Annotated in this window: 110 protein-coding genes and 1 tRNA gene (1 of these 111 only partly in view); 77 read left to right on the top strand and 34 right to left on the bottom strand. The window is 59.3% G+C overall.

Annotation, left to right across the window (positions count from 1 at the left end):
* From AB8B20_RS19775 to ccoS, 10 genes are all read left to right on the top strand, one after another.
* Window positions 1-453 carry the final stretch of a tripartite tricarboxylate transporter substrate-binding protein gene (locus AB8B20_RS19775; RefSeq protein ID WP_439074223.1) on the top strand. The gene continues 507 nt to the left of window position 1, outside the view, so only the last 453 of its 960 coding nucleotides appear in the window; the start codon falls outside the window, past its left edge; it ends in the stop codon at window positions 451-453.
* Window positions 454-546: 93 nt separating this feature from the next.
* Window positions 547-921: a nuclear transport factor 2 family protein gene (locus tag AB8B20_RS19770; protein WP_068729987.1), complete on the top strand. Its 375-nt coding sequence runs from the start codon at window positions 547-549 to the stop codon at window positions 919-921.
* Window positions 922-1,163: 242 nt separating this feature from the next.
* Window positions 1,164-2,822 carry a cytochrome-c oxidase, cbb3-type subunit I gene (gene ccoN, locus AB8B20_RS19765; RefSeq protein WP_439074224.1) on the top strand — a complete coding sequence of 553 codons (1,659 nt, stop codon included), beginning with the start codon at window positions 1,164-1,166 and terminating at the stop codon, window positions 2,820-2,822.
* A 2-nt stretch (window positions 2,823-2,824) separates the two neighbouring features.
* Window positions 2,825-3,565 carry a cytochrome-c oxidase, cbb3-type subunit II gene (gene ccoO, locus AB8B20_RS19760; protein WP_439074225.1) on the top strand — a complete coding sequence of 247 codons (741 nt, stop codon included), beginning with the start codon at window positions 2,825-2,827 and terminating at the stop codon, window positions 3,563-3,565.
* Window positions 3,566-3,567: 2 nt separating this feature from the next.
* Window positions 3,568-3,753 carry a cbb3-type cytochrome oxidase subunit 3 gene (locus AB8B20_RS19755; RefSeq protein WP_439074226.1) on the top strand — a complete coding sequence of 62 codons (186 nt, stop codon included), beginning with the start codon at window positions 3,568-3,570 and terminating at the stop codon, window positions 3,751-3,753.
* Window positions 3,744-4,625 (top strand): cytochrome-c oxidase, cbb3-type subunit III, encoded by an 882-nt coding sequence (gene ccoP, locus AB8B20_RS19750; RefSeq protein ID WP_439074227.1) that lies wholly within the window; start codon window positions 3,744-3,746, stop codon window positions 4,623-4,625. Before AB8B20_RS19755 ends, ccoP begins: the two co-directional genes overlap by 10 nt.
* On the top strand, window positions 4,622-4,837 hold the full coding sequence (locus AB8B20_RS19745) for a hypothetical protein (protein WP_439074228.1): 216 nt from the start codon (window positions 4,622-4,624) through the stop codon (window positions 4,835-4,837). The genes ccoP and AB8B20_RS19745 overlap by 4 nt, the downstream gene beginning before the upstream one ends.
* A gap of 16 nt (window positions 4,838-4,853) precedes the next feature.
* Window positions 4,854-5,654, top strand: a complete 801-nt coding sequence (locus tag AB8B20_RS19740; RefSeq protein WP_439074229.1) for a DUF2189 domain-containing protein — start codon at window positions 4,854-4,856, stop codon at window positions 5,652-5,654.
* Window positions 5,655-5,724: 70 nt separating this feature from the next.
* Window positions 5,725-7,989 (top strand): cation-translocating P-type ATPase, encoded by a 2,265-nt coding sequence (locus AB8B20_RS19735; RefSeq protein ID WP_439074230.1) that lies wholly within the window; start codon window positions 5,725-5,727, stop codon window positions 7,987-7,989.
* Entirely contained in the window at window positions 7,986-8,141 is a 156-nt protein-coding gene (ccoS, locus tag AB8B20_RS19730) for a cbb3-type cytochrome oxidase assembly protein CcoS (RefSeq protein ID WP_089263381.1), read from the top strand. The genes AB8B20_RS19735 and ccoS overlap by 4 nt, the downstream gene beginning before the upstream one ends.
* Window positions 8,142-8,242: 101 nt before the next feature.
* Here ccoS and AB8B20_RS19725 read toward each other — a convergent pair whose 3' ends face one another.
* The gene (locus tag AB8B20_RS19725) at window positions 8,243-9,577 is read right to left on the bottom strand and encodes an MFS transporter (protein WP_089263383.1); all 1,335 of its coding nucleotides are present in this window, start codon (window positions 9,575-9,577) and stop codon (window positions 8,243-8,245) included.
* A 177-nt stretch (window positions 9,578-9,754) separates the two neighbouring features.
* On the opposite strand from AB8B20_RS19725, the gene cyoA reads away from it, so the two are divergent.
* The 7 genes from cyoA (at window position 9,755) to AB8B20_RS19690 (ending at window position 16,777) form a co-directional block, all read left to right on the top strand.
* A complete protein-coding gene (cyoA, locus tag AB8B20_RS19720) occupies window positions 9,755-10,921 on the top strand; it encodes a ubiquinol oxidase subunit II (protein WP_439074993.1) in 1,167 nt (388 codons plus the stop codon).
* A gap of 14 nt (window positions 10,922-10,935) precedes the next feature.
* Entirely contained in the window at window positions 10,936-12,960 is a 2,025-nt protein-coding gene (gene cyoB, locus AB8B20_RS19715; protein WP_439074231.1) for a cytochrome o ubiquinol oxidase subunit I, read from the top strand.
* Window positions 12,957-13,589, top strand: coding sequence for a cytochrome o ubiquinol oxidase subunit III (gene cyoC / locus AB8B20_RS19710; protein ID WP_089263389.1), 633 nt, complete (start codon window positions 12,957-12,959; stop codon window positions 13,587-13,589). Before cyoB ends, cyoC begins: the two co-directional genes overlap by 4 nt.
* Window positions 13,586-13,975 (top strand): cytochrome o ubiquinol oxidase subunit IV, encoded by a 390-nt coding sequence (cyoD, locus tag AB8B20_RS19705; RefSeq protein ID WP_093757703.1) that lies wholly within the window; start codon window positions 13,586-13,588, stop codon window positions 13,973-13,975. Before cyoC ends, cyoD begins: the two co-directional genes overlap by 4 nt.
* A complete protein-coding gene (locus AB8B20_RS19700) occupies window positions 13,975-14,796 on the top strand; it encodes an SURF1 family protein (protein ID WP_439074232.1) in 822 nt (273 codons plus the stop codon). Before cyoD ends, AB8B20_RS19700 begins: the two co-directional genes overlap by 1 nt.
* Window positions 14,797-14,970: 174 nt before the next feature.
* Complete coding sequence (locus AB8B20_RS19695; protein ID WP_439074995.1) at window positions 14,971-16,254, top strand: ATP-binding protein; 1,284 nt, start codon at window positions 14,971-14,973, stop codon at window positions 16,252-16,254.
* Window positions 16,244-16,777, top strand: a complete 534-nt coding sequence (locus AB8B20_RS19690; RefSeq protein WP_439074233.1) for a response regulator transcription factor — start codon at window positions 16,244-16,246, stop codon at window positions 16,775-16,777. Before AB8B20_RS19695 ends, AB8B20_RS19690 begins: the two co-directional genes overlap by 11 nt.
* A gap of 39 nt (window positions 16,778-16,816) precedes the next feature.
* On the opposite strand, the gene AB8B20_RS19685 is transcribed toward AB8B20_RS19690, so the two are convergent.
* The 4 genes from AB8B20_RS19685 to AB8B20_RS19670 form a co-directional block, all read right to left on the bottom strand.
* Window positions 16,817-18,202: an amidohydrolase family protein gene (locus tag AB8B20_RS19685; RefSeq protein ID WP_439074234.1), complete on the bottom strand. Its 1,386-nt coding sequence runs from the start codon at window positions 18,200-18,202 to the stop codon at window positions 16,817-16,819.
* Between the two features lie 67 nt (window positions 18,203-18,269).
* A complete protein-coding gene (locus AB8B20_RS19680) occupies window positions 18,270-19,295 on the bottom strand; it encodes an ABC transporter substrate-binding protein (RefSeq protein WP_439074235.1) in 1,026 nt (341 codons plus the stop codon).
* 27 nt (window positions 19,296-19,322) lie between these two features.
* On the bottom strand, window positions 19,323-20,096 hold the full coding sequence (locus tag AB8B20_RS19675) for an ABC transporter permease (protein WP_068729960.1): 774 nt from the start codon (window positions 20,094-20,096) through the stop codon (window positions 19,323-19,325).
* 3 nt (window positions 20,097-20,099) lie between these two features.
* Entirely contained in the window at window positions 20,100-20,954 is an 855-nt protein-coding gene (locus AB8B20_RS19670) for an ABC transporter ATP-binding protein (RefSeq protein ID WP_439074236.1), read from the bottom strand.
* A 165-nt stretch (window positions 20,955-21,119) separates the two neighbouring features.
* Here AB8B20_RS19670 and AB8B20_RS19665 point away from each other — a divergent pair, with 165 nt between their 5' ends.
* Complete coding sequence (locus tag AB8B20_RS19665) at window positions 21,120-21,821, top strand: GntR family transcriptional regulator (protein ID WP_439074237.1); 702 nt, start codon at window positions 21,120-21,122, stop codon at window positions 21,819-21,821.
* 14 nt (window positions 21,822-21,835) lie between these two features.
* Here AB8B20_RS19665 and AB8B20_RS19660 read toward each other — a convergent pair whose 3' ends face one another.
* Window positions 21,836-23,230 (bottom strand): PLP-dependent aminotransferase family protein, encoded by a 1,395-nt coding sequence (locus AB8B20_RS19660; RefSeq protein WP_439074238.1) that lies wholly within the window; start codon window positions 23,228-23,230, stop codon window positions 21,836-21,838.
* Between the two features lie 275 nt (window positions 23,231-23,505).
* On the opposite strand from AB8B20_RS19660, the gene AB8B20_RS19655 reads away from it, so the two are divergent.
* The 4 genes from AB8B20_RS19655 (at window position 23,506) to AB8B20_RS19640 (ending at window position 28,283) form a co-directional block, all read left to right on the top strand.
* Window positions 23,506-24,816, top strand: coding sequence for a hydroxymethylglutaryl-CoA reductase, degradative (locus AB8B20_RS19655; RefSeq protein WP_439074239.1), 1,311 nt, complete (start codon window positions 23,506-23,508; stop codon window positions 24,814-24,816).
* Window positions 24,817-24,980: 164 nt separating this feature from the next.
* Window positions 24,981-26,219, top strand: coding sequence for a CaiB/BaiF CoA transferase family protein (locus AB8B20_RS19650; protein WP_439074240.1), 1,239 nt, complete (start codon window positions 24,981-24,983; stop codon window positions 26,217-26,219).
* Window positions 26,219-26,977: an enoyl-CoA hydratase/isomerase family protein gene (locus AB8B20_RS19645; RefSeq protein WP_175369229.1), complete on the top strand. Its 759-nt coding sequence runs from the start codon at window positions 26,219-26,221 to the stop codon at window positions 26,975-26,977. Before AB8B20_RS19650 ends, AB8B20_RS19645 begins: the two co-directional genes overlap by 1 nt.
* Before the next feature lie 76 nt (window positions 26,978-27,053).
* Complete coding sequence (locus AB8B20_RS19640) at window positions 27,054-28,283, top strand: ABC transporter substrate-binding protein (RefSeq protein WP_175369228.1); 1,230 nt, start codon at window positions 27,054-27,056, stop codon at window positions 28,281-28,283.
* 66 nt (window positions 28,284-28,349) lie between these two features.
* Here the strand turns inward: AB8B20_RS19640 and gyrB are convergent, their stop codons facing one another.
* From gyrB to rpsT, 7 genes are all read right to left on the bottom strand, one after another.
* Entirely contained in the window at window positions 28,350-30,791 is a 2,442-nt protein-coding gene (gyrB, locus tag AB8B20_RS19635; protein WP_089263407.1) for a DNA topoisomerase (ATP-hydrolyzing) subunit B, read from the bottom strand.
* A 226-nt stretch (window positions 30,792-31,017) separates the two neighbouring features.
* The gene (locus AB8B20_RS19630; protein WP_439074241.1) at window positions 31,018-32,112 is read right to left on the bottom strand and encodes an FUSC family protein; all 1,095 of its coding nucleotides are present in this window, start codon (window positions 32,110-32,112) and stop codon (window positions 31,018-31,020) included.
* A gap of 158 nt (window positions 32,113-32,270) precedes the next feature.
* On the bottom strand, window positions 32,271-34,439 hold the full coding sequence (locus AB8B20_RS19625) for a hypothetical protein (RefSeq protein WP_439074242.1): 2,169 nt from the start codon (window positions 34,437-34,439) through the stop codon (window positions 32,271-32,273).
* A 109-nt stretch (window positions 34,440-34,548) separates the two neighbouring features.
* Window positions 34,549-35,697, bottom strand: coding sequence for a DNA replication/repair protein RecF (recF, locus tag AB8B20_RS19620; RefSeq protein ID WP_439074243.1), 1,149 nt, complete (start codon window positions 35,695-35,697; stop codon window positions 34,549-34,551).
* Window positions 35,698-35,907: 210 nt separating this feature from the next.
* Window positions 35,908-37,026, bottom strand: a complete 1,119-nt coding sequence (dnaN, locus tag AB8B20_RS19615; protein WP_439074244.1) for a DNA polymerase III subunit beta — start codon at window positions 37,024-37,026, stop codon at window positions 35,908-35,910.
* Window positions 37,027-37,270: 244 nt separating this feature from the next.
* On the bottom strand, window positions 37,271-38,704 hold the full coding sequence (gene dnaA / locus AB8B20_RS19610) for a chromosomal replication initiator protein DnaA (RefSeq protein ID WP_439074245.1): 1,434 nt from the start codon (window positions 38,702-38,704) through the stop codon (window positions 37,271-37,273).
* Between the two features lie 1,225 nt (window positions 38,705-39,929).
* A complete protein-coding gene (gene rpsT / locus AB8B20_RS19605; protein WP_068729934.1) occupies window positions 39,930-40,196 on the bottom strand; it encodes a 30S ribosomal protein S20 in 267 nt (88 codons plus the stop codon).
* Between the two features lie 355 nt (window positions 40,197-40,551).
* Here rpsT and AB8B20_RS19600 point away from each other — a divergent pair, with 355 nt between their 5' ends.
* From AB8B20_RS19600 to AB8B20_RS19585, 4 genes are all read left to right on the top strand, one after another.
* Window positions 40,552-40,866: a hypothetical protein gene (locus AB8B20_RS19600; RefSeq protein ID WP_068729932.1), complete on the top strand. Its 315-nt coding sequence runs from the start codon at window positions 40,552-40,554 to the stop codon at window positions 40,864-40,866.
* Window positions 40,867-41,052: 186 nt separating this feature from the next.
* Window positions 41,053-41,709, top strand: a complete 657-nt coding sequence (msrA, locus tag AB8B20_RS19595; RefSeq protein ID WP_439074246.1) for a peptide-methionine (S)-S-oxide reductase MsrA — start codon at window positions 41,053-41,055, stop codon at window positions 41,707-41,709.
* 183 nt (window positions 41,710-41,892) lie between these two features.
* Entirely contained in the window at window positions 41,893-42,519 is a 627-nt protein-coding gene (locus AB8B20_RS19590; RefSeq protein ID WP_089263414.1) for a polysaccharide biosynthesis/export family protein, read from the top strand.
* Window positions 42,520-42,746: 227 nt separating this feature from the next.
* Complete coding sequence (locus AB8B20_RS19585) at window positions 42,747-43,745, top strand: Bug family tripartite tricarboxylate transporter substrate binding protein (RefSeq protein WP_089263415.1); 999 nt, start codon at window positions 42,747-42,749, stop codon at window positions 43,743-43,745.
* A gap of 162 nt (window positions 43,746-43,907) precedes the next feature.
* On the opposite strand, the gene AB8B20_RS19580 is transcribed toward AB8B20_RS19585, so the two are convergent.
* Together AB8B20_RS19580 and AB8B20_RS19575 are read right to left on the bottom strand one after the other, a co-directional pair.
* Window positions 43,908-44,579, bottom strand: coding sequence for a dienelactone hydrolase family protein (locus AB8B20_RS19580; RefSeq protein WP_439074247.1), 672 nt, complete (start codon window positions 44,577-44,579; stop codon window positions 43,908-43,910).
* A 75-nt stretch (window positions 44,580-44,654) separates the two neighbouring features.
* Entirely contained in the window at window positions 44,655-44,996 is a 342-nt protein-coding gene (locus tag AB8B20_RS19575; protein WP_093757685.1) for a hypothetical protein, read from the bottom strand.
* Window positions 44,997-45,210: 214 nt separating this feature from the next.
* Here AB8B20_RS19575 and AB8B20_RS19570 point away from each other — a divergent pair, with 214 nt between their 5' ends.
* Window positions 45,211-46,305 carry an HD-GYP domain-containing protein gene (locus AB8B20_RS19570; protein ID WP_089263417.1) on the top strand — a complete coding sequence of 365 codons (1,095 nt, stop codon included), beginning with the start codon at window positions 45,211-45,213 and terminating at the stop codon, window positions 46,303-46,305.
* 12 nt (window positions 46,306-46,317) lie between these two features.
* On the opposite strand, the gene AB8B20_RS19565 is transcribed toward AB8B20_RS19570, so the two are convergent.
* Together AB8B20_RS19565 and AB8B20_RS19560 are read right to left on the bottom strand one after the other, a co-directional pair.
* A complete protein-coding gene (locus AB8B20_RS19565) occupies window positions 46,318-47,910 on the bottom strand; it encodes an AMP-binding protein (protein ID WP_439074248.1) in 1,593 nt (530 codons plus the stop codon).
* A 122-nt stretch (window positions 47,911-48,032) separates the two neighbouring features.
* Entirely contained in the window at window positions 48,033-48,446 is a 414-nt protein-coding gene (locus tag AB8B20_RS19560; protein ID WP_439074249.1) for a VOC family protein, read from the bottom strand.
* 154 nt (window positions 48,447-48,600) lie between these two features.
* Between AB8B20_RS19560 and AB8B20_RS19555 the strand changes: the two genes are divergently transcribed.
* Both AB8B20_RS19555 and AB8B20_RS19550 read left to right on the top strand, forming a co-directional pair.
* Window positions 48,601-49,590, top strand: coding sequence for a Bug family tripartite tricarboxylate transporter substrate binding protein (locus AB8B20_RS19555; RefSeq protein WP_184512391.1), 990 nt, complete (start codon window positions 48,601-48,603; stop codon window positions 49,588-49,590).
* A 158-nt stretch (window positions 49,591-49,748) separates the two neighbouring features.
* Window positions 49,749-50,006 carry a DUF3551 domain-containing protein gene (locus tag AB8B20_RS19550; protein WP_309941896.1) on the top strand — a complete coding sequence of 86 codons (258 nt, stop codon included), beginning with the start codon at window positions 49,749-49,751 and terminating at the stop codon, window positions 50,004-50,006.
* A gap of 24 nt (window positions 50,007-50,030) precedes the next feature.
* Here AB8B20_RS19550 and AB8B20_RS19545 read toward each other — a convergent pair whose 3' ends face one another.
* Window positions 50,031-50,711 (bottom strand): spermidine synthase, encoded by a 681-nt coding sequence (locus AB8B20_RS19545; RefSeq protein WP_439074250.1) that lies wholly within the window; start codon window positions 50,709-50,711, stop codon window positions 50,031-50,033.
* A gap of 425 nt (window positions 50,712-51,136) precedes the next feature.
* Here AB8B20_RS19545 and AB8B20_RS19540 point away from each other — a divergent pair, with 425 nt between their 5' ends.
* Together AB8B20_RS19540 and hutH are read left to right on the top strand one after the other, a co-directional pair.
* Window positions 51,137-51,466 (top strand): GCG_CRPN prefix-to-repeats domain-containing protein, encoded by a 330-nt coding sequence (locus AB8B20_RS19540; RefSeq protein ID WP_439074251.1) that lies wholly within the window; start codon window positions 51,137-51,139, stop codon window positions 51,464-51,466.
* 160 nt (window positions 51,467-51,626) lie between these two features.
* Window positions 51,627-53,153 carry a histidine ammonia-lyase gene (gene hutH / locus AB8B20_RS19535; RefSeq protein ID WP_439074252.1) on the top strand — a complete coding sequence of 509 codons (1,527 nt, stop codon included), beginning with the start codon at window positions 51,627-51,629 and terminating at the stop codon, window positions 53,151-53,153.
* Between the two features lie 15 nt (window positions 53,154-53,168).
* On the opposite strand, the gene fliI is transcribed toward hutH, so the two are convergent.
* From fliI to AB8B20_RS19520, 3 genes are read right to left on the bottom strand one after another with little or no spacing between them, the layout of a single operon-like run.
* Window positions 53,169-54,500: a flagellar protein export ATPase FliI gene (gene fliI / locus AB8B20_RS19530; RefSeq protein WP_089263423.1), complete on the bottom strand. Its 1,332-nt coding sequence runs from the start codon at window positions 54,498-54,500 to the stop codon at window positions 53,169-53,171.
* 28 nt (window positions 54,501-54,528) lie between these two features.
* Window positions 54,529-55,299, bottom strand: coding sequence for a flagellar basal-body rod protein FlgF (gene flgF / locus AB8B20_RS19525; protein WP_093757679.1), 771 nt, complete (start codon window positions 55,297-55,299; stop codon window positions 54,529-54,531).
* A 1-nt stretch (window position 55,300) separates the two neighbouring features.
* Window positions 55,301-56,083, bottom strand: coding sequence for a DUF1217 domain-containing protein (locus AB8B20_RS19520; protein WP_439074253.1), 783 nt, complete (start codon window positions 56,081-56,083; stop codon window positions 55,301-55,303).
* A 154-nt stretch (window positions 56,084-56,237) separates the two neighbouring features.
* On the opposite strand from AB8B20_RS19520, the gene motA reads away from it, so the two are divergent.
* The 36 genes from motA to AB8B20_RS19340 all read left to right on the top strand — a co-directional run bounded on the left by motA (window position 56,238) and on the right by AB8B20_RS19340 (window position 85,578).
* A complete protein-coding gene (gene motA, locus AB8B20_RS19515) occupies window positions 56,238-57,143 on the top strand; it encodes a flagellar motor stator protein MotA (protein WP_256461226.1) in 906 nt (301 codons plus the stop codon).
* Entirely contained in the window at window positions 57,143-58,078 is a 936-nt protein-coding gene (locus AB8B20_RS19510) for a FliM/FliN family flagellar motor switch protein (protein ID WP_089263426.1), read from the top strand. The genes motA and AB8B20_RS19510 overlap by 1 nt, the downstream gene beginning before the upstream one ends.
* Window positions 58,059-58,343, top strand: coding sequence for a hypothetical protein (locus AB8B20_RS19505; RefSeq protein ID WP_093757678.1), 285 nt, complete (start codon window positions 58,059-58,061; stop codon window positions 58,341-58,343). The genes AB8B20_RS19510 and AB8B20_RS19505 overlap by 20 nt, the downstream gene beginning before the upstream one ends.
* Before the next feature lie 33 nt (window positions 58,344-58,376).
* On the top strand, window positions 58,377-58,775 hold the full coding sequence (gene fliN, locus AB8B20_RS19500; protein WP_175369216.1) for a flagellar motor switch protein FliN: 399 nt from the start codon (window positions 58,377-58,379) through the stop codon (window positions 58,773-58,775).
* A gap of 27 nt (window positions 58,776-58,802) precedes the next feature.
* Window positions 58,803-59,840, top strand: coding sequence for a flagellar motor switch protein FliG (locus AB8B20_RS19495; RefSeq protein WP_093757676.1), 1,038 nt, complete (start codon window positions 58,803-58,805; stop codon window positions 59,838-59,840).
* A gap of 12 nt (window positions 59,841-59,852) precedes the next feature.
* Complete coding sequence (flhB, locus tag AB8B20_RS19490) at window positions 59,853-60,929, top strand: flagellar biosynthesis protein FlhB (RefSeq protein WP_093757675.1); 1,077 nt, start codon at window positions 59,853-59,855, stop codon at window positions 60,927-60,929.
* 93 nt (window positions 60,930-61,022) lie between these two features.
* Complete coding sequence (flgB, locus tag AB8B20_RS19485) at window positions 61,023-61,400, top strand: flagellar basal body rod protein FlgB (protein WP_089263431.1); 378 nt, start codon at window positions 61,023-61,025, stop codon at window positions 61,398-61,400.
* A gap of 11 nt (window positions 61,401-61,411) precedes the next feature.
* Window positions 61,412-61,828, top strand: a complete 417-nt coding sequence (gene flgC, locus AB8B20_RS19480; protein ID WP_089263697.1) for a flagellar basal body rod protein FlgC — start codon at window positions 61,412-61,414, stop codon at window positions 61,826-61,828.
* Between the two features lie 2 nt (window positions 61,829-61,830).
* Window positions 61,831-62,148 carry a flagellar hook-basal body complex protein FliE gene (locus AB8B20_RS19475; RefSeq protein WP_439062022.1) on the top strand — a complete coding sequence of 106 codons (318 nt, stop codon included), beginning with the start codon at window positions 61,831-61,833 and terminating at the stop codon, window positions 62,146-62,148.
* Between the two features lie 9 nt (window positions 62,149-62,157).
* Window positions 62,158-62,946, top strand: coding sequence for a flagellar basal-body rod protein FlgG (gene flgG / locus AB8B20_RS19470; protein ID WP_149529791.1), 789 nt, complete (start codon window positions 62,158-62,160; stop codon window positions 62,944-62,946).
* Between the two features lie 25 nt (window positions 62,947-62,971).
* Complete coding sequence (gene flgA, locus AB8B20_RS19465) at window positions 62,972-63,448, top strand: flagellar basal body P-ring formation chaperone FlgA (protein WP_231078757.1); 477 nt, start codon at window positions 62,972-62,974, stop codon at window positions 63,446-63,448.
* The gene (flgI, locus tag AB8B20_RS19460; protein ID WP_439074997.1) at window positions 63,448-64,548 is read left to right on the top strand and encodes a flagellar basal body P-ring protein FlgI; all 1,101 of its coding nucleotides are present in this window, start codon (window positions 63,448-63,450) and stop codon (window positions 64,546-64,548) included. The genes flgA and flgI overlap by 1 nt, the downstream gene beginning before the upstream one ends.
* 65 nt (window positions 64,549-64,613) lie before the next feature.
* Complete coding sequence (locus tag AB8B20_RS19455) at window positions 64,614-65,270, top strand: MotE family protein (RefSeq protein ID WP_244528074.1); 657 nt, start codon at window positions 64,614-64,616, stop codon at window positions 65,268-65,270.
* A 5-nt stretch (window positions 65,271-65,275) separates the two neighbouring features.
* A complete protein-coding gene (flgH, locus tag AB8B20_RS19450; protein ID WP_089263698.1) occupies window positions 65,276-65,971 on the top strand; it encodes a flagellar basal body L-ring protein FlgH in 696 nt (231 codons plus the stop codon).
* 12 nt (window positions 65,972-65,983) lie between these two features.
* Entirely contained in the window at window positions 65,984-66,469 is a 486-nt protein-coding gene (locus tag AB8B20_RS19445; RefSeq protein ID WP_439074254.1) for a flagellar basal body-associated FliL family protein, read from the top strand.
* The gene (gene fliP / locus AB8B20_RS19440) at window positions 66,466-67,200 is read left to right on the top strand and encodes a flagellar type III secretion system pore protein FliP (RefSeq protein WP_439074255.1); all 735 of its coding nucleotides are present in this window, start codon (window positions 66,466-66,468) and stop codon (window positions 67,198-67,200) included. The genes AB8B20_RS19445 and fliP overlap by 4 nt, the downstream gene beginning before the upstream one ends.
* Window positions 67,201-67,422: 222 nt before the next feature.
* Window positions 67,423-68,676, top strand: coding sequence for a flagellin N-terminal helical domain-containing protein (locus AB8B20_RS19435; RefSeq protein ID WP_093757670.1), 1,254 nt, complete (start codon window positions 67,423-67,425; stop codon window positions 68,674-68,676).
* A 129-nt stretch (window positions 68,677-68,805) separates the two neighbouring features.
* On the top strand, window positions 68,806-70,455 hold the full coding sequence (fliF, locus tag AB8B20_RS19430; protein WP_439074256.1) for a flagellar basal-body MS-ring/collar protein FliF: 1,650 nt from the start codon (window positions 68,806-68,808) through the stop codon (window positions 70,453-70,455).
* Window positions 70,452-71,147 (top strand): hypothetical protein, encoded by a 696-nt coding sequence (locus AB8B20_RS19425; RefSeq protein ID WP_439074257.1) that lies wholly within the window; start codon window positions 70,452-70,454, stop codon window positions 71,145-71,147. Before fliF ends, AB8B20_RS19425 begins: the two co-directional genes overlap by 4 nt.
* 1 nt (window position 71,148) lies before the next feature.
* Window positions 71,149-72,486 carry a MotB family protein gene (locus tag AB8B20_RS19420; protein WP_439074258.1) on the top strand — a complete coding sequence of 446 codons (1,338 nt, stop codon included), beginning with the start codon at window positions 71,149-71,151 and terminating at the stop codon, window positions 72,484-72,486.
* Window positions 72,487-72,560: 74 nt separating this feature from the next.
* Window positions 72,561-73,670, top strand: a complete 1,110-nt coding sequence (locus tag AB8B20_RS19415) for a chemotaxis protein (protein WP_439074259.1) — start codon at window positions 72,561-72,563, stop codon at window positions 73,668-73,670.
* Window positions 73,667-74,890, top strand: a complete 1,224-nt coding sequence (gene fliK, locus AB8B20_RS19410) for a flagellar hook-length control protein FliK (protein WP_439074260.1) — start codon at window positions 73,667-73,669, stop codon at window positions 74,888-74,890. The genes AB8B20_RS19415 and fliK overlap by 4 nt, the downstream gene beginning before the upstream one ends.
* The gene (locus AB8B20_RS19405; protein WP_439074261.1) at window positions 74,853-75,419 is read left to right on the top strand and encodes a transglycosylase SLT domain-containing protein; all 567 of its coding nucleotides are present in this window, start codon (window positions 74,853-74,855) and stop codon (window positions 75,417-75,419) included. Before fliK ends, AB8B20_RS19405 begins: the two co-directional genes overlap by 38 nt.
* Before the next feature lie 74 nt (window positions 75,420-75,493).
* Window positions 75,494-76,744, top strand: coding sequence for a flagellar hook protein FlgE (locus tag AB8B20_RS19400; protein WP_439074262.1), 1,251 nt, complete (start codon window positions 75,494-75,496; stop codon window positions 76,742-76,744).
* Between the two features lie 32 nt (window positions 76,745-76,776).
* Window positions 76,777-78,246: a flagellar hook-associated protein FlgK gene (flgK, locus tag AB8B20_RS19395; RefSeq protein ID WP_093757662.1), complete on the top strand. Its 1,470-nt coding sequence runs from the start codon at window positions 76,777-76,779 to the stop codon at window positions 78,244-78,246.
* 5 nt (window positions 78,247-78,251) lie between these two features.
* Complete coding sequence (locus AB8B20_RS19390) at window positions 78,252-79,295, top strand: flagellar hook-associated family protein (RefSeq protein WP_439074263.1); 1,044 nt, start codon at window positions 78,252-78,254, stop codon at window positions 79,293-79,295.
* Window positions 79,296-79,323: 28 nt separating this feature from the next.
* Entirely contained in the window at window positions 79,324-79,683 is a 360-nt protein-coding gene (gene flaF / locus AB8B20_RS19385) for a flagellar biosynthesis regulator FlaF (RefSeq protein ID WP_439074264.1), read from the top strand.
* An 8-nt stretch (window positions 79,684-79,691) separates the two neighbouring features.
* Window positions 79,692-80,099, top strand: coding sequence for a flagellar biosynthesis repressor FlbT (gene flbT, locus AB8B20_RS19380; protein ID WP_093758186.1), 408 nt, complete (start codon window positions 79,692-79,694; stop codon window positions 80,097-80,099).
* 15 nt (window positions 80,100-80,114) lie between these two features.
* Entirely contained in the window at window positions 80,115-80,525 is a 411-nt protein-coding gene (gene flgD, locus AB8B20_RS19375; protein ID WP_093757659.1) for a flagellar hook assembly protein FlgD, read from the top strand.
* 3 nt (window positions 80,526-80,528) lie between these two features.
* Window positions 80,529-80,795 carry a flagellar biosynthesis protein FliQ gene (fliQ, locus tag AB8B20_RS19370; protein ID WP_068729862.1) on the top strand — a complete coding sequence of 89 codons (267 nt, stop codon included), beginning with the start codon at window positions 80,529-80,531 and terminating at the stop codon, window positions 80,793-80,795.
* A 75-nt stretch (window positions 80,796-80,870) separates the two neighbouring features.
* Window positions 80,871-82,958 (top strand): flagellar biosynthesis protein FlhA, encoded by a 2,088-nt coding sequence (flhA, locus tag AB8B20_RS19365; protein ID WP_439074265.1) that lies wholly within the window; start codon window positions 80,871-80,873, stop codon window positions 82,956-82,958.
* The gene (gene fliR, locus AB8B20_RS19360) at window positions 82,955-83,701 is read left to right on the top strand and encodes a flagellar biosynthesis protein FliR (RefSeq protein ID WP_089263450.1); all 747 of its coding nucleotides are present in this window, start codon (window positions 82,955-82,957) and stop codon (window positions 83,699-83,701) included. The genes flhA and fliR overlap by 4 nt, the downstream gene beginning before the upstream one ends.
* 6 nt (window positions 83,702-83,707) lie before the next feature.
* A complete protein-coding gene (locus tag AB8B20_RS19355) occupies window positions 83,708-84,103 on the top strand; it encodes a hypothetical protein (RefSeq protein ID WP_089263451.1) in 396 nt (131 codons plus the stop codon).
* A gap of 36 nt (window positions 84,104-84,139) precedes the next feature.
* Window positions 84,140-84,604 carry a rod-binding protein gene (locus tag AB8B20_RS19350; protein WP_309941951.1) on the top strand — a complete coding sequence of 155 codons (465 nt, stop codon included), beginning with the start codon at window positions 84,140-84,142 and terminating at the stop codon, window positions 84,602-84,604.
* Window positions 84,605-84,637: 33 nt separating this feature from the next.
* Window positions 84,638-85,129, top strand: coding sequence for a hypothetical protein (locus tag AB8B20_RS19345; RefSeq protein WP_309941954.1), 492 nt, complete (start codon window positions 84,638-84,640; stop codon window positions 85,127-85,129).
* Entirely contained in the window at window positions 85,126-85,578 is a 453-nt protein-coding gene (locus tag AB8B20_RS19340; RefSeq protein WP_439074266.1) for a hypothetical protein, read from the top strand. The genes AB8B20_RS19345 and AB8B20_RS19340 overlap by 4 nt, the downstream gene beginning before the upstream one ends.
* A 169-nt stretch (window positions 85,579-85,747) precedes the next feature.
* Here the strand turns inward: AB8B20_RS19340 and AB8B20_RS19335 are convergent, their stop codons facing one another.
* From AB8B20_RS19335 to AB8B20_RS19325, 3 genes are all read right to left on the bottom strand, one after another.
* Window positions 85,748-86,461 (bottom strand): response regulator transcription factor, encoded by a 714-nt coding sequence (locus tag AB8B20_RS19335; protein ID WP_184512373.1) that lies wholly within the window; start codon window positions 86,459-86,461, stop codon window positions 85,748-85,750.
* A 902-nt stretch (window positions 86,462-87,363) separates the two neighbouring features.
* The gene (locus AB8B20_RS19330; protein WP_175369204.1) at window positions 87,364-88,248 is read right to left on the bottom strand and encodes a hypothetical protein; all 885 of its coding nucleotides are present in this window, start codon (window positions 88,246-88,248) and stop codon (window positions 87,364-87,366) included.
* A 471-nt stretch (window positions 88,249-88,719) separates the two neighbouring features.
* On the bottom strand, window positions 88,720-89,376 hold the full coding sequence (locus tag AB8B20_RS19325) for a hypothetical protein (RefSeq protein WP_439074267.1): 657 nt from the start codon (window positions 89,374-89,376) through the stop codon (window positions 88,720-88,722).
* A 673-nt stretch (window positions 89,377-90,049) separates the two neighbouring features.
* On the opposite strand from AB8B20_RS19325, the gene AB8B20_RS19320 reads away from it, so the two are divergent.
* Window positions 90,050-90,955: a glycosyltransferase family 1 protein gene (locus tag AB8B20_RS19320; RefSeq protein ID WP_439074268.1), complete on the top strand. Its 906-nt coding sequence runs from the start codon at window positions 90,050-90,052 to the stop codon at window positions 90,953-90,955.
* A gap of 74 nt (window positions 90,956-91,029) precedes the next feature.
* Here the strand turns inward: AB8B20_RS19320 and AB8B20_RS19315 are convergent.
* A tRNA-Ser gene (locus AB8B20_RS19315) sits at window positions 91,030-91,100 on the bottom strand.
* Window positions 91,101-91,233: 133 nt separating this feature from the next.
* On the opposite strand from AB8B20_RS19315, the gene AB8B20_RS19310 reads away from it, so the two are divergent.
* From AB8B20_RS19310 to AB8B20_RS19285, 6 genes are all read left to right on the top strand, one after another.
* A complete protein-coding gene (locus AB8B20_RS19310) occupies window positions 91,234-92,484 on the top strand; it encodes a tyrosine-type recombinase/integrase (protein ID WP_439074269.1) in 1,251 nt (416 codons plus the stop codon).
* Window positions 92,485-93,105: 621 nt separating this feature from the next.
* Entirely contained in the window at window positions 93,106-93,363 is a 258-nt protein-coding gene (locus AB8B20_RS19305) for a hypothetical protein (RefSeq protein ID WP_439074270.1), read from the top strand.
* Window positions 93,364-93,659: 296 nt separating this feature from the next.
* A complete protein-coding gene (locus AB8B20_RS19300; protein WP_439074271.1) occupies window positions 93,660-94,268 on the top strand; it encodes a hypothetical protein in 609 nt (202 codons plus the stop codon).
* Between the two features lie 458 nt (window positions 94,269-94,726).
* Entirely contained in the window at window positions 94,727-95,338 is a 612-nt protein-coding gene (locus AB8B20_RS19295; protein WP_439074272.1) for a hypothetical protein, read from the top strand.
* Between the two features lie 120 nt (window positions 95,339-95,458).
* Complete coding sequence (locus tag AB8B20_RS19290) at window positions 95,459-96,811, top strand: hypothetical protein (protein ID WP_439074273.1); 1,353 nt, start codon at window positions 95,459-95,461, stop codon at window positions 96,809-96,811.
* A gap of 30 nt (window positions 96,812-96,841) precedes the next feature.
* Entirely contained in the window at window positions 96,842-99,760 is a 2,919-nt protein-coding gene (locus AB8B20_RS19285) for a hypothetical protein (protein WP_439074274.1), read from the top strand.
* A gap of 190 nt (window positions 99,761-99,950) precedes the next feature.
* On the opposite strand, the gene AB8B20_RS19280 is transcribed toward AB8B20_RS19285, so the two are convergent.
* The gene (locus AB8B20_RS19280; protein WP_439074275.1) at window positions 99,951-100,604 is read right to left on the bottom strand and encodes a PepSY domain-containing protein; all 654 of its coding nucleotides are present in this window, start codon (window positions 100,602-100,604) and stop codon (window positions 99,951-99,953) included.
* 1,217 nt (window positions 100,605-101,821) lie between these two features.
* Between AB8B20_RS19280 and AB8B20_RS19275 the strand changes: the two genes are divergently transcribed.
* The gene (locus tag AB8B20_RS19275) at window positions 101,822-102,259 is read left to right on the top strand and encodes a cupin domain-containing protein (RefSeq protein ID WP_439074276.1); all 438 of its coding nucleotides are present in this window, start codon (window positions 101,822-101,824) and stop codon (window positions 102,257-102,259) included.
* 40 nt (window positions 102,260-102,299) lie between these two features.
* On the opposite strand, the gene AB8B20_RS19270 is transcribed toward AB8B20_RS19275, so the two are convergent.
* A complete protein-coding gene (locus AB8B20_RS19270) occupies window positions 102,300-103,523 on the bottom strand; it encodes an ABC transporter substrate-binding protein (RefSeq protein ID WP_439074277.1) in 1,224 nt (407 codons plus the stop codon).
* Window positions 103,524-103,713: 190 nt separating this feature from the next.
* On the opposite strand from AB8B20_RS19270, the gene AB8B20_RS19265 reads away from it, so the two are divergent.
* Both AB8B20_RS19265 and AB8B20_RS19260 read left to right on the top strand, forming a co-directional pair.
* A complete protein-coding gene (locus tag AB8B20_RS19265; protein WP_439074278.1) occupies window positions 103,714-106,689 on the top strand; it encodes a winged helix-turn-helix domain-containing protein in 2,976 nt (991 codons plus the stop codon).
* 75 nt (window positions 106,690-106,764) lie between these two features.
* The gene (locus AB8B20_RS19260) at window positions 106,765-107,604 is read left to right on the top strand and encodes a formate/nitrite transporter family protein (protein ID WP_439074279.1); all 840 of its coding nucleotides are present in this window, start codon (window positions 106,765-106,767) and stop codon (window positions 107,602-107,604) included.
* A 30-nt stretch (window positions 107,605-107,634) separates the two neighbouring features.
* Here the strand turns inward: AB8B20_RS19260 and AB8B20_RS19255 are convergent, their stop codons facing one another.
* The 7 genes from AB8B20_RS19255 to AB8B20_RS19225 form a co-directional block, all read right to left on the bottom strand.
* Window positions 107,635-108,132 (bottom strand): hypothetical protein, encoded by a 498-nt coding sequence (locus AB8B20_RS19255; protein WP_439074280.1) that lies wholly within the window; start codon window positions 108,130-108,132, stop codon window positions 107,635-107,637.
* A gap of 17 nt (window positions 108,133-108,149) precedes the next feature.
* Window positions 108,150-109,673, bottom strand: coding sequence for a mechanosensitive ion channel domain-containing protein (locus AB8B20_RS19250; RefSeq protein ID WP_439074281.1), 1,524 nt, complete (start codon window positions 109,671-109,673; stop codon window positions 108,150-108,152).
* A gap of 128 nt (window positions 109,674-109,801) precedes the next feature.
* Window positions 109,802-111,046 carry an oxalate decarboxylase family bicupin gene (locus AB8B20_RS19245; RefSeq protein ID WP_439074282.1) on the bottom strand — a complete coding sequence of 415 codons (1,245 nt, stop codon included), beginning with the start codon at window positions 111,044-111,046 and terminating at the stop codon, window positions 109,802-109,804.
* Between the two features lie 221 nt (window positions 111,047-111,267).
* On the bottom strand, window positions 111,268-111,666 hold the full coding sequence (locus AB8B20_RS19240) for a thioesterase family protein (RefSeq protein ID WP_439074283.1): 399 nt from the start codon (window positions 111,664-111,666) through the stop codon (window positions 111,268-111,270).
* A gap of 28 nt (window positions 111,667-111,694) precedes the next feature.
* Window positions 111,695-112,846: an efflux RND transporter periplasmic adaptor subunit gene (locus AB8B20_RS19235; protein ID WP_439074284.1), complete on the bottom strand. Its 1,152-nt coding sequence runs from the start codon at window positions 112,844-112,846 to the stop codon at window positions 111,695-111,697.
* Between the two features lie 103 nt (window positions 112,847-112,949).
* Window positions 112,950-113,153, bottom strand: coding sequence for a DUF1656 domain-containing protein (locus AB8B20_RS19230; RefSeq protein ID WP_439074285.1), 204 nt, complete (start codon window positions 113,151-113,153; stop codon window positions 112,950-112,952).
* Window positions 113,150-115,129 (bottom strand): FUSC family protein, encoded by a 1,980-nt coding sequence (locus tag AB8B20_RS19225; RefSeq protein ID WP_439074286.1) that lies wholly within the window; start codon window positions 115,127-115,129, stop codon window positions 113,150-113,152. Before AB8B20_RS19225 ends, AB8B20_RS19230 begins: the two co-directional genes overlap by 4 nt.
* Window positions 115,130-115,343 lie beyond the last annotated feature (214 nt).

Below are 115,343 nucleotides of genomic sequence, written 5' to 3'. Positions count from 1 at the left end.
CAGGCTGCGGGCATCGATGTCACGCTGGTCGGCTATCGCGGCGGCGGTCCGGCCCTGAATGATCTGATAGGTGGGCAGATCGATGGCATCTGCGATTCCTCGGCCTCTGTGACGCCGGCCATCCAGAGCGGCCTCATTCGCGCGATTGCGCTGGCATCCAGAACGCGCTTGCCGCATCTGCCTGACGTTCCGACCGCCAGCGAGGCCGGGTTGCCGCAATTTGAAATATCTGGCTGGTATGCGCTGTTCGCGCCGAAGGGCACGCCTGCGCCGATCATCGCGAAGCTCAATGCCGCGATGCGCGATGCCGTTGCCAATCCCGATTATCAGAAGCGCCTCGATGATCTCGGCTCGATGCCCGCCGCAGATGCCGAAATGGCGCCGGCCTATCTTGCGCATTTCGTGCCGCAGGAGATCGAACGTTTTCGAAAGATGCTGGGCGACAGCAAGTGATCTAAGGTCGGATGACCTATGCAACGGTATAGTATGGCCGTCATCGCTTTGATGTTATAAGGGTTCCAGTCTGATTGTGGGTGGGGGACTAAGTTGGCTTATGATCGTTCGACCGTTGAAGCGGTGATCCAGCATTATTTCGACGGCCTCTACGAGGCTGATGCCGACAAGCTTGGCGCAATCTTTCATCCGACCGCGGACCTGCGCTGGGTCGAGAATGGCGAGCTGAAAGTGCTGACCATGCCGGACTGGATGGCTATGGTTCGTACGCGGACCTCGGGCAAGGTCGATGGCAAGACCCGCGATGACCTCATTGTCACCATTGATCGATCCGACGACAAGACGGCCTTCATCAAGGTGCGTTGCCAGCTGCCGCCGCGTTACTTCACCGACTACCTGATCGCGATGAAGCTGGCCGATGGCTGGCAGATCGTCTCGAAATCCTATCGCTACGACGTGAAGGACTAACAGGCAAAAGGCATCCTGTCTGCGCCTGTAAAAGAGACGCGCCAGGTTCAGTTGCGCGACATTGGTTGTAAGTATCAAAAATTGCGATTGATCCCGGTCGGAATCCGTTCGCGGGCTTGACCTAAGTCAATCGCTGTGGCGGCGGAGTGAGCTAGTCGTGATGGTGTGAGGATGCTCTGTGCCGATCGGGCGCTGCGCGTCCTGCCTGACGAGCCGCCGCGAGACGAGCAGGGGATGACCGGATGATCGCGCAATTGACCAAATCGGAGCGGCAGCTCGCGCTCATCATCCTGCTGGCTCTCACGATTTGCGGCCTCGCGATGGCGATCGCCGGCCGCCAGGACCCGCTCGGCGTCCATGGTGCGATTGTCATGCTGGCGGGGATCGCCGGCATCTTCGGTGTTATCTATGTCTATTACGAGCCGGAGCCGGACGAGGCCCGGCTGGCGCTGTATTACGACGACCCCACCAAACTTGCGATCATCCTGGCGATGATCTGGGCCGTGATCGGCATGTTCATCGGCGACTGGGTTGCCTGGCAGCTGGTGTTTCCCAATCTGACGTTCGATGCCGGCTGGTCGAGCTTCGGCCGCATCCGCCCCGCGCATACCAGCGCGGTGATCTTCGGCTTCGGCGGCAATGCGCTGATTGGCACCTCGCTCTATGTGCTCCAGCGCACCTCGCGCGCGCGGTTGCCGGATCAGATCAGTCCGTGGTTCGTGCTGCTCGGTTACAATTTGTTCTGCCTGCTCGCCGCCACCGGCTATCTGATGGGTGTCACCCAGTCGAAGGAGTATGCCGAGCCGGAATGGTATGCCGACCTCCTGCTGGAAATCGTCTGGATCGTCTATTTCGTCATCTATATGCGGACGCTGGCGCGGCGGAAGGAGCCGCATATCTACGTCGCCAACTGGTACTACATGGCCTTCATCCTGGTGGTGGCGATCCTGCATACCGTCAATAATCTGGCGATGCCGGTCTCGTTCGGTCACGCCAAGAGCTATTCGGCCTTTTCCGGCGTGCAGGATGCGATGACCCAATGGTGGTACGGCCACAACGCCGTCGCCTTCTTTCTCACCTCCGGCTTCCTCGGCATGATGTATTACTATCTGCCGGTGCGGGCGGGGCGGCCGATCTATTCCTACCGGATGTCGATCATCTCGTTCTGGGGCATCACCTTCATGTATATGTGGGTGGGCTCCCATCACCTGCATTACACGGCGCTGCCGCAATGGGTGCAGACGCTCGGCATGACTTTCTCGCTGATGCTGCTGATTCCGTCCTGGGGCTCCGCCGGCAATGCCCTGCTGACGCTGAACGGCGCCTGGTACAAGGTGCGCGACGATGCGACGCTGCGTTTCATGATGGTGGCTGCGGTGTTCTACGGTCTCACCACGTTCGAGGGATCGTTCATGGCGATCCGCTCGGTGAACTCGCTGTCGCATTACACCGACTGGACCGTGGGTCATGTCCATGCCGGCGCGCTCGGCTGGGTGGCCATGATCACCTTCGGCTCGATCTATGCGTCGGTGCCGTGGCTGTGGAAGCGCGAGCGGATGTATTCGCCGGCGCTCGTCGAATGGCACTTCTGGCTCGCTGTCGCCGGCCTCTTCACATACGTCTTCGCGATGTGGAATTCAGGTATCATTCAGGGCTTGATGTGGCGCACCTATAACAGTAGTGGCACGCTCTCCTATTCCTTCATCGAGACTGTGATAGCGATGAAGCCTTATTACGTTGCGCGCGCGATCGGCGGGTTCTTCTTCCTCGCTGGTGCGGTGATCGGTCTCTACAACATCGTCATGACCATCCGCACTGCTGATCAGCCGGCCGATGAACGCGCCGCAGATCGTCCGGTGGCACAGCCCGCGGGCGTGCCCGCGCTGCAGCCGGGAGAATGACGATGGGTTTGTTCGGCCTGCATTACAAGCTCGAGCGCAAGACGATGAGTCTTGCCATCGGCATCATCATTGCCGCCAGCATCGGCGGGCTCATCGAGATCGTGCCGCTGTTCACGATCCATCAGACGGTGGAGGACGCGCCGGATATGCGCGTCTATACGCCGCTCGAAATCGCCGGCCGTAACATCTACATCCGCGAGGGCTGCTACGCTTGTCATTCGCAGATGATCCGCACATTGCGCGATGACGTCGAGCGTTACGGGCCATATTCGCTCGCAGTCGAATCCAAATACGATCACCCGATGCTGTGGGGCTCGAAGCGTACCGGACCGGATATCGCGCGCCTCGGCGGCAAGTATTCCGACGAATGGCATGTCAAGCATCTGATCAATCCGCGCGACGTGGTGCCGGAATCCGTGATGCCGCCTTATGCCTATCTCACGCGCGCCAAGGCGCGGATCGACGATCTCGGCCTGCATCTGACCGCACTGCGCAAGGTCGGCGTGCCCTATACGGATGAGATGATCGCCAACGCATCCAACGACGCCTATGGCCAGACCTCGCCGGATACGCCCTTCGCCGAAGGCGTCACCAAGCGCTATGGCGAGGCAACCAATGTGCGCGCCTTTGACGGTCAGCCCGGCGAGCCGACGGAGATGGATGCGCTGGTCGCTTACTTGCAGATATTGGGTAAGCTGACCGATGCGGCTCATAAGGCCAAAACGGCTGCGGCGGGAGAGTGACGATGGAGCATGAGGCCACCGTCTGGTTCGCGAAATCCTTCGGACTGTTCTACCTGATCGCCATGTCCATCGGCGTGGTGGTCTATGCTTATTGGCCGAAGAACAAGACGTCGTTCGACTCTGCGGCACAGTCGATCCTTGATCCCTCGGTTGAGGACAAGCCATACGAGGCGAAGCGATGGCAGTAGAGGAACGCGACCCCGTCTCCGGCTATCTCACCACCGGCCACGAGTGGAACGGCATCAAGGAACTGAACACGCCGGTTCCGCGTGCGGTCGTTTTCTTTCTCTGGGCGACCTTTCTCTATTCGGTCGTGTACTGGATCCTGATGCCGGCCTGGCCGCTCGGTGTGACCTATACAAAGGGCCTGCTCAGGATCGACCAGCGCAATATCGTGGCCGAGCAGATCAATGACGCGGCCTCGGACCGCGCCAAGTGGAGCAAGCTGATCGAGACCGAAAGCTTCGAAGCTATCCAGGCCGATCCGAAGTTGATGAAGATCGTGCGGCAGACCGGCGCGACGTTGTTCGGCGATAATTGCGCGGCCTGTCATGGCCGCACCGCCGAAGGTGGCAACGGCTTTCCAACGCTGGTGTCGCAGGCCTTTCTCTGGGGCGGTACGCCCGATGCGATCGCCGAGACGATCCGCGTTGGCATCAATTCGCCGCACAAGGATTCGCGGACGTCGCAGATGCCGGCCTTCGGCCGCGACGGGATGCTGAAGCGCGAGCAGATCGACGATGTTGTCGACTATGTTCGAAGCCTGTCGAATCCCGCGGTGGCCAAGGCGATCGCGCCCGGGAAGCTCGCCAGCGGCAAGGTGGTGTTCACAGACAATTGCGTCGCCTGCCATGGCGAGAACGCGACCGGCAATATCGAACTCGGTGCGCCGAACCTGCGTGACAATTTCTGGATCTATAGCGGTGACGCCCAGTCGGTCTTCACGACTGTCTGGGGTGGCCGGCAAGGTCACATGCCGAGCTGGGATTCGCGACTGTCGGCGCTCGATCGCAAGATTCTCGCGCTCTATCTCGTCAACCTCAGGGCTGCAGGACCATGAGCACAGCAGCGATGAAGCAGGTTAACGCGAAGTTCTGGATCTGGATGGCGGTTGCTGCCGCTCTGCTGTTGGTGCTGATGGCCAATGCGCACATGGTCTATGTGGCGTTCTCGTCGCAGCCCGACTGTATCGATCACGTCAAGCGCGGCACCAGTGCCGCGGAAGCCGGCAAATTCAGTGCGGCGTCCTCGTCATGCACGCCGCGTCATTGAGATTGCGAGGTCGAAGATGACTCTTCCAGCCGTTGCCCCTCCGCTGCCGCCCTCGGTGTCGTGGAATCGCCATGTCGCGCCATCCGTCGCCTTTGACTGGCTCAAAGCCGGCTGGCGCGATCTGACAATTATCCCGTCGGTGAGCCTCAGCTATGGCGTGCTGGTTTTCGCGGTCTCGGTCGTCCTGGTCGGCGGGTTGTTCGCCTTCGGCTGGGACTACATCCTGTTTCCGGCCTTTGCCGGCTTCATGGTGGTCGGGCCGGTACTCGCCATCGGACTCTATGAGAAGAGTCGCCGAATCGCCGCCCATGAGCGTGTCTCGCTGTTGCAGATGATCCTTGTCCGGCCGAAGTCGGGCGGGCAGCTGCTGTTCGCGGGCCTTTTGTTGTGCTCGCTGATGCTGGTCTGGATCCGCGCCGCGGTGATCATCTACGCGCTGTTTTTTGGCATGAACCCGTTTCCCGGCCTCGATGGCGTCGCGGCCATGCTGTTCACCACACCCGTCGGCTGGGCGATGCTGATCGCCGGCACCGCGGTCGGCGGCATCTTTGCGGCATTCTCCTTTGCGATCAGCGTGTTCGCCATTCCCATGCTGCTCAACGAACGCGTCGATGCGCTTACCGCCATGGGCACCAGCATGGGGATGGTCTGGGCCAATCTGCCGGTCATGCTGACCTGGGCGGGAATCGCGCTGGCTTTGTTCTTGATCAATGTCATGACCGGCCTGCTCGGTATGATCGTCGTGTTTCCCGTGCTCGGTCACGGGACATGGCACGCCTATGTGGCGATGAAGCCGGGTGTCGAGGTGACTGGCTAAAGCATGATCCGGAAAAGTGGGAACCGGTTTTCCGAAAGGATCATGTGCAAAGTGAGAAACGAGGTCTCCGATGAGTTGCTGTGGCTCAGGAGCAGAATTGGCCATACTGGCGGCGCCGGATCCGCGCGAAGTCCTGCTGGTCAGCCGTACCATTGCCGGCGGTTTGAGGCAGACCGATCTCTCGGTGCCGGACGTTCATTGCGGCGCCTGTATTCGCACGGTCGAACAAGCGCTTGGTGCGCTCGATGGCGTGACATGGGCACGGGTTAATCTCTCCACGAAGCGCGTCACCATCAAATGGCGCGCCGATGCCGCACCGCCGCCTTTCATTGAAACGCTACGCAATGTTGGCTATGAAGCGCATCTGTTCGAGGTCGATGGCGATGCTACGGATACGACGCTGTCGGAACTGATCCGTGCGCTGGCGGTGTCGGGCTTTGCAGCCAGCAATATCATGCTGCTGTCGGTCTCGGTGTGGTCTGGTGCCGAGCCCGCGACGCGCGATCTGTTCCACGGTATCTCTGCGCTGATCGCGCTGCCGACGCTGATTTATTCCGGCCGGGTATTCTTTCGCTCGGCCTGGCAGGCACTGCGTCACGGTCGCACCAATATGGATGTGCCAATCTCGCTCGGCGTGTTGCTGGCCTTCGGCATGAGCCTGCACGAAACCGCGATCCATGGGCCGCATGCTTATTTCGATGCCTCCGTGACACTGCTGTTCTTTCTACTGATCGGCCGCACCCTCGATCACATGATGCGTGAGCGCGCGCGTGTCGCGGTGAAGGGGCTCGCACGCCTGGCGGCGCGGGGCGCGTTGGTTCTGCAGAGTGACGGTGCGCAGACCTATCTGCCGGTCGGCGAAATCACGCCGGGTATGACCATCATGCTCGCTGCCGGCGAGCGCGTGCCGGTCGATTCGCAGGTGACCAAGGGTCTGTCGGAACTCGACGTCTCGCTGGTCACCGGTGAGAGCGTGCCGCAGCCGGCTCTGCCGAGTTCAGTGCTGCGCGCGGGTACGCTGAATCTCACAGGCCCTCTGATCATCACGGCGACAGCCTCGGCCAACGAGTCGTTCCTCGCGGAAATGCTGCGGATGATGGAAGCCGCAGAGCAGGGCCGTTCGGTCTATCGCCGCATCGCCGATCGTGCGGCCGGGCTCTATGCGCCGGTGGTGCATCTTACCGCGGCCATCACGCTGGTTGGCTGGCTCATCGTGTCCGGCGACGTTCATCGCGCGATCACTATTGCCGTCGCGGTGCTGATCATCACCTGTCCCTGTGCGCTTGGCTTAGCTGTGCCGATGGTGCAGGTGGTTGCTGCGCGGCGGCTGTTTGAGAGCGGCATCATGATCAAGGATGGCGGGGCGCTTGAGCGTCTCGCCGAGATCGATACGGTGGTGTTCGACAAGACTGGCACACTGACGCTTGGCAATGCCCGCGTCGTCAATTCGGACAACGTCGATCCTGCGACCCTGGCGTTGGCCGGCGCGATCGCCGCGCATTCACGTCATCCCTATTCGCGTGCACTCGCTGCTGCCGTTTCAACAACGACGACTCCGATTGCGCTCGATGATGTCTCCGAACATCCGGGCTGCGGCATGGAAGCGCGTCTCGGCGGCAGCGTGCTGCGCCTCGGGCGGCCGGAATGGGCCCTCACCGATACCAGCGGTATGGATCTCGATGGCTCTTCCGCCGTGTTGTCGCGCGATGGACAATGCGTGGCGGATTTCCGCTTCGAGGATCGGTTGCGTGCGGGCGCGGCTGAAACGGTCGGCGACCTGAAGCGCGACGGACTGGCTGTCGAGGTTGTCTCGGGCGATCGCGAGACGCCGGTGCGGACACTCGCTGCAGGCATAGGCGTGCCATATTTCGCCGGCGTGCTGCCGGGCGGCAAGGCGGCGCATGTGGCAGAGCTGGCGTCCGCCGGCAAGAAGGTCCTGATGGTCGGCGACGGTCTCAATGACACGCCGGCGCTGATGGCCGCGCATGCGTCGATGGCTCCGGCATCGGCCGCCGATGTCGGGCGCAACGCCGCAGATCTCGTCTTCCTGCGCGAGGATCTGTCGGCCGTGTCTCAGGCAATCGCGGTCTCGCGCGAGGCAGGGCATCTCGTGCGGCAGAATCTCGCGCTGGCAGTCGGCTACAATCTCATTGCGGTGCCGATCGCGATCATGGGCCATGTCACGCCGCTGGTTGCGGCGATCGCGATGTCCGGTTCGTCCATCGTGGTTGTCGCCAATGCGCTGCGGCTGCGTGGCCGCGGCAAGTCCGACAAGTCTCAGGACGCGAGCGCATCAACGCCGCGAATGGCGGTCAGAATGGAGCCGGCGGAATGACAGACTATTTCTATCTGATTCCGATCGCCATCGGGCTTGGCCTGTGCGGCCTCGCGGCGTTCCTGTGGTCGCTGAAATCAGGCCAGTATGACGATCTGCAGGGCGCCGCCGAACGCATCCTGCATCAGGATGATGTGCCGCTCTCGCATTAGCGAAGTAGGTGCCGGTTCGCGTCAGGGAAACGAGCCAGAACAAAAAGAAAGAGCCCGGGTTCTGCTCAGAACCGAGGCTCCTTCTTTAGGGGCAGTGTTGCTTACGGCTGGATCGCCGAGGCGTCGCGGCTGGCGAACTGCCGGTTGATCGAGATCGCAAGCAGGGTCACGACCGCGCCCGACAGCAGATACACGCCCGAGGAGGACAGGCCGAAGCGGCTCGACATCACCAGCGCCACGAATGGCGCGAAGCCGGCGCCGAACAGCCAGGCAAGGTCGGTGGTGAGCGCCGAACCCGTATAGCGGAAGCGCTTCGAGAAGCTCGATGCGACCGAGCCCGACGACTGACCGAGCGACAGGCCGAGCAGGATGAAGCCGGTCACCATGAAGGCGAGTTCGCCGACAATGCCGCCGTCCAGCATCTGCGGTGCGAAGCCGCTGAATACCGCGATGGCAATCGCCGAACCGGTCAGCAGCGTGCGGCGACCGACCTTGTCGGCGACATAGCCCGACACGATCATGGCGATGATGCCGAACACGGCGCCGATACATTCGACGATCAGGAAGCGGCCGGGTGCTTCGCGGGTGAACAGGAACACCCAAGAGAGCGGGAACACTGTGACCATGTGGAACAGTGCGAAGCTCGCCAGCGGTGCGAAGGCGCCGATCACCACGGTGCGGCCCTGCTGGGCAATCGTCTCGGTGATCGAGGACGGTTCGAGTTCACGGGCTTCGAACAGCTCGGTATAGCCGGGCGTCACCACCATGCGCAGGCGGGCGAACAGAGCGACGACGTTGATGGCGAAAGCAACGAAGAACGGATAGCGCCAGCCCCAGTCGAGGAAGTCGTCAGCGGACAGAGTGTCGACGAAGAAGGCGAACAGCGCGCTCGCCACCAGCAAACCGATCGGGGCGCCGAGCTGCGGGATCATGGCGTACCAGCCCTTCTTGCCCTCCGGCGCATTCAGCGCCAGCAGCGAAGCAAGACCGTCCCAGGTGCCGCCCCAGGAAATACCCTGGCCAATACGTGCAGCAGCCAGCAGCCAGGCCGATGCGACGCCGATGGATTCGTGACCGGGCAGGAAGGCGATGGCGACGGTGGCCACGCCGAGCAGGAACAGCGCGATGGTCAGCTTGGCGCCTTTGCCCTGGCTGCGATCGATGGCCGTGAAGATCATCGTGCCGATCGGGCGGGCGATGAATGCCAGCGAAAAGATCGCAAAGGAATAGAGAGTGCCGGTCAGAGGATCGAGATAGGGGAAGACGAGCTTCGGAAACACCAGCACCGAAGCGATCGCATAGACGAAGAAGTCAAAGAACTCGGAGGTCCGGCCGATGATGACGCCAATGGCGATCTCGCCCGGGTTAACCGCTCCGTGGCCATCCGCGTGCAGAAGGCGTGCGTCCCGTTCGATCGTCGATGACGTCTGCGCCATTTTTTTTATCCGTCGGTGGTGTGTTGAAGGTCATGCAATCGACGCCAAAGGGCGACGCGAGGTTGACGATTTGTCGCGAACCGTGTCTTCGGACCATTGGACAAATTGTCCAATGTTGCCCTGCAGCAAATGCGCCTAACCGTGCGCGCGAACGAACATTATCGAATGGGTAACACCTTGAGCCGCCTACGGATACTCCTTTTGCTGCCCTTGGTTGCCTTGCTGGGCGGATGCAATTTCGTCGTGATGAATCCTGCGGGTGACATCGCAGTGCAGCAACGCGATCTCGTGGTCATTTCCACGGTGTTGATGCTGCTGATCATCGTGCCGGTGATGGCCCTGATCGTGTTCTTCGCCTGGAAGTACCGGCAGTCGAATGCCGACGCGAAATACGAGCCGGACTGGGATCACTCGACGCATCTCGAGCTGGTCATCTGGTCGATGCCCCTCCTCATCATCATCTGTCTCGGCGCCGTGACCTGGTCCAGTACGCATCTGCTCGACCCGTATCGTCGGCTCGACCGGATCGCGCCCGGGAATGCTGCGAGCCTTCTTGAGCCGCTGCAGGTCGAAGTCGTCGCGCTCGACTGGAAGTGGCTGTTCTTCTACCCGGAATACGGCATTGCTACGGTCAATGAACTGGCCGCGCCGGTCGATCGTCCGGTGCGCTTCAAGATCACTGCTTCGTCGGTGATGAACTCTTTCTATATCCCCGCGCTCGCCGGCCAGATCTATGCGATGCCCGGCATGGAAACCAAGCTGCACGCGGTCATCAACAAGGCTGGCGTTTATGACGGCTTTTCGGCGAACTATAGCGGCGCCGGCTTCTCCGGCATGCGCTTCAAGTTCCATGGCGTCGATCAGGCCGGCTTTGATGCCTGGATCGCCAAGGCCAAGGTGAGCAACGAGACGCTGAGCCGCGAGGCCTATCTGGATCTCGAAAAGCCCAGCGAGAATGTGCCGGTGCGTCTCTACAAGGAAGTCGCGCCTGACCTCTACAAGGCGATCCTCAACATGTGCGCCCAGCCCGGCAAGATGTGCATGAGTGAAATGATGGCGATGGATGCGAAGGGTGGCCTCGGCCTCGCCAGCGCTCGCAACATCCTACCGCTGAAATACAATATCTCGATGCTCGACGGCACAAGCTCGACGAAGAACTACGTCGCCAGCGTCTGTACCCTTGCCGAGGCCGCACGCGAAGCAGCCGATCACCGCTCGACGACGACTCCACTCGACCCGACACCGGTCACCGGTGCCGGTCTCGCGCGCCCGGGTGCCGCCCCCGCGCCGTTCAATTTCACGCCTGCGCCGCCGCCTGCTGAGCGGCGCGCTTCCAACACCTGATCGGGTCGATCTAAATGTCTGATACAGCCGCACTGGCAAATACCGGGCTTGCGAAGTTCATCTTCGGCCGCTTGACGCTTGAGTCGTTTCCATATCATGAGCCGATTCTGGTCGCGACTTTCGCGATGGTCGCGCTCGGCGGCATCGTGCTGCTCGGCGCGCTGACCTATTTCAAGCTGTGGGGCTATCTCTGGAAGGAGTGGTTTACCAGCGTGGACCACAAGAAGATCGGCATCATGTATATGGTGCTGGGCATCGTCATGCTGCTGCGCGGTTTCGCCGACGCGATCATGATGCGCGCCCAGCAAGCCATGGCCTTCAACGGCTCCGAAGGTTTCTTGCCCGCCCATCACTACGATCAGGTGTTCACGGCGCATGGCGTGATCATGATCTTCTTCGTGGCGATGCCGCTGGTCACCGGCCTGATGAACTATATCGTGCCACTGCAGATCGGTGCGCGCGACGTGTCGTTTCCATTCCTGAACAATTTCAGCTTCTGGATGACTACCGGCGGCGCCATCCTCGTCATGATGTCGCTGTTTGTCGGTGAATTCGCCAAGACCGGCTGGCTGGCTTATCCGCCGCTATCGAATATCGGCTACAGTCCGGATGTCGGCGTCGACTATTACATCTGGGCACTGCAGGTCGCCGGTGTCGGCACGACGCTATCGGGCATCAATCTGATCGCGACCATCGTGAAGATGCGCGCGCCCGGCATGACCATGATGAAGATGCCGATCTTCACCTGGACCTCGCTCTGCACCAACGTCCTGATCGTCGCGTCCTTCCCGATCCTGACCGCTGTACTCGCGCTGCTGTCGCTGGATCGTTACGTCGGCACCAACTTCTTCACGAACGATCTCGGTGGCAACCCGATGATGTATGTGAACCTGATCTGGATCTGGGGCCATCCGGAGGTTTACATCCTGATCCTGCCGCTGTTCGGCGTGTTCTCGGAAGTGACCTCGACCTTCTCGGGCAAGAAGCTGTTCGGCTACACCTCGATGGTCTACGCCACGCTGGTCATCACGATCCTGTCCTATCTCGTCTGGCTGCATCACTTCTTCACCATGGGCTCGGGCGCCAGCGTAAATTCCTTCTTCGGCATCACGACGATGATTATCTCGATCCCGACGGGTGCGAAGATATTCAACTGGCTGTTCACAATGTATCGCGGCCGCATCCGTTTCGAACTGCCGATGATGTGGACGATTGCCTTCATGCTGACCTTCGTGATCGGCGGCATGACCGGCGTTCTGCTCGCTGTACCGCCGGCCGACTTCGTCCTGCATAACAGCCTGTTCCTGATCGCTCACTTCCACAACGTGATCATCGGCGGCGTGGTGTTCGGCATCTTCGCTGCCATCAACTTCTGGTTCCCGAAGGCCTTCGGCTTCAAGCTCGATCAGTTCTGGGGCAAGGTCTCGTTCTGGGGCTGGGTCCTCGGCTTTTACTTCGCCTTCATGCCGCTCTATGTGCTTGGTCTGATGGGCGTCACCCGCCGCCTGCGCACCTTCGACGATCCGTCGCTGCAGATCTGGTTCGTCATCGCCGCCTTCGGTGCGGTTCTGATCGCCATTGGCATCGGTGCTTTCCTCGTCCAGATCGCCGTCAGCATCTGGAATCGCGAGAAGTTGCGCGATACCACGGGCGATCCCTGGAACGGGCGCACGCTGGAATGGGCAACGTCGTCGCCGCCGCCAGATTACAACTTCGCTTTCACCCCGGTCATTCACGACAATGACTCGTGGTGGGACATGAAGCGCCGCGGTTATACGCGTCCGCTGGAGGGCTTCAGGCCGATCCATATGCCGAAGAACACCGGCACCGGCGTGATCCTCTCGATCCTGGCCACGGCGATGGGCTTCGCCCTGATCTGGTACATGTGGTGGCTCGCGACCCTGAGCTTCGTTGCCATCGTCGGCGTCGCGATCTTCCATACCTTCAACTACAACCGTGACTTCCACATTCCGTTGGAGGACGTCATCCGTACCGAAGGCGAGCGTACGAAACTTCTCGCAGTGCAGGCCGCGTCATGAACGTACCGACCCAAACGATAAACGGCACTGAAGTGCCGGTCTTCTACGTCGTCGATGAACACGATCATCCGGCCGGTTCCAGCACCATGCTGGGCTTCTGGCTCTACCTGATGAGCGATTGCCTCATCTTCGCGATGCTGTTCGCCACCTTCGGCGTACTCGGCGGCAGCTATGCTGCGGGCCCCGGGCCGAAGGATTTGTTCGACCTCAAGCTCGTCGCGCTTAACACCGCGATGCTGCTGTTCTCGTCGATCACCTACGGCTTCGCGATGCTGGAAATGATGAAGGGCAGAGTGAAGTCGACCCAGATGTGGCTCGGCATCACCGGCCTGTTCGGCCTCGCGTTCCTCTGCATCGAACTCTATGAGTTCCATCACATGATCCACGAAGGTGCCGGCCCCTGGCGGAGCGCCTTCCTGTCGTCCTTCTTCACGCTGGTAGGCACCCACGGCCTGCACGTCACCTTCGGCATCATATGGCTGGTGACGCTGATGGTGCAGGTCGCCCGTTTCGGCCTGATCGAGGCGAACCAGCGGCGGCTGATGTGCCTGAGCATGTTCTGGCATTTCCTCGACGTCGTCTGGATCGGCGTCTTCACCTTTGTTTATCTGCTGGGAGTGCTGCGATGAGCGCCGATGCACATGCCGCGCACGGACATGGTCACGATGACCATGGCCACGATGACGGCCGCGACCATGGTTCGTTCAAGTCGTATATGACTGGCTTCGTCCTCTCGGTCATCCTTACCGCCATTCCATTCTGGCTGGTGATGACGGGTGCGATCGAGAACAAGAACTGGACCATCGCGATCGTCGTTGCGTTCGCTGTGGTGCAGATCGTGGTTCACATGGTCTACTTCCTGCACATGAACACGACGTCGGATGCCGGCTGGACCATGATGGCGCTGATCTTCACGATCATCATCGTCGTGATTGCGCTGAGCGGTTCGCTCTGGGTGATGTACCACCTCAACGTCAACATGATGCCGGTTCACGACATGAGGAATATGCCCTGATGGCCACGGCGCGCGCCAACGACGGGATCGTCGTAGGCCGCCCGGCCAGACGGGAGTCGTCTGAATCGAAAATGGAATCCGGGCGGTCGCCACGTAGCGCGACAACCCTCACGGTGCTGGGCCTGCTGGCACTGCTCGGTATCGCGGGATTGACCGCGCTGGGCATCTGGCAGGTCGAACGCCGCGCCTGGAAACTGGATCTGATCGCACGTGTCGATCAGCGCAGCCACGCCGCGCCCGAAGCTGCACCCGGGCCTGCGGCGTGGCCTGCGATCAATCGCAATGACGAGGAATATCGTCGCGTCAGCGTCACCGGGCGGTTTGTGCCGGGCGCCGATACTCTGGTGCAGGCTGTCTCGGATCTCGGCGCCGGCTTCTGGGTGCTGACGCCGCTGCGTGCCGAGGCCGGCTACACCGTGCTGGTGAACCGGGGTTTCGTCAGCCCGGATGAGCGCAAAGCCGGCGCATTCGCGGTGCCCGCGACGCCGGTGTCGGTAACCGGGCTGCTGCGCGTCACCGAACCGAAGGGTGGGTTCCTGCGCTCGAATGATCCCGCTGCCCAGCGCTGGTATTCCCGCGATGTCGAGGCGATTGCCGCCGGCCAGACGCTCGGCGCTGTCGCGCCCTATTTCATCGATGCCAATGCCGCGCTGGACGCGCCGGGGCAGCCCCATGGCGGCCTGACCGTGATCGCCTTCCCGAACAACCACGTGGTCTATGCCATCACCTGGTTCGGCCTCGCTTTGATGCTGGCCGGCGCTGCGCTGTTCGTCGCCCGCGACGAGTGGCGGATTCGGAAAAAATCACTACCTCGCGTATGACGTCATGGATGGCGCGCCGGTCCGATTGAGGCTGGCCGATCAAGCTGACGGGGCGAGATGCCGGGTTTGGGAGCAGAGAGCAAGGTGGGCACACCAGACGTCACAGGCGTCAGTGCGGTTGCCGGATCACCAGTCGACGCGACGAGGGTCACCACACCCGTTGCAGTCACGGCTCTGCCGCTCGACGAGACCACCAATATCAAGAACATCAATCTGCTGATCCAGTTGCGCTGGATCGCAGTGGTCGGGCAGGTCCTGACCATCGCCTTCGTGCATTTGGTGATGGGCATTTCGCTACCACTGATGGCGATGGTCATGGTCCTGTGCGGCTCAGTATTCCTGAACGTCATCAGCCAGGAGTGGCTGCGCCAGCAGACCGACGCGCGTGACCGCGAACTGCTTCTGCTTTTGCTGCTCGACGTCGCGGCGCTGACCGCCCAGCTTTATCTGAGCGGCGGCGCCACAAATCCATTCATATCGCTCTATCTCCTGCAGGTTACGCTCGGGGCGATGTTGCTGAACGGCCGCTCGACCTGGGTCGTTGTTGTTGTTGCCTGTCTGTGCTTCGCCGGGCTGATTGTATTTCATCGCCCGCTGGCGCTACCGGAAGCGCTGCGCGACGATCTGTTCGAGTTGCACATCATCGGCATGTTGATCTGCTTCGTGCTCGACGCGGCGCTGATCGTTGTTTTCATGACGCGCATTGCAGAAAACCTGCGCGAGCGCGATGAGGGTCTGGCAGCGCTGCGTCAGCAGGCTGCGGAGGAGGATCATATCGTGCGCATGGGCCTGCTTGCCTCCGGCGCTGCGCATGAACTCGGTACGCCGCTTGCGTCGCTTTCGGTGATCCTCAGCGACTGGCGACGGATGCCGGAACTTGCAGGCAATCCGGAGCTGATGGAAGAGATCGCGGAAATGCAGGCCGATGTGCAGCAATGTAAATCGATCGTCACCGGAATTCTCATGTCGGCGGGCGACATGCGCGGCGAGGCGCCGGTTGTGACGACCGTCAACGGCTTCTTCGGCGAACTGGTCGAGGACTGGCGCGGCGCGCGCTCGATCAACACGCTGGTCTATGAGAATCGGTTCGGCGAGGACATGCCGATCGTGTCGGACTCGGCGTTGAAGCAGATGATCTTCAACGTGCTCGATAACGCCAACGAGGTATCGCCGCTCTGGGTTCGCCTCGCTATCGAGCGCGATGGCGATTCGCTGGTGCTGAAGGTCAGCGACATGGGGCCGGGTTTCGCCAAGGAGATGCTGGCGAATTTCGGCAAGCCCTATAATTCAAGCAAGGGCCAGTCCGGGCGCGGGCTCGGTCTGTTTCTGGTGGTCAATGCTGTCCGCAAACTGGGCGGCGCAGTGGTGGCGGAGAATCGTCCTGTGGGCGGTGCCCTCGTGATGTTGTCGCTACCACTATCCGCCCTCGCGATTGGAGCGCGCAAACATGTCGGATGAACGTCTGCTGATCATTGTCGAGGATGACGAGGGTTTCGCGCGCACGCTGAAACGATCCTTCGACCGTCGCGGTTACACCGTGCGGCATTCCGAGGGCTTCGAGACCTTGACCGAGGTGCTCGGCGACAAGGTGCCGGGCTATGCGGTGGTCGATCTCAAGCTCGGCGGAGCCTCGGGCCTGGCCTGCGTCGAGGCGCTGCATGCGCTGAGCCCAGAGATGCTGATCGTCGTGCTCACAGGCTATGCCAGCATCGCGACGGCGGTGGAGGCGATCAAACTCGGTGCGTGCCACTACCTGGCCAAGCCGTCGAACACCGACGATATCGAGGAAGCGTTCCAGAAGGCGACCGGCGATGTGCAGGTCGCGCTCACGGAGCGCCCAACCTCGATCAAGACGCTGGAATGGGAGCGCATTCACCAGACGCTGGTGGAAAGCGACTTCAACATTTCGGAGACCGCGCGCCGCCTTGGCATGCATCGCCGCACGCTGGCGCGAAAGCTTGAAAAGCGTCAAGTGAACTGAAACAGCTTAGTGTTTAGTGAGCTGGTAGCATCCCTGCTGCTAGCAACACCCCTGTTGCCGGAACCAGTGCGACACGGCGCTTTCGAACGGCGCCCAGGCGCGTTCGAACGCCTTGAATTGCGGCACGCTCTTGCGATAGAGCCCGCGCAACTCGGTCTCCATGGCCTCCAGGTCGACGCCGGTCGGCTTGCCGTCGCGGCTGATGGTGCGGCCGTTGACGACGACATCGCGGATGCAGCTCGTATTGCCGCGCGCAAACAGCATGTCGATCGGATCGACCGGCATGATGGCATCGCGGTCGAGCTGGCCGATATCGAGAACAATGAAATCAGCGGCTTCTCCGGCGGCGAGCATGCCCGAGCCCGGCGCGCCGATCGACTTCCGGCCATTGCGGATGGCAAGCGCGAGAAACTCCGACCGACCCCATGTGCGGTCGAAACCGAGACCGTCATGCGCCAACTGCACGAGGCGCATTTCGCGGATCGCATCATCGTCCTCGTCGAGCGCAACGCCATCGATGCCCACGGCAATGGGGCAGCCGCGGCGATGTGCATCGGCAATGGGTGCAAGACCGGAATGCAGATGCAGATTGGAGCTGAAATTCGTCACGATGGTCGCGCCGGACTCGGCGATCATGTCGAGTTCGTCCGGCCGGGCATGGATGCAATGCGCCAGTGTCAGGCGGTTGGACAGCAGGCCAATATCTTTCAGGTAGCGCACAATGCCGCTCGGAAAAGCGCGGTCGGCCCATTGCCGCTGATAAATCGTCTCGAGCAGATGCATGTGGACGCGCCGGCCGGTCGCCGCGGAGCGCTCGGCGATGGCTTCGAGCAGCGCAGGCGAGCACCACTGGACGCCGGCCGGACCGTATTGCACATCGATCATCGACCCGGCAATGGCTGCATGAATGGCTTCGACACGGTCGAGATATTCGGATGGTGTCGGGCTCGGACGAATGAACATGTCCTGGATCGTGCTGCGGTCGTCTTCGGGCAATGCGGCAAGCACGTCGGCGCTATGGCCATAGACGATCGGGTTCTGGTCGCGTACGGCCAGCGCGAAGGCCAGCCGGATGCCGACATCGCTCGCGGCCTTTGCGATTGCGATCGACTCATCGACGATCGGCATCTTGCCGCTCGGCCGGGTATAATGAATCATCGCGCCGCCGCAGCCTGCACGCGCCGCACGGGCGAGCGAGACAGCGGCGACGAGATAGGGATCTGGCGGCGTGCCGAATGCCGAGCGGACGATCCACGATTCCAGCGGCATGTTCGATGCGCCGAAGGATGTCATGGACGGCCGGGCGTGGTCGTGGGCGTTGACCAGTGCGGGGATGATCAGGTGATTTGTCTGCGGCGAAATATGCGCGCCTGCCGAGACGCTCGTGATCAGGCCATCCGCATGGTGGATGCTGGCCTGAGGCACGAGGCCTCGATCTGCGCCGGTGAAAATATTCGTCGCAGACAGGATCCCGTTCATCCGCGTGCAAGCCTTAGTTTGCCGTATAGACCAGTTCGCGATCCCCGCGCGCCGGCAGGAATTCGCGCGAGAATACTTCCTTCGGGGTCGGGGTGCGCTTCAAGTCGTAACCTTCGACGACCATGCCGATGGCACGGGTCATGCGGTCATCCTTGATGTCGCCGACGCCGATTTCTTTCATCTCGGGCGAGACCATCAGTTTGTCGAAGGAATATTGCAGGCGGCGCTTCTCGACGGGAACATCGACCAGATTGTCGAAGGCGACGACCCAAGCCATGCCGGCGTTCTGATCCTTGGCGACGGCGATGTTAGCCTTGTTGATCGCGCGGACCAGACCGGCAACGGCCTTCGGATTCGACGCCAGCAGCTTCTGCGATACCATCACGCCGTTCGAATACAGATCGAGGCCGAATTCACCGAACGAGAACCACTTGTAGTCCTTTTCCGGATCCTGACGGTTCAGGACGAGGTTGAAGTAGCTGGTGATGTTGAACACCAGCGCGGCGTCGATATCGCCCTTGATCAGCATCGGCTCCTGCAGATTGGGAGCCATATTGGTGACCTTGATCTTGTCGGCCGCGAGGCCGTTCTTCTGGATGAAGACAGGCAACAGACGCGTCGTCGGCGTGCCCTGCGCGCCGCCGAGCGTGTGGCCTTCGAAATCCTTGATCGTTTTGATGCCGCTGGTGTTCTTGGTGACGATCGAGAAGGGAGGCTGGTTCCACATCATATAGACCATCACCGGCGCGTCCTGTGGGCGCGTCGAGGAGTTCTGGATGATGGCATTGACGTCGCCGAAGCCGGCATCCCAGGCGCCGGACATGATACGGGTCACGGTCGCGCCCGAGCCTTCACCCTGATCGATGACAACGTTCAGGCCCTCTTCCTTGAAGTAGCCCTTGTCCTTGGCATAGAAGAACGCCGCGTCACTGCCCTGGGTTTTCCAGCCCAGCGTGAACTTGATGGTCGTCTCTTGAGCGAAGGCGGAGCCTGTGAGCAGGACGCTGCCGACTGCGAGGGCGGTCAATCTCTTCAACATGACATTCTCCTGGTTGATGTGGGTGGATTAGGTCGCAACGAGATCGTTCTTGCGCGTGGCCCAGCCGGTCACACGCGCTTCGATCAGAGAGAAAATGACGTAGAGCGCCACGCCGAGGATCGCGAGAATGAACAGGCAGGCGAACACCAGCGGGACGTTGAAGTTCGACGATGCGCTCATCATCACATTGCCGATGCCGCGATTCGACGCGACGGTCTCGGCCAGCACGGCGCCGACAAAGGCGTAGCTGACCGCGACTTTCAGCGAGGCAAAGAAGAACGGCATGGTGCGCGGCAGGCCGACATTCCAGAGAATGTCCATCTTGCTGGCGCCGAGTGCCTTCAACACGTCTTCCAGCTCCGGTTCGGTGGTCGCGAGGCCGGTCGCGATATTGACGACGATGGGGAAGAAGCAGATCGACAGCGCGGTAAGAATCGCAGGCACGGAGCCCGAGCCGAACCACAACACGAAGATTGGCACGACGGCGACTTTTGGAATCGACGAGAAGCCGACCAGCAGCGGATAGGCGGTGTCATAGGCGACTTTCGAGACGCCGATGACCGCGCCCAGCACGACGCCGAGGCCGACGCCAAGGACGAAGCCCGCCATAGTCGTGCCGAGGGTCTGTAGAATATGCGGCCACAGGATCGGGAAGCGCGCGATCAGCGTCGCAATGATTTCCGTCGGACGCGGAAGAACCAGATCCGACACGCCCGACATGGCGCAAAATAATTGCCATCCGACGAAGAAGATGACGATCAGTCCGAACGACCAGAGTTTTTGACGCAGGCCTACACTCATGACCTATGCCTCCTGCGCTTCGGGAGCGTTGCTCCGGGCGTTGACGATGAGTTCACGCAGGCGCTGATTGAGTGCGACGAAATCAGGCTCGAAAGTCATGGGGACGGTGCGTGGGCGCGGGAAGTCCACCGGGCTGTCGTCGAGGATGCGGCCCGGTCGTGCGCTCATCACGCAGATGCGGCTGGCCAGGAAGCCGGCTTCGCGGAGGTCATGCGTGACCAGCAGCACCGTCGGTTTGTGTTGCAGCCAGAGGCTCTGCAGAATCGACCAGAGTTCTTCCTTGGTGAACTGGTCGAGCGCGCCGAACGGCTCGTCGAGCAGCAGCATGCGCGGCTCGTGGATCAGTGCTCGACACAGATTGGCCCGCTGCAGCATGCCGCCGGACAACTGCCAGGGATATTTGTTGCCGAAATCCTTGAGGCCGACCTGGGCCAGCAATGCATGGGCCTTGTCGCGAAATTCGCCTTTGCGCTTCTGCCGATACTCGGACCGGAACGGCTCGACGATCTTGAGCGGCAACATGATGTTCCGCTCGATGGTCAGCCAGGGCAGCATGGTCGGGTTCTGGAACGCCATCCCAATCCGCAACGCCTTGGCGGCGACCTCACGCCCGCCGACGATGACGACGCCGGTGGTGGGGCGGAGCAGATTGCTGACGAGCTTGAGGATCGTCGACTTGCCGCAGCCGGAGGGGCCGACAAGGGCAAGAAATTCGCCATCGGGGATGATAAGGTTCGTCTCCGCAAGCGCCGGCGTGGCGGTCGGGCCGCGGCCGAACGTTACCGAGGTTGCGGACAGCTCAACGGCGGTCGGTCTGCGTTGGCCCTCGGTGGGCCCATTTTCTTGCATACTTGTCATGGCGATAAGTGCATGCAATTGGGGTGCCACTTGAGTCCAAGGCGAAACGTTGTCATTTTACGTTCGCTCGCCATTCCCTGAGGAATTATTGGGCAGTCACTCTCCTCGATTGCATGCACTTCGGGCACGGCCCGGAATGCCCAAATCGCGACAGGTTAGATCTGAATGCCAGAAGCGCCGAATTCAAAAGACAAGGTTGGGATGATCTGCCGAGCGCTGCGGCGGGCGATCATCGAGCAGGCTCTGGAACCCGGCGCCAAGCTTCCCGAGGACTCCTTGGGTGAGCGCTTCGGCGTTAGCCGCACCATTGCGCGCTATGCACTCGGGCAACTGGCGTCCGAGGGGCTTGTGGAGCTTCGCCGGAATCGCATCGCGGTGGTGGTGACGCCGAGCTGGCAGGATGCGCGCGACATCTTTGACATCCGGATGGATCTCGAACGGCTGATCGTCCGAAAGATCGCCGGCAAGCTCAGCAGCAGCCAGATCGCGCGCCTCAAGGCGCATGTCGAGGCGGAGCGCGAGGCGCATGACGGGCCGAACGCCGTGTCCATTCGCCTGGCGACTGAATTTCACATCATGCTGGCGTCGATGACCAACAGCCCGGTGCTGGTCCGCTATGTCAGCGAGATCGCCTATCGCTGCTGTCTGACACTGTCGCTGTTCAGCAGGCCGCATTCGTCGGAATGCGGCATCAGCGAGCACATCGCGATCATCGAAGCGCTGCAGGATGGCGATGCCAACAAGGCGATGTCGCTGATGCATTCGCATCTGGACTCGGTCGCCAACCGCGCGCTGGTGGAGCCGACCCCGGCGCGGGGCCGGGATCTGCTCGACGTGCTGGCTCCCTATACCGAGGAAGCGACCTGAAGGCGTCGCGGCGTCTATTGCAGCCGACGCAGCAGAAATTCGTAGAATTTCGGATTGTCCGCCCGCGACACATTGATCCTGATCGCGCGCGCTAGCGGGCTGTTCTTGTCGAGGCAGAACAGGCTTCCCGGCGCGATGAAGATGCTGTCCTTCGCGCCTTCGCGCGCCAGCGCCATGTCGTCGATTCCGTCCGGCAGCAGCAGATACAGGTAATAGCCCGTGCGGGCGTCGGCATAGAGCCGATGTCCGCCGCGGATGAGATTGGCGCGCACCTGCATCATCGCGGCTTCACCCCGCTGTCCCAGCCGCTTCAGGTGCCGATCATAGTGGCCGTCCGCGAGCAGTCGGTGTAGCAGCCGCTCCACATGTCCTGAACTGTTGACGGTGGTAAGCATCTTCAATTCGGCCAGTGTCGCGATGCGGTCGCTGCGGGCCGCAATGAAGCCCGATCGCAGGCTCGCCGACAGCGTCTTCGAGAAGGTTCCGATCGAGATCACATTGTTCAGCTGATCGAGCGTCGCCAGCCGGCTGTTCGCCGCCATCGGCAGATCGGCAAACGGGTCGTCCTCGACGATCACGAGGTTCGATCGCATCGCCGTCTGAAGCACCGCATGCGCCACGGGCAGCGTGATCGATCCTCCGGTCGGATTGTGGCCAAGCGACTGCGTGAAAAACAGCTTCGGCCGCTCCGACTGGATCTTTGCGGCGAGGTCGTCGACATCCGGCCCATCCGCCAGGCGGCGAACGCCGACGATGCGAACCTGCGCCAGCGTGAGCTTTGCGAACAGAGGATAATAGCCGGGCTCGTCCACCAGCACTGTATCGCCAGGCGACAGCATCGCGCGGATGATCAGGTCGAGCGCGTGATTGGCTCCGAATGTGAGCAGAAGCCCGTCTTCCTTCACCGCGATTTGCTGGGCCTGCAGCCGCAATGCGATCTGTTGTCGGAGCGGCAGGAATCCGAGCGCGGAGCCATAGGCGTCAGCGGCGGCCGGCAGGATCCGTCCGGTCCCGCTCAGATGGCGCTTGATCTCCGATTGCTCCGTCCACGACGCCGGCGGCCGTCCGTCGCCGACGCGGATCTCGAAATTCTGCGAGAGCTGGGCACTTAGCAGCGATGCGATGTCGACGGCTTCGCTCACGTGTTTCGGTCGCCCGCCATCATCGCCGCGATAGATGACCACGAAACCGGAGCCTGCCTTTGCTGCGACGAGATTGCCAAGCACCAGTCGGTCATAGGCTTCGACCACGGTGTTCTTCGACACGCCAAATTCCCCGGCGGCTTTTCTGATCGAGGGCAGGCGGTTGCCTTCCGGCAATGCGCCGGAGAGGATTTGCACACGCAACCGGCCGGCCAAAGTCTCGGCCAGCGTTGTACTGCGGTCGGACGGCTCACGAGAAGCGGTCAAGCAATGCCTCCAGGTGCAGTGCTGGACGGTCCATCGGAACCGTACCTTTCTCCAAGAGCGACAAGATTGAATTCAATCGTCCAGTCTCATGTCTTCGCGCAGATGGACCTGGTCTGCGTTCCATTTGCACGGAAGAATGCTGCATCCGCGAATACAGAGGTCATATCGCCATGGGTACAGTCTAGGACAATATTTCAGAACTGTCTCTTTCGGACGTCATCCGCGGATGCCTAACGTGCCGCCAACAGAAGACCCTGTGTGTGGGAGGCGCCGCTATGGCCGGTTCGAAGTCGGGCGAACAGCCCGGAAAGATCAATTCGCGTTTGGAAAATCTGCGCAATCTCGCGCCTGCCGAAAGGCTGGGCCGTGTGATCGACGCGACCTCGCTCGGTGATACCGAGCGCGCGGCCTTCGGCCCCGGTGCGCTGCCGCTCGAACTCGCCAATGGCATGATCGAGAATGTTATCGGCACGTTTGAACTGCCGGTCGGTATCGCCACCAATTTCACCGTGAACGGCCGTGACTACCTGATTCCGATGGCGGTCGAGGAGCCGTCGGTGGTGGCCGCGGCGTCCTATATGGCGCGCATCGTTCGCAAATGCGGCGGTTTCCAGACCTCAAGCTCCGCGCCGATCATGCGTGCGCAGGTGCAGGTGCTAGGCGTGACCGACGTGCACGGCGCCCGTGCGCGCGTGCTACGCGAGCGCGATGCCATCCTTGAGGCGGCCAATACCAAAGACAAGGTGCTGATCTCGCTCGGCGGCGGCTGCCGCGACGTCGAGGTGCATGTGTTCGAAAACACGTCGGTAGGGCCGATGATGGCCGTGCATCTCATCGTCGACGTGCGCGATGCCATGGGCGCGAACACCGTCAACACGATGGCGGAGACGGTCGCGCCGCTGATCGAGAAGATCACCGGCGGCATCGTGCGTCTGCGCATCCTGTCGAACTATGCCGATCTGCGCATTTCCCGCGCCATGGTGTCCGTGACGCCGGAGGCGTTGAAGACCGAGGAATATGATGGTGAGCGCATCGCCCGCGGCATCGTCGAGGCCTGCGCGTTTGCGATCGTCGATCCCTACCGCGCCGCGACCCACAACAAGGGCATCATGAATGGTATCGATCCCATCGTGGTCGCCACCGGCAATGACTGGCGCGCCATCGAGGCCGGCGCCCATGTTTGGGCCTCGCGCTCCGGCCGCTACACCTCGCTCACCAATTGGGAAATCGATGGCAGGGGCAATCTCGTCGGCACCATTGAGATGCCGATGGCGCTCGGCCTCGTCGGCGGTGCCACCAAGACCCATCCCGCCGCGCGAGCGGCCCTGAAGATACTTGGCGTGCAGAGTGCGCAGGAACTGGCGGAAGTCGCCGTTGCCGTCGGTCTGGCGCAGAACATGGGTGCGCTTCGTGCGCTGGCCACCGAAGGCATCCAGAAGGGGCACATGGCACTGCATGCGCGCAACATCGCTATCGTCGCCGGCGCCACCGGTGACGAGATCGAGATGGTCGCCGTCGCGCTCGCCGCCAATCACGACGTGCGTGTTGATCGCGCCAAGGAAGTTCTCGAGAAGCTGCGTTCGTAAAAGTGGAGGCCTTCTAAGGCCACTTTGTGCAACGCAACTTCGTGCAGGCATCACGCCTGCACGGCCGGCGGGTATGAAAATGTATCTTCGATACTCATGCTCTTGTACGAAAACCATGCGTGCCGATGTTGTCGGCGGACATTCGTATGGACTGGGAGGATGATGTGAACACAGCAGAAAAGATAGGTGGGCTCAAGGAGCGCAACGGTCCTCTCAAGGGCGTGACGGTGCTTGACATCACGCGTGTTGTCGCAGGTCCATTCTGCTCGATGTTGTTCGCAGACCTGGGTGCCACCGTGATCAAGGTGGAGCATCCCGGAGAGCCGGATTATGCGCGGACCTTTCCACCCTTCGTCGGCAACGACGATGAGCAGCTCAGCGCCTTCTTCACTCAGTTCAACCGCAACAAGAGGGGCATCACGCTCAATCTCAAATCCGAGGATGGCAAGGCCCTGCTGAAGAAGTTGGTGCAGAAGGCCGACATCCTCGTTGAGAACTTCCGTCCCGGCACGATGGACAAGCTTGGCCTCAGCTACGAGGTGCTGCGCGAACTCAATCCCAGGCTCGTCTACACCGCTATCAGTGGCTTCGGTCGCACAGGTCCAAATTCATCCAAGCCGGCCTATGACAATACGGGGCAGGCGGCCGGCGGCCTGTGGTCGATGAACGGCTATGCCGATCTGCCGCCGGTGCGCGTCGGCACGATCATCGGCGACCTCGCCGCTTCCCTCTATGCGGCTATCGGAACGCTCGCAGCATTGCGAGAGGCGGAGAAGACCGGCGTCGGTCAGGTGGTCGATGTATCTCAGCAAGACTCCGTGCTGACACTGACCGAGAACGCCGTGGTCCGTTACACCGCGCAGAAAGAGGTCGCCTCGCCACTGGGCAACGATCATCCGTTCGTTCGGCCCTATGGCCAGTTTCCCTGCAAGGACGGCTACGTTTTCTTCGGCGGCTACACCGACAAGTTCTGGGCGATTACCTGCGCGCTGTTCGGCGAGCCGGAACAGGCCAAAGATCCTGCTATCGATACGATGGAGAAGCGGTTCGATCACGCGGTGGCAGAGACCAGGGTCAAGCCGCTGCTGGAACGCTGGTTCGCGAACTACACCAAGGCCGAACTCGAGGAGATGGCGGGCGACAAGATCCCGCTCAGCGCCATCAAGACCATCGCCGAAGTGGTGGAAGACCCGCACATCGCTGCGCGTAACATGATCGTCGACGTTCCGATCGCCGGAAAGCTGATCGGCATGTTCGGTCTGCCGATCAAGCTATCCGGTGCGGGACAGATGTCGTTCGAAAAAGCGCCGCTACCTGGCGAGGACAATGCAGAGGTTCTCTCCCGGCTGGCGGATGTCACGGCGGCCGAGCTGGCGCGTCTCAAGGCGTCGGGAGCGATCTGATGGCGATTGATTTCACCAAGGACGGTCACGTCGCAACGGTTCGGATCAACCGGCCGGACAAGATGAATGCGCTGACGCTCGCCATGTATGACGACCTCGGCCGCGCATTCCACGCCATCAAGGATGACGATGAGATCCGGGCCGTGGTGCTGACCGGTGCGGGCGATCGCGCCTTCTGCGTCGGTGCTGACCTCCGGGAGTCTATTCCTGCACTTGCGGCGGACACGATCGACATCTCTGCCTGGGATCCGGCCCACATCAAGTTTCCCGGATTCTATAAGCCGGTCATCAGCGCCATTCGCGGCATGTGCATGGGCGGCGGGTTCGAGATCATGCTGGCGACGGACATCCGGATCGCGGCGCGCGACGCTGTCTTTCAACTGCCCGAACCGAAGCACGGTTTCGTGCCGGCGGGAGGCACGCTCGTGCGCCTGGTCCGGCAGATCGGCTACGCGCATGCCATGGAGATCATGCTGACGGCGGAGCGCTTTTCCGCGGATGACATGCTTGCCAAAGGCGTCGTCAACCGGGTTGCCGATTCCGATCAAGTCGAACTGCTGGCCTATGAGATGGCAGCCAGGATTGCGGCACTGAGTCCGATCGCCATCCAGACCATCAAGGAAGCGGCGCTGACGCTTCAAGATCTGCCGCTAGCAGAAGCATTTCGCGTGGAGGCCGCACTCGGTCAGCGCACCTTCACGAGTGCGGATGCCAAGCGTGGCCTGGCTGTGTTTGCGAACAGAGGAAACGGGAAGTGACGATGCGATAGGTCCCTGGAGAGATCGCGCGTTGCAGGCATATTGAAAAATCAAGAACGTAAAAGGGGTGGAGGATATGAGACGATCTGAACTGGGTGCATGCTTTACGACGGCGATTGCCAGCGTTTTTCTTTGCACCGCTTCTGCTGCGGCGCAGAACGCACAGGTCTCGGATGGCGTCGTCCGTGTCGGCGTCATCGAGGATATGTCGGGCGTCTATGCCGACATTACCGGCAAGGGTGCCGTGACTGCGGCGCAGATGGCGGTGGAGGATTTCGGCGGCAAGGTCCTCGGCATGCCGATCGAAGTCGTATTCGCAGATCACCAGAACAAGCCCGATATTGCCGCCAACGCTGCACGCAAATGGTTTGATACCGACAAGGTCGATGCCATTCTCGACGTTGCGTCGTCGTCGCCTGCTTTGGCCGTCCTTGAAATCGCCAAGGAGAAGAAGAAGATCATCACGCTGAGCTCGCCGGGATCGACCCGGATCACGAACGAGGTGTGTGGACCCTATGTGGTTCATTGGGCCTATGACACATTCGCGATCGCGAACAGCACAGGTAAGGCGCTAGTCAGCCAGGGTTTCGATACCTGGTATTTCGTGACGGCGGACTATGCGTTCGGTCAAGGCCTCGAGAAGGACACTGGCGATGTCGTCAAGGCATCGGGCGGCAAGGTCGCCGGTGCAACGAAACACCCGGTCGGGACCGCGGACTTCGCCTCCGTCCTACTGCAGGCACAGTCGTCCAAGGCCAAGGTTGTGGCTCTCGCCAATGCCGGCGGCGACACCATTAACTCGATCAAGCAGGCGGCAGAGTTCGGCTTGACAGCAGGCGGCCAGAAGCTCTCGGCGCTGGCGGGATTTATCAACGACGTTCACGGTCTCGGATTGAAAGAGGCTCAGGGGCTGACGATCACCGAGGCGTCGTATTGGGACATGAACGACGAGACGCGGAAGTGGTCGAAGCGCTTCTACGGGAAGGTGAACGCCATGCCGAACATGCTTCAGACCGGCACATATTCATCGGTACTGCATTATCTGAAAGCCGTGCAGGCCGCCGGCACCGACAGCACCGAAGAGGTGATGAAGAAGATGCGTGAACTGCCCGTCGATGACGTGTTCTACAAGAACGGCAAGATCCGCGAAGATGGTCGTATGGTCCACGACATGTATCTGTTCGAGGTGAAGAAGCCGAATGAGTCCAAGGCACCATGGGACTATTACAAACTGCTCGCCACGGTACCCGCCGATCAGGCGTTTCAGCCGTTGGCGCAGTCGCGCTGCCCGCTGGTGAAGAAGTAGGATAAACGCAAAAAGGCCCGCCAGAATGGCGGGCCTTTTCAGTTTTATCTCTGGGGTGCGATACGCTTACACGTCCACATTCGCGCTGAGCGAATTGTCTTGAATGAATTCGCGGCGCGGTTCGACCACATCGCCCATCAGCTTGGTGAAGATGTCGTCGGCCTCGTCGACTTCCTTGACCCGGACTTGCAGCAGCGAACGCTCATTGGTGTCGAGCGTGGTTTCCCAGAGCTGGCCGGGGTTCATCTCGCCCAGACCTTTGTAGCGCTGCAGAGCCACACCTTTGCGGCCGGCGTCGGTCACAGCCTCGAACAGCGAGACGGGGCCGTGGATCGGGAATTCGATGTCCTTGCGGCGCAGGACGCCGGATTTCGGATAGGCTTCCTGGAGGCTGCCGGCATATTCGTCGAGCTTGCGCGCATCGGCCGAGCCGAGCAGGGCGTCGTCGATGAAGGAGACGTCCTTCACACCGCGAATCGTGCGCTCGAAGAAGAAGCCCTGGCCTTCGCGGAATTCACCGATCCAGCCACGCTCGACTTCGTCGGCCAGCGCGTCCAGCCGCTTGGCGATGTAGTCGGCAGCGGCATTGGCGGTGGCGAGATCAGCGGTGACCCGCGGATTGAGCACGCCAGCGATTGCAGCCTGCTCGACGACTTTGCGATTATAGCGCGAGTGCAGATTGTTGAGCGTGCCGCGGATGATGCGAGCATCTTCCACCAGCGCCAGCAGATCACGGCCTGTGCGATCCTCGCCCGAAGCGAGCTTGAAGATGCAGTCGTCGAGACCGGTATCGATCAGGTAATCTTCCAGCGCCCGCTCGTCCTTGAGGTATTGCTCGGACTTGCCGCGCGTCACTTTGTAAAGCGGCGGCTGCGCGATGTAGAGATAGCCGCCTTCGATCAGCGTCGGCATCTGGCGGAAGAAGAACGTCAGCAGCAGCGTGCGGATATGCGCGCCATCGACGTCGGCGTCCGTCATCAGGATGATCTTGTGATAACGCAGTTTCGACAGGTCGAAGTCGTCGCGGCCGATGCCGGTGCCGAGCGCCGTGATCAGCGTGCCGATCTGTTCGGAGCCGAGCATCTTGTCGAAGCGCGCGCGCTCGACATTGAGGATCTTGCCGCGCAGCGGCAGCACGGCTTGGAATTCGCGGTTGCGGCCCTGTTTCGCAGAGCCGCCTGCCGAGTCACCCTCGACGATGAATAGTTCGGACTTGGCGGGATCGCGCTCCTGGCAGTCGGCCAGCTTGCCGGGCAGGGAGGCGATATCCAGCGCGCCCTTGCGCCGGGTCAGTTCGCGGGCCTTGCGGGCGGCTTCGCGGGCAGCGCCGGCCTCGATCACCTTGCTGACGATGATCTTGGCTTCAGTCGGATGTTCCTCGAACCACGAGGCGAGGGCTTCGTTGAGAACGTTCTCGACCACTGGACGCACTTCCGAGGACACCAGCTTGTCCTTGGTCTGCGATGAAAATTTCGGATCGGGCACTTTCACCGACAGCACGGCAGTGAGACCTTCGCGGCAATCGTCGCCGGTCAGGGCGATCTTTTCTTTCTTGGCGACAACTTCGGCATAGCCGTTGACCTGACGCGTCAGCGCGCCACGGAAACCGGCCAGATGGGTACCACCGTCGCGCTGCGGGATGTTGTTGGTAAAACACAGCACGTTCTCGTGGTAGCTGTCGTTCCACCACATCGCGACTTCGACACTGATGCCGCTCTGTTCGGCGCGCATTACGATCGGCGTCGGCACCATCGCCTTCTTGTTGCGGTCGAGATATTTGACGAATTCCTCGACGCCGCCCTCATACATCATGTTCTCGGTCTTCTCGACCGGATGACGCAGATCCGACAATCTGATGTTGACGCCGGAATTCAGGAAGGCGAGCTCGCGCAGACGATGTTCGAGTGTCGCGAAATCATATTCGAGTGTCGTGAATGTTTCCGCCGAGGCATAGAATGTCACTTCGGTGCCGCGCCTGCCATTGGCATCGCCGACCACCGAGAGCGGCGCCACCGCGTCGCCATGGGCGAATTCGATGCGGTGCTCTTTGTCGTTGCGCCAGACGCGAAGGATCAGCTTGCTCGACAGCGCGTTGACGACGGACACGCCGACGCCATGCAGACCGCCGGATACCTTGTAGGAGTTCTGGTCGAATTTTCCGCCGGCGTGGAGCTGGGTCATGATGACCTCGGCTGCCGAAATGCCTTCGCCCTTGTGAATGTCCACGGGAATGCCGCGACCGTCGTCGCGCACCGTCACCGAGCCATCGGCATTCAGAATAACTTCGACGGCGCTGGCGTGACCCGCAAGCGCTTCGTCGATCGCGTTGTCGACGACTTCGTAGACCATGTGATGCAGGCCCGAACCATCGTCCGTATCGCCGATATACATGCCCGGGCGCTTGCGGACGGCGTCGAGTCCCTTCAGGACCCGGATCGATTCCGCACCGTATTCGATGGGAATGGCATGCTCAGTGTCGGCGATGGGTTGCCGGGCTGGTTCAGTCATGTAGGGGCCTTCGAAGGTGTGCCGAATCAGCGCGGAAAACGGCGTCTGAATCGCTCTATTTGTGCCACGAAAGGCGCATTGCGCCTAGCGCAAAGTAACGCGCAGCAAGCTATTGAATAAATAGGTTTTTTTGGCGTCATTTCAAGCCGATTTGAGGTCGTTTTCGTAGCCTGATTTCGCGCTTGTTCCGGGCGTCGAAATGCGCGGCTTGCGTGCATCCGAGAGGCTATTTTTCGGCCAATCCCGCAGCCGGTTTGGCGGGGGTCTCCTTCAGGCCGCGCCGGGCGATCAAATGCGCGGCCAGCACAACCGGCTCCAGCAACACCATCCCGAACAGAATGCCAAACAGGCGGTCATAGCCGGGCTCCAGGGCGGCATTGGCGTAGTTGTCAGGCACCAGCACCACGAGGAAGGCCAAAGTGAATTGCAGGCCCGCATAACTCATGGAGGGCGGGCCATTTTCGATGTGACGGCCGATCATGACGCCGAGCGCGAGTCCGATGGTCATCAGGACGGGCGAATGTTGGCTGACCAGCAGGATTGCGCTGGCCAGCAGACCGCCCGCGAGACAGCCGACCAGCCGGTTCATCATGCGCGAGGAAACCGGGCTGAGCACGCCCTCCGCCAGCGAGGCGGCGGGCACCAGCATGACCGCGAAGATCGTGATGCTGGATTGGCTGAGCGACGGGATGCCGAGCCACTGCCAGGCCCACGGGATCAGCGCCAATGCAATGCCGCCGACCAGAGCGTGACGCGCCACCGTGGTGTGCCATTGCCGCGTCGGCTGGTCGACCGGCTTGGCGCGCAGATTGTTGTCCGGATTCGGTAGCGCGCGCCGCACTGTCCAGGTCGAGATCGCACTGACGATGACGCAAGCGGTGGTACCGGCCAGCACTTCGAGCACGCGCGTCGAGGCAAAGCGCAGGATCGGCTCGCGCGCATGCTCCATGCCTTCGATCAGCACCATCAGGAAAGTGAGGCCGGTGAATAGCCAGGCATAGGCGCGGCGGCCGACGATGGCGAAATAGAGGGTGATGCTGCCACCGATCAGAAGACCGAGACTCAGCAACACCTGCTGGCGCAGCAGCAAAGGCGCAGCGGCAAGTGCGAGTCCTGCGCCAGCAAGCGTCCCAATCACGCGGAGGATGCCGCGCGTAAAACTTTCGGCGACATGCGAGCGCATTACCATGTATCCGGAGAACGCGGCCCAGCCGACATTCTCCGCGCCGATGGCGTGCGACAAGACGATCGCCAGCAGCACCGAACAGATGCATTCGGCCTCGTCGATCATGCGCGGTCCGGGAATCGGAAGCGAACGCATTTCGGTTCCGAACGCGCGTGCGATCCGCGACAGATGAATGGCCAAAAATACCAGCATGGCCAGATATTTATGCTGTCGAACGTGGTCTACAACGGACGATTTCTCATGGCCCAATGCAGTGGCGGACGCGCGCGCTGGCGCGCTTGCACGTTTTGTCCTTAGTAGAGCTGCAGCGGGAGGATATCCCGACCGTCAGGGCCAACCATCAGGCCCCAGCTGTCGTTGGCCGCCACCTTGATCGTGCTGTCATGCGCGGGCTTGCCCGCGGCCTTGATCGTGACCTTGTAGGCGCCGGGCGGCAGTTCCATCGTCGGCCCGTTCGGGTTTTGCGGTCCGCCCGCGCCGGGCGCGACCTTGATCGTCTTGTTATTGACGCTGACCGACACTTCCGCGTCACCCATATTGCCGAACAGCAGCCGAACCTTGCCCAGTGCAGGCAGGATGCCCGCCTTCGTCGCTTCTGCGGGATGGCGCACTACCAGACTGACCGCGGTCTCGTCGTTGCGGCGTTCCAGCTTCAGCATGGCCGGCCCATCGGGGGCCTTGAAGGCGAGCGTGGCGCTGTCCGGCTTGATGACAGCGCTCTTCGTGTCTTCCTGCCACTGTCGCTGCGTGAGTTCGCGTCGGTAGAACGCCAGAACGGAGTCCAGTCCCGCAGGCACAGATGCACTCAACTCATGTCTGAACGGCGCGCCGCCTGGCAGCCCTGAAGTACCCAGCGATCGCAACGTCCGCTGCTTCGGCGTGGGATAATCGGTGTCGCCATCGGACTCGAGAACCTGTTCGGCGCTCTTGGCGTTGCCCGTGGTGGTGGTGTTGGCAACGACCGCGACAGGCACGCCCTTCAGGCCCGAGCCTGTCGCCGTGACATTGACCTTCGGGCCCATCTGCATCGCCGTCATTGAGATGCTCTGCTTGGCCTTGCTGAAATTCAACACCACCATATTGGGATTGTTGATGACTGACGGCGTGCTCTTCCAGCCGAGCGTTTTCAATCCGCTGCGGTAAAAATCTGCCAGCGCGCTGACACTTGATGAGCTGGTGAATGCGAGTCTGCCATCGGCGCCGTCGAAGTCGATCTCGCTGGCGGTGTCGGGCACGGGAATCGGTGTGCTCGAACCGTCCATCGCGCGCAACGCAGTTTCCGGCCCACGAGCGGCTTGTGCCGCTGCGCGCTTCGCATCCGCTTCGGCAATAGCTGCTTGCCCGAACGCGAGTGCATCCTTGATAAAGCGGTCGTCTGCTTCCTTTTTGGCCTTCGCGCGCGCTGCGATCACAGATGGCAGAACTTGTATGTCGATCTGCACGGTGGTCAGGTCGTATTTGCGACCGATCTGCATCGTTGCCGTCTCTTCCGGCGATGTGAATGCGAGCGAGGCGCGATCGGCAGTGACGACGGTGTCCTTGCTCTGTTCGACCCAGCCCTTCTTGCCGAGTTCGCGGCGATAGAAGGCCAGCACCGGGCCAAGTTCAGCCGGGATCAGCGCATGCGCTTCACGCTTGATGGAATCCGCGCTGCCCGTGGTTCCTGCGGATTTAATGCGTTCCGGTCGCGGCAGGCCTGCGGATTCAGGGCCCGCTGCGAGATCTTGCGGAAGCGCGAAGGGCGCAACGCGAATTTCGACGCTGGTCTTGTTATCGGTGCTCCGCTGCAAGGTCAGCATCACCGGCAATTGCCGCGTGTTGCCGTCACGAGAAAAATAGACGCGCACGCCATTCGCGATCGTCTCGTCGATCTTCGCATCCGGCCAACGCGCCTCGGCTGCGCCCGCGGACAGCGGCGACCAGCCCAATGTAGCGAGTTCTTTCTGAAAGAAGGCGAGCGTCGCATCAACGGTTTCAGCCGTCGTGCATCCAAGATACGGCCGCCGTTCGTCATAGACGATATCGGTCGCGCGATCGGGGAAAGGCAGGTTCACTTCCAGGCGCTGCGAGCTGTAGCTGACGCCCGACCGATCGGTTCTACTGCCGTCGCTCATAAAAGAGGCCGACACACCCTGCGCACCCTTCTTGTACCAGCGACTGCGATCTGATCCCTCGAGTGGCGGCGTGTAGGCGATCCAGCCATCGGCTGCGAGTAATTTTCCGGTGTTGGCAATGGTGTCCGCGACGTTGCCTGCGCCGAAATAGCTGACGCTGAGATTGGGGTATTTGGTGGCTTCAGGCCGGGCCATCGCGCCTTCGATATGCGGCAGCGTTCTCACATCCACCAGGCCGTCTTCCGCACGGCAGGCCAGCGAGCCGCCGGCGATGGCGGTGCTGACGAGCAGGGCCAACAGGCAGTGTCTGGCCGGGAGCTGTATCCCGCGCTTGCTTGAAAACATCACTGAAAGCCTCCGGCGTTTGCTTGCGTGCATGCAAAAGCGCTGCCCACAAGGGCAGCGACATCATTTGCGCGGGGCACTTAGAGTGAGTTGTAGGAGGTATTGCTTTGGTTCAACCGGCCGGCTGGCGCCGCGCGATATGCCCATTGGCGACGTCGAAAATGTCGCCGGATGGGCCGATATCTGCGAAAGCAACAGGATCGGCGCCGGTCATCCAAACCTGGGCGCCCAATTTCGAGAGTTCGCCGAACAGCGACTTGCGCCGATCAGGGTCGAGATGGGCGACGACTTCGTCAAGTAACAGGAGCGGCGTGATACCGGTCATCTCCGCGACCAGGGTGGCGTGGGCGAGGATGAGCCCGATCAACAGGGCCTTCTGTTCGCCAGTGGAGGCATCGTGCGCCGGCATGTTTTTCGGCGCATAGATCACCTGCAGATCGGTGAGATGCGGGCCGTCGAGCGTGCGGCCGGCGGCGGCATCACGCGGGCGACCATCGCGCAAGATCTGGCGATAGCGATCTTCGACCGCTGTGGCCGGTTCATTGACCAGCGCATTCTCCATCCAGCCGTCGAGCATGATGAGTGCGGATGGAAAGGCCGATGCTTCGCCGCGCACGCGGAGCATCTCTGCGAGCCGCATTGCAGTCTGGCCGCGTGTCGCGGCAACGGCGACCGCGAGTTCAGCGGTCTCGCGCTCGATGGCATCGAGCCAGTGGGCATCGCCGTTCCGGTCTTCGAGCAAGCGGTTGCGCGAACGCAGGCTACGCTCGAGTGCAGAGACGCGACCGGAGTGATCCTTGTCGATGGCCAGTACGAGGCGGTCGAAGAAGCGCCGGCGTTCGGAGGCGGCGCCCATGAACAGCTGGTCCATGGCTGGCGTCAGCCACACCATGCGCAGGTGATCGCCGAATGCGGTGGCAGAGCCTACCGGCTCACGGTCGATACGACAGCGACGACTGGTGGACGCACCTTCTGCCGCGGGGGCATCGATGCCGGTGCCGAGTGTGGCGAGACCAACCTCACCCTCGACAGTCGCCGACACGGCCCAGGAGCCGTCGCCTTCGTTATTCGCAACGTCTTCGAGCGTCGCGCGGCGCAGGCCGCGGCCGGGCGACAGAAACGAGATCGCTTCGATGCAATTTGTTTTGCCGGCGCCGTTCGGGCCGACGAGGGCGACCATGTCCGCCGACGTCTCCAGCGACGCCGCGCGATAGCTGCGGAAATTGGTGAGCAACAGGCGATGGATGCGGGAGGCGGTCATTCGTGAATATGGGACTCAGCTAAAGTCGTCGCAACGCGCCGCGCCAATCTCCGTCGTCATCCCCGCCTAGTGCGCCGAAGGCGCATGCGGGGCGGGGATCCATAACCACGGCCGGCACAATTAAAACGGCAGAGTCGTCGCTACCTGGCTGCAACTAGTTCTTCGGAGGCTATGGGTCCCCGCTTTCGCGGGGACGACACCTGAAGAAACTCACACCCGCATCGGCATCAGCACATAGAGCGCACCCTTGGCGTCCTTGTCCTGCACCAGCGTCGGCGAACCGGGATCGGCAAGGCGCAGCACGGCGACTTCGCCTTCGATCTGGGCGGCGATGTCGAGCAGATAGCGCGAGTTGAAGCCGATATCGAGCGCGTCGGAGGCGTATTCGACCTCAAGCTCTTCGGTCGCACTGCCCGAGTCCGGATTGGTCACGGACAGCACCAGCTTGCCCGCGGACAGCGCAAGTTTCACGGCGCGGCCGCGCTCGCTGGAGATTGTCGAGACGCGGTCGACCGCATTCTCGAAATCCTTCTTGTCGATCACCAGTTCCTTGTCGTTGTTCTGCGGGATCACGCGGCCATAGTCGGGGAAGGTGCCGTCGATCAGTTTCGAGGTCAGAACCACATTGCCGAGCGTGAAGCGGATCTTGCCCTGCGACAGCTCGATGGTGATCTCGGCTTCCAGATCCTCGATCAGGCGCTGCACTTCACCGACCGTCTTGCGCGGCACGATGACGCCCGGCATGCCCTCGGCGCCCTTGGGCAGCTTGAGGTCGATCTGTGCCAGACGATGACCGTCGGTGGCGACGGCACGCAGGGTCGCCGCGGTCGCGGTGCCGGCGGCGTGGAGATAGATGCCGTTGAGATAATAGCGGGTCTCTTCGGTGGAGATCGCAAACTGCGTGCGGTCGATCAGGCGCTTGACGTCGGAGGCGGGCAGCGCAAACGAGTGCGTCATTTCGCCGGCGGCGAGATCCGGGAAATCATTCTCCGGAAGCGTCTGCAGCGTGAAGCGCGAACGTCCAGCGCGGATCGCCATCACCGAGCGATCGCCATCGGCTTCGAGCACGATCTGCGAGCCATCCGGCAGTTTGCGGACGATGTCGTAAAACATATGCGCGGGCACGGTGGTGGAACCGGCGGTGCCGACTTCGGCGGCCAGGGTTTCCGTGACTTCAAGGTCGAGGTCGGTGGCCTTTAGCGACAGCCGGGCATTTTCGGCGCGGATCAGCACGTTTCCCAGGATCGGAATCGTGTTGCGGCGCTCGACCACGCGATGCACGTGGCTCAGCGACTTCAGGAGTTGCGCGCGTTCGACGGTGACCTTCATAACAAAACCCGCCCGATTCAATCCGGTGTCGTGTGGAAATGCCTGGCGGCCCGAATGGGCGCCGCGGCGATGACACCCGCAAGCTCGATCAAGTGGATTTTGCTCAATCCCGCGGGGGACCGCAAGGTGGCGTGGATGGCCGGGAAGCGCAAGAGAGATGCGCTTCCGGCCCCCAATGTTTTGACGGTTAACACCCTCGTCCTGCCCCGGCGCACGCTTTGGCGCGTCGGGGGCGGGGACGCTTTTACTCCTGCAGTTGGCGCTTCAGCGTCTCGACCTCATCCTGCAGGGCCACGTCCTTGCCGACCAGCGCCTCGATCTTGCGTACGGCATGCAGAACCGTGGTGTGATCGCGGCCACCGAAGCGGCGGCCGATTTCCGGCAGCGAGCGCAGCGTCAGGGTCTTGGCCAGATACATCGCAACCTGACGGGGGCGCACGACATTGGCGGTGCGGCGCGACGACAGGAGGTCGGACCGGCTGACATTGTACTGACGCGCGACGACACGCTGGATGTCCTCGATCTTGATCCGCTTCGGCTCCTGCGGGCGGATCAGGTCGCGCACTTCGCGTTCGGCCATTTCCAGCGTCACCGGCGTGGCGTTCAGCTTCGAATGCGCCAGCAGGCGGTTGATTGCGCCTTCGAGATCGCGGCCATTATGGGTAATGGTGCGGGCCAGATAGTCGAGCACCGGATCCGGCACGTCGAACGAGGCGTGATGCGCGCGAGCGGCGGCAACGCGCGATCTCAGGATGCCCAAGCGCAGCTCTTCGCCGAGCGAGCTCATTTCGACGACGAGACCGCCGGCGAGGCGCGAACGCACGCGTTCGTCGAGGCTTTCCAGATCCGACGGCGGACGATCAGCGGCGATCACCACCTGGCGGCCGGCATCGATCAGCGCATTCAGTGTGTGACAGAATTCGGCCTGCGTGGTCTTGCCCTGCAGGAACTGCATGTCGTCGATCACCAGCACGTCGATGCCGCGTAGCGCTTCCTTGAAGGCGAGCGCCGTTTGCGTCTTCAGCGCAGCGACGAAGCCGTACATGAACTTCTCGGCGGTGAGATACAGCACCTTGCGGTCGGGGCCGGAATTGCCAGCCCAGGTCACGGCCTGCAACAGATGGGTCTTGCCGAGGCCGACGCCGGCATGGATGTAAAGCGGGTTGAACATCACCGGATCGCCGCGGCGACCTTCGGCGACCTGACGCGCGGCAGCATGGGCCAACGTGTTGGCGCGGCCGAGCACGAAGCTCGCAAAAGTCAGGCGCGGATCGAGCGGCGAGCCGCCGAGTGCTTCATGGCTTGCTGACACCGGCGCGGTGGCTGTGGCACGGAGTTCGGGCGCGGGACGGTTGTTGAACGTCTCCGTGCGGCGCGCTTCGGTCGGCGCTGCGGCTTCCTTGTTGGCGGGCGCAACGTTGCGCATCGCCGAACGCACGGTGAGATCGACGCGATGAACTTGCGGCATCTCGGCCTGCCAGGCGTTCAGCACGCGCTCGGCGTAGTGGGCCTGGATCCAGCTCTTCAGGAATCGGGTGGGTACCGAAAGATGGACGCTGTCGTCCTGCACGCTTTCGAGATCCATCCGCGCGAACCAGCTGGAGTAAACGTCTTCGCCAACCGTCGACCGCAGCCGACCTTTCACGCGAGACCAGTGATCCTGTTCCATATTAGCCATTGTCAGAGAACTTTTCAGATAGAGTGAGTGTCCGGCACAACGCTGCCGATGAATGTCCGCGTATGGAGACGCGGTGCGACCTCGTGTGACGCGTCGTCTTCGGGCACAGCTCCGCCAACGGCCATCCGGCCGAGGTCAGATCAGTGATGTCGAAGAGGACCTCGTCGCGAGGTCAGCGCGTACTGGAGGGTCTGTCGGGAACGTGGGCGGAGGTGTGGATCGCCGTATCTGAACGAGACGCAGATCGCGGTCGCTGGAATGCTGTCGTGGTCGATTTGCGCATAAAGCCTCCCCCGCTCACCGCGGTCGCTCGCGGCAAGATGTCAGTTCACATGTGGTTCAAAGTCAGTCCGCAACGCTGAACATCGAAACTCGTTCAGTCGCATTCCCGTATCGTCGTCTTGCCCGCTCGCCTGCCCGCTTACTTCCGCACCGTCAGCTTTGCTGGTTGCGATTGGCCGGTGCGCATTTCTTTTCAAAGCATCCGGATGGATACCCGAGAAATTTCGACACAGAACAACCCTTCCCATATTGCTATGGGCTGCGATCCGATCAAAGCTTGGAAGGTGTCGCTAACCTGAAGACCGTCGCTGATCCTAAGGTCCGTCCTGGTTCTTAAATCGCTCTGATCTGAAGAACCGCGGGCGCCGCGAGTGATTAAAGAAATACAGCACGCCCGGTTTCTCGCAACGGAATCATTTTTCAGGTGCCCCGCAAAAGCCTCACTTGCGCAGCCCGGAACACGTCGTGATTTTTTTGACGATGCGTCAAGGTTTTGAATCAACGCGCTGAATCGTAATGTGACAGTGCCGTTGCAGATTCGATCCAGCGAAAAAAGAAATTCATAATTCATTTACGAATGAAGGGGCGGAGTCCGCGTTTTCAAACTGGTCCGCTTCGCTATGCCGATAAGTGATTAGAGCCGCGCGTTTTTTTCTGTGCGTTGAGTCAGGGTAACCCTAGACATCGGACTCGCGCTGGCGGCGTGGCGCTGTTGCTTTTTCAGAATCACGCTGACGCAAGCGATAACGCGGATTGGCACTCGGTGTGATGCGTTGTGCGTTCCGGCTGTGCCGTTGAAGAGACATGACGAGACGCGCATCGCGCAGGCGCGCGGCGGTCTTTGCGCTTCATCAGAATTTGTGACGCGATAGCGCGAACGCATTGCGGCATAAAAAAAGCCCGGCGTGAAGCCGGGCTTTTTGGAAAGAATGTTGTCGTCAGATTACTGCGCGAGCTTCGCGATCTGATGGACGAGACGCGAGACCTTGCGGCTTGCGAGATTCTTGTGAACGAGGTTGCGCTGAGCAGCCTTCATCAGTTCGGGCTCGGCGAGCTTCATCGCCTTCAGCGCCGCTTCGCGGTCGCCGCTCTTGATCGCCGCCTCGACGGTGCGGACTGCACCGCGCATCTGGGTGCGGCGGGACTTGTTGACGATGGTGCGGCGGGCAATCTTGCGCGTCGCCTTCTTGGCGGAGGTCGTATTGGCCATATCTCACTATCCTTCAGCAGCGTCCCGTCTCGGGCGCCGGGCTGATTGACGTCTGCCGCTCGACTGCGGCCAACGCTGATCTGTTTCCGGGGTGTTCCTGAAAATGCTATCCCCGGAGCGGCAAAGCTCACGCGTTTCGAAACTCACGGGGCGCGCCGCTCAAAGAACAGCGGCGGCGGGATTGCGCCCACCGCCATTGGCGCTCCTTATAGAGTGCCCGATTTCCACCGTCAACGCCTTCCGGCTGCGCCTTTAGACGAAAAACAGCCGCAGAGTGGCGGTTAAGTTGCTGATGAGGTTGAATTTCTCGGATTTGCCCGGTATTGCCGGGGGTGAGAGCGATGAGGGGATTCGGATGATCCGCGGGTTTTTCCGCCTGATAGGGCTGTTATTGCTGGCCGGTGGGTTCGTGTTCCTGGTCTATGATGGGGCGCGCTCGATTGCCGATCAGGCGCTGCGGCTGACCCGGCTCGGGGAGTTCTGGAACGACATCAACCAGGCCAGCCAGCGTTCCTTCCAGGCGATGGTCGATGCCAATGCGCCGTTCCTCAGCGGGCTTCTCAAATTGCTGCTCAACCAGCCGGCCTGGGCCGTCATGGGCGTGCTCGGCATCGTGCTGATGCTGTTGTTTCGGCCAAGCAAGCCGTTGATCGGCTATTCGCGGAATTGAACGGCGCTCGACGACGTAACACACCTGCCGTTTCCCTCGTAGATACCTATATTGCCACCTGAGATACGCCGCGCGGCAGGAGTGAATCCGGTTCTGCCTCGCAGGTGCTGTTGGCCCCCCAAGATCTGCGCGTTCGTCCAGCGAGCCGGAGTCCACTTCGTTCGCGAGCGCGCCGGGAGATGACTCATGTTGTTCATGCGCAAGACCACTGCATTGCCGACCGCGGCCGAAGCGCTGCCCGGTCGCGATACGCCGATCCCCACCGCCAAGCATCACTTCGTCAATGGCAGCAACATCCAGCCGCCCTATCCGGAAGCAGTTGAGCAGGCGGTGTTCGGGCTCGGTTGCTTCTGGGGCGCTGAGCGCAAGTTCTGGGAGCTCGGCGACGGCATTTACACGACCGCGGTCGGTTACGCCGGCGGCTTCACGCCGAACCCGACCTATGAAGAGACCTGCTCGGGCCGTACCGGTCACACCGAAGCAGTGCTGGTGGTGTTCGATCCGAAGAAGATTTCTTACGAGCAGTTGCTGAAGACGTTCTGGGAGAGCCACGATCCGACCCAGGGCATGCGTCAGGGCAACGACATCGGCTCGCAATATCGTTCCGCGATCTACACCTTCAGCGATGCACAGCGCGATGCCGTCGCAGCGTCGAAGGCGGCGTATCAGAAGGCACTGTCCGCGAAGGGCCTCGGCGCCATCACCACCGAGATTGCGCCGGCCGGGAAGTTCTACTTCGCCGAGGACTATCACCAGCAGTATCTGGCAAAGAATCCTGGCGGCTATTGCGGTCTCGGCGGCACCGGTGTGTCGTGCCCGATCGGGGTCGGCGTCACGGCCTGAGCTGACCACGGCTAAGTGTAGATAAACAACGTCAAAAGCCCGCTTTCGGAGCTCCCGAAGGCGGGTTTTTTGCTGCCTGATGGAAGGCCATGACAACGGAATTTTAACCATAAGAGGCCAAAACCGAGGCTGCCTCTATGAGGGATATGTCCAGTGTCGTCTGCCCGCGCGTTTCGTCTGCCCATGATTGTCGCGGTTGCCGCGCTGGCTTTGTCCGGCTGCATGCGGAGACCGGGTCCTGTTGCAGTGGTTGCGCCGGCTGCCGATCTCGACACGCTCGCTTACGGTCGCCCGGGTTACGGGCCGGCAGCAGTGCCGGTTGCTTATGCTCCCCCGGTCTCGACCTATGATGCGCAGTACAAGCTCGATGCCGGCGACAAGCTGCGCGTCGTGGTTTACGGCCAGGAAGGTCTCACCAATTCCTACGCCATCGATGCCGGTGGCGCGATCACCATGCCGCTGATCGGCCGCGTGCCGGCGCGCGGCATGACGCCCGCTGGGCTGGCTGCGAGCATCACCGGCCGCCTGCGTAATGGCTTCATTCGCGAGCCGTCGGTGGCTGTCGAAATCGAAGCCTACCGTCCGTTCTTCATCCTCGGTGAAGTTGCCGCTCCCGGACAGTATCCCTACGTGCCCAATATGAGCGTCGAGAGCGCAATCGCCATCGCCGGTGGTTTTTCGCCACGCGCCAAGCGTGATGAAGTCACGCTGACCCATACCACCGTTGAGGGCTCGTACCGCGCCGTGGTGCCATTGGGCACGCCGATCAATCCCGGTGATACGGTGCTGGTCAGCGAGCGCTGGTTCTGATCGCACGCATCGATCGCGGTCATCACCTCACACGCGATTTTCTCCGCTTCACGGAATAGACGCGCTTTCCCGCGATGAAATTGGCTGCGATGTATCGGCGCATTGGCGTCAGGATACGCGTTGCTCTGTATCAGAATCGTCTCCCGCCCTGTAGCAATGATCAAGCGAGGCCAACTCGCTGAAATGCGCCGCCATGTCGGCACATATGGATATCAGGGGGAGAAGAGATGAAGACCAGTCCGTCGGTCAACGTGATCCGCGGCGTCACTCTGGCAGCCATCGTGGCGCTGGGAGCGGTGTCGTCGGAGGCATCTGCGCAGACCGCGCAATCCTATCCTGATCGGCGCATTACCTTCGTCGTGCCCTATGCGCCCGGCGGTGCCACTGACGTCGCTGCGCGGCTGCTAGCACAGAAGCTGCAAGAATCCTGGAAGCAGACCGTCACCGTGGAGAACAAGCCGGGCGCCGGTGGCGTGATCGGCAACGATTTCGCTGCCAAGGCTCCGGGCGATGGCTACACGGTGCTGATCGCAATCACGCAGATCATCCAGGCGCCGAGCCTGATGTCGAAATTGCCCTACGATGCGTTCAAGGATCTCGCGCCCGTCACGCAGGTCGCGATCTCGCCGATCGTGCTCGTCGTGCCCGAAGCGCAGCCGATGAAGTCGGTGAAGGAACTGGTCGATCTTGCCAAATCCAGTCCCGGAAAATATCCGTACGGCACTTTTGGCAACGCCACCACGTCGCATCTTTACGGCGAGCTTCTGAAGAAGAACACCGGCATTGATATGACCCATGTGCCGTATCGTGGCGCCGCGCCGCTCTTGAACGACTTGCTCGGCAATCAGGTCACGGCGGCCTTCCTCGACTTCACCACGGCCGGTCCGCAGCTCGAAGCCGGCAAGATCCGTCCGCTCGCGGTGGGCGGCGAGAAACGCAAGCCCAAGCTGCCGAACGTGCAGACCATGGCCGAACTCGGCTATCCCGGTTTCGAGGCTGAAGGCTGGGTCGGCGTCTTCGTGCCAGCAGCGACGCCGAAGGACATTGTGAGCAAGCTGTCGGCCGAGCTCGGTCGCATCATCAATTCGCCGGAGGGGACCGCCGGCCTGCAGGCGGTCAATCTCGTTCCGGTCGGAGACAGCCCCGAGTCCTTCGAGAAGAGCCTGCGCCGCGATTTCGATCGCTGGGCGACGGTGGCAAAGACAGCGGGCGTGAAGGGCGAGTGATGTTCCAATTTCTCCCGACTGGCAGGGAAAGATCGAGGCTGCTCCCTCTCAGTCGTCATACCCGGGCTTGACCCGGGTATCCAGCTTTGCCCAAGCGCTTGTTGGTGCCGCAAAGGTGGATTGCCGGGTCAAGCCCGGCAATGACGTGGAGAGGGCGGCGGCTTACTTCAGATGCTTCGCGAGGAACGCGAGGCTGCGCTCCCTTGCGATGTCCGCGCTGGCCTTGTTGTAGCTGGCGCGCTGATCGCAATTAAAGCCGTGTTCGGCCCCGTCATAGACGAAGATCTCCACATCCGGCCGCTTGGCGCGGATGGTCTCGACGTCCGACAGCGGAATGCCGTGATCCTTTTCACCGAAATGCAGCTGCGTCGGTACGGTCGGCTTGTCGTCGGCAAAGCGCACCACGGCGCCGCCGTAATAGCCAATGGCGGCGCTGAGGCCGGTCAGCTTCGTGGCGGCGGCGAAGGCAACGCTGCCGCCAAGGCAAAAGCCGATGATACCGACATTGCCGACATCCCCAACGGAATCGATCGCGGCCTGGGTATCGCGCAGCATCGCGGGCCAATCCGGATTAGCAACGAACTTGCGCGCGATGGCGATTTCCTCGGGTGAATAGCCGGACTGGAAGTTGGGTTCGATGCGATCGAAAATCGACGGCGCCACTGCCACATAGCCCTGCACGGCGAAGCGGTCGCAGACCGTGCGGATGTGGTCGTTTACTCCGAAGATCTCCTGGATCACCACCACGGCGCCCTTGGGCTTGCCCTCAGGCTGGGTGCGGTAGGCGCCGAGTTTGAAGCCGTCAGATGCAGTCAGCGTGATGTCTTGTCCCACGAGGTATTCCATATCGTTGTTAAGGGGTGAGGTCTGTTTGGCGCGGACGACAGCACGGGTCTACTCACAAAGCGGCTACTGCCACATCCAATGCCGGCCCCAGTCGCCCTTCCAGCCGGTCAGGCGTCCCTTGCGAAACTGGAGATAGAGGCGGTCGCGGCGGTCGAAGAAGCCGCTGCCGCCGAAGGTGCGGATAGCCAGATAGATCTCATCGCCCGGTCGGCCGCTGACATAGGTTAGCGGGGTGCCCAAGATACGGGCGGCGTCATCCGCCGCCATCCCAAAAGCCAGCGGGGTGGCGTTCGAAAGGGTTGCCGTGAATGGCAGATCGGGCCTCGTCCCGGCGGGCTGCCCGTGGGCTGGAACCGTGACGGCGAGGGCGGTCGCGACGCCGAGGATGAACCTGATGGTCTTCATGGCGCGATTGTTTTCCGGATCGGATTCCGGCGCAAGGCGGCATTGCTTAAAGTTTTCGCGAAAGCCCTAACCGACTGATAGTGCTATCCGCCGGAATGAAACCTTCCGGGGGGCGATCAGGAAGCATTAACAATACCCATTAAGCTTCAAGAACCCTGTTCCAAGGTATGTATGTCCTGCTTGCGGCCCGTTCGCCGCAATAGATCGAGGGCATATGACCGCTTCAGTCAACCAATCGCCGGCGCGCCGCCGACTGCTTCTGGCATCGGACCGCAGCGATCACAGCAGCGAACTCGTCGATATCCTGCAGAAGGTCGGCGAAGTCGATGTTGTCCCAACGTCAGCCATTCCGGAGACACCGCCCAGCGAGCTGTCGGGTATCGTGGTCGATATCAATCTGCGTTCGGCAGAGGCCGTGCAGCGCGTGCGCAACAAGCTGCGCCACAAATCCTATGAAGCGATACCGCGCCTGTTCGTACTGGCCGACTCGCTGCATCACGGATCCATGCAGGCCTGGGCGCTCGGCGCCACCGATACGATCGCGCGGCCGTTCGATGCACGTGGCATCATGCAGCGTATCCGCGCCGCGTTTCCGAACCCGCATGACGAGGACTTCTCCGCCCGCGGGAAGGCGCTGAATCGCGGCGTCGAGGCGGCGCATGCGGTCATGGTCAAGATCTTCGAGAAGCTGCCCGCCGGCGTTCCGCTCACCTTCAACGACGTGATGCAGGCCGAGAACCAGATTCTGAAGGCCATCAAGCGCACATCGCTGCGCGAATGGTTGGCCGCCGTCGGCCGTCATCATAATCACAGCTATCGTCACTGCCTATTCGTGACGGGGTTCGCGGTGGCCTTTGCGCAGCATCTCGGCATGCGCGACGAAGATCAGCGCCGCCTCACGCGCGCGGCCCTCGTCCATGATGTGGGCAAGGCCTTCATCCCGGTCTCGATCCTGGACAAGCCGGGCAAGCTCACCGAGGACGAGACGCTCGAGATGCGCAAACATCCGCGTCTCGGCTTCGAAGCGCTGGTGGCGCAGGGCAGTTTTCCGCGCGAGATGCTCGACGTGGTGCTGCATCACCACGAATTCCTGGATGGCAGCGGCTACCCCGATGCGCTGGCCGGCGACCAGATCAGCGACATCGTTCGCCTTATGACCATCGTCGACATCCACGCGGCTCTGGTGGAGCGGCGTGCGTATCGCATGGCCTTCACGCATGCCAAGGCGTTCGAGATCATGGAGCAGATGGGCGACAAGATCGACCAGCAACTGCTACAGGTGTTCCGCCCGGTGGCGCTCGGCGCGTAAGCGCCGTTCGCCTCAGGCCAGCAGCTTGCGCAATTCTGCCTTGGCCACTTTTTCAAGCGTCGAACGCGGCATCTCGTCCACGAAGTGGATTTCGCGCGGCACCTTGAAATCCGCCAGCCCGCGCTTGCAAGCCGCCATGACACTCTCATGCAGCGCTGGGGGTGCCTGCGCGACGCCCGCATGCGGGATGATGAAAACCACCGGCACTTCATCCAGCATCAGATGTTTTTTGCCGACGACGGCGGCTTCGCGCACGCCGGGCACGGTGATGACGACCTGTTCGATCTCCGATGCGGCAACGTTCTCGCCGCCAACTTTCAGCATGTCCTTCGCACGGTCACCAAACTTGATATAGCCGCGCTCGAGTAGCGTGACGCGGTCGCCAGTGATGAAGAAGCCGTTGGTGTCGAAACTGTCTGAGGTCGCAGCTTCGTTGTGCAGATACTCCTTGAACAGCGACAGGCCGGGAATGCCCTTGATCGTGAGATTGCCGGTCTCGCCCACGGCGGTCGGCGTGCCGTCGTCATTGGTGACGCGGATGCCATATTCGGTTGCGGCGCGGCCGATGGCCATCGGCGTATTGGGCTGGTCGACCTCGCCAATAATGCCGTGGGTGATGGTCTCGGTCATGCCCCACCAGCCGATGATCTTGACGTTAAATTTCGCGAAGGCGGGCGGATCGCAGAACGAGGCTCCCCACAGACGGAAGTGATGCTTCGGCACGTCGTGCTCGAGCAGCGCCTTCATGCAGAACGGGATCGTTGACAGCCAGGTAGAGCGATGTTCGAGCGCCACGTTCCAGAACCGGCGCGCGGAAAAACGCGGCTGAAGCACGAGGGAGGCACCGACCCACAACGTCGCCAGCATCGAATAGGCCAGTGCGTTGGTGTGGAACAGCGGCAGATAGGTCATATGCGTATCGAACGCATGCAGGTCCTGATGCGCAGCATTCACCTTGCCGCCCCACAGCGCATTGGCATGGGTCCACAGCACCGCTTTGGGCCGCGATGTGGTGCCTGACGTATACTGGACGCTACAATGCGCCCATGGGTCGACCGCGCGGCGCGGACGATCGGCGCTGTCAGCGAACAGGGATTCGAACCGCTCAGCCTTGCCCACTGCATGGCCGTCAGCCGACGCGCCGGCGTTGTGCGACGTCACCGCGATCCAGCGCAGCTTGCGGCAATTGGCGGCGACGAGTTCGGCATAGGATGGCTGGGTGATTGCCGCGATCGCGCCGCAGTGATCCGCAAAATATTCAATCTCCGCAGCCGACGAACGGGTATTCGTGGTGACCGCGATGGCGCCGAGTTCGACACAGGCGAACCAGGCCAGCAACATCTCGACGCAATTGTCGAGATGGATCAGCACATAGTCGCCCTGGACGATGCCGCGTTGGGCAAGGCCTGCGGCAAGTGCGCCGACGCGATCGTAGAATTCGCCATAGGTCCATGGCCGCGCCGGTGCATCGAATGGCGACCAGATGATGAAAGGGTGATCGCGACGCGTCTCGGCGTGCATGCGCAGCAGCCACGGCACGTCCATGCCGTCGAACGGGCCGATCGAACCGGGAATCATGGCGGGATTCGTCGCGGGGTGGGGCATGCATCCTCCGTCGAAAGCCGCCGGAGCGACCGCTTACGCGGGTGCGGCTTTCTTATTCTTGTTCTTACGGAAGATGTTGTGCCATCAGCGGCGGCAGTGCGCAAACCGCAACGCGTGCAGGATCAACCTATTTCGTAAGACGAAATTTCAATCAGGCTGCCATCGGGATCCCGGCAATAGACCGAGCGCAAGGTGCCCCGCGCGCCCTGTTTGGCCACCGGGCCTTCCTCGATAGCAACATCGCAAGCGCCGAGATGCGCAACCACGGCGTCGGGCGGTGATGCAGTGAGAAAACAGAGGTCGTCGCTGCCGGCCATCTCATGATCCGCCGTGAACCACTCGACCTTATCGGCGCCGATCGGCCGCAGATTGATCTTTTGCACGCCAAAACTCACCGATGTGCGCGGCAACTTGCCCGGACCGGGATCGAACACCTTCACCTCCATGCCCAGGACGCGTTGATACCAGGTGGCTGAGCGCTGGACGTCAGTGACATTCAGGACGAGATGATTGAGGGCCGTGACGGTGAGGGACATGAAATGGTCCTTGGCGTTGCCTTGACGTTTCTTTGGGCTGGTGCCGCAGTAGTGTCGCACTGGCCGATAGTTGAATTGTTTGGTAGATACGGCCGTTGTCAATTCAACACACGCTGACCGCGCGCAAAGTTGCGGCAGCCGGAGGGAATAAAATATGACGTCACGTCGTGCCGCGATCGGTCTGATTGCGCTTGGCTTTTCTGCTTTTACTGCAACCGCTCTCGTTCCCGTCAGCTCGGCGCTGGCCGTGGATTATCCGACGCGGCCGGTTCGCTTTGTCGTCGGCTATCCTGCTGGCGGTGCAACCGATATTCTGGCTCGCCTGATCGGGCAGAAGCTATCCGAGCGAACCGGCCAGCAATTCGTCGTCGAGAACAAGCCGGGCGCCGGCAACAATATCGGCACCGAATCTGTCGTGAATGCAGAACCCGACGGCTACACCATCCTGCTGGTCAATCCGGCGAACTACATCAACGCGACGCTTTATGGGAAGCTGAGCTTCAATTTCGTGCGTGATATCGCGCCTGTCGCCGCCTTCCATCGCACCGCCAATGTGATGACCGTCAACAAGGACATCACGGCGAAGACCGTCGGGGAATTCATCGCCTACGTGAAGGCCAATCCGGGCAAGGTGAACATGGCGTCGTCGGGCAACGGCACCTCGGTGCATCTATCCGGCGAGATGTTCATGATGCTGTCAGGCGCCAAGATGCAGCATGTGCCCTATCGCGGTGCTGCGCCAGCGATCACTGACATGCTCGGTGGTCAGGTCCAGGTGATCTTCGACAATATGCCGTCAATCATCCAGCATATCCGCTCGGGCAGCCTTCGTGCGCTGGCGGTGACGACCACCGACAAATCGTCGCTGCTACCCGATGTGCCGACCGTCGCGGAAACCGTGCCGGGTTATGAGGCCAGCGCCTTGTTCGGCATGGGTGCGCCGAAGAAGACGCCGCCGGAGATTATCGCCAAGCTCAACGCGGACGTTAATGCGGTGCTGGCGGATCCGGCCGTCAAGGCCAAGCTGATCGATCTCGGCGGCGAACCGCTGATCGGACCGCCAGAAGCGTTCGGTAAGATGATCGTCGCGGAGACCGAGAAGTGGGAGAAAGTGGTCAAGGCCGCGGGCCTTAAGGTCGAATGAACCCATGCGGCACTATGGTGTCTAACCCTTGTGATGACGCCAGCGTAAGCGCGTGATCACAAGACCGGGATGTACCGGAGCTTGCGGGAACGTTCATCCGCAGGCTCTGTTGCTTTCTGGGGATGTCACAGGACCGCTGCCGCGGAGGAGAAGACGTGATGCGCAATCTGATGCTGGCCGTGTTGGCTGTTGGTGGTGTTTCGGCCATGGCTTCCAGCCCTGCGGCTGCCGCCCCGGCCTATCCCTATTGCATCCAATCGCAGGCTTTTGGGACCGATTGCTCCTATCCGAGCTATGAAGCGTGTCAGGCCACTGCATCGGGTCGCGGCGTCGACTGCATCGTCAATCCGCGTCTGGCGTTCAGCCCGCAGCCCTATAGTGAACCGCGCCGCAGTCGGCGTTCGGTTGCCTATTAAAACCCATCTTCGTGGCGGCGACGGCTATGTTTTTGGCTTCGTCGCCAGCCAGATGACATGACGGGCGCCACCGCGTGTGCCGGTGGCGCGGATCTTGATCTCCTCGGCGTTGAAGCCTGCCTTGCCGAGGAGCGCCGTGAATTTGTCATATGGAAATGACGACCAGACGGCCAGTACGCCGCCCGGACTGAGCGCGGCCTGGGCCGCGCGCAACCCTTTCAGGTCATAGAGCGCATCGTTCGATTTTCGTGTCAGGCCTTCGGGCCCGTTATCGACGTCGAGCAGGATCGCATCATATTTGCCACGTGCACCAGCGATGGCTTTAACGACATCGCCTTCGACAATTTCCACACGCGGATCACTCAGGCTGTCGCCAGACAGCTCGGCCATTGGGCCACGCGCCCAGGCGACGATCGCGGGCACGAGTTCGACCACGGTGATCTTCGCCTTCGGGCCGAGCACCTTTAGCGCAGCGCGCAATGTAAAGCCCATGCCATAGCCGCCGATCAAAAGCCGCGGCGCCTTCATATCCTTGAGGCGAAAGCAGGTGAGTGTCGCCAGCGCTTCCTCGGAGCCGAACAGCCGACTGCTCATCAACTCGTTCTGGCCGAGCTTGATGGTGAACTCTTGCCCGCGCTGCATCAGGCGCAGCGGCACGCCGCCGCCGGGTACTTCGGTCGTATCGATCAGTTTCCAGGGTAGCACGGGTGTCTTTCATCAAGCGATTGCGCGGCGGCCCGTGGTAGCGCGAGAACCGAGCTCCACGCAACTCAGCTATCATGCAAAGGCCTTGCGGCAATTGAAGTCGCTCGTGTCGCAGCACTTCGATCGCAGCGGGATCGGATGCAGGGCTCCGGTCTCTGGAATAGCTCCAACACGTCGCTGCATCTTCGTTTAAAGGGAACTACACTGATGGAGCACTTCGCGCGGCAGCTCCGTTCGCCGTTCTTAACGGGCGGATAACTAACCGAACGGGTTGTGCCGGTGCATTGATAGAACGGAATTGCCAACGGTATCTGGTGCCTCTAAGCAGAATGAAGACCAATGCATCTTCTGGTTGCGCATCGCGCGGCAAGGCGAAGATGCTTTCGTCGGGGCCGAGTGATCTTCAACTCATCGAGAGGAATAGAATGACCAAAATTCTGCACATGATGGCGGCATGTCTCGTCGCCATGTTCATCGTCTCGACGCAGGCAAGTGCTGCGCCGATGATGGGCCAGAGCATCGTTGTCGAAGCGCACGTGATCCCGGCTGCGGGTGGTTGCGGTCCGAACGGCTGGCGCGGTCCCTATGGTGGCTGCCGCTATACACCTTATTACGGCCCACTCCCGGGCGGCTACTATCAGGAAGCTCCCGTAATGGGGAACGGCTGCCCTCCCGGTTACTGGCGCGGTCCGTGGGGCCACTGCCGCAACACGCCCTATCACGGCAATCTGCCGGGCGGCGGCTGGAAGCCATAAGGCAAACGTGACGCTGCGTCGCACGTCGCAGCGCACGATCTGACTGTCGATCAGCTGAAAGGCCAGCCGCAAGGCTGGCCTTTTTGTTGCGCACAAACATTGAAGCGCAGCGTTGAATGTGTTGCCTTGGGCCATCTACGGATGGCCTGGAGACACTTTAATGACGATGCGATTCACACCGGGTACGGTGGTGCTGGCGGACTGGCGGTCGATCTATCGGGGGGCAGTACCAGTTCTCGATGAGAGCTGTATTTCACGCATCAATGCCAGTGTTGCGGCAGTTGCCCGGATCGTCGCCAAGGGCGAACCCGTCTATGGCATCAATACCGGATTTGGAAAGCTTGCTCATGTCGGCATAGAAGCTGAAAGCATCACGGCCCTGCAGAAAAACATCGTGCTGTCGCATTGCGTGGGCGTCGGTGATCCAGCGCCAGCGCCGGTGGTGCGGCTGATGATGTGCCTCAAGCTTGCGAGCCTGGCACAGGGGTTCTCCGGCGTCCGCATGGAGACGGTCCAGTTGCTCAGCGCCATGATTGCGCATGACATCACGCCCATCGTGCCCGCGCAGGGATCAGTTGGTGCTTCCGGCGATCTCGCCCCGCTCGCGCATATGGCGTCGGTCATGATCGGCGTCGGCGAGGCGCTGACGACGTCCGGGCGATTGCCGGCGACGGAGGCGCTCGCCAGTGCGGGTCTGCAGACGATCGAGCTGCAGGCCAAGGAAGGACTGGCGCTGCTGAACGGCACGCAGTTCTCGACGGCCTATGCACTTGCGGGATTGTTCGAGGCCGAAATCCTATTCAGGACCGCACTCGTCAGTGGTGCCTTGTCCACCGACGCCGCGCGTGGCTCGGATACGCCGTTCGATCCACGCATCCATCAACTGCGCAAGCATGAAGGGCAGATCGTATCGGCCCAGGCATTGAAGGAACTTCTCGCCGGCAGCGCGATTCGCGAGTCGCACCGCACCGGCGACGTCCGCGTTCAGGATCCTTATTGTCTCCGCTGTCAGCCGCAGGTGATGGGCGCCGCGCTGGACGTTTTGCGACAGGTGGCCACCACACTTCTCACCGAAGCGAATGGCGTCTCTGACAATCCTCTGGTCTTTGCCGAGAACGATATCGCGATCTCCGGTGGCAATTTCCATGCAGCGCCGGTTGCCTTTGCGGCGGATATGATGGCGCTTGCGATCTGTGAGATCGGATCGATCTCAGAGCGCCGGATCGCCATGCTGGTGGATCCGGTGTTATCCGGTGTGCCCGCGTTCCTGACGCCGAAGCCGGGGCTTAATTCCGGCTTCATGATCGCGCAAGTGACGGCCGCGGCGCTGGTATCTGAGAACAAGCAGCGGGCTTATCCGGCCAGCGTCGATTCGATTCCGACATCGGCTAATCAGGAAGATCATGTCTCGATGGCTGCCCATGCGGCGCGCCGGCTGTTGCCGATGATCGAGAATGCGATGGCCGTCATTGCCATCGAGCTGCTGGCGGGCGCGCAGGGCTGTGATTTCCATGCGCCGCTCAAGTCCAGCGATCGTCTGGAAAACGTTCGAGCACGGATCCGGGCAGACGTCGCCCATCTCGACGAGGATCGATATTTTCACGACGACATTCAGAAGTCGCTGCGCCTTGTGCGATCCGGTGCGATCGTCGCGGCAGCCAATCTCGATACGATCCCGGGTGTCTAGAACGCGGGAGCGCAGTTACCCGATTGCGGTCTTGATCACGCTGAGCAATTCCTGGAACGGCTCGGCGCAGGACGGGTCGGTCGGGTGCTGTTGCAGCACGTCGTAGATCTTGGGCACGAGCTGGACGGCCTGATCGAGTTCACTGTCGCGGCCGGGCTGATAGCCGCCCATCAGGCGAAGGTCGCGGGTGTCCTCAAAGCGGGCGATCATGGCGCGCAGCTTACGCACCAGATTAGCTTCCTCCGGCGACCACACATGCTGGCCGAGGCGCGACACCGATGACAGCACATTGACGGCCGGATAGCGGCCCTGATCGGCAACGTCGCGGTCGAGCATGATGTGCCCATCCAGCGTACCACGCACCGTATCCGCCACAGGTTCGTTGTGATCGTCACCATCGACCAGCACGGCAAACACGCCCGTAATGGAGCCTTGGCCTTCGAGGCCCGGTCCCGAACGCTCCAGCAGACGCGGAAGTTCGCTGAAGACGCTCGGCGCATAGCCGCGTGCGATCGCCGGCTCGCCGGTAGCGAGCGCGACTTCACGGGATGCGTGGGCGAAGCGCGTTACCGAATCGACGATCAACAGCACCGATTCACCGCGATCGCGGAAATATTCGGCGATGGTCATCGCCGTCTTCGGCGCCAGTCGACGCATCATCGGGCTTTCGTCGCTCGTCGAGACGACTGTGATCGCGCGGGTCTTGTGATGGACCAGCGATTCTTCGAGAAATTCACGTACTTCTCGTCCACGCTCGCCGACCAGTGCAGTGACGACCGTGTCGAAGCCGGCGCTGCGTGCCAGCATCGAAAGAAGGGTGGTCTTGCCGACGCCGGAACCGGCGAAAATGCCGATGCGCTGGCCGATACAGAGCGGTGTGAAGAGATCCACGACGCGGACGCCGGTGCGGAGCGGCTTGCTCACGCGGGAGCGGCTCATCGCCGGTGGGGGATTGGCATCCGTTTGCATCTCGCGCTCGCCGACCGGCATGTCGCCGGCGCCATCCAGTGGCTCACCAAGCGCATTGATGACGCGACCTTTCCAGGCCGGATGTGGAGACAGTGTCTTGGGAGGCATTCGGAAGGCGGGAACGCCGAGGCCGGCAGCAAAGTGGGAATCGAATGGTTTGGCCGTTACGCCGTCAGTATCGATCCGCACGACCTCACCGAGATGAACCTGCTTGTCGATTTCCAGTCCGATCAATTCACCGAGCCTGACATAGCGCGACAGGCCGGAGACGCGAAAATGCGTCGGCGTCACCTCGGATACCATGCCACCGACACGAACCGTGGGTACGTCCCGGCGCAGGGTTGCGATGGTCGATTCGAGTTTTTCAAGCGCGTTCATCAAGCTCTCCCGCCGGTCACATCAGGCATCAGGCTTTTGGATCGCCCAGCGTGCGAATGGCGTTCTGCATGGTACTTTCGGAATTGTCGATCAATGAGCTGACGCTCTGGAAGGTGCGCTGTGCGGTCATCATCTGCGTGAGTTCTGTCAGAGGATCGACATTCGATCCTTCGACGTAGCCCTGCTGAAAGCCAACCGTGACGAAATCGAGCGCGGTGGTCGCCGGCTTGCTCGGAATCACGCCTGACGTTCCGAATCGTTCCAGCTTTGCGTCCGGAGCGATGTCAAACAGGCCAAGCTGACCGACCTGGATGCGGCCCTGCGAAATGGTGCCGTCGCGCACGATTGTCAGCGGGCCGGCGTCGGGATCGACGATGATCGGCGTGCCGCCTGAATCGAGGATTGGATAGCCGGTGAGGGTCTGAAGCTGTCCGTTGATGTCGATCTGCATGCGGCCATCGCGCGTATAGACGGTGCCGTTCGGCCCAGCAAACGCCATCCACGTCGTGTGGCCGGGATCGGGGCCGCCGGGGTAAGCGGCCATGCTATTTCCGGTGACCGCAACGTCCAGGGTATTGCCGGTCTGGGTAATAGCGCCTTCCTTGCGCGAGATGAAGTTTTCGCCGGGCGAGGAGAACGCGACCGCCTGCGTTGCTGCGCGCGACATTGCAGTCTCGAACTTCACCGCGTCGGCACGGAACGCGGCGGTTTTCATATTGGCCATGTTGTTGGCAATGGTTTCGAGTCGCTTCTCAAGCGAGACCTGGGCCGAGAGGCTGACATAGAGCGCTGATTGCATTTTATCGTCCGATTTTCAGGTTCTGCAGGGTGGTCAGCACGTCCGTGCTGAGGCCCATTTCGAGCGGCTGCGTGATGAGGGTGCTTGAAGCCGATTGGGCGGCGGACGTTCCGTTCTCCATCTCCCACATCACCGAAAAACGCTGCAGGAACGTCTGCAGCTTTTCGGGGGTCTGGAAATCCGCGATGGCGACTTTCGCGCTGAGCATATTCGCCTGTTTGTCGACATCCGCCATCGAGGTCATCGGTGAAATGCCAAGCGCGATCTGGGCGACCTTGATCAACGCCGGATCAGCGAGAATCTGATAGATGCTGGTGATCTTGGGCGCCTTGCGCTCGAAGTAGAGTGCCAGACGAACACCTTCATTTTGCGATCCAGCGTCTTCCTCGAGTTGCTGCCGGACGTATTTCTCGACGGTGCCGACCTGCGCGGCGGTCGTGCTCGTCGCCTGGTCACCCAGCTTGGCGAAGTCGAATGCGGTGGCGAATTCGCGGTAGCGGGCGTCGGAAAGCTGGTTGGCGAACGTGGTCGAGCTGGCAACACCTTCCGTAAGAACCTTGCGCATGAACGCCTTGGCATAGGTCATGTCGCTCAACCCGTAAGCCTTCATGGCATAGCTGAACAACCGATAGTCGCCGATGAACTCGTCGATCGTCTTCACATCGCGGATGTGTGACAGGTAGTATTCCGTGTCCTTCGACACGTCCGGCTTCTCCATCGTCTGCTGCAACGATTTGACAATATTCTTGGAGATCAGCTGGTAGCTTGCGATTGTCGAGACCATCGGCAGTGGGTTCCCAGTCTGCGGGCGCATGCGGCGAGACTGGCCTCAAACTCCCCGCACAAGCTTGCGCGGGGCTGGCCGCCGCAGGCCGATGTCAGCCTCGTGCAAGCATCGTTGCCTAAGTGAATCGTATCCTCAATTTGGAGCGGTGCGCTTGAGCATTCTCTTTGGCGTCATTATCACACTCGCCAGTCTGATCGGCGGCTTCACCGCGATGGGCGGGCATCTCAGCGTGATATGGCAGCCCTGGGAGTTCGTCATCATCATGGGGATGTCGCTGGGCACCTATGTCATTGCGAATCCCTGGAAAACCGTGGTCGACACCGGCCGTGCCACCGTGCAGGCGTTGACGGTCGCGGTGCCAAAACAGCGTCACTACCTTGATCTGCTGGGGCTTCTGCATTCGCTGATGCGTGAAGTGCGGAACAAAGGCCGCAACGAGGTGGAGGCCCATATCGACGATCCATCATCGTCAGAAATATTCACCGCCTTCCCGACCGTTCTCGCCAATGAGCCGCTTCTGCACTTCATCTGCGACTACTTCCGCCTGATCATCATGGGCAGCGCGCGGCCGCATGAGATCGAAGCGCTGATGGACGAGGAAATCGAAACCATCATTCGCAGCAAGATGAAACCATATGGCTCGCTGATGATGGTGGCCGAAGGACTGCCGGCGCTCGGTATCGTCGCCGCGGTACTCGGCGTCATCAAGGCGATGGGCGCTCTCGACCAATCCCCGAAATTGCTCGGCGGCTTCATCGGCGCGGCTCTGGTCGGCACATTCGCCGGCATCTTCTTGTCCTACGGTCTTGTCGCGCCGCTGGCCCACAAGATCAAGCTGGTGCGCGAGCAGCGCGCGCGGATGTATGTAATCGTCAAGCAGTCACTGCTCGCCTTCATGAATGGGGCCCTGCCGCAGATCGCGATCGAACACGGCCGCAAGATGATTGGCCCCGGTGAACGCCCGTCGATTGATGTCGTCGAAAGCGAAACCATCTCCGGCGGTCCCGCGAAGGCGGCACCTGCTGAATCCTCGGCGAAAGCGGGAGCACGGGCCTGATGTCAGAAGTAAAGTCAGGCCGCGTAGATCAAGGATCAGATCAACTTTTAGGGGCTGCCGGAATTTCCGTCGAACGCATGCCGATGCTGCATGTGATTTTCGACCAGATGACGAATCTTTGTGCCGAAAGCCTGCGATCCATGTCGCCCTCGCAGTCGTATTTCTCGCTAAGCAGCGTGGGCAGCGATCGCCTCTCCGATATCCTCGATCGCTATGAGGGCGAAGCCATTGCCGCGGTGTTCTATGCGCAAGCATGGGATGCGCGCATCCTGATCGGTTTCGATCGCGATTTCGTCTACACCATGATCGAGCTCCTGTTCGGCGCCGATGGTGCGGAGCCGCCGCTGGATATGCCGCGGGTATTCTCGAATGTGGAGTTGCATGTCGCGCAATCGCTGTTCGAGCGCTTTGGCAAGGCGTTGCAGGCGTCATTCGACCGCGCTTCCGACGTGACGTTCAACCTGGAACGTGTCGAGACGCGCATGGACTATCTTGCGATCGGCCGCCTCAACAACATGGCCGTGTGTGCGAAGATCCTGCTGCAGGGTCTCGATCGCGGCGGCGAGATGTTCATCGTCATTCCGCACGCAGCGCTTAATCCGATCCGGCAGTCGCTGTCGCAGATCGTATCCGGTGAGTCGGCATCCACCGATCCGAACTGGAGCCGTCAGCTGCACAGCGAGATCAAACGGACTGAAGTCGTTCTGAAGGCGGTTCTCGAAGAGCGACAGTTTACTCTCGGCGAGGTCGCGAAATTTCACGTCGGCCAGGTGCTCAAGCTTAACGCCACGCCGGACACGATGGTTCGCCTCGAATGCAATGATCAACGCCTGTTCTGGTGCCAGCTCGGCCAAATGAATGGCGTCTATTCACTGCAGGTCAAGGAATCGGCCGACCAAAAACGGGAATTTATCGATGGTATCCTCGCTCGTTGACATCATCCTTTTTGCGGCTCTGCTCTTCACGAGCATTCGCGTTACCAAGATGCATCGTGAACTCGTGAAGTTGCGCGCACATCAGGGGGAGTTCACTGCTGTGGTTGGCAAGACCAATGAGACGGTGGATGACATGGTGTTGATGGTACGCGAATTCAGTTCAGACGGACGGCAAATGGTTCAGGCGCTTGGCGACAAAATAGATGAGGCGCGCAAAGCTATCGCGGAAATCGATACTCGCACTGCGGCACAAAATCCGGCTTAGGCCAAGATCTGAGTTTTCAAGAAGGCAGGGGATATGAAGCAACCATTCGATATCGATCCAGTAAGTGCAGCGACCGCTACAGCTAGCGACCCGCTCAAGGCTGACGGCGCGTCGTTCGGCAAACTGGCAGATCTCGCGGCTCGCGCTGCCGAGGAAACCAGCCGGCTGACAAATCTTGAACCTATCCTGCGCATCCCGGTCACGGTGCAGGTGCTGCTCGGCTCAGCCACCATGCCGGTCGCGGATCTGATGAAGCTTGGCCGTGGCGCAGTGATCCCACTCGATCACCGTGTGGGCGAGCCTGTCGAAGTCGTCGTCAACGGACGCATCGTTGCGCGCGGTGCGGTTGTGGTCGTGGAAGACGAAAATTCGCGTTTCGGTGTATCGCTGACGGAAATCGTCGGAGGAGCGGCTGGGGATCCGGACGCTTAAAGAGATTTTCCCAAAGAGATATTCCTAATGGCATTCAATGCACCTGCTAAGCGCGCCGGCACCAGCATCAAACCGCTGGGTGGCACCGAGAAAGCAGCAGCTCTTCTGCTGGCCATGGGGCGTGAGCTCTCGGGCGGCCTGCTTCGGGAGTTTGATCCCGAAGAGATCAAACTGGTCACGCGCGCGGCGGCCGAGCTCAAGCCCATCTCGGGGCCTGAGCTCGAGGCGATCATCGAGGAATTCGCCCAGAATTTCTCGGAAGGTCCGAATATCTTCGGCACCGTCGGTGAGCTGGAGAAGCTGCTGAACGGCGTGCTGCCGCCAGAACAGATTACTGACATTATCTCCGAAGTTTTGGGCAACAAGACGAAGTCGGTGTGGGAACGCATCTCTCTCGTCTCGGAAAGCCTGCTCGCCAACTATCTTCTCAAGGAGCATCCGCAAACCGCGGCACTCATTCTCTCGCGGGTGAAGCCGGCATGTGCTGCTCGCGTGATGAGTCATCTTCCGCCGGATATCCGGCACGACCTGATGCGGCGCATGCTCAGCCTCAAGCCGGTTGTCGAGGATGCCATGGGCATTATCGAGAAAACGATGCACGAAGACTTTATGATCAACTTCGCTCGGAACCTGGCATCCGACACCTATCCGCGCATGGCTGACATCATCAACAAGATGGAGCGGACGCAGATGGAGGAATCGCTGAAGAACCTCACCGAATCGCGGCCGAAGTCGGCCGAGATTCTGAAGGGCATGCTGTTTACCTTCGACGACATCGTGAACCTGACGGCCAAGGCACGCATGCTGATCTTCGATCAGGTGCCGACGGACCGTGTGGTGATGGCGCTCAAGGGATCGGATACGACATTCCGCGAGCTCATTCTGTCGTCGCTCGCCTCACGCACCCGTCGCCTGGTGGATCACGAACTGGCAAACGGTATCCCCGCCAATCAGCGCGAGATCCTGGATGCCCGGCGCGCCATTACCGATCTTGCGCTCGATATGGCCGGACGCGGCGAAATTGAACTCAACCCCGATCAAGAAGATCAGCCGGTATTCACCTGAAGATAGAGCATTGTGTCTGACGAACCCGACAAGGACAGTAAAACCGAAGAGGCGACAGAGAAGAAGGTTCGTGATTCCGTCGAGAAGGGCCAAATCCCGGTCTCGCGCGAAGCGCCGATTTTCGCCTCTATGCTCGCACTGCTGATTATTCAAAGCTTTCTGACCACCGACAACGTCAGAAAACTGACATTCACTTTAGCCCGATTGATCGACGATCCGTCGGGCATCCGCATCCGTAATGGAACGGATGCTATTGAGTTGCTCACCGCGGTCGGTATGAGTGCGGCGGGACTGGTTATTCCGATTGTTATCGTCCTGATGCTGGCCGGGCTGGCGTCATCTTTCCTGCAGAACGCACCGCGAATTGTGTTCGATCGCATCCAGCCGGAAGCCTCGCGCATCTCAATAGCGAAAGGTTGGGGCAGAATCTTCGGCGCGCAGGGACGTGTGGAATTCGGAAAGTCGGTCTTCAAGTTCGTCGCTATCAGTCTGGTCGTGATGATCGTCCTGCGGGCTGAGGAGGCCGTGGCCGTGAATGCATTGTTTAGCGATCCGGCGGCCGTCCCGGAATTGGTGCTGACTACCGCGATGCGGCTCGTCTCCGCCATCAGCATTGCGACCATTGTCCTGGTATCGCTCGATCTCGTCTGGGCACGCTTCCATTGGCGCCGCGAACTGCGCATGACGAAGCAGGAGATCAAGGACGAGTTCAAGCAGGCTGAAGGCGATCCGATCGTCAAATCACGGTTACGTTCGTTGGCACGCGATCGCGCTCGCAAGTCGATGCTGGCGGCCGTTCCGCGCGCCACGCTGGTGATCGCAAATCCCACGCATTACGCGATTGCGCTGAAGTACAAGCAGGGCGAAGACGCTGCGCCGACGGTGCTTGCAAAGGGGCAGGACCTGATCGCGCTGAAGATCAGGGAAATCGCCGAGAAGAATGGTGTTCCGGTGGTGGAAGACAAGATGCTGGCGCGCTCGATGTACGATGTCGCATACATCGACAAGATGATTCCGTCGGAGTTTTTCCGCCCTGTCGCGGAAATCATCTACTTCCTGCATTCGCGAAAGCAGAAGACGAACGCGTAAGCGCTCCGCGCATGTCGTGATGCGCATCTCCAGCCTCGGACAAGTTTCCATTTGTAAACCATGATCAAGGAATCATGTTTGCCTGGGGGATAAGTGGGACCCGTCTATCTCTTCGATGTTGCCTCATCGCATGAGCGATGGCTGTCGCTGCGGCAGTCCGCAATCTCGGCGAATGTCGCCAATGCGAACACGCCGGGCTATCGCGCGCAGGACATTGAACCGTTCAACAAGATTCTCGATTCGAAAGTCGTTCCTGTGACGGTGACGTCGCCGGCGCATATCACGACCGGCTCTTCGGTTGAGGCCCAGGGCATGCGCAAGGAAAAGAGCTGGGAGACCGTTCACTCCGGCAACTCCGTCAGCCTTGAGCAGGAAATGCTGAAGGCCGGCGATATCAATCGCGACTATTCACTGAATACGGCGATCGTCAAATCGTTTCATCGCATGTTCATGACAAGCATGAAGACCTGAGGGAAATGACGATGATTGATCCGTTGCAAGCATCTGTTCAGATCGCAAGTTCCGGCCTTGAAGCGCAGTCGACCCGCTTGCGTGTCGTGTCGGAGAACCTTGCTAACGCCAATTCGACCGGTCGCACGCCAGGCTCGGATCCGTATCGCCGCAAGACCACGACCTTCACAGCCGAGATGGACCGTGCCGCTGGTGTGCGCATGGTCAAGGTGAAGGATGTCGGAACCGATCAGGCGCCGTTTCGCGTGGACTATGAGCCAGGCCACCCGGCTGCCGATCCAACCGGTTACGTAAAGCTGCCCAATGTGAACTCGTTGATTGAAATGGGCGACATGCGGGAAACCAATCGGTCCTTCGAGGCCAACCTACAGGTCATCAAACAAGTGAGATCCATGGTGTCGATGACCATCGATCTCTTGAGGAGCTAACCATGCTTGAAGCGGTATCCTCAGTCAGCAGTGCTGGTGAGCTCGCCAAAACCAGCGAAGTCATCAATTCCGCGACACCCGCGGTGCAGCCCGGTGCGGCCACCGTCGGCTTCAACAACGTCCTCGAACAGGTCGCGGCCGATGCCATCGGTTCGATCAAAGCCGGCGAAGCCGCGTCAATCCAGTCCATCCACGGCAAGCTCTCGGCACAGAAGGTGGTCGAGGCGGTCATGTCTGCCGAACGGTCATTGCAGATGGCTGTCGCCGTCCGCGACAAGGTCGTTCAGGCGTATCAAGAAGTCAGCCGAATGGCGATTTGAGGTTTAATCATGAGAGCTCTGGCCATTGCTGCCACCGGTATGGGCGCGCAGCAGCTTAATGTCGAAGTGATCGCGAATAATATCGCGAATATCAATACGACCTCGTACAAGCGCTCTCGCGCGGAATTCACCGATCTGTTCTATCAGATCGACCGTGCGCAGGGCGTGCCCAATCGAAGCGGTGAAGGCGCCGTGCCCGAAGGCGCGAAACTCGGCCTCGGCGTCCGCTCCGCTGCGGTGCGCAAGCTGCATCTGCAGGGCGCCATGGCGCAAACCGGCAATACCTACGATCTCGCCATCAATGGTCGGGGCTGGTTCCAGATCGCCGGTCCCAATGGTGAGACGCTCTACACGCGCGCGGGCGCGTTCAACCTGAATGAAAACCGCCAGCTTGTGACAGCAGACGGTTATCTGGTGACGCCAGCGATCGTCGTTCCGCAAAATGCCGTGGACGTGATCGTCAACGAATCCGGTCAGGTGTTCGCGAAGGTTGACGGCAACGTCGCGCCCGTTCAGCTCGGCCAGCTCTCGCTCGCGAACTTCTCCAATGAAGCCGGCCTGGATCCACTGGGCGGAAATCTCTATCGCGAGACAGTCTCATCCGGTGTGCCGGTTGTCGGCTTCGCAGGCGATATCGGCTACGGCAAGCTGCATCAGAACTACCTTGAGAGCTCGAATGTCGATCCGGTGAAGGAAATCACCGAGCTGATCTCGGCACAGCGTTCCTATGAAATGAACTCAAAAGTCATTCAGGCGGCTGACGAGATGGCATCGACCATCTCGAAGGGCATGCGGTAAATCCACAGAACGGGATCTCGGCCTGATGCGCGCAGTTACCATCGTTACCCGCTGGGTCGTGAGCCTCGTGCTCGCGGCCGGCATTGCAAGCGTCGCCCAGGCCGCGGACGAGTCTGTCCGCTATCCGGTGCCGGCTACAGCGATCTATCCCGGTGACGTCATCAGGGATGAAATGATCATGGATCGCAATTTTGCGCCCAATATTCAGGGCGCAAGTGCATTCATCAACGACCGTGCGTCCCTCGTTGGCCGCATCGCGCGTCGTACACTGTTGGCGGGGCACCTGATTCCGATCAACGGTCTCGAAGATCTGAAGGCCGTCACCCGCGGGGCTGTGGTGAAGGTGCTCGTCGAGGATGATGGGCTCATTATCGTCACCTATGCAACATCCCTGCAGTCCGGCAGTGCCGGCATGATGGTGCAGCTTCGCAACCTCGATACCGGCGTCACTATCCGGGGCATCGTCCAGCAGGACGGATCAGTACGGATTCAGAACGGATGATGCTGCGTCTCCTTTGCGGTCTCCTGCTTTCGCTTTCGATCTCGGCGGCAGATGCCGCTGTGCGTGTGAAGGACATCGCCAATCTCAAGGGCGTGCGGGAGAACCAAATCCTCGGCTATGGCCTTGTGATCGGCCTCAAGGGTACCGGTGACACGTTGCGCAACGCGCCGTTCACCGAACAATCGTTGCAATCGATGCTCGACAATATGGGCATCAATATCCGTGGCACCTCGTTGCGCACGCGCAACGTTGCCGCCGTCGTTGTGACGGCCGACCTGCCGCCGTTCGTCGCAGGTGGTTCGCGAATCGACGTCGCGATCTCGTCGCTGGGCGACGCATCATCCTTGCTTGGCGGAACGCTGGTGATGACGCAATTGCGCGGCGCCGATGGTGAAACCTATGCCGTCGCGCAAGGAGCTATCGCCGTAGGCGGCTACAACGTTGAAGGCGCTGCACAAACGCTCAGCCAGGGTGTGGCCACAGCTGGCCGTATCCCAAATGGCGCGCTGATCGAACGTGAGATCAAGGGGCGTTTCAGCGAGATGGAATCGCTCATCCTTGAGTTAAAAAACCCGGATTTCGTTACCGCAACGCGCATCATGGATGCGATCAACGCGCACGGCAGTGGCCGTTACCAAAAGGCCGTAGCCTTCGAACGGGATTATCGTACTATCGTACTGTCCCGACCGCGTGGCACCTCGCCGGTGCGCTTTATCGCCGAGATCGAGGAACTGCTGGTCGAGCCGGATACGCCGGCGCGGGTCGTGGTCGACGAACGTACGGGAACAGTGGTCATCGGCCGGAATGTACAGATTTCGACGGTCGCGGTGACCCATGGCAATCTGTCCGTGAGAATCACCGAGGCGCCGATCGTATCGCAGCCGTCGCCATTTGCGCGGCGCGGTGAGACCGTGGTGGTGCCGCAGACCTTCATCGAAGCGAATGAGCCTGGCGCCAAGATCGCAATTCTGCGCGGGGCAGATTTGCAGCGCCTGGTGCGTGGTCTCAATCAGATCGGCCTGAAACCGCAGGGAATCATCGCGATCTTGCAGGCGATCAAGGCGGCCGGCGCGCTGCAAGCGGAACTCGTCATCCAGTAAGCCCGGGTCAGCGTCACGCAAGCCAAAGCGTGCAACGCTCGCTCAGCTGAATCACGAGAACACGAATGGCGCGCGTTGCAAATCGATCGATCAAGTTTCTCATGCTGGTCGGTATGGTGCTGTCCACACAAGCATCGGCCGAACCCGAGCAGAAGCTCTCAAAGCCGCTGAACCTTGGTGAATTTGCAAAGACGCCGCAAGTTGCGCGCCCCCGCCCGGCTGCAAACAAGCAGGACCCGGTGGTGCGTCCGCCTGCCGATTCGGCGCTGATCACGGGCGCCATCGACAAAAAGGATAGCGCAGCCGCGAACTCCCAGGAATCCGACGTCGCGCGCTTTTGCAGCAACATCGCAGATCAGGCGCTCGATGCCCGTGTGGCGTGGCAGCAGAAAGAGCTGGAAGCCACTGAATCCAAGCTGAAGCTGCGCATTGCCGAACTTGAGGCCAAGCGAGCCGAATATGAGGAATGGCTGAAGCTGCGCGAAGAATTTCTCAAGAAGGCGGAAGACAGCGTCGTTGAAATCTATTCGCGCATGAACCCCGAAGCTGCGGCGCAGCAGATCGCCAGCATGGCCGACGATACTGCAGCTGCCGTACTTGCCAAGCTGAGGGTCCGCGTCGCCAGCGCGATCCTCAATGAAATGGAGCCGGCACGTGGCGCGCACCTCGCCGACACGCTTGCCGGGATGCGTCGCACCGACGACGGGAAAGCCAAGAAATGATGTGGTTGAGAGTGATTCTGATTCCGGTCGCACTGTCGTGCCTGACCGGTTGCGCCAGTAATCTCGCCGAGGTTGGCCAGGCGCCCTACATGTCGCCGATCGGCAACGGCATGCAGGTTGATGCGCGCGCAATTCCGATCGAGAGACGAGCCTATCGTAGCGCGGGCCCTCACTCGATCTGGAATGACCGCAAGGACCTCTACCGCGATTCCCGGGCAACGCGGGTCGGCGATCTTCTGACCGTAAATATTCTGATGAACGATAAGGCGATCCTCGACAACAAGACGGATCGGTCGCGCGACTCGCAGATCAAGGTTGAGTCCGATTACTCGGCCAATATCGCCAAATGGCTTTCTGCCGGAAACTTCGACACTAACGTCAAGTCCCAGTCATCGAACAAGGGCGCTGGCAAGATCGACCGGAACGAAGAAGTGCGTTTCTCGGTGGCTGCCGTCGTTGTCGACGTGTTGCCGAACGGCAATCTCCTGGTCAGCGGTTCGCAGGAGATGCGCGTCAATTACGAAATGCGCATCGTCAATGTCGGCGGTATCGTGCGCCCGATCGATATCAGCCGCAACAACACGATCGCCTATGAGAAGATCGCCGAAGCCCGCATTTCGTATGGCGGGCGCGGCCGGTCCATGGAAGTGCAGCAGCCGAACTGGGGCCAGCAGGTCTACGACCAGGTCGCGCCGTTCTGATGAGGATCGCTCATGGCCGATGACACCGCGAATGAAGGCCAGCGCCCCGGGTTCATGCAGTGGTTTGGCGCCCTGCTGCTCGTCACGGCGCTCTCGGTCGGGGCTGGAGCGCTGGCAAGCTTGCATTTGATGTCGACGTTCCAGCGCATCAGTGAAAACCAGAAGGAAGTCCCGGAGAAGCCGATCTCGTCGGCCTTCAATGCCAATGATCGTCTGCGCAAGATCACACCGGTCGTGACCAATCTGGCGGCGCCGCCAAATGCCTGGATCCGCATGGAGGCCTCGATCGTGACCGATAAGTTGACCGAGGAGGAGGCGAGTATCGTGGTCGCCCGCATCGGCGAGGATGTTGCAGCCTATCTGCGCACGCTCACACCCGCGCAGATCGAGGGTGCCCGCGGTCTGCAGTATCTACGCGAAGACTTGAATGAGCGCGCGCTTACGCGTTCGAGCGGCAGGGTCCGTGAGTTGATCATCGAGACGCTGGTGGTGCAATGAAGCGTATCATTCCGATCCTGCTCCTGGTGCTTCTGCCAACGGCTGCAGTGGCGCAGGTTCCGGATCTGTCGACCCTGCTTCCGCAGGGTGAGGGTAGTGCCAGCGGCCGAATCATCCAGATGGTCGCGCTGCTGACGGTGCTGTCACTGGCGCCGGGCTTGCTCATCATGGTGACGAGCTTCACGCGGTTCGTCGTCGCACTCTCATTCCTGCGCACAGGGCTCGGCCTGCAGACGACGCCGGCCAATATCGTGATGATCAGCCTTGCGCTGTTCCTCACATTCTATGTGATGGCTCCGACTTTCGATCGCGCGTGGGTGAACGGCCTTCAGCCCCTGATGAAGAATGAGATCACCGAGCAGGAAGCCTATTCGCGGGTTACGGATCCGTTCCGGGATTTTATGTTGCAGCACGTACGTGAAAAGGATCTGCAGACCTTCGAGAACCTCGCAGCCGAGAGTATGAAGGTCAAACTCGACGGTCAGCGGGTCGATCTGCGAATCATCATCCCGGCTTTCATGGTGTCGGAGCTTCGCCGTGCATTCGAGATCGGCTTTCTTGTCGTCATGCCGTTCCTGGTGATCGACATGATCGTTGCAACACTAACGATGTCGATGGGCATGATGATGATGCCGCCCACGGTGTTTGCGCTACCGTTCAAGGTACTGTTCTTCGTATTGATCGACGGCTGGAATTTGCTCGCAGTCGGTCTTGTGAAGTCGTTTCTCTAGATCATTTGATTCATTACGAGGTAAGTGACGAATCAAATGATTGCTGTTAACTATACGAGCCGCCGCTCCCTTCAGCTTTGGGTAAGGTTTGGCGGCTAGCTTGCAATTCACGACAGGTTGGGTCGATCAGAAATCGACATCCCAAAGGCATGATGCCGCCCTCTCGTACCGGTGAAAGTCCGGTATGTCCCCAGCAAATCAATCAAATTAAAGGGACATACGATGTCTAGCTTGATGACCAACTCCCAGGCCATGACCGCACTGCAGACTCTGCGTTCGGTTACGTCCAACCTCTCCACCACGCAGAACCGCATCTCCACCGGCTATCGCGTGTCGACCGCGTCGGACAACGCCGCCTACTGGTCCATCGCGACCACGATGCGTTCGGACGTTCAGGCTCTGGGCGCCGTGCAGGACGCTCTCGGTCTCGGTGCCGCGACCATCGACACCATGTATACCGGCCTGAGCGCGACCGTTGACGTCGTCTCGTCGATCAAGGCCAAGCTGGTTGCTGCCCGTACGCCGGGCGTTGACCGTGCGAAGATCCAGAGCGAAATCACCGAACTCCAGAAGCAGCTGAAGAACACCGCTGACAGCGCCGTGTTCAACGGTGAAAACTGGATCTCGGGCGACTCGACCTCGGCCAGCTACAACGCGACCAAGAGCGTCGTGTCGTCGTTCTCTCGTGCCGGTGGCGCTGTCAAGATCGACACGCTCACGGTCGACCTGAACGCCGTCAAGCTGTACGACGCCAATCTGGATACGGCCTATAACGCCCAGGCCTTCCCGACGGGCACCACTACCGCTTACGCTGCTGCGACCGACGTCGGCGGCAACATCACCGTGACGGTTGGTACAGCTCCTGCGATCAATATCGCAGTTGCGGCCAAGACCTCGCTCTCCGACATTGCCACCGCGATCAACAAGCTTGGCATTGACGGTCTGTCGGTCGGCGTCAACACCGCCGGCACGCAGCTCGCATTCAAGAGCCGCAACGACTCCGACATCGTGATCAACGCCGCCGTTTCCGGCCTCGGGCCCAATGTCACGCTGACCGCGATCGTCGGCGCCGTCGACACCAAGAAGGGCATTCTCGACGCCACCATGGATGCCTATACCGGCGCTGCCTGGGAGACCTTCAGCGTTTCGTCGCTGGATATCTCGAAGCTCACCGACAACGCTTCAGACCTCGCCAAGCTCGAGACCTATATCTCGGGTACCGACAAGGCGCTGGCCAAGATCACCGACTCGGCTACCAACCTCGGTGCCATCAAGAACCGTATCGGCCTGCAGCAGAACTTCGTGAAGACACTGACCGACTCGCTCGATCGCGGTATCGGCCAGCTCGTCGACGCGGACATGAACGCCGAATCGACCCGACTCCAGGCTCTGCAGGTCCAGCAGCAGCTCGGCATCCAGGCGCTGTCGATCGCCAACTCGGGCAGCCAGAGCATCCTGTCGCTGTTCCGCGGTTAATCGCTCTCGTATCGTGAATAGGAATGGCCGCGACCAATCATGGTCGCGGCCATTTCGCATTCAGGCTCTCCGTAACCCTCGGACAAGCTTCACAATCGATGATCGATTCGGAAGTGGGCAGGGGTATTTATGGTCAATCGCGAGCACGCGCAGAAGCTCTGGAACAATCTGCTTGAGCTGGGTACGAAGCGTCTCATTCTGCTCGCGGTGGTTGGCCTCGCTGTGTTCGGCGGCGTTGGCGGCGGCGCGTACTACATAAGCCGACCGGAATACAATGTCCTCTATTCGGGTCTTAGCCGCGAGGACGTGACGCGTGTCAGCTCGGTGCTGCGCGACGCGAATATCGCTTTCGATCTGAACACGGCGGGCGATACCGTCTATGTTCGTCCGGGACAGACTGCGCAGGCGCGTACGCTGCTGGCCGACAAGGGTCTGCCCAGCACCACCGGCGGCGGTTATGAGCTGTTCGACAAGATTGGCTCGCTCGGCCTCACATCGTTCATGCAGGAAATCACGCGCGTACGCGCGCTCGAGGGCGAGATTGCGCGGACGATCCAGGTTCTCAAGGGAGTCAAGGCCGCCCGCGTTCATATCGTGATGCCTGCGCGGGGCTCATTCCGGCGTGAGCAGTCGCCGCCGTCGGCCTCGGTCGTATTACGAACGGATGGTCCGGCAGATGCACGCACGGCACGCTCGGTGCGTCATCTCGTGGCTGCGGCCGTGCCGGGGATGACCGCGGACAAGGTCACCGTGCTCGACAGCGACGGGTCGCTGCTCTCGGATGATGACGGCAGCGGCAGCGTCGGGGCAACGCCGACCACGATGGCGAACTTGCAGAAGGTTGTGAGCCGCTCGATCCAGGAGAATGTCAGCCGGGCACTGACGCCCTATCTGGGGCTGGATAATTTCGAGGTCAGCGTTGCAACCCAGCTGTCGACCGACAAGAAACAGACCAACGAGACGGTCTACGATCCAGACTCGCGGGTGCAGCGCTCTGTGCGCGCCGTTCGAGAGAAGGAAACGTCGCAGAGCCTCGATCGACAGCAGCCGACGACCGTTCAGCAGAATCTGCCAGATCAGCAGGTCAATGCGACCGGTGCCAAGAATCAGAATGACGAGAAGCAGCGCCGCGAAGACATCACCAATTACGAAGTGTCGTCGAAGACGGTGACGACCACGAGTGATGGTTTCGTGGTGAACAAGATGTTTCTCGCCGTTCTGGTCAACCGGCCGCGTCTCATTGCGAGCCTTGGCGACAAGGTGAGCGATGCTGCGATCGAAGCCAAGGTCGCGGAGATCTCGCAGATTGCTGCGACCGCAGCTGGCATCGATCGCCCGCGCGGTGACCAGATTCAGGTTTCGGCGGTCGAATTCATGGAGGGCGCGCGCGACCTGGCGCCGGTGCCGTCGATCACGTTCACAGAGGTGATGATGCGTCAGGCGGGCAGTCTCGTGAGTGCCATCACCATCCTGGCCGTAGCCGGGATGTTGATCTGGTTCGGTCTGCGCCCGGCCATCAATACGATCCTGGCCAGCGCGAAGACGGACGAGACTACTCAGTTCCAGGCCGAAACGAATGCGCTGCTTAGCGGCAGTAGCAGTAGCGGTATGGCGACCGCGGCGCTGTCAGGGGGCGAGGCTCCGCCCAACCTCATTCAGGACGTCTCGAGCAGCATGCAGAATACGCCGCAGAAGCGGCTGGAGCAGATCATTCAGCTCGATGAGAAGCAGGCGGCGGCAATTCTTAAACAATGGATCAGGCAAGAGGAAGCGGTATGAGCGCAGAGCAAGTCGCACGTCTGATCGCCGACTTCGATCGACCGGAGCCGCAAAAGACACGCAGCCGCGTCGTTCCGTTCGACCATCTGCATCACTCCAGCGTGCAGCCGCAACACCAGCCGCTTCTGCAGAAGGCAAAGCAGCAACCGTCGTTTCAACCGCAGCCGCAGATGCAGCCAAAGCCGCCTCTCGTGCAGGAGGATGATGGCTATGAGCGCGGTCGCGCCGAAGGCTATGCGAGTGCACTTGCCGAGTTCGAACGGCGCATTGAGCAGGAGAAGCAGGCACTTGCGGCACAGGCCGCCGAAGAACGGCAGCGACTGCTCAACGAGACTGCGGCCAAGCTCGCCGGCGACATCGCCGAAATGGGCGACCAGTTGCAGGGAAGAATCGCCGGCGTAGCCGCTCGGCTCCTCGAGCCGCTCATCAGTAACGCCGTGCAGAAACAGGCAGTTACGTCATTCATCGAGCATCTGTCGTCGATTACAACCGATAGCCGCCGCCCGGTCCTGCGCATCACAGGCCCATCGGAGCTGCTCGAACTGATCCGCAGCAAGCTCGGCGTCCGCGCAATCGCATCGGAATTGCGTGCCGGCCCCGAGGCGGAAGCGTCGATTGTCGTTGATCAGATTGTGCTTGAGACTCAGCTCAAGGTTTGGACCGAACGACTGAAGATGGCGGTCCAGAGCTGAGATGGCCGATCCGCTTCCACCAGAAATAGTGATCATCCGCCGCCGCAGTTCGTTAGAAAGCGGCGAGACGAAAAACAGCGTCTGGAAAATCGCTTACGCCGACTTCATGACGGCGATGATGGCATTCTTCCTGGTGATGTGGCTGATCAATGCTACCAATCAGGAAACGCGCGAAAGCGTGGCCAATTACTTCAATCCGATCAAGCTCACGGATTCGACGCCGGATCGCAAAGGCATCAACGATGCACGGCGAGTTGATCCCGGCAAGGCCGTGGAAGGCGAGAACAAGTGGCCGCATCCGGAGCCAGGCCAGCCGACCGATGCGCTTGCGCGTCCGCAGCCTCCACAACCGCGCTATGGCGAGGCGACGTTGTTTCGCGATCCTTATGCGGTGCTGTCGGAGATTGCCGGCGGTCCTCCGCGTCCGGGACAGACCAGCGCGGCGCTCGACCCGAATCGTAAGGAAGGGCTGAAGGGCGGAGAGGCCTATCGAGACCCCTTCGATCCGATCAACTGGCCGATGGCGTCGATCTCGTCGCTTGAGAAGAAGCTCTCAGGGCGCAAGGAAGCCGGCAGCCTTCCATTCGGTGAGGATGTTGCTGCCGCGGCGAGCGAGGGTCAGGAGCCGCGCCCGCTCGATGCCAAGCCTGATGCCACCGGCACCCCGGGTCAGGAAATGTCCGGATCGAATTCAACTCCCGCGAAATCCGACAAGCAGGAGGCACCGAAGCCCGCCGGGTTGTTCGCCGACGAGGGCGACAAGCCCAATCCGGCAGCGGGTCGCCCGCAACCGGCGCAGGCTGACAAGACCGCAGCGCCGGCTGACAAATCTCAGGGGCAGCCTGACAAGGCGCCAGCCCAGGCTGAAAAGGCCCAGCCGATGGACGCCGCCAAGCTCCAGGCCGCGATCTCGGCGGCATTGGCGGCAATTGGACCGGCGCGTCCGGTGGCCGAAGTGAGGGAGACCCCCGAGGGACTCCTGATCAATCTGACGGATGACGTGAATTACGGAATGTTTGCCAACGGCTCGGCCGAACCTACGCCCGGTCTCGTTCGTGCGCTCGACAAGATCACGCCGATGATCGCGCAAAACCGCGGCCAGGTCATCGTGCGCGGTCACACCGATAGCCGGGTCTATCGCACATCGGAATATGACAATTGGCGGCTTTCGACCGCGCGTGCGCATATGGCGTATCACATGCTGGTGCGCGGCGGCCTCGACGCCGGGCGGGTCGAGCGCATCGAGGGCTATGCGGACCGCCGGCCGAAAATTCAGAATGATCCGCTCGCCGCGCAGAACCGGCGCATCGAACTTCTGATCCGTGCTCCCATATTATGACTAGCGCCAGGATCATTGCAGCAACGCTTCTAGCCTGTCTTGGCAGCGCACATGCGCAGTCGGTGGACGACCAGATGCGCGAGCCATATCAGATGGTTCGTTCATTGCAGATGCTGCAAGATCAGATCGCACGCGGTGATCTCGACGCTCATAATTCCCAACCCGCCCTGCTGAAACGCCTGGGTGAGAACTTCCTAAAAGCCGATGCTGCCGTCTGGAAGGAGCCACGCAATTCGCGCGCAGCTGTCACCTTCCTCTTGAGTGGCGGGTCGCCGCAAGTGGTGGCGAGCCTCCGCTCCCGCAACGTGCTGAATATTGACGAGGCCATTGTCGATGGCGCTATCGCCTATGTCGAAGGGCGCACGGACGAAGCGAAGTCGAAGCTCGCCAATATCAAGCCACGCAGTCTGCCTGCGGCGCTCGGTGCGGAGATTGCGCTGGTGCAATCGGCACTGGTTGCGCAGGACGACCTGAAGGTCGCGATCGCATTGCTCGACGAGGTGCGGTTGATGATGCCGGGCACGCTGGTCGAGGAAGCGGCACTGCGTCGGGAGATTTTCATCGTCGGGCAGGACGACGACTTCGACAAGTTCGAAGCCCTCGCGGTGCGCTACTTTCGCCGATATAGGCATTCTATCTATGCAGGCAATTTCCGCCAGCGCTTTGCGCTCTCTGTGGCACGCTTCAGCTTCGTGCAGCGCCCCGATCGTTTCCCGCGTCTTGTCGCCGTGCTCGATCATCTCGATCGGGCGAGCCAGCGGGCACTCTATCTTCTGATTGCAAGAACGGCATTGGTTCGCGGCAAGACTGAAATGACGGTGCTCGCCGCCGACCGCGTATTCGCATTGTCCGATGACGACAGTGCCGAGCGTGTCCGCGCGCGCCTGTATCGTGCCGCGGCACGCGTTGCCACATCTGCACACAGTACGGCAATCGCCGAGCTTGAGCAGATCGACAAGGCAAAACTATCCGAACGTGATGTCGAACTGCAAACCGCTGCGCTTGCCATTGGACTGAATGTTCGAAAGGCGCTGCCGGAGGCAAAAGCCAAGAGCGACGGAAGCAGCGAAGCGAAGACGGCTATGCGGCCGCGCATTGATTTCAGTCGCTCTCTTGCTGCCGTCGATCGCGCGCAAAAGCTGCTCGATGCGTCGCAGGAGCAATTAAAGGAGAAAGCCCGATGAACAATGGAGATCTCCTAATGGCAGCGCTCCGCCAGACAGCGGCCGGAAAGGCTGGAGCGAAAGGTGGGTTGAACGGCGGTGCCCATGCCAAGGACGGCAAGGAGAAAGCTGATCATTTTCGCGAGCAGCTCCGCCTGGTCTCAAAGGAACCTAAAACAGTCACGCCGCATGTTATCAAGACAGCTGATGACGCGAAAATCGTTGACGCTAAACCTGTGCTCGACGCGGCATCCGTTCTTGCGGAATTGACCGGTGAAGTCGCGCAAAAGCCGAACGTCAGTGACGATCAAACCGATGATGACGATTCGAAGGCCACGAAGGGAGAGGAGGGGGCGACAAAATCTGCCCTCTGGCGCGGACCGGATCCTGCGCTCAGCGCGGTGATGGCCAAACTCGATCACGCGCATTCACCTTTGGCAAGCGATGACAAGGCGGCGCCTCGCATTTCGCTATCGGACGTGAAGGCAGATGATGCTCCGCGCGATCCCACGAAGCTCATTCTCGCTGCAACGGCCGACGTACCTGACGCCGATGCGGCCGCCACGCACCGGTTCACGCTGACGGCCGAGACGACGGATACGAAGCCGCTTCCGGTCGCGAAAGCGGCCGTCCGTGAGCAAGAGACGCATTTCGAGCCCGTGCAACAGGTCACGACGCTGCAGAAGATCGTCGATCGAATGGCGACTGATCTGGCGACCGTCGCATCACCTGAAGGGACTCGTGCGGCCGACGCGCCGGGGCTCGAAACGAACAAAGCCGCGGATAGCCGGCCGGTGCGCATGATGACGCTCGAACTCGATCCACCCAATCTCGGTTCTGTCACGGTGAAGATGCGGCTTGCCGGCGATTCTGTGGAGATTCACCTCACTGCGGATCGCTACGAGACCACGCAGATGCTGCGACAGGAGCGCGGTGCGCTCACCGACGCCATGCAGTCGGCTGGCTACACCTTCGACATCGCAGCGATCGATCATACCCGCACCCCCGACGCAAATCTGAACAACGGTCAGCAGCAACAGCAAGCGCCGTCCGATCAGCGTTCTTCGCTGCCGTCGTCAGGTGGATCGCAGGCGGACGGTGGTTCTTCGGGTCGGTCGTCCGGCGATGCGCAGAGCGGCGCACGGCATAACAGGCAGGATCATGAGCAATCGCCAAGGTCGTCCGAGCGGCAGCAGGATCAGAATGGCAATCGGGTTCGCAGCAGCACTGTGTATATCTAGCGCTGCGACTGACGCTCGCGCCGGGGGGCCGTGCGAACGGGAGATGGCGCGCGCGGCACGTCGTCACAATGTGCCACTCGGCGTTCTCTTTGCGGTCGGTCTCAGCGAGACCGGGCGCAAGGGCGTGCTGAATCCCTATGCGCTCAATGTCGATGGTAGGACTGTGCTGGCCACCGATCTGCGCAATGCCGTTGCGCGTTTCGCCGAGGAGAAAAGCAAGGGTGCCAAGCTGGTCGACCTCGGCTGCATGCAGATCAATCACCGCTATCACGGCGAGAAGTTTTCCAGCGTGGAAGCGATGTTCGACCCGGCGCGCAATGTCGATTATGCCGCGCGATTTCTGAAAGATCTGCGTGAGCGCGAGGGAAACTGGACGATGGCTGTCGCGCGCTACAACGCCGGACCGACCAATGTCGTCGGCCAGAAACGCTACATCTGCAGTGTTATCGGCAGTCTTGTCGCGAGCGGATTCGGGTCATGGACGAGCAAGGCGCGCGACTTCTGCGCGGAACGCACTGCGTCACGATGACCCTGTGGATAATCGCCAGCCTCGCACAAGCAACTTCAATTCTAATACCTGACACGTGAAACGGAGGATAATCGATGAGTCTGTATGGGGTGATGCGCACAGGCGGCTCCGGCATGAACGCGCAGTCGAACAAGCTGGCGACGGTCGCTGACAATATCGCGAACGTGAATACCACGGGCTACAAGCGCGCCTCGACGGAATTCTCCTCTCTTATCCTTCGCAGCGGAACCGGAAACTACAATTCCGGCAGTGTCGAGACGCAGGTTCGTTACGCGATCTCTGATCCCGGTACGGCGAATTACACGACTTCTGCGACCGATATGATGATTCAGGGCAATGGCTTTTTCGTCGTCAGCGATGCGGGTGGCACACCTTACCTCACGCGCGCTGGCTCTTTCGTTCCGGATGGCCAGGGCAATCTCTACAATACCGGTGGCTACTATCTGATGGGCTACAACATCAAGAATGGCGCCCAGCCGAACGTCGTTGCCAACGGCCTTGGCAATCTCGAGGTCGTAAACATCGCGCAGCAGTCCTTGATGGGAAATCCGACGACCCAGGCAGGCATCAGTAGCGCCAACCTGGATTCCAATGCTGCGATCAGCGCCGGGCCGCCGAACTTTACGTCGAAAACGTCGGTCATCACCTACGATAATATTGGAAATGCGGTGAAACTTGACATGTACATGTTCAAGACAGCCGCCAATACATGGGATGTGCAGATCTACAACAGCGCAGGCGCGGCAGCAGGCGGCGGCTTCCCCTATGCAGTCGGGTCGCAGCTGGGCACCACCCAGACATTTACCTTCGACGTCAGCGCCACCGGCAAGGGCCGCCTCGCTGCCGCAAGCCCGACCTCGATGGCCTTCACAATCCCGGGCGGCTCGCCCGTCACTTTCGATATGTCGAGTATGACGCAGGTCGCGGACGAGTTCCAGTTCAAGGCCACGACCAACGGCAACGCGCCGAGCGCGCTCGACCGTGTGGAGGTGAGCTCAGACGGCACCATGTATTCGATCTTCGACGACGGCACGCGAATCGCGAGCTACAAGATCCCGCTGGCGACGGTGCCGAGCCCTGACAATCTCTCGCCCGAAGTCGGGAATGTCTATTCGATCAGCACCAACTCCGGCAACATCCAGGTCGATTTCGCGGGCAATAGCGGTCTCGGCACCATCAAGCCGGAGGCGCTCGAAGCATCCAACGTCGATCTGGCCAACGAGCTCACAGCGATGATCGAGTCGCAGCGTGGCTACACCGCGAATTCCAAGGTGTTCCAGACCGGTGCGGACCTGCTCGACGTGCTCGTCAACCTGAAGCGCTAGCGCACAGCGCGGATCACTGACGGGAGTCTCCAATGTCACTTACGGTCGCACTCAATTCGGCCCGCTCGTCGCTTATGGCGTCGGGCGTCCAGTCTTCCGTCATCTCCCGCAACGTCGCCGGCCTGCATCAGGACGGCTACTCCCGCAAGAATGCTCTGATCGTTTCCCAGCCGGGCAGCGGTGTCTATGTCAGTGGTATTCAGCGGGCCGCCAGTGCCGGTCTGTTCAACAATGTCGTCAAGGCTGTCTCCACCTCGGCACAGCAGGATGCCCTCTACAACGGTCTGCAAAAAGTTGCGGCGGTCACGATCGACGACCCCGAACTCGATCAATCGGCTGCGGCCCAGCTCGCCAAGCTGAAAAACGCCTTGCAGCAATATGCCTCGGCGCCGAACAACGTCACCTTTGCACAGACTGCCGTGACGGCGGCAAAGGGCGTCGCCACGGCTCTGAACGATGCGACCAATACTGTACAAACGACCCGGGCTGATGCTGATGCCGAGATGGCGACCTCGGTTGGCAATATCAATCAGTTGCTGGCTCAGTTCGAGACGGTGAATACGGCGATCATCAAGGGAACGATCTCCGGCTCCGACGTCACCGACTACCTCGATACGCGCGATAGTATTCTGTCGAAGCTGTCCCAGGAGGTCGGGATCACGTTTGCCACCCGCGCAAACAATGACATGGTTGTCTATACGGATTCTGGGGTCACGTTGTTCGAGCGTACCGCTCGCTCCGTAACCTTCAGTCCGACAAATTCCTACACGGCCGGCACAACGGGTAACGCTGTGGTCATCGACGGCGTTCCCGTCACCGGCGCTAACGCGATCATGCCGATCAGCTCCGGCAAGCTCGCTGGCCTGGCGACGCTTCGCGACGACAAGATGGTAACCTATCAGAACCAGCTTGACGAAATAGCGCGTGGCGTGATCGAGGTCTTTGCAGAAAAGGACCAGACCGCTGCCGCTGGGCCAGATCAAGCCGGACTATTCACCTATGCCGGTGGACCGACCATGCCGACCACGGGCGTGATCAATGTCGGGCTCGCCGGGACGATCAAGGTTACTGCTCTGGTCGATCAAGCGCTGGGTGGCAATCCGAGCCTGATTCGCGACGGCGGCATCAACGGCGCAAACTACGTCTACAATACCGGAGGCGAAGCAGGCTTTTTCGCCCGTATTCAGGGCCTCGTCGACGGCATGGCGGCATCTCGAACCTTCGATCCGGCTGCCCTGGGCAAACCCAGCGGAAGCCTTGTCGACTTTGCCGGCTCGTCGGTGAGTTGGCTGGAATCGCAGCGCAAGAGCGTGGGCGACGAGGCGACCTATAGTCAGACGCTCCTGGAGCGTAGCGCCGACGCGCTGTCGAATGTCAATGGCGTCAATATGGATGACGAAATGTCTTTCATGCTGCAGGTCGAGCGCACCTTCTCTGCATCGTCGAAGCTCATCTCGACGATCGACGATATGCTGAAAGAACTCCTGATGGCGGTGGGGTAATCGATATGGCTACAAATTTCATCTCGTCAAACTCGATCTCGACCACCCTGCGGATCGCCGCATCGAAAAGCCAAGTTGCGCTCGCAAAGGCGACCAAGGAAGCGACGACCGGCAGGTTGGCCGATGTCGGGGAGGGCCTTGGTGCACTCGCCGGCCGCGACGTCACTCTACGCGCAGAGCTTCTCGATATGGAGAAACTCGTCGATACCAATGCGCTCGTTGGCTCTCGCCTCGACGTCGCACAGGAGCGCGTCTCCCAGTTGATCGAAACTGCGCAGTCCTTCCAGAAGGACCTTCTGGCGGCGCGCAATTCGGCAAATGGCGGCGGCATCATTGCTCAGCCCGCGACATCGAATCTCCAATCACTCCTCACGTCACTCAATGTCGCGATGGACGGGCAGTATCTCTTCGGTGGCATCAATACCGGGCAGGAGCCTATGACGCCATACGAGGCCGGCTCGCCCAGCAAGACGGCGATCGATGCGGCCTTCACTGCCGCCTTTGGTTTCGCACCCGGCGCCGTGGGATCTGAAAACATTACACCCGCTGCCATGAATAATTTCCTCGACAATGCGTTTGCGACCGAATTCGACGATCCGGCCTGGGGAACGAACTGGTCTTCGGCATCTGATCAGGTCGTGCGTAATCGTATTTCCACGACACAAACCGTCGATTCCTCCGCCAGCGCCAATGACAAGGCGTTCCGGAAACTGGCGATGGCTTACACGATGCTCAGTGGGCTCGATGTGAAAAGCTTGAATCAGAGCACGTTCCAGGCGGTTACGGACAAAGCGTGGCTGGTGATCGCCGACTCGATCTCGGATCTGGCGAGCGTCGGTGCACGTCTGGGCACCTCGCAGGAGCAGACGACGAATGCGACCAGTCGTCTCAAGGTTCAGATCGACATCGTCAACAAGCAGGTCAATGCGATGGAAGTTGTGGATCCGGAAGAAGCGTCCGTCCGGGTCACGAGCCTGAAGAATCAGTTGGAAATGTCACACGCGCTGACAGCGCAAATTCAGCGACTCAGTATCCTCAACTATCTCTGATCGGCGGGCTGATCTATGAAGCAACAGGTTGTCGATTGAAATGACACTGGCAGGTTACGACGCGGAAATCGAGGATAGCGGCCGTGAGGCGCGATCCAGGGAACAACAAGCGCTCAATCACGGCATTGCACTGCTTCAGAAAATCCAGAGCGGAGCGCTTGCTTCATCCGAAGAGGCGGACGCATTGCTCTATATCCGCAATCTCTGGACCTTCTTCATAGAAGATCTGTCGAGTCCGCGAAACGGCCTGCCGGAGCAGTTGCGAGCGCAGCTGATTTCGATTGGCCTCTGGGTTGTCAAGGAAGCCGAGCGCCTCCGGGAAGAGCAACTGTCGGACGTGAGCGATCTCGTCGCCATCAATATCGTTATCCGGGATTCGCTGGCATGAAGAAGCCAATGTGCATATCGCTGCGATCGGGCGAGAAAATCTATATTAACGGCGCAGTTTTGCGGGTCGACCGTAAGGTGACGCTGGAATTGATCAACGACGTGACTTTTCTGCTGGAAAGTCAGGTCATGCAGGTCGCCGACGCGACCACGCCGCTCCGGCAGCTCTATTTCGTTGTGCAACTGATGTTGATGAGCCCGGGGGATATCGAGCAGGCGCGTGCGGTTTTTGGGCATCAGCGTTGCGCGATTTACGCGGCCGCCGACAACAAGGAATTGCTGCAAGGCCTCGATGCGATCGAGGAGCTCGTCGAGGCGAAGCGTTATTACGAGGCGTTGCGGAAGATCCGGGCCTTATTCGAAGTCGAACAGGCGATCCTTGGCAGCGCCGACATGCTGCTGCCGGTCGTGGCCTAACCCAGGGAGAGCGAGATGATCGTCAACGGCGTAGATACCGCGAAATCCACGACAGACACGTCGACGACGCCGCCGAAGTCGACCAGCATGATCGACTACAACGGCTTCCTGCGGCTTCTGATCGCGCAGATGCGCAACCAGGATCCCACCAATCCGACCGATTCAACCCAATATATGAGCCAGCTTGCACAGCTGTCGTCCGTCGAACAGGCGGTTCAGACCAATGCGAAGCTCGATACGCTGCTGTCAACCAGCGCGATTACCCAGGCAGAAGGCCTGATCGGCCGTACCGCTTCATTCACGGATGAAAGCGGAACGAGCACGACCGGCAAGATCAAGGAAGTCTATATCATCCAGGGCGGTGCGGTTGCGACGCTCGAAAACGGCACGAAGGTCCAGCTCGGGCCCGGCATTACCATTAGCTGAACCATGAACGAGCGCGACGCCCTCGATATCGCCCAGCAGGCGATCTGGACTATCATCGTTGCCGCCGGCCCGGCGGTTGGCGCCGCGATGTTCGTGGGCATCGTCATTGCCCTCCTGCAGGCGCTAACCCAGGTGCAGGAAATGACGTTGACCTTCATCCCCAAGATCGTGGTGATGTTAATCGTGGTCGCCGTCACCGGCTCCTTCATGGGAGCCCATATATTCGCCTTCACCGAAGTGCTCTACGGCCGGATCGAACGCGGCTTCTAGCCGCCATCGTCTCCACCATCTTCACGCAAGGTCGGCGCTGCACAGTGCGGCCATGATATTCGCGCGAGAATTGCCATGGCCGACGTAACGATTTCAGCCCTGCCGGCCGAACGGCGGGCCGGCACGGACGTCGCCTTTGCATTCGGCATCGTCACCATTCTGGTGATGCTGGTGCTGCCGGTTCCGACGATCCTGATCGACCTTGGCCTGGCCTTCTCGATCGCGTTGTCCGCGCTGATCCTGATGGTGTCGTTGTGGATTCAGCGGCCGCTGGATTTCTCGGCATTTCCCACCGTGCTGCTGATCGCCACCATCCTGCGATTGGCGCTGAACGTGGCGACCACGCGCGTGATCTTGTCGCATGGCGGTGAGGGAGAGCACGCCGCGGGCTACGTCGTCGCCGGCTTCGCCAAGTTCGTGATGGGCGGCGACTTCGTCATCGGCCTGATTATCTTCGCAATTCTCGTCACCGTGAATTTCGTGGTGATCACCAAAGGTGCGACGCGTATCGCCGAAGTCGGCGCCAGATTCTCGCTTGACGCCATTCCCGGCAAGCAGATGGCGATCGACGCCGACCTGTCGGCCGGTCTGATCGATGACAAGGAAGCGCAGCGTCGGCGCCACGAGCTGGAGGAGGAGAGTTCGTTCTTCGGCGCCATGGATGGCGCCTCGAAATTCGTGCGCGGCGACGCCATTGCCGGCCTGATTATCACCGCCATCAACATCTTTGGCGGCATCATCATCGGCGTCACTCATCATGGCATGGAGCTGTCACGCGCCGCTGATGTTTTTACCAAACTCTCGGTCGGTGACGGCCTGGTCTCGCAGATCCCCGCACTGATTGTGTCGCTCTCGGCCGGTCTGCTCGTCTCCAAGGGCGGTACCCGCGGCTCTGCCGAGCAGATGGTGCTGAAGCAGCTCGGAAAGTATCCGCGCGCCCAGTCAGTTGCCGCGATGATGATGTTCGCGCTCGGTCTGCTGCCCGGACTTCCGTTCCTGCCCTTCGCGCTGCTTGGCAGCGCCATGGCCTTCATGAGCTTTACGCTGCCGCGCCAGCAGGCCGCCCGCGCGAAGGTGGAACAGGCACGCATCGCGCAGGTTCAGGAAAAGGTGCAGATCGAGAACAGGGATTCCGTCAAGGAATTGCTCAAGACCTCCGATGTCGAGCTCTGCGTCGGTAGCCAGCTTGCGATCCAGATGCTGAATGCCCATGGGGAATTGGCGCATCGCGTCGCCAAGGTTCGGCGGCGTTTCGCTGCCCAATATGGCTTCGTCATTCCCGAGATCAAGCTGACCGACGACCTCTCCATCGGGCCGAAGTCATATCGTATCAAGATCTACGGCACCGTCGTGGCCCATCACGAATTACGTATCGGCGAGTCTCTCGTGTTGTTTGACGGCGATCGGAAGCCAGATGTTCCGGGCGACGAGACAATCGAACCCGCTTTCGGGATGAAGGCGATGTGGGTTCCGGAGACGTTCATCGACGAAGTCAAACAGGATGGATTCAAGATCGCTGACAATATCTCGGTGCTGCTCACACATCTCAGTGAGGTTGTCCGCAACAATCTGGCCCAGCTCCTTACCTACAAGGACACCCGCGCACTGATCGATCGGCTCGATCCCGAATACAAGCGGCTGATCGAGGATATGGTGCCATCGCAGATTTCCTATTCCGGGCTGCAGGCGGTGTTCAAGCTTCTGCTGGCAGAGCGGATCTCGATCCGCAATCTGCATCTCATTCTGGAAGCCATCGCCGAGATCGCGCCGCATGTGCGTCGGTCCGAGCATGTGGCCGAGCACGTACGGATGCGCATTGCGCAGCAGATCTGCGGTGATTTCGCCGACAACGGCGTGCTCAAGGTGCTCCGCCTCGGCAATCGCTGGGACCTCGCCTTCCATCAGAGCATCAAGCGCGACGGCAAGGGTGAGATCGTGGAATTCGACGCCGATCCGCGGCTGGTCGAGCAATTTGCGGATGACGTGTCGGTTGCGGTCCGCAAGGCGGCTGCCAATGGCGACACTGCGGTGCTGGTGGCGCCACCTGACGTCCGTCCTTATGTTCGCATGATCACCGAGCGCATGTTCCCCACGCTGCCGGTGCTGTCGCATGTGGAAATCGCGCGGGGGGCCGAGGTGATGTCGCTCGGAGCTGTATCTTGATCGCAAGCAGCTCGGTCTCCATCCTGGCCACGTTCCTGATCTTTTGCCGCATCGGGACTTGCATGATGGTGGCGCCGGGCTATTCCCGCGTCAATATCCCGACGCAGATCCGGTTGTTCCTCGCTATCAGCGTCACCCTGATGCTCACGCCCCTGCTGGAGTCCACGGTTCGCCCGGCTGTGGAAGCGGCGACGGCGCCGGATCTCCTCCGCCTGATCATGTCCGAGCTGATGGTGGGCCTGGTCATTGGACTCACTGCACGCATGTTCTTCGCGGCGCTGGAAACGATGGCTACATTCGTCGCCTCGGGAATCGGTCTGACCCTCCCCGGTGTCGCCGACGATGGCGAGCATGTGCCGGCGCTGGTACCGCTGATCACGCTGACTGCGACGGTGGTCTTCTTTGTAACCGACCAGCATTGGGAATTGTTGCGCGGTCTGGTTGGCTCCTACCAGATCTGGCTGCCAGCGACCGGAATCAGTGCCGAGGGCGGGCTAACGCAACTCGTAGATCATCTCTCCATGGCCTTTACGCTGGCACTCCGGGTCGCCAGTCCCTTCGTCGTCTATGCTGTCATCGTCAATTTCGCGGTTGGTCTCGCCAACAAACTGACGCCGAGCATCCCGGTCTATTTCATCTCGATTCCATTCGTGCTCACCGGTGGCTTGTTGTTGCTCTATCTCACGGGCCGCGAAATGGTGCTGCAATTCAGCATCGCTTTCGCATCCTGGCTGTCCGGGTGACGAACCATGCAGAAGCGCGACCACAAGATCCGCCGTATCGCCGCCGTGCAGGCAAGGCTGCACCGGATTGCCGAGTGGCAGCTGATGGAATGCCAGGCACGGGAGAACCAGCTCGAGGAGAAGCAGCGCCTCATTCTGGAAGGGTTCAATGATGAGAGCAAGCTTCCGGATTTGGCCGTGCAGACCGCCAGCCAAAGTCTGCGCGCCGCTAGCATCGAGCAAGGCGTCGTAGCCAAGACCAGGGAAAGACTGGCGGCGCATGCGCGCGACGAAGGCCGCAAGTTGAAACATGCGCTGAAAATGGTGAAGTCGGCGGTCGGACGCACGGTTCGGGCCGACGAAAAGCGGGTTCTGGACGACGAGATCGACAAGGCCGCACGGCGGTCGATCGAGGGAGCATAGACCGATGGGAATTCTGACAGTTGCGCAGGGTATGTCATGACAGTCGCCCCGGTATCTAACGATCTGATCGCGGATGTCATGAAGGCGGCCGATCCGGCCGCCCAGCGCGTAGCGGCGACCAGGCTCGAGCGGATGGCGCCGGCAGACAAAGCGAATTTTGCATCCGCGATCGCCGAAGAGTTCGCTGCGGGCCAGACGGCGCAGAGCGCGACGGCTGTACCGATCAGCGGCGGAGAGGTCGCGACGACGCCGATCATCCGGAAGGCAGAAGGAAGCAATCCGACTTATCGCAAGTTCGAAGCCTTCGTGCTGCAGATGTTCGTGGAAACGATGCTGCCGAAGGACGCCGAGGACGTATTCGGCAAGGGTACTGCCGGCAATATCTGGCGTTCGATGCTCGCCGAGCAGATCGGCAATGAAATGGCCAAGGGCAACGGCGTCGGCATCGCCAAGCAACTGGCCAAATCGCGCCCGACATCGGCTCCAACTTCCGAAGGCTAACGGCCGAATCCGGCCATAACAGTAGAGATCGACATGGAACAGATCGAACAGCAGACCTCAATCATCACCGTCGAGGCGCAGGCTCTGGCTTTGCCTGAGAATGACCTTCCTGAATCGGCTGCGCAGGAAGCCCCCATTTTCGGCGAGGCGGACGATACGCCTGGCCAATGGCTCGGCACCCAAAGCAGCGCGCTGACCGCGATTGATCGCTTGAAAGCAACCATCGACGAAGAGACGGAGAAGCTTGAGGTTCGCGCGGTAGTGGATTTCGACGGCTTCAGCCAGCGCAAGAACCGTGGTCTGCTCGAGCTGACTCGCGCGATGCGGCTGACTCAGGACATCAAGAGCGATCCGCGCGTCGCGCCGCAACTCACACTGTTGCGCGCCAGCCTGATCCGTAATCAAGCGGCGTTACAGATCCATCTCGATGCGGTGCGTGAGGTCTCGGCCATCATCGCACGTTCGATCCAAGAGGTTGAATCGGACGGCACCTATTCCCTGGCGATCGCAGGCAAGCGCAAATGATGAAGCTGCTGATCACGGGCATTTGGGCCTGCCTCGTCACTGTGGGTACCAGTTTCGGGATCTCCTACTGGAAGGAGACTGCGGCCGCATTGCCCGCGAAGCAGGACCAACCTGAAGGTCTGGTTTATGAAAAGGTCAAGGTGATCAATGTGCCGATGATCGCCGACGGCAGCGTTCAGGGCTATATCGTCACCCAGCTCGTCTTCACCGCTAACGCCAAAGTCCTGCGTCAGCTGCCGGTGCCGCCGGAGCCGTTCGTGGTCGATGAAGCATTCCGTATGATCTATGGCGACCAGAAGCTCGATTTCAAGAATCTCGCTCGTTACGACCTCACACAATTCGCACAGACGGTGCGCGCGCAGGTCAACAAGCGTCTGCAGACGGACGCGCTGCAGGAAGTCCTGGTGCAGGATTTCAACTATGTGTCGAAGGATCAGATTCGCCGTTGAGACTACAACGAGTGGTCATCGCTGTGGTACGGTGATGCTCGATGATCTGGCGTGGTGGATGTGTGGTACTTCGTGTTGCGCGAGAAGTTCTGTGTCTTGCACAGCAGTTCGAGGAGGCGATGGACGCCAACGCCGTGGTCGGCGTCCTCTTGCGCGTAAGGCGTGAGCCTTAGTTCGCCTTTGAAATAGGCGCTTCGTTAGCGGGACGAGACTTCAGATCGTCCAGCCGGTAACCCATATAACGCTTCGATTCGATCGGGTCGAAGCCGAGATGATCGCGTAGCTTCTTGCGCAGCTTGCTCACATGGCTTTCGATCACATTCTCATCGAAGCTGGCATCGAACAGACCATAGATGGCGTTGAAGAGCTGGGTCTTCGTCAGCCATTTGCCCTGATGCCCGACCAGGTGTTCGAGAATGCGTAGTTCGCGTCGTGGCAGAATCAAAGTGCGACCGGCAACCTCCGGGTCGCGGCCATCGAGAAAGACACGAATTACGCTCGTTTGTGCCGGTTCATGCTGATCGATGGTGCGGCGGCGAATAACTGCCGTTCGTGCCATGATCTCCCGGACGTGGACCGGTGCGTGAACGACGTCATCGACGCCAGCTTCGAATAACTCAATGGTCTGCTTGAGGTGCTTCAGGCTGTTGAGCGCAATAATCGGCGCCCGTGACCTGTTGCGGATACTGGATGGGATGCTCGTCCGATCCGGACAATCGCCCAGCAGAAAGGCCCGAATGACAGTTAAATCATTACCAACGGCACATTCCAGCCAATCGCGAAAGTCTGTAGAAGTGAAGCCAATCGATACAACCCCTTCGCGATCAAACCCGGCCGCATAGCCTTGTGTGACGCCCTCTCGGTCATCGATTACAACAAACATTTTAATCCCCTGCGTGTTCGCCTTGATATCGTTATGGGGTCGAATTAGGCGCACTCGCCCCATTTTTGTCTTGAAGACGCAACACAACAGTTACTTGAGCGGATGGATGGGCCTTTGAGCGATTCGCTGACTTGCAAATGGGAGGCCCGGTCGCTTTTTACGGGATACCCAATGCTGTGATGCGGTCAGCTCACATTCTCCGGCTTGCATTCATCCGTAGTTTCAGAGAGCTCCCTCTCGCTATGTGAACACGACATGACATCTCATGGTCGTGCACGGTCGGTGGCAGAACCGAACCAGCGCTAATGTCAAAACGGGGGAGGTAGCCGATCGCGTGCCGTATCGTCGATATCTGGCGCTTTGATCGGCTGAACTTGCCCGAGTTGTCACACACGCGAATCGGCATACTGGTCATCAAGATGATACCGCATCATCAAGTAGTCGAGGTGCACAAATTTGCAAAGAGTCGTGCATGCAAACCATGCAGTTGAAGCAAACTAACAAGTGGATAATTCAAGAAGGGCGACGATTTAGTCGGCCCCTTTTTGCATCGAACTATCTCACAGCGTGTCGTCACAGATGCAATCGCGACTTCACCGGTTTGAACCAGTGCAGTACCACACGGAAAAACGCATTGATTGTCGTGCGCGGGCATATGGAGCGAGAGTCTGTTCGTCATGTGCGGGGCAGCAACATGCGATTGCGTGGGTCCGATATCAGTCGGCATCGGCCAATACTGATATCCGCTCTCAAGAGCGTGCCATATAGGGCGCTCGGATCGCTCGATACGAATCCGAAGTTGCCGATCTTGTCGGCGTCGTCCTTGGTAGTCATCCAGCGTGTCACGAGCATCCTGCCTGTGCGTGGCCGTTAGTATCGATCAGTCAGATCGAGGCATCAATTCAGCGACCTGAAAGGATGACGCCTCTGCTGGTCAGAACCTGCCAGCGGTTGTTTTCGTTCTTGATTTCCTGGATCCGCCCGAGAGCAGGGACATCCTGCCCCGGCACGACCTCAATCACGCCGGTCTTCCCCTCGAGCACTGCGACGCCATCATAGGCGCGGCGCACGTGCCAGCCGGGAATAACTTCGCGTGACGTATTTGCTGGCCGTTGCGCCTGAGGCTGCACCGTGCCGGTGATATCGGCAGTATTCGCCAGCGTGGCTGCGACCTGTACCGCTTGCGCTTTCTCATCGGCAATGCGTGCAAATTTCGCAGCCAGAGCGGTTTGTTCGCGGTCGGCACGATCTTGTGCGCGGCTTGCCTGTTCGGCGGCCTGCGTACGGGCAGCTTCAGCGGCAGCGCGACTGCTCGCCACATCGCCGGTCATCTCCGCAACTTGCCGTCGTAGCTGCGCGACGGAATCGCGAATGCTGCGAAGATCCGCATCAGATACGGCTGAAGATGTCATCGGCCGCAGGAGCAGATAGGCAATCGCGCCAGCGGAAACGAGCGTTGACAGGCCGACGACCATCGCCAGGGAGAAGAATGGAGCTTTCCATGCCGGCGATTGTAACGGTCTTGCGACAATACGGGCGGGCGGCACAGTGAAGCGCACCTTTGCCTTGATCGGCTCTTCGCGGGTGGAAATGCGAGCGCGTTGCATATTCGCCCGCGCTTCGCTGGCCAGAAGCTCGTCGATCGCAGCGGCAGCAGCGATATGAGGTTTTGGCGTGGAGTGTGAATTCGGTGATTGCTCACGAAACAGGCTGCCGTTTTCCACAGCGGTCGACTGTGAATCCGACGGTTTCTTGGACATCGTCATGCTGATCTTTGCATTGGTCATGACTGTCTGCAGTGGCAATCAAATCGTAAGAGCGGCGTAACAAGCGAAGCTTGCGCGAAGCCGTCGAGATAGATGTGTGCGCAAACGATCAACCGACGGTCGATCTTCATCGCACGACGATGCAGATCGTTCGAACGATGATCGGGTGCCGTCCGCACTGATATGTCGTGCACAAGAGCGCATAGGAGTTGTGTAGTTATCGGTGTGGTCTTCGTGTGGTCACGAGATGCTAGCCGCTCATCTCACGATCGTCACGGGGTGGCGATTTGATCGAAGAATGGAGAATGGCGCACGCACGATCAATGAGATGCGAGACAATCAAATTAAAGTCGACCCAAAGAATATTGAAATTGATTCGTAAAAATATAGATGAGTCGAGCTGCCTCACTCCAAAGTCTATCAGATCAAATCGGTAAATCCGCGCATTGAGTTAAATGCCGTAAATCTTGATAATAGATCGATAGGGGCTATTCATCGGTTGATGAAGTGGCGTTTTAAGAAACCGACACTATTGCCGTGGCCATGGATATCGATCTCAAAAGCCTTCGCGATTACGTGAAATTGTTGAAAGCCGAGCGGCAGGATTCGCCGATCGGCAAGATCAAATCCGGCGCGACTGAAATTATTCGAAAGAACCTTCGGGAACTGGAGCGGATGCACCGTGAAGACGGCGCAACGTGGACCGAAATTGCTGCGGGCCTTGCTGCGCAGGGCGTTACCCAGGGTGATGGTCAGCCCATCACTGGCCGTCGCCTCACAGCTCTGATGCATAATATCAGGGTGCAGGAAGAACGGAGTCTCGCCCGGGGGAAGGCGCTTGGTGATGCGCCTGATCAGGATCCGCCCGAACCACAAGGTACTGCCGACTGAGTCTCGTTGCGAATTGTCAAATTCGATCCATTCAAAATGAGTCCCTTGTTGACGACCTTCTGTCACCAAGATCGTTGGAGTGGATCGAGTTGAAAGAGGACGGGCATGGTGCTCCCGCCGCATTGCGGCATGGGCTCTGCCTTTGGCATTCGCTCGACATTGATTGTCTTGTTGGCGCCTGTCCTTCAGCTCCGACAGTTCGGTTATCTGACGTGCCGACGCTCGGCCTTGTCCACCCTGATATGCGATCAGCTTCATGACCCGCCAGGTATGGATCCAGTCCGCCGCGCGCTCAGGATGTCATGCTTCATCATGTCCTGTAGAGGATGTGGCTGCAGCGCGTGGTGCACCCAGTTGAAGACATGGAATATGGGTGGTGGCGCGGGGGTCGCTCATCGACTGATCCTGCCGCGTCAGCGGTTGCGGTGCGGAAAGCGAAAATTGGAATGCCCGCCGACCTTCAACAGGTTGAGCAGCGGTCCCCGCCGAGTGTTGTAGATACTGCAGCCGGTGCAGCAAGCGGATGAAGGGTGTCGGATCGCAGGCGGCTTTGGGAGAGGCTAAAAGGCGCCTTGAGGCCAGCTCGCCAAAAACGCTTGCAGACGGGCATGTTGCAGCCTTCTTCGCCCTCGTCAGACGCGCTTTTTTGTTGCATTCATGTCGTGTCGCGCATCAATCCGTGATGGTGATACCCGTTCTATTGCAACTCCCGTGAGCTGGCCTCGTCTGTTAAGGAATTCCATCGGTGAGTGCGACGGCAGAAAGCCCAAATAGGACCAGACCGAGAATCCTCGAATTGGGCTCCTGGCACTACTGCAAGGATATCTATCCCGAAGAGACGGATGTGCTTTGGACGGGGGAACGTCCGATCCCTCGCGGGCGAGCGGCGAAAGGCTTTGCCGACTGCACGCCCTGGCGATTCATCAAAGCGATGCGTGAGGCGCGACGCGGGAAATACAACCTGATCATCGTCTATATGCCACTACGCCCGGCGTGGCATCCGCGCTACTGGCTACGCGCTTTCTTCCGGCAGCCGCTTCGCCCGCTCTCCGCGATGACAAGAGTGTTCGGCGTCTCCTGGCTACGATTCGTGAAGCCTCCCGTGCCGATCGCCGTTCTGGATATGAACGACGCCTTCATCGTCGGCTCGCATAACTTTTTTCTGCTCGACAAGGCTACCGCGGCTTTTAAACGCGAGCTTCCCGTCGATCGGTGGCACATTCTCTGCCACTCGGCCCATCCGGCACTTCCGACGCGGCGCATACGGCGCAATCGGCGCTGGAACGAACGTCTGGCGAAGATCCGCCCCATTTCGCTTCCTGCAACAAGGGTCGATACCGATAGCGAACCTCCGGAAAAGACATCTGACGTGTTTTTCGTTGGCGAGGTTGCGGAAAATTCGTGGGTGCGCCGTGTCGGTCTTTCAGAACTCGAGGCGTTGAGAAGCAAGGGTCTCAAGGTCGATATTCCGCATGAGAGGCTACCGCATGACGAGTTCCTGCGGCGGCTTTCCAGCGCATGGCTGGCCTGGTCGCCGTCGGGCTATAGCTGGGAGTGCTATCGAACCGCCGAGGCGGCGCAATGCCTGACGGTGCCGGTTCTCAACTATCCGACGGTCGAGCGTCACGCGCCCGTTCGAGAACACGAGCATGTTCTGTTGTACGACGTAACCCCGGGCAGTCTGTCGGCCGTGATCGAGCGCGGACTGAGCGACAAGCCGCATCTGCGCCAGATGGCACTGGATCTGCGCGAGCATGTTCGCAAATATCATCTGCAGGACGCGATGGTCGATTATGTCATCGACGAGACGCTGCGTGCTGATGGTCGAACGGCTTAACGGAGGCAAAGCTCTGAGGCGCAATCCGTTGGGCTTGCCCCCGCAAAGGCCGCCTAGCGCGGCGCGGCAAGATCTGGCGCACCCGACACGATTCGAACGTGTGACCTTTGCCTTCGGAGGGCAACGGTGGGGTATTTCCTGGTGCTTACCCAAAATCTCTTGGAGTTACCGTTGGCTTAAATTAAGGTAATTACAACAGATTTAGAAGGCAGCGGTCTTTCTGATTGTTTCCTCGAGTTACCGGCTGCTGCTTACCCAGTGCTTACCCGGGAGAAGTGATGGTCAAGCTCACGAAGCGGATTGCGGATGCGGTGGCCGCTGTTAGCTCGGATGTATTCGTCTGGGATGACGAGATGCCTGGCTTCGGCCTGCGGGCCAAATCCACGGGGGCCAAATCGTTCATCGTTCAATATCGGAACGCCAATGGCCGGAGCCGGCGACTGACCCTCGGTAGGTACGGCGTCGTGACCGTCGAGGAAGCCCGAAAAGCGGCGAAGCTGGCGCTCGCCGATGTGGTGAAGGGCCAGGATCCAGCAGAAAGCCGGAAGCTCGCTCGCGGTGCGATGACGATCGAGGAGCTTGCGACCGAGTACATGGACAAGGCCGAAAAGGGCTTGATTTTGACCCGACGGGGGGAGGCGAAGAGCTCTTCAACCCTTTACACGGACAAAGGTCGGATTGCTCGCCACATTAATCCACTTATTGGCAAGAGGACCGTTAAGGACTTTACGACATCTGACGCTGGGCGATTCTTGCGTGATGTCATCGGCGGGAAGTCAGCAGCTGACGTCAAAACGAAGCTCCGCGGCCGAGCAATCGTAAAGGGCGGAAAGGGCACGGCGGCCCGTACAATGGGGCTGCTCGGAGGCATTTTCAGCTATGCCGTTAGTGAGGGTTACCGGTCCGACAACCCCATCAATGGGGTTGTGCGACCGAAAGATGGGACCCGCGAATGGCGACTGGACGACGCTGGCTATAAAAAGCTGGGTCGTTGCTTGGCGGTCGCCGAGACTGATGGTGAACATTGGCAGCGGGTAATGGCCAGCAGGGCTGCAACTTTGACAGGCTGTCGCTTGGACGAGATTGAAGGGTTGCTAAAGACGCAAGTTGATTCGTTAGGAATGGCCCTGCGCCTGGGCAATACCAAGACCGGTAAGAGCATTCGCCCGGTGGGATCAGTCGTCATCACCCTGCTCGTGGCGGCGTCGGCCAAATCGAAGTCCAAGTATGTCTTTCCGGCCATTACAACGGACGCCAAACACCACACCGGTCTGACCCGGTGGTTGCAGAAGATTTCGGCGAAGGAGGTCCCAGGGATAACGTGTCATGGGCTTCGGCACTCTTTCAGCTCGACAGCAGAGGACCTTGGTTTCTCCTTGCCAACGATAAAAGCGCTAGTCGGGCACGCTCGATCCAGCGTGACCGAAGGTTACATTCACAAAATCGATACGGCCCTGCTTGCCGCAGCCGATCAGATTTCCCGTCACATCGACCATACGATGGGGGGCAGCGCGCGGCCCGCGGCATGATTTTTTGCCGCGGCTAACTCAAGTAAACATGGGTAAGCACGGGCGCCTGTTCGGTCCGCCCTTGCCGACTTGCAGACGTCGCTGCGGGACCCCATCTCGGGGAGCGTCGGCCCGTTTATGGGTATAACAAGGCGTACGATGACAATCACTTTTGCGAAAAGCTGCGATCTGGCGATCAGGCCTGGCGGAATCCGGAACTTAACCAGGCTGGCCACCGGTTAAGAGGCGGATGACGGAAATGGTTCTGTCTAGTCTTCCTCGGTTGATCGGCCGATCGAGGATTTCGTATGCCAAAAATTCAGTGCCATATTTCTTCCGCGTGGACGCCAGTATATTTGCGCGCCTGCGGCGAATCCGTCTCTCGGTTTGAAGCGCCTCAATGCCGTAAGCACGTTAGTGCTCGCTGGGCGGTTGGATTGCCGTCGGGACACAAAGACTCCCCTGGAACACGTGCTGTCGCCGACCCACAGGCACAGGAAAAACTGAGCCCATGCGCGTCGGTGGGGGTGCCAAGGGGCGATGCGGCCTGTTCACGTCCGGGGCTAGTAAAGCGCAGTCCCGGAATTCCTAGCAGCCCATCAGGCCGTCGCGCTTCTCCCCCGGTGGCTTGGGAGTCGTATCATGACTGATGCGAATCGGCTGCTGACACGCAAAGAAGCTGCACATTATCTCTCGAACGTAATCGGTTTGCCGACGAAGCCTCGGACGCTCGCCAAGTGGGCCACCGTGGGCGGAGGTCCTTCATACCGCAAGGCGGGCCGTAGGGTTCTCTACGAGCGTGCAGATTTGTGGGATTGGGCGCAGAAGAAGTTGGGGCCAAAGCAGCGCTCGTCATCGGATGTACCCACCAGCGGCAGGTTGATGGAGAGCATGGAATGACTTCTGCTCCGGTCTATCCCATCGGAGGGTGGAATATGTATCTGCATCGGCTGGCGACTAGCCGGTCGTCGGCCCCCCCCCCCCGAATGAAGCCATGAGGGCTATCTCTCCTGGAGAGCAGCGCCTGATGTTGCCGCATAAGGTGGTTGTTTTACTGAACTCCCTCGCCAGCCATCTGTGGGCCTTTTTCACAGAGCGCAGTTGCGCGCATAAACGCTTCTCCGTGAGGCGAAGCGACGCCTAATACCAAAGCGCCCCTCGCTTGCACGTCAGCTTACAACAAAAGGGATATCAATATGCAGATTAAACGCAACATCGACCCCGAGCACAGCTTCAATGTGGTGGTCGAACAGGACAAAGTGGCCCGTGAAAAATGGAAATCATTGTTTGGAGCCCAAGCGGATCGCCGGCAATTGATCTACACAGAATACGCGCAATACGAATCTTGGAACGTTGATGAGGCAACGGCGCTTTTGCTGGGGACCGATCCTAAGCTCGTGTCCCCGGAATTCCGCGAGTACTTTTCCGATGATCTGCGGCGCGACTACTTTTGTCTTCGCGCACGCGTCGAACGGAAGTTCGGTGCGATCGTCGCTCCAACGGAACTTCTGGCGTGGGCGGATAAGCAAAAGGTGAATATCTTTCCAGAGCTGATCGCGGCGTTAAATCCATCAAAGAAAATCAGGGCCTCGGACGAAGTCAATCTCCTGAATGCGGCAAGGAAAATTATGATTGCCATGGCAATGGAAAAATATGGATACAAGAAAATTCCCCGATCTGTTGTATCAAAGGTCAAGAACTCTTGTGAACTGATCGGCCTACGGTTGGATGAAGCAACAATCAAGAAACATCTCGATAGCGCTTATGAGGCAAATGCTGAAGCTATCGAGGGAGTTAAGTCATAGAGGGAGAAAATAGCTGAGACACCGGCGCAAAACGCGCCGGTGCCCGGTCAATCTGTTTCTAATTTGTGACTAGTGAAAACAGATGTCGTGCGAGCTGGGTAAATCAGTCGTCATTTCCGGCCTAGATCATTCAGATATTGCCGCATCAAAGATTGCTGGGCTTTCCGTTCTGGAAGGTGTGTTGGCGTCTATCATAAATCAACTACGCTCACGCGAGCGGTCTATCCACTGCGTCAATACCCGCAGCATTTTGCCGATCGAGCGCGGCTGGCGATAAATTCCGAGCGAGCGGATCCAGAGCCCAACTAGCCCCCGGTTTCCGACTGAGATCGGTCCGCGTGGCGGATTCGGAAATGATTGTCCGAGTTCGGACACCGAGGCTCTCGCAGCAGCGATGATGCCGCCATGAGCAGCTCAACCGAGCTAGCCACCGTTTTTAAGAACAAAGAGAATCCCGCATGGCGAATATCAAAGATCATGAACGTAAGCTCGTCAAAGATCGAGCGTCGTTGGCGAAGAAGCGGTCCAAGTCGCCGAAATGCGAAGTTACTGTAGAGCGGCGAAATATTATTCCCATCGCTGCTCATCGTGGATCTCTTCAAGGTAACGTTCCCGTGCATCTTCGCGGATGTGCTTATGCCCTTTCTGAAATTACTCGGAGCATCGCAAGGCAGGATCCTACACTTGTGCGATACGGAGATAAGCGCAACCTGGACGTATGCGCCGCACTAGACGCAGTCATCGATCGTCTATGCACAAGCGAGTGTGTTGTCGCTATTACAGACAACGATGTGTCGGCTCCCGCGTTTTTTGTGCTTGCACTACAGCAATTCTTTAGGCCAGCGAACGGTTTCTGGGTGATCAACAACACTAGCAACCTTAACGTCGGTGACGTCGAGGCGACGTTGCACGCGTTGCGGGAGGCCGAAGAAGATGCGGCGGAGAACCCCGATAGTCCCGTCGTCATGATGATGAGTCAGCGCGAATTTCGAAAAACGCAAATGCGTCATCTGCGGCAAGTCCGGCGGTCAGTCTCAGAAGTAGCGAAACTAAAGCGAAATACTGGCTGAGTGCAACAAGAGCAGCGCGCAGGCGCCGAGATTATAAGACAACTGGTTGCTAGAAATTGCGCATAGACACTAGTGAACTAGCGTCGGCTGGCCAAAACGGGATTATAACGGAGATCAATCGTGAGTGAGCAGCAGATCAAATTCAGGTATCTCGGCACGAACTTCAGGAAGATAATCGGAGCGGCGTTGCCGGGGGGCACTTTCTTCAAAGGCGCGACCGTTATCGAATATGTAACAAAGGGGGGCGTTACGATCCGCGCGTATAGCGATCGCACAATCGTAATTCGAGGACAGGACTCGCACAGTGAAAGGGCGGCGGAGCAATTAGTTGCAGAGTTGAGTATTGGTGAAATTCAATTGTTGCCTGAGGATCATCCGCTGCCCACCGATTTCAAGGTGATCGATGCATCCCCATCGCAACCGGCTAAAATCGTGGTCAAGACGTTGAGACGTTGTGCGTCAACTGCACCCGATTTTCGTGCAATGCTTAAATTGATTTGTGAGGTGATGATCCCAGAGCTTTCGGGCGATTGCCAAGACTTTATACGGCAGAGCGGCATTGACTTCATGGATCTCGAATATCACCTCACCGGGCATTGCCGTGGCGAGGTGTATCGTGGAATTAGTATCAATTCGGCACTCGCCAAAGGACTATTCATTCTGGTTGAGGTCGGCTTGATGCGCCAGAAAGCGGATTACTATGAGCCGAGCGTGCCAAGCTGCGTAAGGCTTGAGACATTGCAGATGGCGATCCGCAATTGTCGCGCGCAACTCGCCGCCAACGGAAGTGTGCCGCTGGCCGCGCTGCAATCGGACAAGGCAGGAGAGTGGTGCCGGCTCCTGTGGAGGGCGACATCGCATGGCAGCGCGCCGGTTGCTGGGACGCGGTCGCAGGATGAGCGCGGCGAAGTTAACCGCCTGATCGCCGGTGAATACAACGGCGCTTGCTATATGTTGATTGAGGGGCCACCGACCGGATCGGCTCGCCCATTCGCCGGGTTCCTGAATGCCGCTGCGGATGCTGATCTCGCATTTTTTGCAATGCTTGATGAAGATGCAGACGTCCAGACTGCTCTTGGATCGATTCAAGCAGCTCAGTACATCTCATTCCAGATTTCTGCGCTGGAAGTGATGGATTTGGTGCGTTCCCGCGGGGGCGCTGTTGTAATCAATGTCTTCCGCAGCACCATTATGCATGATTTGGCCGTGATGGCTCTCCTCGGTTTCCTGAAGTGGAATGGCGAAAGGTATCAAATTAATATACCGCAGAACTTGACAATGGACGACATCAGGGCTGCGACGCTTCGGTATGCAGCAACGGAAGATGAAGGTTATTACCTTCACCCAGAGGTTGTTATTAACCTCATGACGGCCGCGGATGTCGAGCGACAACTGAAGCAGATCGAGGGAAGTATTGAGGTGGAGTGTCGATGCTCCGAAGAGCTTGAAGTGTCGGCAGAAGCCGCAGAGTAACGGTTGGGCCCAGAATGCGTGCTTAATCGTATGTTCGATTTTAAGTCCATCCGTCTTTCAAAATTAGCACGTAACCAGCTCGAAGCATGCCAGCGAACTGCATCCCGCGCGACCGGTGGAAGTCGTGCGACCGTCACCAATGAGAAGTTGATCGCGCTGCAGTTGGATGCCCAGCGCGGCTACTATCTGCCGCTGGCGGATAGTATTCTTGTCGCAAAGAAGCTGACCGATAACATCAACAGCCGGGTTCCTGCCGTCATTCCCGCAAACGGCGCTGACATACAATTCTTTACGAACGCTCTAGTGCTACCGACGCCGAATACGCCTCTCGAAGACGTTCTGGATGCTAGGCACCGGCTAACAAATCCTGGACATCAAGTGATTACCTTGGAGTTCGATCCACAAAACCTGGATCAGTTTGAGGAAATGCTGAGTTGGATTCGTCGCGGCGGACCATTTGGAAGGTTTGACAAGCTCCTCCGTCGAAGCAGCGAATACCGCGGTTACTCCGTCGTTTACAGCGGCGGTCGATCGCTGCACATCCACCTTCTGTTCGACACCAAACACATTCGTGCAGCGCCCTATGATGCGCTTTGGCATGAACGACTTGAGAAGACACTGGAGCATTCGGCGGTCATGGAAGCGGTGCATCACCGGCTATGGGACCACTGCGCGGTCCTTTTTGAGTCAGCCGTTCGGCCATCGTTCCCAGTTGATCGGGCTCTGCGTAGTCCGACGCAGTGGCGACGTTTCGGATTCGGTTGGCGCAAGCATGAAGAGGTATCGAAAGTTCTTGGGATTCCCGCTGGCTCGGTCGTCCCTCAATTGGTCCTTCGGGAAGACATTCTGAGTCGTGCTCCTCGTGGAAGCACGGGCTGGCTCGTTGCGCCAGAGTTTTCGGTCAGCGCCATTCCGAGAAGGGCACCCAAATCCAAACTATCGAGTGCGAGCCTCTCGACATCAATTGAGGGGCAGCTTCTTGAAGAACTGTGTGAGGCATGCCGCGAGGAATTCGGAGAGTTTCCGAGGCCAGAAAAGATCGCAAATGTTGGTGGAGAATGGTCGATTTATTTTAAGAACGGCGATGCTGATCGAAATCCGTCGAGCGTGGTGCGTGGTGCGAACAGGCGGATACTGCTGCAAGGTGTCCAGTCATTCGGGGTTGATTTCTATTTGCCCGGCGGTCTCTCGGCACAGGAGACGGTCGAAGATCTTTTGCTTAGACACCGTCTGGCGTCTGGCAGTGACCGGCCCTTCTCCGACGGGTCACCGCCAGTCCCACCAACGCGATGGAAAGGGAAGCTGCCGGCCGAGAATGGGCTGCTCCCCGATGAGATGGCAGCACAGATCCAGCGCCAGATGCGCAGGACCAGCAACGGGAGCGAACTGGTATGTCAAAAGATCAATGTTCGCCGAAGTCTCCGTCATGGCGTGCAATTAGCCCGGCACTTTATCCCGAGTCGTGATGTGTCCCGGCGCTACGGTGATTCTCTCCTCATCTCAGTTGAAGGTGCAGGCAAGACGACCGGCCACTTCGACATTCTTGCAAACGAAGCTCTCGATGAGGCGATGGATCGAAAAGATGACGTTCAGGCATTTCCAGTGTTCGCATTTCGGAGCATCGCACAGGCCGAAGAGAAGCGTGCGGAATATCTGCGGCGGGCCGGAGGACACGGGCGCGGTGCGTTTGTTCTCAGGTCATTCTGGAACCATTACGAGGATGCATGTCGGACTGTTCGGGCCCAGCCCATTCAAAAACATCATTTTGCAGATGGCTCACCTCATGGAGTGATGGCGCAGATTCTAACGGACCAACCTGATGTCTTCTCGGAATTAGAGCGTGTCCGAAAGTCAATGTGGTCGGAGGCGCAGTTTAATGGTGGTTCAACCGTCATCATGACAACCCACTCGATGTTGCAGAGCTGGCCGAATTCTCATCTCACTCGGGTCTGGCATCATGCGGACTTCGATCCGCTCAATCGAAACCAAGACTGCGAAGGCTTGAGGTCCCAGTTCAAATTCCTTCGGATCGTTCATGACGAGCTGGAGATTGACGAAATCGTGGATGTTCTTCCCGAAAAACTCTTCGACCACTTGCGCGACGTGCATGCACAGTATCCCAACTGGCGCAATCTTCCTCGTCGTGAACGGTATCAGATCTTCCAGAATAGGGAGAAGTTCGATAGGTGCCCATCAACCTTCGATGAGTACAATGCCGCAATGTATATCGACCTCGATAAACTCGAAGAAGTGAAGGTTGATTTCGATAAGATCCCGTTTGGTGTCGAGCACACGGCAGGAGCAATCTATAAGAAAGCCCACGGTGATCGGTATTACCTCGGAGTCCGATCGTGGCTGTTCAAGGATCAGGCTCAGATCAGCTTTCTCACGACTGAGCGGCTCGTCGGTACTGTGCTGCAGGCTGTTTACGAGAAGAGCGACCGATATCTCTTCCGCCAGGATTTAGATGATGTCCCGGGAATGTACCCGATCAAGGTCCCGCTGATGCTGGATAGTGGCGCATCAGCTCGAGAAATCGAAGGACTGGCCAAACGTTTGGTTCGGGAAAATACAAATGCGGTGGTGATCGCCAATCGTGTTGGTGGGATCGAGCGGTGCTATTCATTCCAGGCCGCCAAAGGCGCCAATGACATGCAGTCGAATGACATCGTGGTCATTCTGACGATGCTCAATCCTGCTGAATACGCGAAACTCAATGTGCTCGGGCAGTGGCTCGGCTTGGATGACGTAATCCTTCAGCACTATACCGCACTGATTAACCAGGCTGTCGGCCGCAATACCGGCTTCCGTCAGCAAGAGGGCACGTCAGTAACGGTGATCGCATCCCCGCGCATGTGGAGTGGGGTCCTGAAGAAGCTCGGACCGCAGCATGGATGCCGGGTTGATCTGCAACCTCAACCGAAAGCCAAACCCAAGAAAGCGGCATAGCGGCGCACTACGAGGTCCCCCCGTTAACAGCGCTCCTAATAAGATATAAGGACTTCCTGTTAACAGGAGGAGAGGTGTCTGTACTGCAATGCGCCGTCGCAGATCGTTTCAAGGCGCCTTATGTTCCACGATTTACAATAGACGACAAAAACTGTGCTGAACGGCTTTGAAGCAAACGCTTGTCCTCGGCTCAGCGATTTTTCCTGCCTTCAATCGGATCGATTGATATCAGCCTCAGTCCATCATCGCCAACCACGACGATCAGGAAAAGGAACCTTCCGTCTTCGATGCTTAGTCCCGCACTGACTGCCTTGCCCTTCCCGTAGCTCTCGGCGATAGGAACAGACTCAGAAAGGCCTATCGCGGATCTGTGAAAGCTTGCGAGTTCCGCTTTGTCGTCGCGACTTAGCTTCGAGACGTGTATCGGGCGTTGCTGACGAAGAATTTCCCCAGTTACTGCATCGACCGTTGCCTGCCGCATATGATTTCGGTGAAGGGATTTCACGACGTAGCCTGGCTGCTGTGCGCTCGCATCGAAGCCGATATCCACCACCTTTGCTCCACTGGAGCGGGCCTCGATAATTCTGATGGCGTCGGCTACGGATAATTTAGCTTTTTTAAAAGCTTGGACTTCTTCGCCAATTTCGATCCTGCCAGGCGCTGTGGCGGTCCGAGCAGCTGAAGGGTCGGCCATTTCGCTAGATGCAAGCGCATTGGAAGGAATGAATGTATGCGCCGGAAAAAGCGCTATCAAAAAGACAACTATGGCCCCCTTTGTAATGCGAGGGAATAACATCCGCTTCATCTGACCTGCGCCTCGAGTTCGGATGCGGTTCGGCGCCATGTGGCGCTCCGCGGTCTGAACATGGGCCGTTGATTACGATAACATCGCCAGGGAAGCTATCGGCCGGATTTCTCGTTTCCATAATTGCACGAAAACTCTTCCCACGATTCTGCTTTATACACATCCATTCTGTTGGACGAATTGCTATGCTTGTCGAGAGCAAGGGTCGCTCGACCCTCCTCGAGATGCCGCGCTAAAATGAAATAAGTTGGGAGCACAGAGCGGCCCGCTATCACGCGTCTCGAAGAGAGCTTCCCAATGCCTGGGAGCGGAAACCGGCCGGCCGGCCTCGCTCTCGCAAATGAACGGGAAGGTATTTAGGAGGTTCAGCGCGCTTCGTTCGATTAATTTCCAAAACTGACGTTCATCGTTCGAATACAGAATATCACGTTCGACATGGAATAACCGGTCACAATGGAATGATCTATTTGCAACGACCTGTGTGCTCTTAGCTCCCACTCCTCGACCGAAGAGTTCGGCGATTGGAAGCGCGAACCTGCGAACTGAATGGAGAATGTATGCGGAGAGCCCAAACTGGCAGCGTCATTCTTTGCAGCGCAATATTTCTGTTAGTTATCGACACATCCGAACTGCTGATCTCTCGCTGTCAAGCCTTCGCGTCTGAAGCTCAGCAGATGTGCATGGAGGATGCATTCCGCCTCTGCAGCTCTGCTATTCCGAACATTCCTGAAATTACCGCTTGTATGCGCAAACACAGGACGGAATTGAGTGCGGGTTGTCTGGAAGTGATGGATAACGACAGGCGTACTACCTCAACAGGAAGGACAGCCAGTGACAGAGATGGTGTGGCCCGCCGGTAGGAATGAGAAGAAAATGGCTCGGCGAATCAATCAATGATCACTTCGCGTCATTCGATTTCGAAATTCATACAAGGGAGGAAGGTCTAGAACATTCTTCGGAGCTGCGGCATAACGTTTCACATGAAGCCGTCAAAATCGTTGCGGAAGCAAGCCGAGAAAGCTGAGGCGCTCGCACGCCGCTCAGTTAACGGTGAGCATGCGGAGCAAATGCGAAATCTCGCGGCAGCATTTCGAGCGCAGGCGAATGCATTGAAAACCTCGGGGAAGTACGCGAAGGGCAGGATTAAGAAATAGGTACTAACCTCGATGAGCGTTTCATCGTGTTTTGGGTGCTGCCTTGCGCCGCCTCTGCCTGCGAGATAGCCATGAAGACAAAGAAACCAAGGGAGAAAGCCCATGAAGAGCTATGCCATTCTCGCTGTCGCGCTATTTGGCGTGGCCGTCTCACCGACGATTGTTAATGCCGAGGGCGGCTTTATCGAACCAGACGCGGTCAAATGGCGAGCCTTTCCACTAGCCGATGGCGTTCAGGTGTCCGCTCTGTATGGCGGCGCTGATAAAGAAGGCATCTACACTCTACGCGTCAAGATGGCAGACGGTGCTCAACTGAAGATCCATACACATCCCGACACGCGGATGATTACCGTTTTGTCCGGAAAACTCTATGCAGGCCGTGGTACTAAAGTCGACGGCGCCAATGAGACGCTCGTAGGTCAGAACGCTTTTTTTGTCGTACCGGCCGGGTCACCGCATTACGTACGTGCGGGAGCAGGCGAAGTCATTTATCAGGAAAACGGGTTCGGTCCTTCCCCAACCAAGCTTCTTTCCGATTAAGGACAACTGTTCTTATTACAGAGATTGGTGAAGCTGACGATCATCTGTTTGCGAGCATCGGACAAGCGCTGCGCTCCAACGATGGAAACGCGTCATCTGCCGCTACCGTAGCCAGAACATTAAACACATCATGGCGACGAGTGCTTTGACCGGGATGCTTCACTTCCGCGAGGTACATATCATGCACCATGAGGTTGTCGGCCCGAAGCCTGCCATTGCGTGCGAACGCATCATCGAGGCGTCTCCCGCGCAAGTCGTTGACGACCTCTTCAGGGGCTTTGGTGCTCTGAGATTGAACAGATCTCATGTAATGCATCGTCGCCGAATACACACCGGCTTGCATCATGCTTGGGGGCTTACCCATTTTAGCAGCGTATCGCCCTGAAAATTCACGTGCACGTTGGTCCATGTCCCAATAGAACCCAATCGTCGCGAGTAGACCCTGAGCGTGCGGAAGGCCGACGCTTACGATATCGTTCACGTCGATAAGAAGGGCGATGAGTTTCTGGTTCCCGCCAAGGAGGCCAAATTCGTGGGCTTGCTTGATGGCGTTCTGCGTATCGTATCCTGCGTTTGCCAACGCGATCGTGTTCGCACCCGACGCCTTGGCCTGCAAAAGATGAGAGCTAAAGTCCATCGTATTGCTCGGGTAAAGGGCGTGTCCGAGGGATCTGCCGCCTTCCTTTATGATGACGTCAGTTACGTCGCGCTCTAATGCGCGACCAAAAGCATAGTCAGCGACGATAAAGAACCAGCGATCACCCGAGCGGCGAAGCATGGCCTTCGCGGCAACGTTAGCTAGTGCGTAGGTCGTATATGTCCACTGAATAAAGTTTGGCGAGCACAATCTTCCGCTCAGATCTGCAGAGCCACCTGAAGACGTAATGAACATCTTGTTGCGGTCGCGGGCAAACGTTTGGACCACCATGCAAACCGAAGAAACGGGCACATCGAGGATGACATCGACGCCATTCTGATCGTACCATTCGCGCGCGATGTTACCGCCAAGGTCTGGCTTGTTCTGGTGATCGGCGAAAACCAATTGCACAGGCCTGCCCAGTGCAGAACCACCACATTCCTCAATGGCCATTTGGGCAGCCAGCACCGAGCCTGCTCCGCTGCTATCTGCAAACGACCCATTCATATCCGTAAGCACGCCGAACTTTAGTGGCGCATCGCCAGACCCGCGAACAATAGCAGGCGAAGAAACCGCACCGCATAGCCCGGTCGCGCCTAAACTAGCCAGAAAAGTGCGGCGCAACATGATATTACATCCGTGGTCTGCCGCCGTTTATCCTACACGTATGACGCGTTTTGTTCTCGAATCTCCACGTCCAATTCGTGCGAATTGAAAAAACGGAACGAAGTATGGACAGGGTCCGTTTGTGTTGCTTTAGCAGATTTGCCCGCTCAGTATTAAGTTGTAAGGGGTTACCTCACTGAATGACAAGGCGTTGCATTCGTCTGCAATCGCTTTGAATCTGTGCGATCAGTTGGTCTATGCAGTGAATGAAAATATGGATCAGAGCGCACGAGTTGCGGCACCGCGAACTCCCCCCAATCTCGCCACGCTGCCAGTCGCGACGTTTGGTCCCTTTCGTCTAGATCTAGCGGCGCGTCGGGTGGAAAAGGACGGACTTCCCGTTCAGATACCCGCTCGCGCCGTCGATATTCTCATTTTACTCGTTGAAAGAGCCGGTACAGTCGTCGGGAAATATGAGCTCATCGACAGAGTTTGGCCGGGCGCGCCCGCCGACGAGGCCCGCCTAAGGGTCTATGTGGCAGCCCTGCGAAAGGCGCTTGGGGACGGGGAAGACGGCTCCAGATATGTGGTTACGGTATCGGGGCAAGGCTACTGCCTTGCCATGGAGATCTCCTATCCGCCCGTGCCGCAGAACCGGCCGAGCGATGTGGGCAATCTCCACAAGTTGCCGGCTCGTCGGGTCAGGATCGTTGGCCGTGACGATTCAGTTCGAGACCTCTCAGATCAACTGATTGACACCCGTTTCGTCACATTGGTTGGCCCAGGCGGCATCGGCAAGACTACAGTTGCCATCGCCACAGGGTATGAACTGCTCGCGGAATTTGCAGGTGCGGTTTACTTTATCGACCTCGGGTCGCTCAGCGATCCCATTCTCGTCCCCAACGTCATTGCGTCGACGCTTGGACTTTTCGGGTTAGCGGCGGACCCAGTCGATGGCCTCGTAGCCTATCTCCGCGGCAAGCGCACATTGCTCATACTTGACTGCTGCGAACATGTAATTGATGCCGCAGCGTTACTGGCGGAACGCATCTGGCGGGAAGTGCCCGATCTATTTGTCCTCGCCACGAGCCGTGAGCCTTTGCGGGTAGAGGGCGAGCACGTTCATCGTTTGCTACCTCTTGAAACTCCACCAGAGCAAGCGTCGTTGACGGCGTCACAGGCACTCGCGTTTCCCGCGGTTCAACTTTTCGTTGAACGCGCAGCAGCCACCGATGGCCGGTTCAGGCTCAATGATGCAAATGCGCATCTTGTTGGCGAAATCTGCTACCGGTTAGATGGAATAGCTCTGGCGATAGAACTGGCGTCCAGCCGTTCGGCGGTCGCCGGCCTACAGGAAACATTTGGGCTCCTCAGTGAGCGTCTCGATTTTCCGGGTGGCAAGGCTCAGCAAGCGACGCCGCGACATCAAACGCTCCGCGCGACTCTCGACTGGAGCTACAAGCTCCTCTCAGAAGAAGAGCGCGTCTGGTTTCGCCGCTTGTCGGCATTCTCCGGCACCTTCACGCTTGAGGCAGCCAATAGAGTTGCAGCTGCCACTGGGGACGGCGAGATGCCTTTCGCCTCGACGTTGGGTGGCCTTGTGGTGAAATCGCTACTGAGTGCCACGTCGGAGCGCGGTTCAATACGCTACCGTCTACTAGACGCGACGCGCACGTATGCTGCTGAGCAGCTCAGTGCCGCAGGGGAGGAAAATACGATCGCACATCGTCATGCGTTGTATTTTACCGAGTTGCTTGAACGGACGAGCAATAGCCTGAATAATGAAGATCATGCACAAAGTTTCACAGCCATTGCTGACCAGATCGGAAACGTACGCGCCGCGCTCGCCTGGTGCTTCAGTGAGAGTGGCAGCGTTGTAACGGGGGTAGCGCTAGCTGCTGCATCAATGCCGATGCTTCTAGAGTTGGCGTTGCTGTCGGAATGTCAGGTGTGGGCTCGGCGCGCGCTGCACCAGCAGATACCGGGTCAGCTTAGCAAACAGCATGATTTGTCTTTGCACGCCGCGCTTGGATTGGCGCTGATGCACACTCAAGGAAATTCCGATGAGGTTTTATCTTGTCTCTCGAAGGCGTTGAGCACTGCGGAGTTGATCAATAGCACCGCGGATCAAGTGCGATTGTTGGAGCGGCTTCACGTGTTTCACCTCAGAAAAGGAAAATACACTGAGGGATTGGGGTACGCGCAGCGCGCTCTAGCTATTGCTATGGATGGCGGTGATACATCGCAAATCGCACACATGCAGATCGCCGTGGGCGCCTCCTTGCATCTAGCAGGGGAGACCGGGTCAGCCCGCTCTAGTGTCGAGTCGGCCCTGGCCCAATTATGGCAAGCTCGATCGGTCAGCCATGATCAATTGAATTTTGATTATCCGAGCCGCGCTCGGCTCACCTTGTCACGTGTGCTTTGGCTGCAAGGATATCCGGATCAATCAGTTCAACTGGCGAAGCAGGCTCTATCTGACGTCGTCGCTGTCGGCCATCCAGCAAAGCTGTCGATGGCCATTGTGTGGGGTTTCACAACCTTCGTGTGGAATCAGGAACCTCAAAGTTGCGAAGAATACATCGATAGACTGCGAGCTGACGCTGATAAGCATATGCTCGGTCCCTACAAGACAATCGGTGACGCAGCAAAGGGCGTCGTGCTGATGGCAAAGGGGGCGCTAGACGAAGGATTCGCGCTGTTGAGATCTGCGATAAGCGACATGCGTCGGCAAAACTTTCGACCGTATGCCGACCTGAATTTGCCGATGGCCGAGGCATTGGCCGGAATCGGCAAATACAAGGAGGCATTGGCGACGATTAATCAAGCGAGCATCGAGGCCTTATGCGTGATGCCCGAGGTCCTTCGAATTAAGGCTGATGTGCTCCTAGCCGCGCCAGATAGTGATGTGGTTGAAGCTGAGCGGTGCCTGGTGGAATCGCTTAAACTGGCGAAGAACCAATCTGCACTGGGCTGGGAGCTCCGCTCTGCCACTAGTTTGGCAAGGCTAAGAATGCGGCAGGGCAAAGTTCAAGAAGCCCGCGATGTGCTGGCGCCAGTTTATGTCAGGATTACTGAAGGCTTCACGACCCGAGGGGTCAAGGCGGCTAGAAGTCTCCTCGATGAACTCGATACGCATCCAAGCGTACAGATCGAACCGCCGTTGCCTTCCTCCGTGCAATACTGAAAGACCGGCTCCACGGCGAAAGAGAGATCCACTTGATGCGTTATGATCGTTCAATCTTATGCTGGAGATCCGATCATGTACGAACCCTCAATCATCCATTTCGCCGAAATTGCGCGAGAGAAGGCGGACGGAGCGCGACAGCGACCGTTTGGCTTCATTGTCGGAGCGATGATGGCGGGGGCATATATTGGGATTGCCATGATCCTCGCACTAAGCGCGGCGGCAATTATGCCCGTATCCGATCGCCCGCTAGTCATGGGAGCCGTCTTTGGAATAGGGCTAATCCTGACCGTTTTTGCTGGGGCCGAGCTGTTCACCGGCTACGTCATGTATACGGGCTTTGGCGTCGCGCGAGGTCAAATAAAGAGTGCTGATGCTTTGCGATTGTTGGCCCTCGTCTGGTGCGGCAATTTAGCGGGTGCACTTATTCTCGTGGCATTGTTCGTCGCAGGCGGCGGGGGCGGAGTCTTTGCAGGGAGCGCGGAGCTGCTTCACAGCTACGTCGCACATAAGGTCGATTCAAGCGCGTTGGCGCTTCTTGCGCGGGGAGCATTGTGCAACTGGCTGGTATGCCTCGCCATTTGGACAGCGGCCCGAGTCGAGGGCGATGCCGCCAAGTGCATTGCGTTGGCGTGGGCACTGGCGGCTTTCGTGACCTCGGGCTTTGAGCACTCAGTGGCCAATATGACGGCACTGAGTCTCGGCTTATTGGTCGATAATCCTACTGTGTCCGTCGGGGGTGCAGTTCGCAACTTGGCGTTGGTGACATTCGGGAATCTGATAGGCGGACTTGGACTGGTTGTCGTGCCTTATCTGATAGCCGCGCGCACCGACATATCATCCGTGGCTGCTCAGCATGACGCTGGACGGCTGCCGACGACCATGCGGTCGCAGACTTCGTTACCGACGAACTAGCAGCGATTGGATGTAATTAGCATACATCCGTCAATGACGAACCATAGAGATCGAGACGTTGCGAATGTCGCCGGCAGATGAAATTGAGATCGACTGACGGTTGCCGTGCGTCGCCAACGAGATATTTGCGGAAAAGCCAGGCGCGTCCGCCGCAACCGTCATGTGCGGGCCGGCTAGACGACCCTGAAGACCGCCACTTATGCCACGGGTTGTCTCGCTCCAAGACCCGGAAATACGCTGCCCGTCACTGACAACGTCGCTGGCAAGTTCAAACTTGTAGCTATCGCTCGCGCAACGCAGACTCTGCCGCAAGCCATGCTGCACGCTGCCCACGATATAGTTCGCACGGCAACGGATCCGCTCGCTAGAGCCATCAGCCAACGAAATCATGCCCGATCCAGACCACGAGCCTGCCATGCCAGAAAAGGAGCCAGAGTTCGATTGCGCGATGGCTGGGTAGGATGGAAGGCCGATCACCAGAATGACGGATAGAGGCGACACAATCGCAATCAGAGCCCTGCTTGTCATTCTTTGATTCCTTCTACCTACGTAGTTGAATAATCATTTTTAGATTGGTTCGGTCTCGGCGCATCTGTTCGAGCTGCCTGAAGCAAATGAGCTTGGAAGAAGTGCTTGATGCGCGGCAGAAAGCCCTCATCTGCTATCGCGGTACTAGAAGTAGTAGGCGCTGTACGCCTCCGGAGACTATCCAATCCATGCCTTAGTGATTTATCGAATGCCCCCGCGAGCTCAGGGTTCTTTTCGAGCAGCGGCGCGATTGCCGTTATCGGAAAATGATAAATCGTGCAGTAAGTTAACGCCGTGGCAGTCGATGAGTGAGCTTCACCGGTGAGAAGACCGAGTTCGCCGACATATTCGCCGGCTCCTATCCGGCCGATAATGCGGACCGGGTTCGGATGCTCGGACACTGAAAATTCCAGAACACCAGTCGCAACAACGTAAAGACTGGCGTCCATATTGCCTTGAACAAAAAGCATTTCGCCCGGCTCAAGTCGTCGAACTTCAAGCCGTTCGGACAGGTATCTCAAATGCTCAGTTGACAGACATTCGAGCAGTATAAGATCTGCTAATAGTTTCTGGCCGAACGCGTACATGTCTGCCATGTCGCCAATTCGTGGATGCTGCGCATCGTCGAGCAGCTCCGCGTAATAAAGCTGACGGCGTATGTTCCTGAGGAGGGCGTCCTTCGTAGGTCCGAGGCGGCTAGTGTTTTCGACAAAGAATGAAACCGTATAATTGTTACGCGTTGCGCCAAGCCTTGACAGGAACGCTGTTGGTTCGGGCTCTCTTAAAATATCAGGACAGAGTAATATCGCCTGGCGTAGCGTCTCGATCACGCGCTCCGGGTTGACTAGGGCGGGCCATCCGAGAAAAATCGAAGCGGCACGACGGTGTCCCGGGAAGCTTCGATTGACGATCTCGGCTTTTGCGATCTGACTGTTTGGAATGATCGCAATATCGTCTCCATCCGTCTGAAGCCGTATGGAGCGCCAGTTCATCTGCGCCACGTGGCCCTCGATCTTGTTATCGATCTGAATCCGATCGCCCACGTCAAATGGCTTTTCGACACTTACAGCCATCCCGGCGAAGACGTCGGCAAGGGTGTTCTGAAGCGCAAGGCCAAGTACGATGGCGAGCACGCCAGAAGTTGCTAGTAGACCTGTGACAGGAAGAGAGAATACTGAATTCAGGATGACAAGTGTCGTACAGATGTAAATGACAGCCCCGAAAAGATCTGAAAATAGTGTTGTATGGCCAGCGCGACCATCGAGGTGAGATCCGACCCGCAATAGCGCGACAATGATTCGCGCGCCCAGAAGCCACCAAGAGCCTCCTATGGCACGCATCCACATTTCAGCATTGCTAAATGAGGAAGAAGGGGGCGGGAAGAAGGGAGAGATACCGTTGTAGAAGAAATATAGGCTAATGGACGCGAAAGTGACCAAGTCGAACGACAACCGTATTCCGTCGGAGAAACGACGGAGGCTGAGGATGCCGATCGCGGTCACTGTCACTAAGGCCGCAGCAGGTATTAGTACTGGGTTCATGTCATGACTTCGTAACGTGAGGCCACCTGCAAGCACTGACGAGATTTGACGCGGGGCGGCACTGCGGCCGCCCGCAAACGAGGGAGACGGCCATACAGCGTTCTCACGCGGGCGCATACGCCGGTGGATCAGGAGCGCGGCATCGTTCCGGGACTGCTGTCCGGCCACTTTGCGATGATGCTCTCATCAATGTTCAGATGCTGTGCGACTAGCTTCGGCGGCGTATGGGTCAACCAATTCGAGAGTGAGACCTCCTGGTACCGCGACGCCCGAAATACGCCGACGAACTGTAGATCGGTGTCGCCGATATTTTCAACGTAATGCCCGAGATTGCGCTTTACATAGCCAATGTCGCCGGCTGAAAAATTAGTTGTCGTTGCGTTAGGTCCGGTGTTGAATACCGTCATACGCGCTTTGCCCTTGATATAATATTGCCATTCATCTGCATTGGGATGCCAATGCATTTCTCGAACTCCACCCGGGCGCACAGTTACCAACGCCGCCGCGACGTTGGTTGCGGCCTTGAAGTTCGCGCTGTCCGCGACCCGAATGCTCCCGCCTGCGTTCTCCTTTGATGCTGCCGAGGCTCCGAGCGTAAAAACGAATGGAACTGGGGGAGCAGCGACGTTTTTGGACATGGCTGTGCGATCAGAAGCAAGATCGCCTGGAACGGTCCCTTGAAAAATCCAAAGATTGTTGAGCGGAATCTTTGCAAATGCTTCTGCTGGGACCGCGAAGTTCTTTGCCAGTACCTCGGGCGGTGTATGGGCGATCCAGTCCGTTAGCAAAAGCGTGTTGAACTCGTTTGCATGGCCATCATCGAAGCAAATGACAAACTCGCAGCCATCGGGGCCCAGACCTTGCAGCGAATGCGGTGCGCCGGGAGGGAAATACCAAAGATCCCCTTCCTTTACGTCGGCAACAAATGGTCGGCCATCGGAGTCGAGCACAGTCACGCGGCAATTCCCGTAGGTCATGATGGCCCACTCCGCAGCCTGGTGCCAATGCAGTTCCCGTATGCCGCCGGCGGTAAGCCGCATGTTGACGCCCGAAATCTCATTAGAGATCGCAAAATCGGCGACAGTGACCTGGCGAGCCCAGCCGCCATTTTGGATGCGCTTAGGCGCAAGGTTAAAAGAAGCCCAATCAAGCGGCTGGCCGCCGACATCAGTGGGCGGTGGCGACTGTATCGATGGGAATTGCTTGGCGAGGTCTGGGTTGTTCGGACCAGGATCGGTCAGATTGCCAGGAGATTTAGCATTCACTGCGCCTTGCGGCGGTGTATCCGGGTTCCCAAAAGTGGCAGCATTTGCGCTCGAACCAGCCATAGCAGCAGCCGCAGTGGCCGTTAGGATCTCTCTCCGGGAGAACATCGTCTCGCTCCTAATGTGAAATACGGCCGAGAAAACGGCGGCCGACGTATTAACGATACGCGTGCGGTCGTTCTCGCCGCTTCCAATTTGAGCGACGATTTTCCGGAATGCACTAAATAGAATTCGATAGCGGTCGTGGATTCAGACGCGCTCTGCAGACTAACGTGACATCCTGAATCGACCTGGCGCTGGCGTAGCACCTGGTCAGTACGGATCTATGTTTAGGAGTGTACGCCAAAGCGCGCTTCAAACTCGGCGATGGCGACAATCCCTCTCTTGTGTGTGCCGTCGCCTATCTTACGAACTCCATCCCACGCCTCGACCTCGAACATGACCGTCTTCTCCGTAAGGTCAACAACGCGAGCAATTGCGACTATGCTTCGCCCAATTGGCGTTGCGGCAAGATGGCGAACATTCACGCCCATACCGACACTCACGAACCCCGAAGGCAAGGCGGCAGAGATCGCTGACCCGGCTGCCATTTCCATGTGTAAGATCATGATGGGAGTTGAGTATACTGCTGGCATGCCGGCGACGAAATGTCTGATCGTCATATCGGGTGTTACGGCAACCGTTCGTTGTCCAGACATCCCGACCGCAATGCTCTGGCCCTGCGTCATGTGCTTGCTCATGTCCTTAGAAAAAGAATCAATTGTCCTGATGACGAGGTGGCTGACCTTGATGGCGCGGACGAGCCGTCGGAGGGTCAATGCGCGGAAGCGCAGGCGCATCAATGCTTGGAGATAGGGTCATACCCGGCGCGATGTCCGGTTGAATTTTCTGCGATGGGAGCGGCGGAGGCTCTTTGGGTATGGCAAGCGACTCGGATGGGGGAATCGGAGCTTCGGCCTTTAAACAGCCGGGCCGCGGCGTAGGCGAGCCATGAAGCAAATCGTAAAGGCGATCGGCGATGCTTGTACGCAAGTCAGAAGGATGTGAGCTCGACTGAGGCTGCATCGTGATTGTGGCAGTCATGCCCGAGACAAGGGCAATCCCAGAGGGCACGTTATCGATTGCGATACGAACTGGAACCCGTTGAGCAAGACGTACCCACGTATAGATGGGGTCAACAGTGGGCAATCCCTGCGATCCGGCTGCGGAGTTCGACACGCTGATGCCGCGCGTTATCGTGCGCGCGTGGCCCGCGATTGGGTCTGCATAGCCCATCAATTTCACCTCTGCGTAGTCGCCAATGCAAATCTGCCCCATCTTTGTCTCTTCAAAATAGCCATCCACCCAGAAGCTATCTGAGTCCACAATTGAGAGATTCCTTGCGCCGACGGGGGCGTAGTCGCCGACCCTCAGAAGCAAGTTAGTGACATATCCATTGACGGGGCTAACAATCGTAGTCCGAGCGAGGTTTAATTCCGCTTGCGCAAGTTGTTGCTGGGCAGCATCAAATGCTGCCTTTGATTGGGCTGCTGCGCTGGCGTAGGTCTGTTGCTCTTCAGGTGTTGTGGCCAGATCGGAGAGGCGTAAGCGCCGTTCGAGTTCTACCTTTCTCAACTCAAGATCGGCGGCACGTTGATCCAAGGTTGCCTTGGCCGTGCGCATCGCGACCTCAAAGTCAAATTTGTCGATGACGTAGAGGACTTCTCCCTTCCGTACAAATTGGTTATCGACGACGCGGATGTCCACGATCTGCCCCGATATCTGAGGCGCTATGCTTGCGACCTGCACACGGACGATGCCGTTGCGCGTCCAGGGCGAAAGAACGTAGCTTTGCCATGTCAATAGCGCGATAAGAATCGCTAAAGCAGCGATCGCAATCGTAGCGACACGCTTGCCAACCATTGTCATGAGCTCTCGTTTGGCTGGTGCGCTAGACGCGATCGAGGAAGCGGCGTGGTCATCGCTTGCTAGCGCAGAGTTTTGCGGCGCCGAACCGTCCATAATCCATCTCCTAGAAACAGTTCGCGACCAGACCAAAGACAGCTATATAAAGGCTGAGTTCGGCGATCGATGGGTTGCTGAAGTACGTAGAGAAGCGGATCCGATGCAGAATGGGCCGCAACATGAGGACGATAAGTACCGTCACAACAATGTATGACACTGCTGGAGCCAGAAAAACGCCTCCCACAACGAACTCGTTGAAGGTTTTCGTCATCCCAAGGCCTCCTGCGAGGCATCTGCGCCAACACTAGGCGAAGTTGCATTCATTGCCCAGAAAAGGACGAGCGTTGAAGACATTGCGTATAGTTCACCGGCAATGTGGGTAGGAGCTTCACGCATCCTTGTTGCTATCGAAAGAACCGCGTCACGATCACGCATTTGCAGAGCGGCGATAGCCTCTTTGACAAACCCATTGTGTCGGCCGCCTTCAGTCAGGATAAGTTGCTCATTGCAGAGGCGTAGAACTGCGGCTTGGTCGATCAGGGTCAATGCTTGGTCCACGGACCGTTTATGATCGTCAGACCGTTCACCCGCGGCGACGATCATTCCGATTCGTGACGCATCGCGATAGATTGCCTCTTCGGGCGAAAGACCCCGACGCTCGATGAGCACTGTCTCAGCGACATCCCTACGAGCCGCGTCGATCAGCAGGCCGCGGCGTTCCCCGGCTGTGAGGGGCCGCACGATGTATTGGGTCACGAACAGAGCAAATGCCGCGAAGCACAGGAAAAGTGATGTAAACAAGTAAGTCTGCGGGTTGTAAGATTGAGGATTGCTTGGTGCAAACACCGCAATGGTGAAGACGAGATTGGCTCGACCGAGAGAGGATAAGATCAGGCTAGGGGTCGATATCAGGAGGGCCGATCCTATGATGAATGGTGCAATGCCTATTGCGAGCAGAGGAAAATCGGTCACGCCGTCGAGGATCACAAATTCAAGAATGCCGACCAATAGACAGGAAACCGGCGCCGCAACGGCTGCAAGAGTGGTGAACGCACGAACATCGGGCGTTGTCGCACTGATTCCTATCAAAACACCCACAAGCGACAGGCAACTTGCTGTCGTCGGCCAACCGGCAGCGGTTAATAAAAGCGCGATAAGCAAAAAAGAGAGTGCGGCGCGAACGCCACTGGCGAAGGCAAGGGCATGGAGACGGTATAGCGGCGTACGCCAGCGATGCGGAGGGTATATGCTCGCGTTAAGCGCAGAAAGGCTTTGACGTAGGCGCTCGCTGGTTTGCGATAGCCTCTCCATCAACCAAGCGTGGCACATAGCTATTAAAGCTGGAGACACACCCGCATGGTGTGCAAATTGCAGATCACTCTCTAGCAAAGGGCGATCAACTGGTGAAACCAATCGAACTTGTGGGTCGCCGGGCTGAGTAATCCATAGCGCCTGTGTCGCGCGAGCCAGAAAGAGCAGCGTAACGAGTTCTACGACTGCGGAACGTGCTGCCGCAGCGCGCGCATGTCCATTGGTCGACTCCGGAGCAAGGCTGGCGATCTGCGGGCGAAGGGCAGTGATGTCGTGCAGTAGCGTTGCCGTTACTATGGGGGACGGAAAATCGTCGCTTGTGACCGTTTTGACAAGTGCTGCGACTTTGGAATTTAGCCGTGCCAGATCTCGCGCGACCTTTGGATAGAAATCGGGGGCGGCAAAAAAATCGTTAACAAACGTTACGGCCAGAACGCCGATCGCGATCGCCGCTCCGCGGGCCATGCCAGCCTGGAAGACCATTTGGGGGCTATCCAACTGAGGCATAGCGATAAGCGCCACCGTCGTGCCGCAAAGAGCCGCGGCATAGGCACGATTGCCGTCAAACAGCGAGGTCAAATAGACGCACAACCCCATCCATGCGGCGAAAGCCACGAGGATGAAAACACCGCTCTGCGCAAAGATGCCGGTAATCAGGATGGCCGCAGTCACTCCGACACCAGTTGCCATGATCCGAAACAATGCCTTCTCGGCCGCTTGACCGCGGCTGGGAAACGCAAGGACGGCAATGGTCAGGGCGGTGGTCGATGGAGCTTCGAGGTTCAGCCAAAAGCTCACATAGAGCGCGACAACGAGCGCAAACCAGATCCTTAAAGCAAACGCCCAAGAGTCGGCAGTAAATCCTGCAAACTTGAAAGGAACGCGATCGAGATCGCTTGTCATCATGCTTACATGTGCTGCTGAAGTCTTGCGCACGGGGATGTCCTGGTTATCTGGGCCTACCAACCCTGATACGCATCGCGCCATGCGGTCTTCTGAATCTGCAGCCCGCTTGCGAAAATGCACTGTTTCAACAATCGCTCCTCGCCGAACCCCCTACGCCCAAACGACGAAGCGGGCGTTGGTCCTGCAAGCCATGCCATCGGGCGAACTGGAAAAGTTCGTCGTGTGTTGGAATATTATGGAAGGC

It is taken from the genome of Tardiphaga sp. 866_E4_N1_4 (assembly GCF_052076075.1).
In the GTDB taxonomy this organism is placed as follows: Bacteria; Pseudomonadota; Alphaproteobacteria; order Rhizobiales; family Xanthobacteraceae; genus Tardiphaga; species Tardiphaga robiniae.
This window is presented reverse-complemented; position numbering and strand designations above follow the sequence as displayed.

Bases quoted from the DNA above. Each gene is read 5' to 3' on its own strand.
- AB8B20_RS19425 (WP_439074257.1), top strand. From the start codon at position 70,452: ATGAGCGCAGAGCAAGTCGCACGTCTGATCGCCGACTTCGATCGACCG.
- AB8B20_RS19495 (WP_093757676.1), top strand. From the start codon at position 58,803: ATGGCATTCAATGCACCTGCTAAGCGCGCCGGCACCAGCATCAAACCG.
- fliN (WP_175369216.1), top strand. From the start codon at position 58,377: ATGAAGCAACCATTCGATATCGATCCAGTAAGTGCAGCGACCGCTACA.
- AB8B20_RS19255 (WP_439074280.1), bottom strand. From the start codon at position 108,132: ATGACAAGCAGGGCTCTGATTGCGATTGTGTCGCCTCTATCCGTCATT.
- AB8B20_RS19435 (WP_093757670.1), top strand. From the start codon at position 67,423: ATGTCTAGCTTGATGACCAACTCCCAGGCCATGACCGCACTGCAGACT.
- AB8B20_RS19740 (WP_439074229.1), top strand. From the start codon at position 4,854: ATGACTCTTCCAGCCGTTGCCCCTCCGCTGCCGCCCTCGGTGTCGTGG.
- AB8B20_RS19735 (WP_439074230.1), top strand. From the start codon at position 5,725: ATGAGTTGCTGTGGCTCAGGAGCAGAATTGGCCATACTGGCGGCGCCG.
- ccoN (WP_439074224.1), top strand. From the start codon at position 1,164: ATGATCGCGCAATTGACCAAATCGGAGCGGCAGCTCGCGCTCATCATC.
- AB8B20_RS19245 (WP_439074282.1), bottom strand. From the start codon at position 111,046: ATGTTCTCCCGGAGAGAGATCCTAACGGCCACTGCGGCTGCTGCTATG.
- AB8B20_RS19505 (WP_093757678.1), top strand. From the start codon at position 58,059: ATGGTATCCTCGCTCGTTGACATCATCCTTTTTGCGGCTCTGCTCTTC.
- AB8B20_RS19665 (WP_439074237.1), top strand. From the start codon at position 21,120: ATGCCAGAAGCGCCGAATTCAAAAGACAAGGTTGGGATGATCTGCCGA.
- AB8B20_RS19295 (WP_439074272.1), top strand. From the start codon at position 94,727: ATGGCGAATATCAAAGATCATGAACGTAAGCTCGTCAAAGATCGAGCG.
- flgF (WP_093757679.1), bottom strand. From the start codon at position 55,299: ATGCAATCAGCGCTCTATGTCAGCCTCTCGGCCCAGGTCTCGCTTGAG.
- ccoO (WP_439074225.1), top strand. From the start codon at position 2,825: ATGGGTTTGTTCGGCCTGCATTACAAGCTCGAGCGCAAGACGATGAGT.
- AB8B20_RS19570 (WP_089263417.1), top strand. From the start codon at position 45,211: ATGACCGCTTCAGTCAACCAATCGCCGGCGCGCCGCCGACTGCTTCTG.
- AB8B20_RS19585 (WP_089263415.1), top strand. From the start codon at position 42,747: ATGAAGACCAGTCCGTCGGTCAACGTGATCCGCGGCGTCACTCTGGCA.
- AB8B20_RS19250 (WP_439074281.1), bottom strand. From the start codon at position 109,673: ATGAACCCAGTACTAATACCTGCTGCGGCCTTAGTGACAGTGACCGCG.
- AB8B20_RS19510 (WP_089263426.1), top strand. From the start codon at position 57,143: ATGTCAGAAGTAAAGTCAGGCCGCGTAGATCAAGGATCAGATCAACTT.
- AB8B20_RS19270 (WP_439074277.1), bottom strand. From the start codon at position 103,523: ATGTTGCGCCGCACTTTTCTGGCTAGTTTAGGCGCGACCGGGCTATGC.
- AB8B20_RS19565 (WP_439074248.1), bottom strand. From the start codon at position 47,910: ATGCCCCACCCCGCGACGAATCCCGCCATGATTCCCGGTTCGATCGGC.
- AB8B20_RS19230 (WP_439074285.1), bottom strand. From the start codon at position 113,153: ATGACGAAAACCTTCAACGAGTTCGTTGTGGGAGGCGTTTTTCTGGCT.
- AB8B20_RS19390 (WP_439074263.1), top strand. From the start codon at position 78,252: ATGGCTACAAATTTCATCTCGTCAAACTCGATCTCGACCACCCTGCGG.
- AB8B20_RS19235 (WP_439074284.1), bottom strand. From the start codon at position 112,846: ATGACAATGGTTGGCAAGCGTGTCGCTACGATTGCGATCGCTGCTTTA.
- AB8B20_RS19575 (WP_093757685.1), bottom strand. From the start codon at position 44,996: ATGAAGACCATCAGGTTCATCCTCGGCGTCGCGACCGCCCTCGCCGTC.
- dnaA (WP_439074245.1), bottom strand. From the start codon at position 38,704: ATGGCTAATATGGAACAGGATCACTGGTCTCGCGTGAAAGGTCGGCTG.
- AB8B20_RS19555 (WP_184512391.1), top strand. From the start codon at position 48,601: ATGACGTCACGTCGTGCCGCGATCGGTCTGATTGCGCTTGGCTTTTCT.
- AB8B20_RS19285 (WP_439074274.1), top strand. From the start codon at position 96,842: ATGTTCGATTTTAAGTCCATCCGTCTTTCAAAATTAGCACGTAACCAG.
- recF (WP_439074243.1), bottom strand. From the start codon at position 35,697: ATGACCGCCTCCCGCATCCATCGCCTGTTGCTCACCAATTTCCGCAGC.
- AB8B20_RS19280 (WP_439074275.1), bottom strand. From the start codon at position 100,604: ATGGCGCCGAACCGCATCCGAACTCGAGGCGCAGGTCAGATGAAGCGG.
- AB8B20_RS19755 (WP_439074226.1), top strand. From the start codon at position 3,568: ATGGAGCATGAGGCCACCGTCTGGTTCGCGAAATCCTTCGGACTGTTC.
- AB8B20_RS19690 (WP_439074233.1), top strand. From the start codon at position 16,244: ATGTCGGATGAACGTCTGCTGATCATTGTCGAGGATGACGAGGGTTTC.
- fliK (WP_439074260.1), top strand. From the start codon at position 73,667: ATGAACAATGGAGATCTCCTAATGGCAGCGCTCCGCCAGACAGCGGCC.
- flgI (WP_439074997.1), top strand. From the start codon at position 63,448: ATGCTGCGTCTCCTTTGCGGTCTCCTGCTTTCGCTTTCGATCTCGGCG.
- fliI (WP_089263423.1), bottom strand. From the start codon at position 54,500: ATGAACGCGCTTGAAAAACTCGAATCGACCATCGCAACCCTGCGCCGG.
- AB8B20_RS19520 (WP_439074253.1), bottom strand. From the start codon at position 56,083: ATGGTCTCGACAATCGCAAGCTACCAGCTGATCTCCAAGAATATTGTC.
- AB8B20_RS19550 (WP_309941896.1), top strand. From the start codon at position 49,749: ATGCGCAATCTGATGCTGGCCGTGTTGGCTGTTGGTGGTGTTTCGGCC.
- AB8B20_RS19310 (WP_439074269.1), top strand. From the start codon at position 91,234: ATGGTCAAGCTCACGAAGCGGATTGCGGATGCGGTGGCCGCTGTTAGC.
- AB8B20_RS19445 (WP_439074254.1), top strand. From the start codon at position 65,984: ATGGCCGATGACACCGCGAATGAAGGCCAGCGCCCCGGGTTCATGCAG.
- AB8B20_RS19405 (WP_439074261.1), top strand. From the start codon at position 74,853: ATGGCAATCGGGTTCGCAGCAGCACTGTGTATATCTAGCGCTGCGACT.
- fliP (WP_439074255.1), top strand. From the start codon at position 66,466: ATGAAGCGTATCATTCCGATCCTGCTCCTGGTGCTTCTGCCAACGGCT.
- cyoB (WP_439074231.1), top strand. From the start codon at position 10,936: ATGTCTGATACAGCCGCACTGGCAAATACCGGGCTTGCGAAGTTCATC.
- flgD (WP_093757659.1), top strand. From the start codon at position 80,115: ATGATCGTCAACGGCGTAGATACCGCGAAATCCACGACAGACACGTCG.
- AB8B20_RS19680 (WP_439074235.1), bottom strand. From the start codon at position 19,295: ATGTTGAAGAGATTGACCGCCCTCGCAGTCGGCAGCGTCCTGCTCACA.
- gyrB (WP_089263407.1), bottom strand. From the start codon at position 30,791: ATGACTGAACCAGCCCGGCAACCCATCGCCGACACTGAGCATGCCATT.
- AB8B20_RS19560 (WP_439074249.1), bottom strand. From the start codon at position 48,446: ATGTCCCTCACCGTCACGGCCCTCAATCATCTCGTCCTGAATGTCACT.
- AB8B20_RS19340 (WP_439074266.1), top strand. From the start codon at position 85,126: ATGATGAAGCTGCTGATCACGGGCATTTGGGCCTGCCTCGTCACTGTG.
- AB8B20_RS19630 (WP_439074241.1), bottom strand. From the start codon at position 32,112: ATGCGTTCGCTTCCGATTCCCGGACCGCGCATGATCGACGAGGCCGAA.
- AB8B20_RS19345 (WP_309941954.1), top strand. From the start codon at position 84,638: ATGGAACAGATCGAACAGCAGACCTCAATCATCACCGTCGAGGCGCAG.
- ccoP (WP_439074227.1), top strand. From the start codon at position 3,744: ATGGCAGTAGAGGAACGCGACCCCGTCTCCGGCTATCTCACCACCGGC.
- AB8B20_RS19300 (WP_439074271.1), top strand. From the start codon at position 93,660: ATGCAGATTAAACGCAACATCGACCCCGAGCACAGCTTCAATGTGGTG.
- ccoS (WP_089263381.1), top strand. From the start codon at position 7,986: ATGACAGACTATTTCTATCTGATTCCGATCGCCATCGGGCTTGGCCTG.
- AB8B20_RS19305 (WP_439074270.1), top strand. From the start codon at position 93,106: ATGACTGATGCGAATCGGCTGCTGACACGCAAAGAAGCTGCACATTAT.
- AB8B20_RS19645 (WP_175369229.1), top strand. From the start codon at position 26,219: ATGGCGATTGATTTCACCAAGGACGGTCACGTCGCAACGGTTCGGATC.
- AB8B20_RS19420 (WP_439074258.1), top strand. From the start codon at position 71,149: ATGGCCGATCCGCTTCCACCAGAAATAGTGATCATCCGCCGCCGCAGT.
- fliQ (WP_068729862.1), top strand. From the start codon at position 80,529: ATGAACGAGCGCGACGCCCTCGATATCGCCCAGCAGGCGATCTGGACT.
- AB8B20_RS19330 (WP_175369204.1), bottom strand. From the start codon at position 88,248: ATGACCAATGCAAAGATCAGCATGACGATGTCCAAGAAACCGTCGGAT.
- AB8B20_RS19400 (WP_439074262.1), top strand. From the start codon at position 75,494: ATGAGTCTGTATGGGGTGATGCGCACAGGCGGCTCCGGCATGAACGCG.
- hutH (WP_439074252.1), top strand. From the start codon at position 51,627: ATGACGATGCGATTCACACCGGGTACGGTGGTGCTGGCGGACTGGCGG.
- AB8B20_RS19745 (WP_439074228.1), top strand. From the start codon at position 4,622: ATGAGCACAGCAGCGATGAAGCAGGTTAACGCGAAGTTCTGGATCTGG.
- dnaN (WP_439074244.1), bottom strand. From the start codon at position 37,026: ATGAAGGTCACCGTCGAACGCGCGCAACTCCTGAAGTCGCTGAGCCAC.
- flgA (WP_231078757.1), top strand. From the start codon at position 62,972: ATGCGCGCAGTTACCATCGTTACCCGCTGGGTCGTGAGCCTCGTGCTC.
- AB8B20_RS19320 (WP_439074268.1), top strand. From the start codon at position 90,050: ATGCGTGAGGCGCGACGCGGGAAATACAACCTGATCATCGTCTATATG.
- AB8B20_RS19415 (WP_439074259.1), top strand. From the start codon at position 72,561: ATGCGCGAGCCATATCAGATGGTTCGTTCATTGCAGATGCTGCAAGAT.
- flbT (WP_093758186.1), top strand. From the start codon at position 79,692: ATGTGCATATCGCTGCGATCGGGCGAGAAAATCTATATTAACGGCGCA.
- AB8B20_RS19455 (WP_244528074.1), top strand. From the start codon at position 64,614: ATGGCGCGCGTTGCAAATCGATCGATCAAGTTTCTCATGCTGGTCGGT.
- rpsT (WP_068729934.1), bottom strand. From the start codon at position 40,196: ATGGCCAATACGACCTCCGCCAAGAAGGCGACGCGCAAGATTGCCCGC.
- msrA (WP_439074246.1), top strand. From the start codon at position 41,053: ATGTTGTTCATGCGCAAGACCACTGCATTGCCGACCGCGGCCGAAGCG.
- AB8B20_RS19670 (WP_439074236.1), bottom strand. From the start codon at position 20,954: ATGACAAGTATGCAAGAAAATGGGCCCACCGAGGGCCAACGCAGACCG.
- flhA (WP_439074265.1), top strand. From the start codon at position 80,871: ATGGCCGACGTAACGATTTCAGCCCTGCCGGCCGAACGGCGGGCCGGC.
- AB8B20_RS19475 (WP_439062022.1), top strand. From the start codon at position 61,831: ATGCTTGAAGCGGTATCCTCAGTCAGCAGTGCTGGTGAGCTCGCCAAA.
- cyoC (WP_089263389.1), top strand. From the start codon at position 12,957: ATGAACGTACCGACCCAAACGATAAACGGCACTGAAGTGCCGGTCTTC.
- flgK (WP_093757662.1), top strand. From the start codon at position 76,777: ATGTCACTTACGGTCGCACTCAATTCGGCCCGCTCGTCGCTTATGGCG.
- AB8B20_RS19675 (WP_068729960.1), bottom strand. From the start codon at position 20,096: ATGAGTGTAGGCCTGCGTCAAAAACTCTGGTCGTTCGGACTGATCGTC.
- AB8B20_RS19590 (WP_089263414.1), top strand. From the start codon at position 41,893: ATGATTGTCGCGGTTGCCGCGCTGGCTTTGTCCGGCTGCATGCGGAGA.
- flgG (WP_149529791.1), top strand. From the start codon at position 62,158: ATGAGAGCTCTGGCCATTGCTGCCACCGGTATGGGCGCGCAGCAGCTT.
- AB8B20_RS19540 (WP_439074251.1), top strand. From the start codon at position 51,137: ATGACCAAAATTCTGCACATGATGGCGGCATGTCTCGTCGCCATGTTC.
- AB8B20_RS19700 (WP_439074232.1), top strand. From the start codon at position 13,975: ATGGCCACGGCGCGCGCCAACGACGGGATCGTCGTAGGCCGCCCGGCC.
- AB8B20_RS19240 (WP_439074283.1), bottom strand. From the start codon at position 111,666: ATGACGCAGGGCCAGAGCATTGCGGTCGGGATGTCTGGACAACGAACG.
- AB8B20_RS19325 (WP_439074267.1), bottom strand. From the start codon at position 89,376: ATGAAGCTGATCGCATATCAGGGTGGACAAGGCCGAGCGTCGGCACGT.
- cyoD (WP_093757703.1), top strand. From the start codon at position 13,586: ATGAGCGCCGATGCACATGCCGCGCACGGACATGGTCACGATGACCAT.
- AB8B20_RS19260 (WP_439074279.1), top strand. From the start codon at position 106,765: ATGTACGAACCCTCAATCATCCATTTCGCCGAAATTGCGCGAGAGAAG.
- AB8B20_RS19725 (WP_089263383.1), bottom strand. From the start codon at position 9,577: ATGGCGCAGACGTCATCGACGATCGAACGGGACGCACGCCTTCTGCAC.
- AB8B20_RS19350 (WP_309941951.1), top strand. From the start codon at position 84,140: ATGACAGTCGCCCCGGTATCTAACGATCTGATCGCGGATGTCATGAAG.
- AB8B20_RS19600 (WP_068729932.1), top strand. From the start codon at position 40,552: ATGATCCGCGGGTTTTTCCGCCTGATAGGGCTGTTATTGCTGGCCGGT.
- flgC (WP_089263697.1), top strand. From the start codon at position 61,412: ATGATTGATCCGTTGCAAGCATCTGTTCAGATCGCAAGTTCCGGCCTT.
- fliF (WP_439074256.1), top strand. From the start codon at position 68,806: ATGGTCAATCGCGAGCACGCGCAGAAGCTCTGGAACAATCTGCTTGAG.
- AB8B20_RS19335 (WP_184512373.1), bottom strand. From the start codon at position 86,461: ATGTTTGTTGTAATCGATGACCGAGAGGGCGTCACACAAGGCTATGCG.
- AB8B20_RS19640 (WP_175369228.1), top strand. From the start codon at position 27,054: ATGAGACGATCTGAACTGGGTGCATGCTTTACGACGGCGATTGCCAGC.
- AB8B20_RS19275 (WP_439074276.1), top strand. From the start codon at position 101,822: ATGAAGAGCTATGCCATTCTCGCTGTCGCGCTATTTGGCGTGGCCGTC.
- AB8B20_RS19355 (WP_089263451.1), top strand. From the start codon at position 83,708: ATGCAGAAGCGCGACCACAAGATCCGCCGTATCGCCGCCGTGCAGGCA.
- AB8B20_RS19655 (WP_439074239.1), top strand. From the start codon at position 23,506: ATGGCCGGTTCGAAGTCGGGCGAACAGCCCGGAAAGATCAATTCGCGT.